A 111,645-nucleotide genomic window follows, 5' to 3' on the forward strand; every position below is an offset into this window, starting at 1 on the left:
CTTTTACATCATGGTTGGTCACGGCTTCGATTGCCTTGATGCGTTCCGCATCCGCTTCGGAAAACTCGTTTGCCAGCTTGTCCAGGAGCGCGTTGGCAGAAGCAGAAAACGGTTTGATTTCCGCAAAGCCGGCATTCGACAATGCTTGCAGCCAGGCGATTTCAACCTTGACGCGGTGGTGCATGAAGCCAGCTTCGGACAGGATCGGGCGCAACTTGTCGGTCTTGGCGGCGTAGCGGCCGTCCAGCGGCGAGAGGGCAGAGAGAGGGGAAAGCGACATGATATTGAAAACGGAGAGGTAAATAATAATTAACGGCGGAACGGCGCTGCAATCCGCCATTTTACCATTCGTGCCGCGACGTAAATTCCGTCCCTGACGAAGAGGCAGCGCGGGGCGGGGCGATAACGTGAGGTACCTCAATGTTATAATCGCCATCAATTCATACCATACGCATCTATGAAACTCATCGGTTCTCTCTCTAGTCCCTACGTCCGCAAAGTCCGTATCGTGATGGCGGAAAAAAAGCTCGATTACGAGCTGATTCTGGAGAACGTCTGGGCGCCGGATACCAAGATTCAGCAATCCAATCCGCTCGGTAAAGTGCCGTGCCTCATCATGGAAGATGGCGGCGCGATGTTCGATTCACGCGTGATCGTCGAATACCTCGACACGCTCACTCCGGTGGGCAAGCTGATTCCTCCCAACGGCCGCGAACGCGCCGAAATCAAATGTTGGGAAGCGCTGGCCGATGGCGTGCTCGATGCCGGCGTATCGGTCCGTCTTGAAAAGACCCTGCGTCCCGAATCGCAGCAAAGCCCGGAATGGATCAAGCGGCAGATGGACAAAGTGCATTCCGGGCTGAAGGCGATGTCGGCTGGCCTGAAGGACACGGCGTTCTGCTCCGGTAACCATTACACCCTGGCCGATGTGGCAGTCGGATGTGCGCTCGGCTGGCTGTCGTTCCGCTTTCCGGAGATCGACTGGCGCGACGCCTATCCGAATCTCGCCAAGCTGTTTGACAAGTTGTCCGAGCGTCAGTCGTTCAAGGACACTATCCCGCAATAGCTCGAATAAGCGCACAACAAAAAGGGCAGCCGCATTCACGGTTGCCCTTTGTTTTTCGATGCTTGTCTGCGCCGCTTATTCGCCCATCTGCGACTGCAGATAATTCTGCAGCCCCACCTTGCCGATCAACTCCAGTTGCGTCTCGATCCACTCGATATGCTCTTCCGTATCGTCGAGAATCTCCTGGAAGATTTGGCGCGATACGTAATCGCCAGCCTTTTCGCACGCGGCAACCCCATCCTTGAGCGTTTGTTGCGCGCCTTGTTCCACCTTCAGATCGCACTCGAGCATTTCTTGGGTCGACTCGCCGATCAGCAGCTTGTTCAGTGCTTGCAGATTCGGCAAGCCATCCAGCATCAGGATGCGGTTGATCAGCTTGTCCGCATGCTTCATCTCGTCGATCGATTCTTCATATTCCTTCTTGGCGATTTTCTCCAAGCCCCAATGCTTGTACATGCGGGCGTGAAGAAAATACTGGTTGATGGCGGTGAGTTCGTTGGTGAGCTGCGCATTGAGCAGCTTGATGATGTTGGGATCACCTTTCATGTATGCCTCGCAAGTAATGGATCGAAATTGACTTGATGGACTGACGGGCTAAACGAGCTGGCGTCTAATCATGATAGTGCACCGGATTGGCATTTCCATCATGCCCCTGCATTTCGTTAGCAGGAATTATTCGCATATTGAGACGGCATATCATTCGTCCAGATTGCGAACGCGGTACATGATCGTTGCATGGCGCTTTCCGGCACATCATTATCGGTAAAGCGCAGGGGAAGGCTATAGACAGATCGCAATGAACTAGCGCGGCCGGATACTATACGGATGTTCGTCCGCCAATAAGGATGTCGTTACCGCAAGGGGGAAAGGAGTAAATCTACCTTCAGGCCGCAAGTGCTGGGGAAAAGGCGGATGGTTGCGCTTCCAACTCGCGTTCTTCAAGGCATTCGCGCAAAACAGTCTTGGCGCAAGAATGGCATTTGCCGCAGCAGGTGCCAACGCCGAGATGATTGCGCAATGCCGGCATCGTGGTCATCCCGGTATCGACGGCTTCACGAATTTTCCGCTCTGAGACGTTGTGGCAAACACAGACAATCATTGCTGCACCTTTCAAATAGATCTTATGGCTGGTCACGCCGACGCCGATTTACTCCAGCCCAGCGATCACGCGGTCAGGATCAGCTTGTTAAGCTGTGTCAGCCGTAAGCGGTAAATCCGGCCTTGATGATCGATTTCCACTTCGCGCGCCTGCCGGAACAAGTCTTCACTCTTTATCCGGGCCACCGGTGCGGCATTCAAATCAGCGTCTGATGGGGGGGGCGCTGATTGCATTGCCTGCCGGGGAGGATGAGCCATTGCTTGTTCCTTTGCAAATACGAATAAGTCTTATTTAGATTATTCGGTATTTTGCTGGGGATTGCAAGGGATTTTGCAGGAGGCAGCGGAATGGCCTTGCGTCGTGATAGCGCTGCAACGGGCGAACATAATTGATGTCACGTTCATATTGCCGTTGCAAGCGTGGGTATCTATGTTTGGAAGATGTGGGAATAAAAAAAGGGACACGATGTGCCCCCTGCTGCTGTATATCTTCTTACGTTAGAAGTGTTTAGCCAAATCACTCCATGCAACCGTCTGAGGAGAATTAATTTTCCCATCATTCCGATCGACTTTGAGCTCTACATTGCTGGTGTCGATCACCTTGAAAGTGAGCGACGAATTATCACTCGCGGTAACCGTCATGTTGCCTTGCGACGGATAGTCGCCTGCTTGCAGGAAGTCGGTAGTGGTCTTGACTGCATAGGTGAAATTGCCAAGATTGCTCGATTTACCCGATACAACGATGTTGTCGGTACCAAAAGTATCAGGAGGGCTCACACCAATTGAGCCGTGAAGATTTGTGGCAGTAATGGTGCGACCGGTAACCGGACTGTACAGAGAAGACGGCAGTTGCAGCGAATTGCTGCTGGCTGTGAAGTTCTTGACGACGCCGCCGCTGGATTGCTTCTGTTCATAGTCAATTGCCAAGTTCCCATTCATGGAGCCCACGTTAATACTTGTGTTGCTTCCATTAATCAGTGTGAGGGTAACTGTAACATTGGAAAATGCGACATCCAGATGGCCGTTCCAAGCCGTTGTTGCGGATCGCGTACCGTTGACGTTGCTCAGATTGATGGTGGTAGTGCCGTCGAAGGACAAATCGATGCTGTCAAGGAGTCGTCCTTTCACACAACCGACGTCCACTAGTTTGATGGTGTCATTCGTCACGGTCGGGGTTTCTGTTCCACCGTATGGGCAGGCAGCGTGCGGATCCGGCAAACTGCTTCCGGAAATCGTGTTGGCGACAGTGATGATATTGAAAATCTGACGATTCACATCTTGTATGGCCAAATAAGCTTGCGCGCCAACATCACTCGCATTTGCTAATTTAATCACGGCCGTGGTGCCGGGCGGGTCGGTCTGTACGGTTGATTCGTTGCCGCCGCCACCGCCACAACCAGTAAGCAAAAAGGCAGATGCGGTCGCGAAGCCGATTACAGCACGAGAAGCCGAGGATGTCATGTCAGCGTTCCTGAAATGAGATGAATTGAAGCTGCGCCAAGAGGCAGCATTTCGGTTTGCTAAAAATACAACGAATGCCAATGGTAAATTAATAGCAGGCAATCAGCGTAATTTAATAGCCGAAAGTATTGACATCTCAGGCCATCTATTCCGACTGGCTGCCGATGATACCGCCTCCCAGGCAGACATCTCCCTGGTAAAGCACCGCCGACTGCCCCGGGGTGACCGCCCACTGAGGATGATGAAAGCGTAGCGAGAAGCGATCGCTTTCCCCGGATGAAAAGGCGCAATCCACATCGGATTGCCGGTAACGCGTCTTTGCTGACAATGCGCCCTGCTGCGGCGGTACGCCGGCAATCCAGCTCGCCTGGTCCGCTTGCAGCGATGACGACAGCAACCAGGGGTGATCGTGGCCTTGCACCACATAGAGGATGTTACGTTCCACATCTTTGCGGGCGACGTACCATGCATCATTGGTGCCATCGGCATTGCGGAACGATTTCATGCCGCCCAGTCCGATGCCCTTGCGCTGGCCTAGCGTATAAAAGCTCAGGCCGACATGTTCACCCACAGTGACGCCTTCGGGCGTCATCATCGGCCCCGGCTGATAGGACAGATAGCGGTTCAAGAATTCCCGGAAAGGCCGCTCCCCGATAAAGCAGATGCCGGTCGAATCCTTTTTCTTGGCATTCGGCAGGCCAATCTTTTCGGCGATCTTGCGTACTTCCGTTTTGGGTATTTCGCCGAGCGGGAACAATGTTTTCGATAACTGTGCCTGGTTTAGGCGGTGCAAAAAGTAGCTTTGGTCCTTGCTTGCATCGAGTGCCTTGAGCAGTTCGAATTGCCCGGCATTCGGTCCCGCCAGGACTTCGCGCACGCGGGCGTAATGGCCAGTGGCGATCAGGTCGGCGCCAAGCAGCATCGCATGATCGAGAAACGCCTTGAACTTGATTTCGGCGTTGCATAGTACATCCGGGTTCGGCGTGCGGCCGGCCTGGTATTCGCGCAGGAATTCGGCAAATACACGGTCCTTGTACTCGGCAGCGAAATTGACTGCTTCGATATCGACCCCAACCACGTCGGCGACGCTGGCGGCATCGATCCAATCCTGGCGCGACGAGCAATACTCGGAATTGTCGTCATCCTCCCAGTTCTTCATGAACAGGCCGATAACCTCGTACCCCTGTTCCTTCAGCAGCCAGGCCGATACCGACGAATCGACGCCGCCGGACATGCCGATTACTACCCGCTTCTTAGCCATTGAGCTCCCCAGTGACGCTCGGATGGGTATAGATGAAGGACAGTGGCGCGCGCTTTCCGGCAAGGTAATCATCCACGCAGCGCAAGACCAATGGGCTGCGATGTTTCTCCTGGCAGGCGAGCATTTCCTCGCGCGTCATCCAGACGGTGCGCAAAATGCCGTGGTCGAGCGGGCGGTCGTGCGCACGGCCGAGTTCGCCGGTAAAAGCAAAGCGCAGGTAGGTGACTTCGCGTCCGGTGCGCGAGGACAGATAGCGCGACATGTACATGCCGAGCAAGGCGGTTGGCGTAAAGTCGTGCGCGGCTTCTTCGAGCGTTTCGCGCGCCACGGCGTCAATGAGCGATTCGTTGGGGTCCAGATGGCCTGCCGGTTGATTGAAGCGAATGCCATCACTCGTTTCTTCCTCAACTAGCAGAAATTGGCCGGCGCGTTCGATGACTGCGGCAACCGTGACAGAGGGTTTCCAAACGTCCATAGTGTTCCTTACAGTGGGCGCCATTTTACCTTGACGGGGGTAATGTGCGTTCCTTGGAAATGCGAGTGAACGATTCGCGGGAGGATGATCGGCTGAGCACTGGAAAAGGTATTGATGTTCCGCAATTCAATAGCGGGATAAATTGGCAAATGCCTTAATAACCCGGCAGAATGAATAATTAAATAATTATTAACTTTTTGCCATTCCACTCAATTCAATCGAGGCGGGGGAGACGCCGAATTTGAATGCCCAGCCGGGCACCAAATAAAAAAGAACGGTTGTGCTAATTTTTCATTTCCGTGTAAGATCAACGTAAGATTTCGCATCATTGGTGAAAACCGATGAGAATCGGCATTTCTGCCGGAATATTGCGGGTAAGATCGATATGCCCATAAGGTTTGTATCGATTGAGAAATAACTCGCTTTAAGTACATCAGCTTACCGTGCACCACGGCGCCCGTTTTATTCGGGGTGGCGTGGATTTGCACAATTAGGAGAAAAAAATGCAGCGCATCATGCTTCGGTCAAAAATCCATCGAGTCACCGTCACCCAGGCCGACTTGCATTACGAGGGGTCGTGCGGAATCGACGAAAACCTGCTGGAAGCCGCCGACATCAGGGAATTCGAAAAAATCGAACTCTACAATGTCAACAATGGCGAGCGCTTTTCGACCTATGCAATCAAGGGAAAGCGCGGCAGCGGCGAAATTTCCCTCAATGGTGCGGCCGCGCGTCGCGCCCACTTGGGCGATCTGCTGATTATCTGCACCTACGCGCCGATGAATGACGCCGAAGTGGAAACCTACGTCCCGAAGGTCGTGTTTGTGGACGAAAAAAACCAGATCACGGGATTAAAAAAGCAGTCGTAACGAGGATAGACGAAAGCACCATCCTTATCTAATACATAGCAGGGAACACGCCGCATTGGTCGTTCCCTCAGCCCGACAAACTCGCATATAACAACAGGGAGAAAGAGGTATGCCTCTCACGATTGGAGTACCAAGAGAAGTCTTTCCAGGAGAAAAGCGCGTTGCGACCGTTCCCGACGTCGTTGAAAAGCTCATCAAGCTGGGCTTTTCGGTGGCCGTCGAATCCGGTGCTGGCGACGCCGCCAACTTCAGCGACGATACCTACCGTGCTGCAGGCGCTCAGATCGTCAATGACGCGGCTACGCTGTGGGCGACCTCCGACATCGTGTTCAAGGTGCGTGGACCGAGCGCCGAGGAAGTAGGCTTGATGCGCGAAGGCGGGACACTGGTTTCCTTCATCTGGCCGGCGCAGAACCCTGAACTGTTGAAACAGTTGGCGGCGAAGAGGGCGACCGTGCTGGCCATCGATTCGCTGCCGCGCACGTTAAGCCGCGCCCAGAAGATGGATGCGTTGACCTCCCAGGCCGGCGTTGCCGGCTATCGGGCCGTCATCGAGGCTGCCAATGCCTTCGGCCGCTTCTTCAGCGGTCAAGTAACCGCAGCCGGCAAGATTCCGCCTGCCAAGGTCTTCATCGCAGGCGCAGGTGTAGCCGGTCTGGCGGCAATCGGTACCGCTGCAGGCCTGGGTGCTATCGTGCGCGCCAATGACACCCGTGCTGAAGTGGCCGACCAAGTCGTGTCGTTAGGGGGGGAATTCGTCAAGGTCGATTACGAGGAAGAGGGTTCCGGAGGTGGTGGTTACGCCAAGGTGATGAGTGAGGGCTTCCAGCAGGCCCAGCGCGAGATGTATGCCAAGCAGGCCAAGGAGGTGGACATCATCATCACTACCGCCTTGATCCCCGGTAAGCCAGCACCCAAGCTGATCACTGCCGACATGGTGAAGAGCATGAAACCGGGCAGCGTCATCGTCGACATGGCGGCCGAGCAGGGCGGCAACTGCGAACTGACCGAGCCTGGTCAGGCGGTGGTAAAGCACGGCGTGACCATCGTCGGCTACACGGATCTTGTCAGCCGCCTGTCGAAGCAATCCTCGACGCTGTACGCGAACAATCTGCTGCGCCTGACCGAGGAGCTGTGCAAGACCAAAGACGGCACCATTAACGTCAACATGGAAGACGGCGCCATCCGCGGCCTGACTGTGATCAAGGACGGCGAGGTCACATGGCCGCCGCCGGCACCCAAGCTGCCGGCAGCGCCCGCGGCCAAGCCGGCCGTGGCTGCCGCGCCCAAGGCTCATGGCCATGGCGCGCCGAGTGAGCCGGCCTCGGGCTCCCGTATCGCGATCCTGTTCGGCGTGGCTGCCGTGCTTTTCTGGCTCATTGGCGCCTATGCGCCGGCAGCGTTCCTCGGGCACTTCACGGTGTTTGTGCTGGCCTGCTTCGTCGGTTACATGGTTGTGTGGAACGTCACGCCTTCCCTGCATACGCCGCTCATGAGCGTGACCAATGCGATTTCCAGCATTATCGCCATCGGCGCGCTGGTGCAGATCGCGCCACCGTTGGGTGCAGGCGTCGAGCGTCCGGGCGACTGGATCCGTTGGCTGGCTGTGATCGGCATCGTGCTCACGGCGATCAACATGTTCGGCGGATTCGCCGTTACCCGCCGCATGCTGGCGATGTTCCGCAAATAATAAAGGGAGGCGATAACAATGTCTGAAAGTCTCACAACTGTCGCTTACCTCGGTGCGACCATCCTCTTCATCCTGAGCCTGGGTGGCCTGTCGCACCCGGAAACTGCGCGGCGCGGCAATCTCTACGGCATGGTCGGCATGGCCATCGCCGTGCTGGCGACCGTGTTCGGCGCGCATGTGACGACTGCCGGCATTCCATGGATTGTCGGTTCCATGGTCGTCGGCGGCGCGATTGGCCTGTACGCCGCGCGCACCGTGCAAATGACGCAGATGCCGGAACTGGTCGCATTGATGCATAGCCTGGTCGGCCTTGCAGCGACACTGGTCGGCTATGCCAGCTATATCGATCCGGCCGCGTCGGCCAGCTTTAGCGGCGCGGAAAAGGCGATTCATGAAGTGGAAATCTACGTCGGCATCCTGATCGGTGCGGTGACCTTTTCCGGTTCGATCATCGCCTTCGGCAAGCTGTCTGGCCGCATCGGCGGTAAACCCCTGCTGCTGCCGGGCCGCCATTTGCTCAATCTCGCCGGCTTGCTGATCGTTGTTTATTTCGGCGTTCAGTTTCTGCGCGCTGAGTCGATCAACGCTGGCATGACGCCGTTGATCGTGATGACCGTGATTGCCCTGTTGTTTGGTATTCACATGGTGATGGCCATCGGTGGTGCGGACATGCCGGTGGTGGTGTCGATGCTGAACAGCTACTCCGGCTGGGCAGCCGCCGCTACGGGCTTCATGCTGAACAACGACTTGCTGATCGTGACCGGCGCGCTGGTCGGGTCGAGCGGCGCCATTCTGTCGTACATCATGTGCCGCGCGATGAACCGCAACTTCATCAGCGTGATTGCCGGCGGCTTCGGCTCCGGCGGTGGGAAAAAGCCTGCTACTGCCGGCGGCGCTGCGGAACCGGCGGGCGAGGTGGTGCCGGTGACCGCGGCAGAAACCAGCGAACTGCTGCGTGAAGCCAAGAACGTGATCATCGTGCCCGGCTACGGCATGGCCGTTGCGCAGGCTCAGCACACCGTTTACGAGATCACCAAATTCCTGCGCGAGAAAGGCGTGAACGTGCGTTTCGGCATTCATCCGGTCGCCGGCCGCATGCCCGGGCACATGAACGTGCTGCTGGCAGAAGCTAAGGTGCCTTATGACATCGTGCAGGAAATGGACGAGCTGAACGAAGACTTTGGCGACACCGATGTGGCGATGGTGATCGGCGCCAATGACATCGTCAACCCGGCCGCGCAGGAGGATCCGAACAGTCCGATTGCCGGCATGCCGGTGCTGGAGGTCTGGAAGGCCAAGACCTCTATCGTGATGAAGCGCAGCATGGCTTCTGGCTACGCGGGCGTCGATAATCCGCTGTTCTACAAGGAAAATAATCGCATGCTGTTCGGCGACGCCAAGAAGATGCTGGACGAAGTGCTGGTGGCACTGAAAGCTGCCTGATCCTCTGATGAAGAAGAAAAAAGCCGCGCAAATGCGCGGCTTTTTTATGTCCTCCTGCCAAATATCATTTGTTCGGCCAGCATGTGTTTTGCAGGGGGGATCGCGTCGACCATCGCGAGCGAGAAACCCAGAGCCGCCTGCGACAGCGCGCTATCGGACCCGCTTGCGAAAATGCGCGCGAGGGTATCGGTCAATGTGATGGTGATGCTGCGATCGGATTGTCGCGCCGCGGCAAAGCGCTGCAGCATGTCCGGATTGGGCGAGCGTGCCAGCAGGCGTGCCAGCACGGCGGCATCGCGCAAGCCGAGGTTTAGTCCTTGTCCGGCGACCGGGTGCAGCGTCTGCGCCGCATTGCCGATAGCTACCGTTCTGGCAGACACTGCAGGACGGGCGTTCAGTCCGAGCGGGTAGGTGGCGCGTGGCGTAATCCCGGTAAAACGTCCGAGCCGCGAGCCGAACGCGCGCTCCAGTTCCCCCAGAAATTCCTCATCCGTCAGTGAAAACAGGCGTGACGCCGTCTGCGGACGCACGCACCACACCATCGCATACCCATCATCCTGCGGCAGCAAGGCAAGCGGTCCTTCCACGGTGAAGCGCTCGAAGGCGCGATGCCTGAGTGCCGCGCTGACACTGACTTGCGCAATGATCGCGGTCTGGTCATAGTCGCGGTGCAAGGACCTGGCGCTTTGCTCGGAAAAGACGCCGCCCTCGGCTTGTACCATGATGCATGTGGTGAAGATCCTGCCGTCGGCCAAGCGCAGTTCCACGCAATCTTCCCGTTCCGAGGAAGAAGTGACATGGGCGGGGCGAAGCGTGACGATCTGCGTCTGCCTGAGGGCGGCGCTCAATGCCGCAACCAGCACGCCATAGCGCGCGACATAGCCGAGCGCCGGCAGGTTGTAATCGATACGGTCAATCAGGGTGCGACCGAAATGGCCGCGCCGCGATACGTGAATCTGGTGAATCGCATCGGCCGCCACCGGCCACGTCCCCACGTCTTCCAGAATCTGACGACTGCCGTACGACAGCGCGATCGAGCGCGGATCCCCGGCGGCCTGCTCCGGCGCCTTTGCGTCGATCAGGGCGATACGCTGCGCAGGTGCTCCGCGCTTGGCCAGCATGAGCGCCAATGCGAGGCCGACCGGCCCGGCGCCGCAGATGGTGATATCGAAATCGGTAGTCATCGGCAATCAGTCAATGTTTCATCACCGCTTCGATGTCGGCCACCGTTTTCGGCGCATCGCTGGTAATGATGTCGCAGCCGGTTTCCGTCACGAGCGCATCGTCCTCGATACGGATGCCAATATTCCAGAACTGTTCCGGCACGCCCGGTTCCGGACGTACATAAATGCCTGGCTCGACGGTGAGCACCATCCCGGGTTGCAACATTCGCCACGGCTTTTCTTCGCTGCCGGACAGCGCGTCGCGATACTCGCCGACGTCGTGCACGTCCATGCCCAGCCAGTGGCCGGTGCGATGCATGTAGAACTGGCGGTAGGCGCCTTTTTCGATCACGTCCTCAAGCGAGCCGACCTTGTCGCGGTCGAGCAAGCCAGTGTCAAGCATGCCTTGCGCCAGCACGCGCACTGCCGCGTCGTGGCCATCGATGAAGCGTTTGCCCGGCCGGGTTTCGGCAATCGCCGCCTCCTGTGAGGCCAGCACGATTTCATACAGGGCTTTCTGCGGGCCGCTGAATTTGCCATTGGCCGGGAAGGTGCGGGTGATGTCGGAGGCGTAGCTGTCGAGCTCGCATCCGGCGTCGATCAGCACCAGATCGCCATCCTTGATTTCTGCATCACCGGCGCGGTAGTGCAGCACGCACGCGTTCGCGCCGGCGGCGACGATCGAGCCATATGCGGGAAACTGCGAGCCGTGGCGACGGAATTCATGCAGCAGTTCCGCTTCCAGGTGATATTCACGCAAGCCGGGCCGGGACGCTTGCATTGCGCGCCGGTGTGCCGCGGCCGAAATGGCGGCAGCGCGTTTCATGATGGCGGCCTCTTCGGCATCCTTGAACAGGCGCATTTCGTCGAGCAGCACATTCACGTCGTGCACCACCGACGGCGCCGTCACGCCGGTGCGCGCCTGCATGCGTACTGCCTGCAGCCAGCCTTGCACCTGTGCGTCGAGCTTCGGGTTGCCGCCGATGGCGTAGAACAAGCCGGGCGCGTTGGCCAGCAGCTTCGGCATTTCGGCATCGAGCGCGGAAATCGGGAAGGCGGCGTCGAAACCGAAAGCCTCGCGCGCTGCCTGCGGACCGTAGCGGTAGCCGTCCCAGATTTCGCGTTCGAGGTTCTTTTCGCGGCAGAACAGGATGGCCTGATCCGTCTTGCCGGCGACCAGTACAACCACCGCTTCCGGTTCCGTGAAGCCGGAAAGGTAGTAGAAATAGCTGTCGTGCCGATACGGGTAATCGGCATCGCGATTGCGCATGACTTCCGGGGCCGTCGGGATGATCGCGACGCCACCGCCCTTGGCTTTCATCTGCGCGATCAATGCCGCGCGCCTGGCTGCATAGGACTTCATGACAGACTCCTGTTCAACATTCATTCGCCGTTCAGTTTCGCCAGCCGCTCCGGCGTGCCGACGTCGGTCCAGTCGCCGCGATACACCTCGCCGCCAACCTGGCCGCGCGCAGCATGTTCGCGCAGTATCGGCGCCAGCTGCGCGGATTGGCCCGGCTGGATTGCGTCGAAGATCTCGGGGCGGTAGACGCCGATGCCGGAAAAGGTATAGCGCGGTTCGCCTTCGTTGGCGACGGAAAAGCTGTTCAGCGCAAAATCTCCGTTCGGATGGTGGGGCGGATTTTTGACCAGGTAGAGCCACGCCACATCACGCTTGTCGTGCGGATGCGGATTACCCCACATGTCATTGTCCTGCAGCGCATCCTTGACCTGTTCGTAATCGAAGTGCGGGCAATAGATGTCGGCGGCGATGGCAACAAACGGCTCTGCGCCCAGCAGATGCAGCGCCTTGGCAATGCCGCCAGCGGTTTCCAGCGCCGTGCCTTCTGCCGAGTAGGTAATGCGAGCGCCGTATTTCGCACCGTCGCCGAGCTCTTCTTCGATCATGTGCCCGAGGTGCGCATGGTTGATCACGATGTCGGTGATGCCGGCGCGCACCAGGTTCAGGATGTGCCAGACAATCAGCGGCCGGCCGCGCACCTTGAGCAGCGGCTTCGGACAGTGATCGGTCAACGGACGCATCCGCTCGCCGCGGCCCGCGGCGAAAATCATGGCTTTCATTTTGTTGCTTTCTGCAAAAAGGCAATCACCATAGCGAACACGGCGCGTACGGCGCGAAACGAGTTCTTTGCCGGACGCGCCGCGTTTGCCGTGGTGCCTATTTTATCTGGTGTCGTTAAAACGTATAGCCGACCTGCGGCGCCTTTTCTTCCAGTTCATCGAGCAGCCGGATCAGCGGCGCGAGCGCGTTATAGCGGCCGGCCGCCTTGCGCGTGTATTCCATCACCAGCGGCAGGTCTTTCAGGTAGCCGTCCTTGCCGTCGCGGTGGTACAGGCGCGCGAAAATGCCCAGCACTTTCAGGTGGCGTTGCAGGCCCATGAATTCGAAGTCGCGGTAGAACGCGTCGACGTCCGGGTTGACCGGCAAGCCGGCGCGCTTGGCGCGTTCCCAGTAGCGGATCGCCCAGTCGAGAACCATCTCTTCGTCCCACTGGATGTACGCGTCGCGCAGCAGCGACACCAGGTCGTAGGTGATCGGTCCGTACACCGCATCCTGAAAATCGAGGATGCCGGGATTGCCGGGCGCGATGACCATCAGGTTGCGCGAATGGTAGTCGCGGTGCACGTAGACCTGTTGCTGCGCCAAGTTGTTGGCGAGCAGGACCTCGAACACCTTGTTCAGGGTTTCGGTCTGCTTGTCCGACAGCGTCACGCCCAGGTGCTTGCCGATATACCAATCGGGGAACAGCATCAGCTCGCGCTGCAGCAGCGCGCGGTCGTACTCCGGTAGTACGCCCGGCTTGCTTTGCGCCTGGATCAGCACCAGGGCGTCGATCGCATCGAGATAAAGTTTGTGCGCCGTGTCGGCGTTCAGTCGATTCAGATAAGTCGTGGTGCCCAGGTCCGACAACAGCAAGAAACCGCGTTCGACGTCCTGTGCGAGTATCTTCGGCACCGACGCGCCGGTCTGGCCGAAGACCTCGGCAACATGGATGAACGGACGCACGTCTTCGTGCGGCGGCGGCGCATCCATGGCGATATAGGTGGAGCCGTCGGCGCCATCGACGCGGAAATAACGGCGGAAGCTCGCATCGGACGATGCCGGACGTATCGATTCGGGTAAAACCTTGATCGCTGGCGCTGTTGCCAGCCATTCATTCAATTGGGATAGGCGGAGATCAGAAGGATTATTTAAAGACATGAAACTACCTGGGTAATCCGGTTGGGATAGGGGTAGGGTAGGAAGGCTCCATTACTGGAACCCTCCCCCCGTAGAACCGTGCGTGCGACTTTCATCGCACACGGCTCGCGCATAACAAAAGCTCCTATGCAGGAGCCGGCTTAACAACTTGCAAACCAAGGCTATGCACCTTCCGATGACAATCCGGATGGATCAGGACGCGATTGCCGAGGGCATTGGAACCGCCATCGACTCGCCGGACAATATGGTGGTCATGCCATCCGGTATCGACATCCATCTCGTACTCGCAAAGAGCGCACAAGCCTCGTTGATCGGCGTACAGTTTACTCCACTCCTTTCGGTAACGCATGGTTTTGAGCATGCGTTCCTGTCGGAGCGTTTCGCCGTACATTTCCCAACTTTCATCATAGGGGTTGTAAGCCCCTTTGACTTTCTTGTGCCGCTCTATCGGCGTGCCAGACAACTGGTACAACTCAAGCATGCCTTTACTGCCATCTTTCAGGGGAATATCGGCCGTAAACACCCATTTTCGATCGCCGACTGGACGCCAATACCTCTTGCGAATCCAAGTTGCTTTCTTGTTTGGATGTCTCCGTTTTGCCCATCGCCAGAGCCTCCAGTGCAGTTGCCACTCCATGCATGAGAACGCCTTTTTAGCTACAACGGGGCTGTGATATTGCGCCCAGCCTCGCAGTATCGGATTCAACGCTCGAATTAAGTCCTCTTGCGTTGCCCCGAGATGGTCGTTGGTAACTTTCCTTGCCTTTTCGTAAAGCGCTTGCACGCTTTTCTTATTCGGCTTGATGAGAAGTTTTCCCGAATATTTTCGGAAATTCCACCCGAGGAAGTCAAAACCCTGATCGATGTGCACGGTTCGCGACTTGGCCACCGATAACCGCAATCCCCGCTCCGCAAGGAAAGCGTCTACCCATGACCTGATCTCGGTTTCCAGCAACTCTTGTGAAGTGCCAGTTACGACGAAATCATCGGCATACCGTATTACACCCACTTTCAGTTTCTTGGCCTTGGTGACACCCCATTTCGCCTCAAGATGCGCGAGCAGTTGCGTTTCCAAGCCGTTCAACGTCCAATTCGCCAATGCGGGAGAAATGACACCTCCTTGTGGCGTTCCCTCTGTCGTGGCGATCAACTGCCTGCGGTCTACCACCCCGCATTTCAACCATTTCCGGAGGATCGATTTATCCATGCATACATGGTCGATCATCCATTGATGGTTTATGTGGTCGAAGAAACCTTCAATGTCTGCATCCAAAATCCATTGTGCCGAAACTTTCCGGCATGTCTGGAGAAATATCTGCGACATCGCATCGGCGGTGCAGCGATTTTTCCTGAACCCGTACGAGTTCGGGTCGCTCACCGATTCCAACACCGGATCAAGGGCCAGCAGATACAGCGCTTGCATGGCCCTGTCACGCATGGTCGGGATGCCCAAAGGGCGCTCCTTTCCATTCGATTTCGGAATATAGACCCTTCGTAACGGCAAGGGCCGATACCAATGCTTCTTCAACCGGGCAATTGCCGCGTACTTCTTTTGCGGGGTATCCCACAACTCGCGGTCCACACCAGCGGTTTTCTTGCCTTGATTCTCAGTCACTCGTCTGACTGCCAGTGCTTTCGCACTAAACGAGCGGGTCAGCGTCCTTTGCAGGGCTTTCACCCTGCGCCAGTTGCCTTCCTGTGTTGCCTTCGCTATTCGGTTCTGCAAGACTCTCACGCTCTTCTGGACGCGCTGCCAATTGATGGCAGCCCAACCATTGGAGGCGTGCGAGGCTGCAGAACCGATCGAACTACGATCGTCGTTTTCCATGCTATACCTCGGATAGTTGATGCCCGCCGAGGACGCACCTTCCCCCCGAAGGGAGAAGCTGCGTCCCTTCGGGGCGGTGGAAAAGAAAACTTCGAACTACTGAGTCGAATACAGCCGACTACGACTGTTACACGTGATGGAAGTGGGCACCCTTTCAGGTCAGGGCAAATCTTGAACCCCTATCCGATCCGTTACAGACCGGCATTCGCTTTTTCCATCATCCTCTGCCCGCTCCTCCAACAGCTCCCCTTGCGGGTTGCCTGCCGCCTTCCGATGCTCTGAAAGGTTGGGCGGAGAATCGGGTTTACCACGTTCCCTGCAATACCAACACGTCCAATTGCGACGTGCTTAACCGTTTAGGGTCTGCCTCTCCCCCGGGGGTTATGTGACGACGTACTCCCAGAACTCACGAGAGTATCCAACCACCATACCTTTTGGTAAGGCCAACAGCAGCTTGGGCCAGACTATATTTACGAGGGTTCAGACGACAGTTCACATGTGTTACCCATGCGGTATTCACCTAGCCCCTTGATCGTTTGCTGCTAACGATCTCTGCCGATCCTTTCGCAAGAAATCGACACCATCAAAGTGGGGGTACATTGTCCTCAGGGCTTCCCACCCCGCCGTTACCAGCAACGCAGGCCTGAGTAGGTGACAAATGGTCGTACATTCGGTCGTGGCACCGATCATTCAACTTCGAATAATTAGGCACGACAAGGTATCGCAGAGCTTCGCGCTCTGTAGGTGATGATCCAAAGAATCAGAGCCGTCTGGTTGACCGGCTCGCGCTGACCTGCATCCCGGTAAGGTGAGGTCGACGAAGGTTTGATTCCCATCAAACAGCATGAGGAGCAACCCGTCGTCAGTACGCGACACTTTCCCCGCCTTGTGAGCAAATCCAAGACGGATAGCATCGAATCCACAGGTAAAACCTGTGGTCTCTCGGCACCCAACTTGGACCCATTGGGTGCCGTATCTGCTAGGGCTGGACAAGCCAACCATGAGAAGTTTCACTGAAATTCAAGTGGCTTCTCTCTCTAAGGGCCTGGAATTTATAGAGGGTCGGCGTCCTCTTGCTACTACTCGGTGACGCGATGTCACCTGACACAGCGCGATGCGTGTCGCACGAGTTCCCATATAATAAGGGATTCAACTCAAAAAATCGCCTGCCAGCTCCCCTTCTTTTCATGAACCGGTTCTCCGCCTTTCCCCCTTCACAACTTTTGCTTCGCATCCTGGCCGCAGCCCTTGCTGCCGCAGCGGTGCCGATGCTCGCGTCGGCGCAGGAGAAGCAAGCCGGGAAGGATGAAAAGGATGAAACGATGACCATCAGCGCCGAGCAGATGACGGGCCGGCCTGATCGGGAGGTGCATCTGGAGCGCGATGTCGAGGTGACACGCGGGCCGATGACGATCAATGCCGACAAGGCAACGTACAACATCCTGGACGATGAAGTCGATGCCGAGGGCAACATCCGCATGCGCCGCTTCGGCGACCGCTATACCGGCGACGAGCTGAAGCTCAAGATGGATACCGGCAAGGGGTATGTCACCAACCCGACCTACAGCCTCGAGCGCAACGGTGCGGCAGGCAGTGCGGATCGCATCAACTTCCTGACACAGGACCGGGCGACGGTGGTCGACGGCACGTACAGCACTTGCGAGGGGCCCGATCCGGACTGGTACCTGAAAGCCAGCACGTTGGACCTCGATTCCGGGCGTGATGTCGGCTTTGCGCGCACGGCTATCGTCTACTTCAAGGGTGTGCCGGTGCTTGGCACGCCGGCCATGTCGTTCCCGCTGTCGGGCGCGCGCAAGTCGGGTTTTCTGCCGCCGACCATCGGCACGACCAACAAGGGCGGCCTGGAAGTGACCGTGCCGTATTACGTGAATATCGCGCCGAACCGCGATCTCACTTTTTTCCCGAAGATATACGCCCAGCGCGGCATCCAGTGGGGGGGCGAAGGGCGCTACATGGGCGAGACCTACGTCGGGCAGACCAAGGTCGAAGCCTTGTTCAACGATCGGCAGACCAAGACCAACCGGTACGCGATCAGCTCGACCCAGACGCACAATTTTGCGCCTGGCTTCTCATATGTCTGGAATATCAACGCGGCATCGGACGATGAATATCCGACCGATTTCTCGCGCACCATTACCGCCAGCTCGCAGCGTTTGCTGCCACGCGACCTGGCATTGAATTATGCAGCCCCCAGTGGGTACTGGAGCGCTGTGGCGCGTGCGACGAATTACCAGGTTCTGCAGGATCCGCTAGCGCCGATTGTCAGGCCGTACGACCGCCTGCCGCAGCTGACGGTGCAAGCTACGCGCTTCGATGTGAACGGCTTCGATTGGAATCTGACTTCTGAACTAACGCGCTTCTGGCATCCGGAGCTGTTGCGCGGGGACCGGTTTGTGGTAAGCCCGAAAGTGGCTTATCCATTCATCCGGCCAGGCTATTTCTTGACGCCTCGCCTGTCGCTGAATGCTACGCGATACCATCTTGATAACGTACCTGCGGGCAGCGAGACGGAACTGTCCCGCGTCTTGCCGACCCTGTCGCTCGACGGTGGACTGGTGTTTGAGCGCGAAGCGCCGTTCTTCGGCCGCCCCATGACACAGACGCTGGAGCCACGCCTGTTTTATGTGTACACGCCATATCGCGATCAAAGCGCATTCCCGATTTTCGACACGGCCGAGGCTGACCTCAGCTTTGCGCAACTTTTCAGTGAAAACCGCTTTGTCGGCAATGACCGCATCAGCGACGCCAATCAGCTGACCGCCGCCCTGACTTCGCGCTACATCGAAGCGGATGGGGCGGAGCGCGTACGTATCGCGCTGGGACAGCGTTTTTACTTTACTGAGCAGCGCGTGACGCTGGGCGCGGCCCGCAACGATACCCGCTCCGACGTCCTGCTGTCGGCGTATGGGCGGCTGACTGCTGCGCTTAGTGCGGAAGGAAACCTGCAATACAGCCAGACCCAGCACAAGATGAGCCGATCCAATTTCGGCGCGCGCTGGAATCCTGCGCCCAAGAGCGTGTTGAACCTTGTGTACCGGCGCGACCTGCTGAACAATCTGGAACAGGCCGAGGTGTCGGGGCAATGGCCGCTGTCGCGCCGCTGGTACGGCGTGGGGCGTGTAAACTACTCGCTGCCGGACCGCACCGTCGCCGAGGGTTTGCTCGGCGTGGAATACAAGGCGGATTGCTGGGTGTTCCGCATTGTCGGCCAACGCATTCCGACATCGGCAGCTGCGGCGACCTCGGCGCTATTTTTCCAGCTTGAATTGAACGGATTAACGCGTCTGGGCTCGAACCCGCTGGATGTGTTGCGCACCAGCATTCCAGGCTATCAAGTGGTGAACCAGCCCAGTAATCCTTAACAAAGTTTCTTGAAATATGAACACTCTTCAGATTATGCGACTTGCTCGAAAATCGGCTCTTGGCACCAGGCTCGCCGTGGCACTGTTGTGCGCCAGCGTCGTGCCGCACGCCCCGGCCCAGACCAAGACGGCGAGTGCGCCGGCTGCGTCTGCGGTAAAGGCGCCCCGCATCTACCTGGCCGACGCGATCATCGCCGTGGTCAACAATGAGGTGATCACGCGCCAGGAACTGGTCGAGCGCATGCAGCAAGTCGAGCAGAGAATGAAGAACCAGGGCATCGCCCTGCCGCCGCAGCAGGAATTCCAGCGGCAACTGCTGGAGCGCATGATCCTCGATCGGGCGCAACTGCAGCTGGCAAAGGAATACGGCATTCGCGTCGACGACACCATGCTCGATCGCGCGATCGCCCGTATCGCCGAGCAGAACAAGATGACCGTGCCGGCCTTCCGCAGCCAGCTTGAGCGTGAAGGCACGCCGTTTGCACGCTTCCGCGAGGAGATTCGCGAAGAAATCATCATGCAGCGTCTGCGCGAGCGCGAAGTCGACAACAAGATCCAGATTTCCGAGTCCGAAGTCGACAATTACCTGGCGGCGGAGGCTGGCTCCACCCAGTCGCAGCAGGAATACAACGTCGCGCACATCCTGGTGCGTATCCCGGAAAACGCAACCGCCGAGCAGATCGCCGAGCGCCGCAAGCGCGCCGAAGGGGTGCTGCAGCAGTTGCAGGCTGGTGGCGATTTCGCCAAGCTGGCAGCCACCTATTCCGACGCCACCGACGCGCTCTCCGGTGGCGACCTCGGCTGGCGCGGCCCTGACCGCCTGCCGCAGCTGTTCCTCGACTCATTGGGCCCCATGAAGCAGGGCGACGTCTCTCCGATCATCAAAAGCTCGAACGGCTTCCATATCATTAAGCTCTCCGGCAAGCGCGGCGCGAGCGTGATGAAGACCGGAGCAGCCGTCGGATCGGTGCAGCAGACCCATGCCCGCCATATCCTGATCAAGACCAACCAGCTGGTCTCGCCGGCCGATGCGAAACGCAAGTTGGCCGAGCTGAAGCAGCGCCTGGACAACCATGCCGCGACCTTCGAGGAGCTGGCGCGGCTGTATTCCAACGATTTGTCCGCATCCAAGGGCGGCGATCTCGGCTGGATCTATCCGAGCGACACCGTGCCCGAATTCGAGCGTGCGATGGACGCATTGCAGCCAGGCCAGGTCAGCGAACCGATCGAAAGCCCGTTTGGCTTTCACCTGATCCAGGTGCTGGAGCGCAAGCGCGACGACGTGTCGCAGGAACGCCAGCGCCTAATCGCGCGTCAGGCGATCCGCGAGCGCAAGCTGGAAGAGGCGAGCCAGGACTGGCTGCGCCAGCTGCGCGACCGCGCCTACGTCGAATACCGCACCGACGTCAGCGATGCACGCTAAGTGCCGTTCATCGTGAGACAGCGCCCTACCATCGCGATCACCTGCGGCGAGCCTGCGGGCATCGGTCCGGAGATTTCCCTGCGCGCGGCCTGGGAGTTGCGCGCCGAAGTCAACAGCGTGCTGATCGGCGATGCCGCGCTGCTGTCGCTGATCGCGCGCGAGATCGATCCGGCCATCCGCCTGCTCGCCTTGTCGACACAAGCGCTGCGCAACAGCGGCTTGCCGACGCTGCCGCGCGACCAGATCGCCGTGATCGATTGCCCGCTGGCCGAGCCGGCCGTGCCCGGCAAGCTCGACAAGCGCAACGGCAAGGCAGTACTGCAGACGCTCGACGTGGCGATCAAGGCGACGTTGCACAATCAGTTCGACGCCATCGTCACTGCGCCGCTGCAAAAAAGCACGATCAATGACGCGGGCGTGGCCTTTACCGGCCACACCGAGTACTTCGCCGAGAAAACCGGCACATCGCAGGTGGTGATGATGCTGGCCGGTGGCATGCCGCTGCTGCGCTTGGCGCTGGCGACGACGCATCTGCCGCTGAAAGACGTGCCGGCGGCGATCACTTTCGACAGCCTGGCGCGCACGCTCGATATCGTGCATCAGGATTTGATGAGCAAGTTCGGCATCGCCAAGCCCCGCATTCTGGTCACCGGCCTCAATCCGCACGCCGGTGAAGGCGGCTATCTCGGGCGCGAAGAAATTGATGTGATTGCGCCGGTACTGCAGGCGGCGCAGGCGAAGGGGATTGCCGCCAGCGGCCCGTATCCGGCCGATACGCTGTTCCAGCCAAAGTATCTGGAGCAGGCCGATTGCGTGCTGGCGATGTACCACGACCAGGGCTTGCCGGTCCTGAAGCACGCAAGCTTTGGCCGCGGCGTCAACATCACGCTCGGGCTGCCCCTCATCCGCACCTCGGTCGACCACGGCACGGCGCTCGACCTGGCCGCCGCCGGCCTGGGCCATGCGGATCACGGCAGCATGATTGAAGCGATCAAGGTTGCGGCCCAGATGGCCGCAGCGTCTTCCCAGGGGCGCTGAGTCCGGCGCGAACAATATTCAATGAAACATATTCCACGCAAGCGCTTCGGCCAGAACTTCCTGACCGACCAAGGGGTTTTGTACGACATCATCCGTGCCATCGATCCACAACCCGACGACACGATGGTCGAGATTGGGCCGGGTCTGGCAGCGATGACGCGACTTTTGCTGGAGTCGCTGTCACGGCTGCACGTCGTTGAGCTCGACCGCGACTTGGTCGCGCGCCTGCAACGGAATTTCGACCCGGACAAGCTTGTCATTCATGCCGGCGATGCGCTCCAATTCGATTTCGCATCGATTCCCCGGGCGGAAGGCAAAAAGCTGCGCGTGGTCGGCAACCTGCCGTATAACATCTCCAGCCCGCTCTTGTTCCATCTTGCGCAGATCGCGCCCCAAGTGCAGGACCAGCATTTCATGCTGCAAAAGGAGGTGGTCGAGCGCATGGTCGCCGAGCCGGGCAGCAAGGCGTACGGCCGCTTGTCGGTCATGCTGCAGTGGCGCTATCACATGGAACTGTTGTTTGTGGTGCCGCCCACCGCGTTCGACCCGCCGCCGCAGGTCGATTCCGCCATCGTGCGCATGATTCCGCTGGCGCAGCCGCTGGCATGCGATGTGGGCAAGCTGGAACAGGTGGTGACGAAGGCGTTTTCGCAGCGGCGCAAGGTGCTGCGCAATTGCGTGGCCGGCATGTTCAGCGAAAACGAACTGATCGATGCCGGCATCAATCCCCAGGCACGGCCAGAGGAAGTGCCGATGGAGCAATTCGTCGGGCTCGCGAATCGGTTACCATAAGCGCTGGCTGCATGGCGAAAGTGTCAATGCAGCGCCACATCCCTTGATTTTTATTACTGTTCGGACACTCTGATGCTAGAATCCGCGCTCCGACACACATGGAGAAAGCATGAACAAAACTGAACTGATCGACGCTATTGCAGCCGATTGCGACGTATCCAAGGCCGTCGCCCAACGCGCTCTCGAATCGTTCGTCAACAACGTGGTGAAAGCGGTTGCCGACGGCGACACCGTGCAACTGGTTGGCTTCGGTACGTTTGCAGCAGGCAAGCGCGCAGAGCGCACCGGCCGCAATCCGCGTACCGGCGAAGAGATCAAGATTGCAGCCGCCAACACGGTGAAATTCTCTGCAGGCAAGGCATTCAAGGACGCAGTGAACAAGTAAGTTATTGCATTACCCGCATTCCGGCGACGGCGCTCCATCGAGCCCGTCGCTCCCGCCTAGCGCTGCCTGCCCTTGCAGAGGGCGTTTCCGCCAGCCTGCCCCGTTATTCTTTTCGTTCGATTAACTCGATTTTGTAGCCATCCGGATCCTGCACGAAGGCGATCACGGTGCTGCCGCCTTTTACCGGACCAGCCTCGCGCGTCACCGAGCCGCCTTGCGCCTTGACGTTTTCGCAGGTCGTATATGCATCGTCCACTGCAATGGCGATATGGCCGTAGGCAGTGCCGAGTTCATACTGGTCGACGCCGTAGTTATAGGTCAGTTCCAGTTCAGCATGCTCGGGATTGGTGCCGTAGCCGACGAAGGCCAGCGTGTATTTTTGTTCCGGGCGGTCGGTGGTGCGCAGCAGTTTCATGCCGAGCACCTTGGTGTAAAAGTCGATCGATCGCTGCAGGTCGCCGACCCGCAGCATGGTGTGCAGTATGCGCATGCTGGTTTCCTTTCATGAACGCCGGTCGCTCAAAATTCCGGCAGGGTGTCCGGGCCGCTGGCGCGCAATACGCGCCTGGCTGCCTCGAACTCGGGAAATATGGATTGTACGGTAGCCCAGAAGCGCGGGCTGTGATTCATCTCGCGCAGATGTGACAGTTCGTGCGCGATCACGTAGTCGATCATTGGCAGCGCGAAATGGATCAGCCGCCAGTTGAGCCGGATCCTTCCATCCGCGGTGCAGGAACCCCATTGCGTGGTTGCTGATGACAGGGCGAACGCGCGGTAGGTGACGCCGAGCCTGGCCGCATAGACGGGCAAGCGTTCGGCGAAGACGCGCCGTGCCTCCTGCTGCAGCCAGCCCTGCACACGGTCCTTGAGCTGCTGCTCGCTTGCGTCCGGCGGCAGGCTGACAATCAGCTCGCGCAAGGCGTCACTGTAGGCGACGCCAGCGGCTTGCGCAGCAAGGATGCGCAAGGTGATCTGCTCGCCGAAATAGGGCAGGGTCGCGCCGTCGCGCCATTGCATGTGCGGCTGCAGTCGGCGCGCAGAGCGCTCGCGCCGTTCGCTGAGCTTGGCAAATATCCAGCGCCGCTTTTCGTGAATGGCGCTTTCGATTTCCGCCAGCGGCACCCAGCGCGGCGCAGTGATGCGCAAGCCGTCCTCGTCGATGAGAAAGCCGATCGAGCGGCGCTTGGAGCGCAGCAGGCGGTATTCGAGCACATGCTCGCCCACGCGGATATGCCGTTTCGCGCGCGACGGCGCCTGGGAGGAGGGCGTGCCGGGCGCTAGCTGCAGTTCCGGCGGGGCCGGCTGGAAAATCGGCTGTGGTGACGGCGACGCAGCCGGCTGGTCGCCGGCTGCTTTCGGCTGCGCGTCGGGCGAAAAGAAATCGAGCTGCAGCGTGAGCTGCTGCGGATCAGGCGGAGTCTGGCGACGCAGCTTCAAGTGTGTTGGGAATCGAGCTTTTGGAGTAAATGCCGGGCGAGGAAATAACGCGCATTTCCGATTCTATCCACTTTTCCACTTCCTGGATCAACGCCTGCTGCGTCTTTCCTTCCGGTGAAATCGGCTTGCCGATCGAGACCGTGATCAGGCCCGGCTTCTTGATGAAGGAGTTCTTCGGCCAGCACTCGCCGGCGTTCATCGCAATCGGCACCACCACGGTGTTGGTCTCGATCGCCAGGCGCGCGCCGCCGGCCTTGTATTTTCCCTTTTTGCCGACGTACGAGCGGGTACCTTCCGGGAACATGATGATCCATTGACCGCCCGCCAGCCGCTTTCTGCCGTGCGCGACCACCTGCGCAAAAGCGTCGCGGGTCTTGCTGCGGTCGATCGGAATCATGCGCATCAGCGCGATGGCCCAACCGAAAAATGGAATGTACAGCAGTTCTTTCTTGAAGACGTAGACCAGCGGGCGCGGCATCGCATACAGGAAGAAGATCGTTTCCCAGGCCGACTGATGTTTCGACAGCAGGATGGCCGGCGCGTCAGGCAGGTTTTCATAACCCTTGAACTGATAGCGCATGCCGCACACGACTTTTCCGGCCCAGATCACGAACCTGTTCCAGAAGCTGGTCAGGAAATAGCGCTGGTTATAGGGCAGCGGCGCGAACAGAAAGCATATCGGCGCCCAGATGATGGTGGCGACCACCATCAGCAGCACGAATACGAGCGAACGCAGGAACAAGACAAAACGTGACATTGGGTCTCCAGAGGTTGGGCGAGTGTGGGTGCGGCTTATGCCGCAGCAGCCACTTCGGCATTCGTTTTTAGCAGATGGTCGACGACCGCGGCGAGGTCGGCATGCACGGTAGTCCCGGGCGGCAGGCCGCCCTTGGCGAGCGTCTTTTCGCCCTTGCCGGTCCGTACCAGGTAAGGCGTGCAGCCGACGATGAAGCCTGCCTGCAGGTCGCGCAGTGAATCGCCCACGGTCGGCACGCCTTTCAGGCTGACGTCGAAGCGCTTGGCGATTTCCAGAAGCAGCCCCGGCTTGGGCTTGCGGCAGTCGCAGTTGTCGTCGGCGGCATGCGGACAAAAGAAGATCGCGCCGATATCGGCACCGACCTGTCTTGCCGCCTGATGCAGCTTCTGGTGAATGGCGTTCAGGGTGACGATGTTGAACAGCCCGCGCGCAACGCCGGACTGGTTGGTCGCCACCACCACGCGATAGCCCGCCTGGTTCAGGCGCGCGATCGCTTCCAGCGATCCCGGGATCGGAACCCACTCGTCCGGCGACTTGATGAAGTTGTCGGAATCGTGGTTGATGACGCCGTCGCGATCGAGAATGATCAGCTTCATGCTCAGCCCTGTTTCGTGCTCAGTTTCGTATTTACGTAGCCAGTTTCGAGATATCGGCTACCTGGTTCATCATGCCGTGCAGATCGGACAGCAGCGCGACGCGGTTGTTGCGCAGTTCCAGGTCCTCGGCCATCACCATCACGTCGTTGAAGAAGGCGTCGACGTCGTTGCGCAGATGCGCGAGCGACTTGAGCGTGCCGGTGTAGTCGCCCTTGGCAAAGGCGGCGTCGACCTGCGGCCTTAACTGCACCATCGCGGCGTACAGGCGTTCTTCCGCGACTTCCTTCAGCAATGCCGGCTGCACCGCGGCACGCGCGCCTTCGCTCTTCTTGAGGATGTTAGTGATGCGCTTGTTGGCAGCTGCCAGCGATTCGGCTTCCGGCAATGCGGCGAATGCGTGCACGGCATCGAGGCGTTCGATGATGTTGTCGAGGCGTTCAGGGTTCTGAGCGACGACCGCTTCGATTTCGTTCGGCGTGTAGCCGCGCTCGCGCAGCAGGCCGCGCAAGCGGTCGAGCATGAAGGCAGTGACTTCTGCGGTCGCTTCCTTGAAATTGGCGTTGCCGGCGAATAGCTGCGCCGCATCCTGCAGCAAGCCGTTCAGGGGCAGCGGCAGGCGTTTTTCCACCAGCATGCGCAGTACGCCCAGCGCGTGGCGACGCAGCGCGAACGGGTCCTTGTCGCCGGTCGGCTGCAAGCCGATGCCCCAGATACCGACCAGTGTTTCCAGCTTGTCGGCCAGTGCCACCACGGTGCCGGTGGCGGTCGACGGCAGCGCATCGCCGGCGAAGCGCGGCTGATAGTGTTCTGATGCGGCCAGTGCGACTTCTTCCTGCTCGCCGTCGTGACGGGCGTAATAGGTGCCCATGATGCCCTGCAGCTCGGGAAACTCGCCGACCATGTCGGTCAGCAGGTCGGCTTTCGCCAGCAGCGCGCCGCGTTCGGCCTGCGCGACGTCGGTATTCAAGGCCGCGGCGACTTTGCACGCCAGGGTTTTCACGCGCTCGGTGCGCTGTGCCTGTGTACCCAGCTTGTTGTGGTACACCACGTTGGCCAGGCCGGGCAGGCGGTCCGCCAGTTTCTTTTTCTTGTCCTGCTCAAAGAAGAATTTCGCATCGGACAGACGCGGGCGCACCACGCGCTCGTTGCCGCCGATGATGTGCTGCGGGTCGGCCGTTTCCAGGTTCGACACGATCAGGAAGCGCGAACGCAGGCGGTTGCCGGCATCGGTCAGCGCGAAGTATTTCTGGTTGGTCTGCATCGTGAGGATCAGGCATTCCTGCGGCACCGCCAGGAAGGATTCCTCGAAATTGCATTCATAGACGACGGGCCATTCGACCAGCGCGCTGACTTCGTCAAGCAGCGACTCCGGCATCAATACCTTGTCGCGGCCTGCCTTGTCGATCAAGGCGGCACGGATTCGTTCCTTGCGATCGGCGACCGACGCGATGACCTTGCCGTGCACTTCCAGCGTCTCTGCGTAGGCATCGGCATGCGAGACGGATAGTTCGCCTTGCGACAGGAAGCGGTGGCCCAATGTGGCGCGTCCTGCGGACAGGCCGAGGATGGCGACCGGCACGACTTCGCCGCCGTGCAGTGCGATCAGCTTGTGCGCCGGGCGCACGAATTGTACGGTAGTGCCGTCCGGGCGCTGGTAGCTCATCAGTTTCGGAATCGGCAGCTTGGGCAGCGTTTCTTCCAGTGCTGCCTGCAGGCCGTTGTGCAGCGTCGAACCAGGCGCGGTGTAGGTATAGAAAAAGCTTTCTGCCTTGCCGTCGGAGGCGCGCTCCAGGTCGCTGAGCTTCAGGTCGGGAAAGCCGAGCGCGGCCAGCTTCTTTGCCAGCGGCGCAGCCGGATTTCCTTCCTTGTCGAGCGCCACCGCGACCGGCAGCACTTTTTCACGAATCGATTTATCCGGAGAGGTTGCACTTACCTTGCTGATCGACACCGCCAGCCGGCGCGGCGTTGCATAGGCAGTGACGACGGAGTCGGCTTCGACGAAGTCGCGCGACTTCAAGCCATTGAAAATACCGGCGGCAAACGAGTCGCCCAGCTTGGCGAGCGCTTTCGGCGGGAGTTCTTCGGTAAGCAGTTCGACTAACAGTGTTTGGTTCATGTTTTTCGCAGTGATTCCGGCATAAGCCGTAATCCAGTGGCTTTATGGTTTTTTAAGGACGCCCCACCTTGATTCGGGACGACGGCTCAGGCGGCTTTGCGCGCGTCGCCGCACATCGGGAAGCCCAGCTTTTCACGCGACTCGTAATAGGCATGCGCCACGGCGCGCGACAGGTTGCGGATGCGGCCAATGTAGGCAGCGCGTTCAGTCACCGAAATCGCGCCGCGCGCATCGAGCATGTTGAAGGTGTGCGCCGCCTTCAGGATCATTTCATAGGCGGGCAGCGCCAGCGGCACTTCCATCAGGCGCTTGGCTTCCGCTTCGTAACTGGAGAACAGCGAGAACAGGAATTCGGTATTCGAATGCTCGAAGTTGAAGGTCGACTGTTCGACTTCATTCTGGTGGAACACGTCGCCGTAGGTCAGGCGCTTGGTGACGCCATGCTCTTCCCACTCGGTCCACACCAGGTCGTAGACGTTTTCCACGCCTTGCAGGTACATCGCCAGACGCTCGATGCCGTAAGTGATTTCGCCCAGCACCGGCTTGCAGTCGAGGCCGCCAACTTGCTGGAAATAAGTGAATTGCGTGACTTCCATGCCGTTGAGCCACACTTCCCAGCCGAGGCCCCAGGCGCCCAGGGTCGGGTTTTCCCAGTCGTCCTCGACGAAGCGCACATCGTTCTGCTTCAAATTCAAGCCCAAAGCTTCCAGCGAGCCGAGATACAGGTCGAGAATGTTTTCTGGTGCCGGCTTCAATACCACCTGGTATTGGTAGTAGTGCTGCATGCGATTCGGATTCTCTCCGTAACGCCCATCTTTCGGGCGACGCGACGGCTGCACATAGGCGGCGCGCCACGGCTCCGGTCCGATGGCGCGCAGAAAGGTCGCGGTATGCGAAGTGCCCGCGCCGACTTCCATGTCGTACGGCTGCAGCAGGGCGCATCCTTGCGCATCCCAATACTCTTGCAGCTTGAGAATGACTTGTTGAAATGTGAGCATCGTTTGGTTGCCTTTCCGTCCGGCGAAATATTATTTTTTTGCCTGGGCGAAAGTTAATGGGGGAAATTCGCCAAAACCCTAGATTTTAGCGGTTTTTGTGGGGGCTATGCGGATTGTTACGACGAGTCCGGTGCATGACCCAGGCGGTCAACAGGAGGGCAATACACAACGCCACGGTCACGGTGTTGCCGTAAAGGCAGTATGGCGTCAAGCCTTCATACCCCTGGACGTCGGTGCTCAAGACGCCCCGTTCGAATGGCTGCAGTTGTGCGACGATGTGTCCCCGGGCATCGATGACGGCGGTTGCCCCGGTATTGGTGGCGCGCAGCATCGGACGACCAGTCTCGATCGCACGCATTTGTGAGATCTGCAAATGCTGAGGTAATGCAATGGAATCGCCAAACCAGGCGATATTGGAGAGATTCAGCAGGATCGTTGCCTGAGGGATTTTTTTTGCTTGACCTGCCCGCAGTTGGGCCGCGATTTCTTCTCCAAACAAGTCTTCATAGCAAATATTTGGCAGTACATGTTGGTCGCGCACCGAAAACGGTGCCTGCAGCAAGGCGCCGCGCGTGAAATCGCCCAAGGGAATATGCATCATGTCGACGAACCAGCGCGCCCCCAGTGGGATGAATTCGCCGAACGGCACCAGATGGTGCTTGTCGTATCGGTAGGGAGCGGCCATGGCGGATGGCGACAAGCCGATCATGCTGTTAGCGTACTGCATGGGGCCGTCCATCACGGGAATGCCGAGCGCGACATGGCTCGCCGATTTGCGTGCAAATTCTTTCAGCTTTTCCAGATAATCCGGCGGCAGTTGGCTCGACAGCAGCGGAATCGCGGTTTCCGGAGTGGCGATCAAGTCTGCCCGCTGCGCGCTGATCATGTCGTAATACAAGGACAGCGTCGCTTCGATGTGCTCGGGAGCGAACTTCATTTCTTGCGGAACGTTACCTTGAAGCAGGCGCACTGAAATTGGCTGGCCATGCGGCGTTGTCCAGGAAATGGTTTTCAAGCCGACTCCGACCGCGCAAAGCCCCGCTGCCAGCAGCACGGGCAGTCTTTTTGCCGGCAGTAATGCCAGGCAGCCAGCCATGATGCCCGCCACCAGTGCCAGTCCGTACACGCCGATGACAGGGGCAAAGCCTGACAGCGGCCCGACGCTGTGGGCGTAACCCGAACTTATCCACGGAAAACCGGTAAATATCCAGCCGCGCGTCCATTCGGCCAAGGCCCACAGCGGTGGAAAGACCAGCAGCAGCGACGCGCCCGCGCCGAGCGACCAGCGCTGCCGCAGCCATGTCGCGCCGCCCATGGCCATGGCCGCCAGCGCACCCAGCAAGAACGCCAGCACAGCGACGGCAAGCGCCGCCATCCATCCGGGCATACCGCCATAGCGATGCATGCTGATGAATAACCAATGCGTGCCAGCCGCCAGCCAGCCGAAACCGTAAGCCCAGCCGATGAATGCGCCGTGCCGGACGGATGCCTGCGACAGCGCCAGCCGGAACACCAGCGCCAGGCTCAGGATCTGCAGCGGCCACAGGCCAAAGGGCGCAAAGGCGAAAACATTGAGCGCCCCCGCGCTCAAGGCGGCGAGCATGGACAGGGAGAATGTCGGGAAGGGGAGGGCAGACTTTTTCACGCGGATATTTTTTTGAGTCACGGCAGAGTGCCGACCTTGTCACTCCTGCTCCTACAGGGCGGCGCCTGCAGAAAATTCTGCCAGTGCAGGGAACGGATCAACGCAGCATCGGTTCCCGCCTGCGCGGGAATGACAAGGACAAGGCGGCTGTCGTGCCTTATTCAGACGCCGACAGCTGCCGCCTCCATCGCGGTACGCTTGTTATTAAGAAAATTCTTCCTGTGCCGGCTGTGGCAGTTTTTCCACCAGCAACACGTGCACCTGACGCGCGTCGGCGCGCAATACCTCGAAGCGCACGCCGGCGATATCGAACACATCGCCTTTGCGCGGCACGCGGCCGAGATGGTTGGCGACGAGCCCGCCGATGGTATCGACATCCTCATCCGAGAAATTGGTGCCCAGCGTTTCGTTGAGCTGTTCGATCTCGGTCAGGGCCTTGACCCGCCAGCGCAGCCGGCGCATGCCGTCCTTCACGGGCAGGATATTGTCCTCTTCCTCGTCGAAATCGTATTCATCCTCGATGTCGCCGACGATTTGCTCCAGCACGTCCTCGATCGTGATCAGGCCCGCCACGCCGCCATATTCGTCGACCACGATGGCCATGTGGTTGCGGTTGGAGCGGAAATCGCGCAGCAGCACGTTGAGCTGCTTCGATTCGGGGATGAACACGGCCGGTCGCAGCATGTCGCGCACGTCGAACGATTCTTCCGCGTAGTAACGCAGCAAATCCTTGGCCAGCAAGGTGCCGATCACCTTGTCGCGGTCGCCGTCGATGGCCGGAAAGCGAGAGTGCGCCGTCTCCAGCACCAGCGGCATCCATTCCTCGATCGGCTTGGTGATATCGATGACGTCCATCTGCGGGCGCGGCACCATGATGTCGCGCGCGGACAGGTCGGACACCTGGAATACGCCTTCGATCATCGACAGCGCATCGGCGTCGATCAGGTTGCGCTCATGCGCGTCGTGCAGGATTTCGAGCAGCTCGGCGCGATTCTCGGGTTCGGGGGAAATCAGGGCGGTCAGGCGTTCAAACAGTGACCGGTGCGGTTTGGTGTCGAGGTATTTAACACCACCAGGGTGATCTTGCATATGGCAAAAGCCGTCGTTGGGAAGGCTTATAGCATACAACAAATGCGGGCCGAAACCCACCAATGTGCCTGATAAGCCTTGTCAGGACGTTAATTTCCTGAATAGGGATTGGCTTGGCCCAGCTTGGCGAGGATCTCCACTTCGAGCTGTTCCATTTCCGCCGCTTCCTCGTCCGTTTCGTGGTCGTAACCCTGGGCGTGCAGCACGCCGTGCACCACCAGGTGCGCGGCATGCGACTCGACCGACTTGTTTTGCTCGGCCGCTTCGCGCTGCAGCACGTCGGTGCACAGGATGATGTCGGCTTGCGTGACCTCGCTATCTTCGTCTTCGGTATAGGCGAAGGTCAGCACATTGGTAGCGTAATCCTTGCCGCGGTAGTCGCGGTTCAGCGTCCTGCCTTCGTCGGCGTCGACGAAGCGGACCGCCAGTTCGGCCGGCGCGAACAGCGCAGCCTGTATCCAGCGCCGCAACTTGCTGCGCGTAATCGATTCTTTCAGGCGGGGATCGGGATACTGGATGGAGAGGGAGAGCTTATTTTCTTTCGGCATTTCTGATCGATGCGCTTTTTGGCGTGGCTGCGTCGTATGCGTCGACGATGCGCGCCACCAGCGGGTGGCGCACTACGTCGGCGCTGGTGAAATGAGTGAACGCGATGCCGCGCACTTTCTTGAGGATGTGAATCGCGTCGACCAGGCCACTTTTCTGCGTGCGCTGCAAGTCGATCTGCGTGATGTCGCCGGTGATGACAGCCTTGCTGCCAAAGCCGATACGCGTCAGGAACATTTTCATCTGTTCCGGCGTGGTGTTTTGCGCTTCGTCGAGAATGATGAAGGCATGGTTCAAGGTGCGTCCACGCATGTAGGCCAGCGGCGCAATCTCGATCACCTGCTTTTCGAACATCTTTTGTGTCTTGTCGAAACCGAGCAAGTCATACAGAGCGTCATACAAAGGCCGCAGATAGGGATCGACTTTTTGTGCAAGATCGCCCGGCAGAAAGCCGAGTCGCTCCCCGGCCTCGACCGCCGGGCGCGTCAGCACGATGCGCTTGACTGCATCGCGCTCGAGCGCATCGACTGCGCAGGCGACTGCCAGGTAGGTCTTGCCGGTGCCGGCCGGGCCGACGCCGAAGCTGACGTCATGCTCCAGGATCGACTTGATGTACTGGTTCTGGTGCGGCGTGCGGCCGCGCAAATCGTGACGGCGGGTTTTCAGCTCGGGACTGACGTCTTCTTCAATCTCGTTTGCTTCCTTGGCCGCTCCGTTGCCCTGCTTGGTTGCATTATGCTCGACCAGGGCCAGTTGCACGTCTTCCACGGAGATGGCTTGGTCGGCGACTTGATAAAAATTGTCGAGCAATTCAACGGCGCGATCGGCATTGCCGCCATTGACGATGAATTTTTCGCCGCGGCGGAAAATCGTGACGTCAAGTGCGGCGGAAATCTGCCGGAGGTTTTCATCCATCGGGCCGCATAGATGCGCGAGCCGCTTGTTGTCGAGTGGCTCCGGGATGAAGTGCTTGGGTTGGGCTGGAATTTTGGATTTCAAAATCGGAATGAAGGATCTCTTGAGAGTCAATCTTTAATGACAAGTTCGCCGCGCAGCGAATTCGGATAGGCGTGCACGATATTAACGTCGATAAATTGCCCGATCAGGCGCTGCGCGTGGGGGCCGCCGTCAAAATTGACCACGCGGTTGTTCTCCGTGCGACCCTGCAATTCGGTCGGATCTTTTTTCGACGGCCCTTCCACCAGGATGCGTTGCTTGCCGCCGACCATGCTTTCGCTGATCTTGCGTGCATTCGCCTCGATCGTTGCCTGGAGGTGCTGCAGGCGTTTCAATTTCACTTCGTGCGGCGTGTCATCCGTCAGGTTGGCCGCCGGCGTACCGGGGCGCGGGCTGAAGATGAAACTGAAGCTGTGGTCGTAACCGATATCGTTAATCAGCTTCATCAGGGCATCGAAGTCGGCATCGGTTTCGCCCGGAAAGCCAACGATGAAATCGCTCGCCACCGAAATGTCGGGGCGGATTTCGCGCAGGCGCCGGATCACCGATTTGTATTCCAGCACGGTATAGCCGCGCTTCATTGCCGCTAGGATGCGGTCGGAACCATGCTGTGCCGGCAGGTACAAGTGATTGACCAGCTTCGGCACTTTCGCGTAAGTGTCGATTAAGCGTTGCGTGAATTCCTTCGGGTGGCTGGTGACGAAACGGATACGCTCGATGCCGGGGATCTCCGCGACATATTCGATCAAGAGCGCAAAGTCGGCGATTTCGCCATCCGCCATCGCACCACGATAGGCGTTGACGTTCTGTCCCAGCAGCGTGATTTCCTTCACGCCTTGCTCGGCCAGGCCGGCAACTTCGGTAAGCACATCCTCGAAGCGGCGCGACACTTCTTCGCCGCGCGTGTACGGCACCACACAATAGCTGCAATACTTGCTGCAGCCTTCCATGATGGACACGAAGGCGGTCGCGCCTTCCACCTTGGCCGGTGGCAAATGGTCGAATTTCTCGATTTCCGGGAAGCTGATATCGACTTGCGCACGACCAGAGCTGCGACGCTGGCTAATCAATTCCGGCAAACGGTGCAGCGTCTGCGGGCCGAACACAACGTCGACGTAAGGCGCGCGCTTGACGATCGCTTCGCCCTCTTGCGACGCGACGCAGCCGCCGACACCGATCACCAGGTCTGGCTTGGTCAGCTTCAGCTCACGCAGGCGACCGAGGTCGGAAAATACCTTTTCCTGTGCCTTCTCGCGCACCGAGCACGTGTTCAGCAGGATCACGTCGGCCTCTTCCGGCGTATCGGCCTTCACGACGCCTTCGGCGGCATTCAATACATCTGCCATTTTGTCCGAGTCGTACTCGTTCATCTGGCAGCCGAAGGTCTTGATAAATACTTTTTTCGGCATGGAATTATCGGGACTGACTGTTAACTTGATTTGCCAGCGGCTGGCTTGCTTCGTCCGCGTTCAGGATCCAGACGCGGTCGATTTCGCCTTCTGCATTTTCGGTGTAATTCACCGGTAAATCATTGCCGCGCAGCGAAGCCGGCATCTCGATCAGATTGTCCTGATTCCAGATGCGCGCGCCGGCCGCCAAATGACGCAACCGGCCATTCAATACGATTTCCGGATGGGGCGCCGGCGACATGGTGCCGCGCTGCACATTTTGCGGAAAGGGGCGTTCGAATGCATGCGCCGGAAGCACGCCCAATATCGATAGAAAAACGATGAGGAAGGGGCGACGCCACATTCTCATACCCCCGTGTAGTCGAAAGCGCGAAACGCGCACAGAGAAAAATGGTGAGACTCGGCGCAGTTGCCAGTGAACTGCATCTGCGGAATCCCGCATCGCTTTACCCGGTAACTGCATGATTTTATTACGGGAAAGGCATGCGAATTATAGCACTGCCGCTTTCTGTCAATCGCAAGAGACACACCGATGTGGCTAGATGGTGAGAAATATTTCTTCGTAGCTCTATACGAGAAGAGTGCCATCCACGCTTTGTATTTTTTGTATTTTTTCATAGGCAGTCGTTTGTAAAAAATACGGAAACCAGCATGCGTAAATGCGCACGAATAACGCATTGGCAACAAGCTTTCTGCTTAGACACTGCAACACGTAATGTATGGAAAATTGCATGAGATTGAGAGTAGTCAATTTGCTATTTTCCTCGCGCCATGACAATCCAAATCACAACAATGCTTAACAAAAATTTCATAGTGCCAATCGCTGATTGAATGCTTTGCAGAAGGAATAGAAATGCGTCAACAGCTAGTCGCAATTTTGTCGGCGATCTTCGTATCGGCAGCGCAGGCGGCAACGGAAGATGTTGCCGCGCAGCCGCAAGAGTTGTACGCCGGCGTGGTGCTGGACCAGACAGTCACGGTTGTCGGCCACGAGTTCTACCAATACTTCGCGGCGTTGTGGCGTGACAGGGAAACGAGTGAACGATATGCCATTGCGATCCATGAACGGCCATCCGCTCGCTTCGGCAGCCAATTGTGGGTGGAGTATGCGCAGCGCCGTGTGTTCCAGATCGTATTGCAGGCAACGCGGGCGAATGTGAAGGAAATCAGTCGCGAAGCTGCAGATATCGCATTTCAGAACGTGATGGATATCGAGGTCCAACGATTGATGTCGCACGATCGTGATCTTGCTCCTGACGAGCTGTAGCGCGCATTCAAAAACAAGTTGTACAAGGGGGGAAAATGAATCTTGCAAAAACTCGGTTTCGGAATGTATTGATCGCTGCCGCCACGGCAGCCTCAACAATGGAACTGTCGCCGGCTGGGGCTACGGAACTCGTCTACGTGCCGGTCAATCCCGCATTCGGCGGTAGTCCGCTCAACGGTTCCGTGCTGCTCAATTCGGCGCAGGCGCAAAACAGGCACAAGGACCCGGACGACCCGTCTTCATTGTTCGGAAATAAGACGCCGCTTGAGCAGTTCAATGAGAGTCTGCAGAGGCGCGTATTGGATGACCTGTCAACTGCTGCCTCAAAAAACCTAATATCGGCGGATGGAAAGTTTATACCGGGTACATTCCAATCTGGTGATTTCCGTATTGCGATTACCAATTTGGGCAATGGCATGGTGCAGATTACTACGACCGATCTTAAGACTGGCGCGACCACCAGTTTCCAAGTATCCCAGTCACAGTAAAGCTCATCGACCAACTAGGGGCCGCAATGAACTCCAATCTAATTCCGATGATTGCGATGTCGTACACAAAAAGAAGGAAAAATACTTTGCCGCACCTGCTCGGTTTGCTGTTGCTGGCCGGGATGCTGCTCGCCGGTTGCGCGACTCAACCGGCCTCGGAAGCTGTCGCCAACGCGCAATTGACGCCCGCAACAAGAATCACGCGCGATCTGGTCAGCTTGCCCGAGCCGAAGGGCAAGGTCGTGGCGGCCGTCTATGCATTCCGCGACCAGACTGGGCAGTACAAGCCCGCGCCGGATAGTTCCTTCTCGACCTCCGTCACGCAGGGCGCCGCTTCCATGCTGGTCAAGGCGCTCAAAGACTCCGGCTGGTTCACGCCGGTCGAGCGCGAAAACTTGCAGAATCTGCTCACGGAGCGCAAGATCGTGCGCGCGCTGGAGGCGCCGCAGGATAGCAAGAATGCGCCGCCGACCAACCTGCCGGCGTTGTTGCCCGCGTCCGTGCTGATCGAGGGCGGTATCGTCGCCTACGAGTCGAACGTGCGCACAGGGGGCGCCGGAGCACGGTATCTCGGCATCGGCGCCAATGCGCAGTATCGCGTCGACCAGGTCACCATCAACCTGCGCAGCGTCGATATTCGCAGTGGCCAGATCCTCAACAGCGTCTCGACCACCAAGACCGTCTATTCCTACGAACTGCATACCGGCGTGTTCCGCTTTGTGAACTTCAAGGACTTGCTGGAGCTGGAAGGTGGCTATACCCGCAACGAGCCGGCTCAACTCTGCGTCAAGGAGGCGATCGAGGCGGCGGTGGTGCATCTCGTCGTGCAGGGCTTGAACGACAAGGTGTGGGCACTCAAGGATGACAAGGACTGGCATGCGCCGATCATCCAATCCTATCTGAAGGAAAGCAACGATGCCGCCGCGTCGCTGGCCCGTCCGCCCGCAGCGGCAGCCCCGGCAGCCGCTCAAGCGGCCCCTCCGGTCTCCAGCAAGGAGCCGGCACCGGCGGGCGCGCCGCTGTCTTTCGCCATTGATCAAGCGCAGCCGATTGCGGCTGCAGCCGATCCCGCTGTTACAGACATCGTGCCCGAAACGTAACGGCGCTGCCGCGACTTCATTTATCAATCATCTGCAGTCTGCTGTCTGCAGGGGGAGTCTTTTGCCTTTAGAAAAGTTGAATTCAGGCATGGCTACTGCAATTACGCAAGATTTATCCAGTCGTTAGGGGCGCTGGATATGTTTGCTGTAAAGACGCCCCTGTTGTTTCCGCTACTAACCCAGAGGAGAAGATAAGAATGAAATTGAAATTCTCGGCAATTGCGTTGGGCATCAGCCTGGCATACGCAACAAACTTCGCCATGGCGGCCGGTGGCGCCAGCGTCACGCAAACCGGCACCGCGAACGATACCTACGTCCAGCAGTACGATAACGTCGGCTCGGTCGTCTCGATTAACCAGAACGGCACCGGCAACCAGGTAGGGCAGTCCGGCGATCCGACTTCGAAAGGCATCGTGCAGCAGGACAGCACTGCTTCGCAAGTGATCGTCGTGCAGAACGGCGATTACAACTCCGCGTCGGCAAAGCAGAAGAATGTTGTTGCCAGCACTGCCCTGATCCTGCAGGACGGCGCCGCCAACGCTGCGACCATCAATCAGAAAAACACCTACAACACGCTCGCCTCCATCCATCAATCCGGCGTCGAAAATAATGGCAAGGTGAAGCAGAACCATGTGGTCGACAGTATTGCCGACATCCGCCAGACCGGCGATACCAACCAGGCGCAGGCAACGCAGCGCAAGGCACAGGATGCGTTTGCCGGCATTGCACAGTTTGGCGTGAATAACACCGGCACAGTGAATCAGAAGGACGTCGTTTCGGTGCGTGCCTCGGTTCTGCAAAATGGTCACGATAACATCGGCCTGGTGGCGCAGGAGCATACGTCGTACTCCGTCGCCTCGATCGTCCAGGAGGGGCGTGGCAACTTTGCGGGCATCGAGCAGAACACGTCCAGAGGCGTGCTGGCGAACGTAATGCAGTCCGGCCTGGGTAACAGCGCCGGCATCCTGCAGCACAGCGCCAACGAATCACTGGCGCTGGTATCCCAGAACGGCGTCGGCAATACCGCGACCGCCGACCAGATCGGCGTCTATCAGTATGCCGACATCTACCAGCAGGGACGCAGCAACGTGGCCTCCACGGAGCAACGCGGCGGCTGGAACGAAGCGCACATCTATGAAGTCGGCCGCAACAACAAGGCCGAAATCAAGCAGGATGGCGCGGGCTGCGGCTATGCCTCGCGCAACGTCGCCTACATCGCCCAGATCGGTGCCAATCTGGAGGCATCCATTACCCAAACGGGTAGCGGAAACCGCGCTGCAATCGTTCAGCGCTAAGTTGCGCGGGATGCTGTTGGAATGACGGGCGAGCGGATCTTCGTTCGCCCGTATCGATAGTCGGGAAGTCGCGTAGCCGCTGCTGGCGTTTTGCGCCGCTTCCCCTCACAGCCGAACTTTTCCCTGAAATGGTCCGTGACACGGCGCTCCGGTTTTTTGGCGGCGCAAACGAAAAAGCCGACCAGATGGTCGGCTTGTTTTCGTCACCCTTGTGCAGGGAAATTCTGGTGGGATAGGTTCACTTTAACATCGCTTTGAAACGCTCATCATTACGCGGCAGCAGAAATTATTGCTAAGAAGTTGCCCCCATAGTTGCCCCCAATGGTCGCGCTACACGGTGATCTAGCCGATGATGCTTTGTGGCTTGCGCTTCCCCGGTCGAGCCAACCAAGCTTCAATTACGCAAATGCTGCGCAAGCGTCGGGAAGGCTATATTTTGGCGCCCGATGTATCCAAGGTACCAATGCGTGGCACTTAACTCGTGGAACCAGCCAAGTGAAGGAAGGTGCCGTGCAAATTTTCAACGCGCGGGAAAATGGCGATAGCCTTCGCCATGCTTGGGAAGCGCGTTTGCTCACATAGTGTTTCAATGGTAAGGCTTACCACCTGCCCTGCACGACATTTGCCGCACGAGCGAAACCGTGCTCGCGCCAATGGGGCGCCTTGCAAAATGAGGGCGCAGAGACGCTTGTCATCCGTCTTGCTCTCTGGGGGGCTTGTCGGCCCCGGTGTGTTACTTTCCTATCAACAACTCCAATCGTTTAAAATCAACGGATGAGTTTCTTTTTGGAAAGGTGTGAACTTTGACAGGATCGCCAGAAGTTATCGAGCGGTTTTCGAGGTCGGCAAAGGCTATGGAATGCCTTAACGATTGGAAAGCCGACGCTAGGAAGAGAATAGTCGTTCCTCGGGTCATGAACCACACGACCAATACGGTCGATAGCATCCGTCCGCAAGATGTACTCGAGCTTTGCAAATGGATCGCAGCAGACCGTTCAAACCATGCTCTCAAGGAAATCGAGAGCAGTGTGGTTAATGAAGTTCCAGCCATTCGTGACTGGCATCCGGACTTCGCATTCACTCACTTGCTGCATTTCGTAACCGAAGAAGCAGGCCGACTTCCGTCATTCGATGATTTCGCTCGACATCCGATTTTCAAGGACGCCATGTACGAGGATATTGAGGCGCAAGTGTTGAAGGTTGCTCGGCTTGATAAGGCCAAGGAGCCCTTGGCAAGGAACGCCGTGCGGTGGAGGATTGGGATCGCCTACTACTCGTTCTTAAAGGAGCAGTACGTCATCTCCCTCATACGAAGCGAGGGAATCAACGTCAAGCAGCATCCCTTGGCCGACGCTTTGTTTAGAGTTGATTGCTGGGTCGGCGACACAAATATCGATCTGTACGTGACAAACTCATTTTTTCGTTCGGAGAAGGGTGATAAAGGCCGAAAGATCAAGTCCCAAGACTTGCTTGCCGACGCAATTCCGCCATTCAATAATGTCATTCTTGCCTGTAAGACGAGGCACACGTTCGGAGACGTTCACTTGCCTGATGAAAATGATGTCCGAGATGCTTGCCGAAAGTTGTTGTCGGGTACGAGTTAATCTCGCTGACATGTATCCTCTGTCCGCATGAAGAAACGGTGGCGTAAATTTGCCTTCGCTGATTCGGTTATCAGGGAGGTGGCTGAAGTGGCGACAGGAAGTTTTTTAACTTGCGCTCTAGAGCGTTTAGGTCTTTGACTTCACACTCCCACACAGTCAATACCTTCCAACCTAGCCTTTCAAGTGAAGAGCGACTCTGCAGGTCCCGCTCTTGATTCCGTTCGAGCTTGGGCTTCCAATAGTCGATATTCGATTTCGGGACGCGGACGGACGGGCAACCGTGCATGTGCCAGAAGCACCCGTGAACGAAGATTACTGCTTTTCGGCTGGGAAAGACGAGATCAGGCTTCCCGGGTAGGTCCTTGCGGTGAAGTCGGAATCGATAGCCGTAGCTGTGGACTAGCCTACGGACTATGAGCTCGGGCTTGGTATTCGAGCTTCGAATCGAGCGCATGTTTTCACTTCGACGCTCTGAAGATATTTTGTCCACAGTGCCCTCTCGACGTACTCCTGTCTTTGAGTGACTTGCTCGTGTGATGTTTATGCAGCTGCGATAAGCCTGCGTCCCGTAACCGTTACAAGAATTTGCCTCGCAACAGCGCATGCAACCGGCGGGGGAAATGCATTACCGATTTGCCGATATGCGGCAGTTTTTTTTCCAGAAAAAACCCATGAATCCGGAAAACCTTGAATACGTGCGGCCATACGAGGAGTCAAGCGCGGCATACCGACAAAATCCGGTTCAGGCGGGAGATCCCACAGACCATGGCCATCAACGCCAAGAGCAGCCCAAGCCTTTTTCGCCCGTGTCGGCCCAAGGTCCGGACCACCGTGCTTTTTTGAACCGCCAACTAGCGTTGGAGCAATTGTATTTGCAATTTCACGCCATCGGTCAGCCCCTCGCCATCCTCGCGAAGCCATAAGGTCGTGCAGCAGTTCGCCGACCGTGGGCGGCTTGTGCAGATTCGGTTCCGGCCATGCAAATGGCTCAGAAATACCCTTTTGAATCCCGACCATAATAACCCGGGGCCGGAGCTGAGAAACACCATAGTCAGACGCATTTAGCAACCGCCATCCGCAGACATAGCCTAACTTCTTCAGTTGTCGTTCGACCTTTGCCCGGTAATCATCGAAGACGGGGTCCAGAAGTCCGCGGACATTTTCCAACATAACAGCCCGGGGACGGCATTCGTCAACCAAACGAATTGCTTCCGGAAACAAATCCCGCTCGTCGTTGGCACCGAGTTGCTTACCTGCTTTGGAAAAAGGCGGGCAAGGCACTCCGCCTGCAAGCAGGTCCACACCTTTAAAACCGCGCCCATCAAATTGTCGCAAATCGCCTTCAAACACTTTCCACTCAGGGCGATTCGTACGTAGAGTTGCGCAAGCAGGAGGCTCGATTTCAACCAGGCCAACATGGTCAAAACCAGCCATTTCAATGCCCAGCGCTTGGCCTCCGGCGCCACTGCAGACTTCCAGCGACGTTGGTCCTGTAACAAAAATGCTCATAAACAAACTCTATTCTTGAGTCGCATTAAAAATGCGACTATTGCAATTTACTTAGGTTTCAGTCTTGAATGGAAATTATGCAACTTCTTGACCAACAACAGCTTTGTTGCATTGACGAAAAATAGCAGCGCAGAATATTTCTGCGATTGGAGGCGAATCTATCACAAAGAATTGGCGCTTGTGAGGGTATTTCCGATAAGCCATACTTCATGTTTCCTTGTAATTTGGAAACTTGGTATATGTCACTCTTTCCGGAATGCACGCCACCTGTCCCTAACGGCACCGATCCCGTTCTTAATGATGTTTATTCTTTCTTCACAGCCATTCCGGACTTGGCATCGATTATCGGCAAAGCCTTACGCCAGTCGTTCGACGAGGTGATTGATGGGCCTCGTACGGGGCGTTACTGCATCGAGCAACTCGAAAAGACTGAAAAGACTTACATCGGTACGAAAGTTGAAATCGTTGTTAGGGATCAACTTAGCTTACAACGTGGCGATCTTCTCGATAACAAAATTAGAGGCCACGAAGTCGACACCAAGTTTTCGCTTTCAGGCAACTGGATGATCCCTCGGGAGGCTGTTGGCCATATCTGCTTATTAATAAGCGGAGATGATAACTCCGGGGTTTTTAATATCGGCCTTCTACGGATGACTCCTGACGTTCTTACAGGCAGACCTAACCAGGATGGCAAAAAGAGTGTTTCTGCGGCGGGAAAGCAGCGTATTCGCTGGGTTCTGAAAGCTCAACCACTGGAACGGAACTTCCTATTGGATTTGAGTGATAAGACGCGGGATGCGATCCTTTCCCCTGCATCCGCAACAGGACGAATCCACGCGCTCTTTAGAAACGTCACTGGAAAAATCATTCCGCGATCAGCGATATTACAAGTCGCTCAATCAAAAGATCCGTTAAAACGAGCACGTGAATCCAAGGCGATTCTCGCGCGAGATAATTTTCTTGTTCTATGCTCTGCCTACCTCGCCGACCGCGTCGAATTCGACCGCTATGGTTTTCATGACTACAAGGATGATGATTGGTTAAGTATTCGGCTTTAGTGCGCTACCGATTGTGTCCGGTACTGCCCTGCGATCATTTGAAGAATCCGATAAATTCCCTCATTTAATGCTTCGGGCTCACTATTTTCCTTGCGCATTGCCCCAGCACCCGCATTACCATGATCGTTTGACTTTGTGATTGCACCAAGCGGTCAGCCACATTTCCATTCTTGCGATTGCCGGTAGCATCGGATCGGTTCGGTCAACAGCGATACCAAGCCGTTCTTCTAGATGGAGTATCGCAGTTTCGTGACGTTCAGCGGGGGATTGGGGACGAGGCCATTCAGCGTTGTTGCGCCGCAGAATTTCGAGGCAATGCATATTTAGCTCCGTTTTAGCGTATTTACCAAGTGGTGGAGGTCGCAAGCAGGATCAAATCCCTCCGAACATAGGACAGTGTCTTGCAGGTCCGGTTCGCCTGTTCGATCTGGCGCAATCATTCGTCCTGCATTCAAAACATCACCTATAGGGTCAAATATTAGACTCCTTACCAGCCACGCTGCTGCGTTCCATCTAATTTTTAATATTTTTTCTAAGCAGTGCCACTAATGGGTTATCGTTCATTGGCCCTGGCTTAACGTCAACCGACATGCGCCCAAGCGGCGTCAAACCAAAACTCCCGAGCAGCTTCGTCGCTTGGCTTCGCTGCTCACTGATAGCCCGCAGCAGTGGGTTTCCTTTGCGCCCACCAGCGCCAGTATCAAGGATACAGCCCTCGTTGCGAACGGCTGCGGTTAACTCTTCAATTGCCGCCAAAGTTTCGCAAAGCAATTCCATTGCGCGATGGTCAACAGCAGTGAATGTTCCGATCGAAATTGCCGCTGGTACCAGCCGATTCCATTCTTCGCGTGCGCGTGGAGATAAATAATCTGGTGCAGGCGGCGTTTCTACCAGCGGCGCAACTTTTGGACCATTTGGTTTGCGTCCCGGCTTTGCGCGGCTAGTTGAAGAGTGTGCAGTCATTTGGGTACTCCCAAAAAAATGGTGGTGAACTGGAATTGAAAAAATTTGCGGATACTGCCGGTTACGGAACGTCACTCGCAAACTTTTTACAGGGGGGGAGGCTAAACGCATCAATCGCGCTGCCCATAAAACACTGGCCCGTATCGGCAGCCTAGTTTTGCTCCGCGTTGTTTGGGGTTGAATCGACTCCAAGCTCTCGCCTGAACCATTCGAGGGTGCCTGGAATGCTTGCGAGACTTTGCCTGTAGCGCATTTCTAGAATCCGCTGGTGTTGTTCGTCGGATAATCTGAATCTGTTGCAGAATTCGTCGATCAGCGCATCCAACTCCTTAATCATCGCGAGCCATTCGGAAGCTGGTCTGCCATCAGCGCCGTTTAGTTCAGTAGCGTCGTTGCACGCATGTTCCCGGAAGTACTGGAGCAATTCGGCCTTGTGCGGCCGGAGTTTGGTGGCGACTTCTGCAACAACATGGGGCTCGCCACGCAATTTAAGTGCGCAGCCGTCGAGAAGGAGTGCCACACCTGATTTGCGGCATTCGTCGATCAATATTTGTGGAGTCATAGTTCGACCTCGATTTGAGAATCAACCATTTGTCCGGTGTTTGCCGTAACGCCGTCACAACGCGCATGAATATTGGCTTTGCACGTTACGGCTTCGCTGTTCGTTACCGTCATATCCGTAACAGGTGAAACGGGGGTAACGGCTGGAGCCGCATGAATACTTGCTTGTGACGCCGTTACGGATGAAATAGGTTTGAGCGGTTCGGCAAAAAGGTAGCGTGCGAAGGCGTCTTCAAACCAAATTCGCATATACCCTTTTTTTGTACTTCCCGGGATTCGGATGGTATTAACTGCAATCCCATATTCGCCCAAGAGTTTTGCGACGTTCGTGGGCTTGATCGGAAAACCGCGGTTGTATCCGGCCCACGGCTTTTCATCATCTTCCACAAGCGCTGCCACCAATTCGGCGCTGGTCAGCCTATCGACCTTTTTTGCCTCGAAAATATCGTGGATGTCCGAAAGCAGTTCGATGCCAGTAGTCATCGATTGCTCGCCATCACCTGATAGTTTGAGAGCCGCTACGCGAGCAATACGCGGCCAATCTCCACCTACGGTATCGGCAATTTGCAAAAGCGGCTCCCAATTGTCCTGGGCGCGGTCGTTCAGCGTGGCGGGAAGGTCGGGTCTTGCCGATCGAACCTGACTCGAATAGTCGTTCGCGAATCTGCAAAGTTTCCGCGCGAAGTTTTGCCACAAATCCGATTCGGCATGGCGCAGTCGTTCCACGAATTCTGTTGGCATTTTTCGTCGTAACTTCAATACGATTGCACGGTCCATCAGCGTATCTGCCAAGCGCCCAATACCCGAAACCGCCTTTGCGCCCCAAACATTAAATTTTTTCGGTGTGAACTCTTTTCCAACGGTCCGCACTACATACGCGGAATCGCGAGTGTGCCCGCAATTGATGACACCGCGCAGTTCTTCGTTCTCACGCATGAATGCATCCGCTTCATCGATAAACAGAGTAGGCGCCCACTCATCGATGCAACGAAAAAGGGCCGCCGGTGTAATGTTGCTCGCCGTGAGCGGTCGACGTGACATGCGGGACAGAAGCGTCAACAGTTGACTCTTTCCGCATCGTTTTTCAGGTGCCGTGATCACTGCCAATGGCGCGACCTGCACCACGTCGATAAACCATGTCATCGCAATCCACAGTGCGGCTGCATCTGCCGTTTCAGGGGCGCATACGATGAAGCGCCGTACTGTTGCGGATATTTGCGTCAACAATTCGGCGTGATCGACCGGCTCCGGCCACGGAGCTATCTCCGCAAACGGGGCGCAATTTTTTGTGCGGTCATTCTTCGGCAGATTCGCATCGGCTTCGCCCACCATGCTCCGCGCTTCAGCAGCAGACAGGGATTCGGGTTCGACCTCAAACCCTTGCTCGATATGTGCATTCATTGGAAACCTCCCAGCTTAAGGAACGCGACGCGCTTGTAGTCCAGATCGACAAGCTGAAAGCGTCGCGGTCTTGCGGCCATCAGGCCGCTGCATAGCCGTCGTAATGGGTAATAATTTGTTGCGTAGCCGTTTACAACGAGTATCACGTCAAGGCCTGCCACGGACTTGCAGTCGTCGTCAGTGGGCAAGCGTGCGGGGTCAATGGCAAGCGCGTTTTTTTTAGACGGTAGGAATCCAAGCCCGATCCAGATCAGCCCAGCCTTAGGCATCAGGTTCTTCTTGCGCAGCCGGACGAGCGGTTCAAGTCCCGAACTACGTATTTGCATTTCAGTCATTGCCGGCCTGCGTGCACTGATTTACGCGAAGCCTTAACACGCCCTTCAATGAACTCCGAAACGTCGCTTTCCAACCAGCCGACAGCACGCGCCCCTAGCAAGATAGGGGCGGGGAACAGGCCTGCCTTGATCAGTGCATAGATTGTCGAGCGAGATAGTCCGGTATGCTCTTTGACCTGCTGGAGCCGCAAAATGCGTACGATATTTGCGGCATTGAGATGTTCAACCATCGCCTAACCTTTCCGAAGTTATCCAAGTAACTTCAGGGTAGGCGGATGCACCGATAAAGTCAGCACGTGTGCGTGCAAAGTGTACGCTCTGCCCGCAGGGCGTAAATTTAGCGAACCTTCAGTGTTTTCTTGTGTGCAGCTATATAGTCGCGGACTGTCCGATGAGACAACGGGAATGCGCCAGCCATCCCCAATGCTGCCTTCTCCGCGCTCAACTTCGGATTGATGTGTTGCTCCCAATAGTCGATCACTTCTTGGCGCATTGAGTCCGTTTCCTCATGGCGCTTTCGGGCAGCCTTGGCTGCCTGCAAGGAGATTTTTTCCTTTGCCTTTTCATTAGAGGCGGATTCAATATCGCCCTTCAATACCGACAATTTGTTACGCTCACTGCTCAATTCATCCAACAAACCTGCAACCTGCTGAAGGCGTTCGGCATAACAAAGTGCATCCATCGCCTCAATCGCGCACCATCCAGCGCGGTTCAGATCCGGCGGCTGTTGTGCGTGATGAACAAACCAGCCTACGAGTTCCAATGCGAGCACTGCAAAGTATTCGTGTTCGCTAGCCTGCGGAAATTCAGGGTCGCCGCTGAGATCGTACTGCCCAATAATTTCTGTGAGCGCGACGACATCAGACGTATTTTCAGGCCCGGGAATGAACGGAGGCGGATCATCTGCCTCGGCTGGCCAGTTCTCGATCAATTCGCGGACGCCTGCTTCGTTCCAATACTCTTCTGGCAGATACCCGAGTTCCCAACCGCCAATTTCAAGGATACGTTGTATATGCTTGCTTTTACACTGCTCGTAATACTCATTGACCATCCAGTCAATGTCGTCGGCCGCATGAATAATTTCATCGGAGGTCCGCTGTTTCAATAGGTGTCGTGCACGGCGTGCGATATCCGGAACGACCTTAAACGGTGTGTCTGGCACAATCCCTGAAACCGGATCAAATCCGGTAAATGGTCCATTTTTCATAACTCCCTACTTCGCGGTTTGTGTTTGTACTGGCCTGTCGCTGTCAGCCTGCCACTATCTCCGAATAGTTTGCATATTGCTGTGTCATCGCTTTGCTCTCTCCTGGAAATGCGAGCCGATCGTAGGCGTTTCCGTAACTATCGCCCGGCATTTGTACAAGCTGACGGTTCACCAGGTCATACCGATGACCGAAGCTTTTTCCTTGAGGATGTCTATTGCCAGTGCTCCGAATCCAAGCGCTGCATGCTGGCCTGCATAGTCGTGCGGCTCAATGGCCTTGCTTGTTTCGTCTGGCAGTAAGTTTGTTCAAACTACGCAGCACTACGCGCTGATGGGCAGCGCAATCACGTCGGCGCCATCTTTCAACTGATCGAGGTAGTCCGCCCATCGCTGCATCATGCGTTTGCGCTCGGCTAGGTGCGATGTGCGGTTGTAGGCTCGACCGTTGGGATCTTTAACGGCGTGCGCCAATTGGTGTTCGATCAGGTCAACGCGCTCCGCCAACACTTCGTCAAGAAGAGTGCGTGCCATTGCGCGGAACCCGTGGCCTGACATCATCTCCTTGTCAATGCCCATACGACGCATAGCGGATAGAATCGCGTTATCGCTCATTGGGCGTTCCTTGGTTCGTGGACTGGGGAAGACATAGCGGCCATTGCCGGTAAGCGGTTGAATCTCCCTGAGTATTGCCACGGCTTGCGTGGAAAGGGATACGATATGCGGCGTCTTCGTTTTGGAAACGGTATAACGCCACTCTGCGGCTTCAAGGTCAATGTGCGCCCATTCTGCACTTCGCAGTTCGCTAGGGCGTACAAAGACCAGTGGAGCGAGCCGTAATGCAGCACAGACGGTCGGACTGCCCTGATAGCCGTCCAATGCACGCAATAGCTCGGCAACCTGTTTAGGGTCGGTGACAGCAGCGAAATGCTTACGTCTGCTCTTGGCTGAAGGCAGGGCTCCCCGTAAATCGGCCGAATGATCGCGCTCGGCACGTCCAGTTGCAACTGCATAGCGGAAAACTTGACCGCAATTCGCAAGCGCTCTGTGGGCGGTTTCCAATGCGCCGCGCCCCTCGATCCGGCGGATTACGGTCAGCAGTTCGGGAGGCGTAATCGCCGCAATCGGCTCTTTCCCCAGATAGGGAAATACGTCATTTTCGAGGCGGGACAGGATCTTGTCATAGTGGCTTGGAGCCCATCCCGGTCGATTTTTGGAGAGCCACTCACGGGCAACGGTCTCAAAGCTGTTTGCTGCACGCTCGGCTCCCGCCGCCTTAATGGCTTTGCGGTTGTCGCTCGGGTCAATGCCATTTGCCAGAAGCTTGCGGTGGGCATCGCGCCGGTCGCGGGCCTCCTTTAAGCCGACTTCGGGATAGGTGCCCAAGGAAAGGCGCTTTTCCTTGCCGTCGAAGCGGTATTTGAGGCGCCACCATTTCCCGCCGCTTGGCGCAATCTCCAGGTACAGACCACCGCCGTCAAACATCCGTACTGCCTTTTCAACGGGCTTGGCATTGCGAATTGCGGTGTCGGTCAGTGGCATTGGGGGCAACTCTTCGCAAGGGTGGGTAGCTGCCCCTAATGTTGCCCCCATTTTTGTTCGGATGTCAATGGACGCTAAAAACGCTCCGGAAACAAAAAACCCGCATTCTCAGAGGGAGAGGTGCGGGTTTCAGGACGTTCTTGGATTCCCAAAAACGTGTATTTGGTGGTGATAGGTGGACTTGAACCACCGACCCCAGCATTATGAGTGCTGTGCTCTAACCAGCTGAGCTATATCACCAAATAGCCCTAAATTATGCAGCGTTTAGTAACGGCTGTCAAGACGTTCCATGCAGGCGTGCGTTGACATGACGCAAAACCTGGGCCGTTGCGTCCGTAGCGAGGCAATCGATGACGACGCGGTCCGGCATCGAGCGCAGCCAGGTGAGCTGTCTTTTTGCCAGCTGGCGGGTTGCGGCAATGCCCTTTTCCCGCAAGGCGGTGCGGTCGCAGGCGCCGTCCAGGTATTCCCACGCCTGGCGATAGCCGACGCAGCGCATGGCGGGCAATCCCAGGTGCAGATCGCCGCGCGCGCGCAAGCTCTGCACTTCCGCAATCAGTCCGCCGTGCCCGGCATCGAGCATGGCGTCGAAGCGTGCGGCGATGCGCTCATGCAGCGCGCCGCGCTCGGATGGCTCCAGCGACAACGGCAGCAGCGCGAACGGCAACTCGCTTTTCGGTGCTTTTGCCAGCAGCTGCGACATCGGTTGTCCGGTCAGTGCATAAATTTCAAGCGCCCGCTGGATCCGTTGCGCATCGTTTGGCTTCAGGCGCGCGGCCGTTTCCGGGTCGATTGCGGCCAGCCTGGCGTGCATCGCCGGCATTCCGACGCATGCTGCTTCTTCATCGAGCTGCGCTCGCACGGCGGGATCGGCTTGTGGAAGGGCGTCGAGCCCGTCGCGCAGCGCCTTAAAATAGAGCATGGTGCCGCCGACGAGCAGCGGCAGCCTGCCGCGCTGCATGATGTCCGCCGTCAGCCGCAGGGCATCCTGCCTGAACTGCATGGCTGAATAGGCGTCAGTCGGGTCGATGATATCGATCAGGTGATGCGGCACGGCGGCGCGCTCTTCCATGGTCGGCTTGGCGGTGCCGATATCCATGCCGCGATAGACCAGCGCGGAATCGACCGAGATGATTTCGGCGGGGATGTGACGGGCGATTTCGAGCGCCGCTGCGGTCTTGCCGGACGCGGTCGGGCCCATCACTGCAACTGCCAGCGGACGTGAGGTCATGCTTATTGCCCGCGCAGGAACAGCTTGTCGAGATCGGCCAATGCCAGCTGTACCCAGGTCGGGCGGCCATGGTTGCACTGGTCGGCACGCTCGGTCGCTTCCATTTGGCGGAGCAGGGCATTCATTTCTGGAATGGTCAGCGCGCGGTTGGCGCGTACGGCCGTGTGGCAGGCCAGGGTACCGAGCAGTTCGTTGCGCCGCTCGAGCAGCACGCGCGAGGCGCCGAATTCGCGGACATCGCGCAGCACGTCACGCGCCAGCGTCTGCGCATCGGCATTTTTCAAGAGGGCTGGAATCGCGCGCACGGCCAGCGTGGTAGGCGACAGCGCGCTGATGTCGAAGCCGAGCGAGTGCAGGATCGCCTGGCTTTCTTCGGCAGTGCCGACTTCCACCGGATCGGCGTAGAAAGTGACCGGGATCAGCAGGGGCTGCACCTGCATCGCGTTTTCGTCGAGCGCGTTTTTGAGCTGCTCGTACAGAATGCGCTCATGCGCAGCGTGCATGTCGACCAGCACCAACCCCTTCCTGTTCTGGGCCAGAACGTAAATGCCGTGCAGCTGTGCCAGTGCGAACCCGAGCGGAAATTCTTCTGCCTGCGCGCTTTCCTGCAGCGGCGTGTCGGCCGGGCGCACGCCCTGCAAGGGAAGCGATGGCGCTTCGCGCACCTCGCCTGCAGCGGCAGGCGAAAACAGGGCGCCGTAGTCGGACAGGGTTTGCCTCACGCCGCCTGTGGGCGAAAATTGTGCGGCAAACGATGTTTGTTGCTGATCCCGCATCCATGGCAACACACCCGGCGCTGCGGTCACGGGAGCGGGCGCGGCACCTGCTGCGGTCGCCGACGTCTGCGCGAGCGCTCGGCTTACCGCATGAAACACGAATTGATGCACTGCGCGGCTGTCGCGAAAGCGCACTTCGATTTTCGACGGATGCACGTTGACGTCGACCAGGGCCGGATCGAGGTCTAGTCCCAGCACATAGGACGGGTAGCGGTCGCCGTGCAGCACGTCCTGGTAGGCAGCGCGCACCGCGTGCGTCAAGAGCTTGTCGCGCACGAAGCGGCCGTTGACATAGAAATACTGGCCGTCGGCGCGCGCCTTGGCGGCGGTGGGCAATCCGATGAAGCCGTGCAGGCGCAGCGGCCCGGCCGTTTCATCCAGCGGCAGCCGTGCGCCGGCGAACTCGCCGCCGAGAATGTGCGAGCTGCGCTTGTCGATCTCGCTGGCATTCCAGTGCTCAATGGTCTTGCCATTGTGCGTGAGCGAGAACGCGACATCGGGCCTCGACAGTGCAATGCGCCGCACCACCTCCGCGCAATGGCCGAATTCGGTTTGCTCCGACTTCAGGAACTTGCGGCGCGCCGGTGTATTGAAATACAGGTCGCGCACATCGATGGTGGTGCCGAGCGCACCGGAGGAGGGGGTTACTTGCCCTTCCTTGCCGCCCGAAATTTCCCAGGCATGCGGTGCGTCCGCAGTGCGCGACGTCAGCGTCAGCAGCGCCACTGAAGCGATCGATGCCAGCGCCTCGCCGCGGAAACCGAGCGTGCCGACATTTTCCAGGTCGGACAGCGAGGCGATCTTGGACGTCGCATGGCGGGCCAGCGCCAGCGGCATCTGGTCGGGAGGAATGCCGCGCCCGTTGTCGGTAATGGCGATGCGCTTGACGCCGCCTTCTTCCAGCCGCACGGTGATGTGCGTCGAGCCGGCGTCCAGCGCATTTTCCAGCAATTCCTTGACCACGGCCGACGGGCGGTCGACCACCTCGCCGGCGGCGATTTGGGAAATCAGTTGGTCGGAGAGTGCCTGGATCGGGCGGACGGGCATGTGCGGAGCGTTCATGCGCGAATTATATCGCCTGGCCCGGCTGCCCGTGGCCGCCGAGGGCAGGCAACGGACGTGCCGCAGCATATCGGGGACGGCCAATGGACGGTTTGGCAACGATTCGTCGAAGGCTTTTCTTGGCGCAAAAACTCTTTGCTTTTTTCAGAGATGGGGCTGGGGGTGCTGGTGTATGATTCCGCGGTCATTAAATGGAGCAAGAATGGATTTCATGCAATTCCTCGACATGATCTTGCATGTCGATAAATATCTTGGCACGGTCATCGAGCAGTACGGCACCATGGTGTACATGGTGCTGTTCGCGATCGTGTTTTGCGAAACCGGGCTGGTGGTACTGCCTTTCCTGCCGGGCGATACGCTGTTATTCATCGGCGGCGCGTTTTGCGCTACCGGCGCGATGAATCCGTGGCTGCTGTGCGCACTGCTGATCGTGGCGGCGGTCACCGGCAATACCGTCAATTACTGGATCGGCAGCGCCATCGGGTACAAGGTGTTCACCCACGACTACAAGTGGCTGGACAAAGCGGCGCTGCACAAGACCCATGCCTTTTACGAGAACCATGGCGGCAAGACTATCGTGCTGGCGCGCTTCGTGCCGATCGTGCGGACCTTCGCGCCGTTCGTCGCCGGCGTGTCGGACATGACCTTTGCCAAGTTCCAGGTATTTAATATCGCGGGCGCAGCGCTCTGGGTGGTCGGGTTGGTGGCGGCTGGTTTCTTTTTTGGCAATATCCCCGTGATTCGCGACCATTTGAATACCATCGTGCTGATCGGCGTGGGCGCGGCCGTGATCCCGCTGGCGCTCGGTGGCTTGTGGAAGATGGGGCGGAAGATCCTGAAATAGCGGGCGCCGTGCAAGCGGATGCTGTCCGGATGTAAAAAAGGCAAGCACTTGGTGCTTGCCTTTTTTATTGCGCGCTTTTTGATCAGGCGCTGATGCTGTCGATCAGTCCCATCTCGGCGCTCGACATGAGCTTGTCGATGTCGACCAGGATCAGCATGCGCTGATCGATGGTGCCCAGGCCGATCAGGTGATCGGTATTGAGCGCCGTGCCCATTTCCGGCGCCGGCTTGATCTGCTCCGGCGAGAGGGTGATCACGTCCGAGACGCTGTCGACCACGATGCCAACCACGCGCCCGCCGATGTTGAGGATGATGACGACCGTGAACTGGTCGTAGGTTGGAGTGCCGAGGTTGAACTTGATGCGCATGTCGACGATCGGCACGATGATGCCGCGCAGGTTCACCACGCCCTTGATGAATTCGGGCGCGTTGGCAATGCGCGTGACGGTTTCGTAGCCGCGGATTTCCTGCACCTTCAGAATGTGCACGCCGTACTCTTCCTTGCCCAGGGTGAAGGCGAGAAATTCTTGTGCGGCGATATCGGCCTGGTCGCCTGCGGCGGAGGCGTTGCTGGTTGGAGTTTGGATCATGGTGTCTGCCCCTTGCTGTTCTTTCTGGAGTTACGTCATCTTGTTCTTGGCCAGCGGCGGATTCTTCGCGAAATACTTGCGGATGCCCTTGAGCACCGCATGCGCCATCTGGTCCTGGTAGGCGTCGTCGGTCAGTTTCGCTTCCTCTTCCGGATTGGAAATGAACGCGGTCTCGACCAGGATGCTGGGAATGTCGGGCGCCTTCAGCACGGCAAAGCCGGCTTGCTCCACCGCGCCCTTGTGCAGGCGGTTGATGCCGCCCAGTTCGGCCAGCACCGCCTTGCCGAGCTTGAGGCTGTCGTTGATCTGGGCCGTGGTGGACAGGTCGAGCAGCACGCTGGCGAGCTGGCGGTCGTGCGTCTTGATATTGACGCCGCCGATCAGGTCGGCCGCGTTTTCCTTGTTCGCCAGCCAGCGCGCGGCGGTGGACGATGCCCCTTTTTCCGACAGCACGAACACCGACGAGCCGCGCGCGGTGGTTTCGACGAAGGCGTCGGCGTGGATCGACACGAACAGGTCAGCCTGCACCTTGCGCGCCTTGTTGACCCGCACGTGCAGCGGCACGAAGTAATCGGCGTCGCGCGTGAGCATGACGCGCATGTTGGGGTGTTCCTCGATCTTTCTCTTGAGCCGCCTGGCGATGGCGAGCACCACATCCTTTTCGCGGCTGCCGGAGCGGCCGATCGCGCCGGGGTCTTCACCGCCATGGCCGGGGTCGAGCGCGATGGTGATCATGCGCGTGATCGCCAGCGGCTTTTCATCCTTCGATTCGGCCTTGGCGAGCTGCAGTTCCGGCGTGGCCGGTTTTGCCGGCGCAATCGGTTCCGGCGCCGGCTGGACTTCGGGCATGGCTGCCGCAATAGGGGCGGGCTGTTCCGGGTTGTCCTGCCATTCGCCCTTGCGAATGAGCGCGGCGATCGGGTCCGGCGCGTTGACAGGATACAGGTCGAAGATCAGGCGGTGCTTGTATTCGCCGACCGGCGCCAGTGTGAACACCTGCGGATCGACCTGTTCCTTCAGGTCGAAGACCAGCCGCACTACGTTCGGCCGGTTCTGGCCGACGCGCACCTGCTTGATGTACGGGTCGTTGGACTGGATCTTGGCGACCAGCTCCTTCAAGGTCGGATTGAGCTCCAGGCCTTCGATGTCGACCACCAGCCGGTCCGGGTCCTTCACGAGGAAGTGATTGGTCTTGAGGTTGGTGTCGTTTTCGAGCGTGACACGGGTATAGTCGTCAGCCGGCCACACGCGCACCGCAAGGATTTGCGCGGCGTGGGACGGTAGCGGAGCGAGAACGGAGAGAAGCAGCGTGCCTCCCGCCTTCAGTACGGTACGCCGGGTGACGGCTGTTACAGGTTTGGCGCGAATTTGAGTCGATCGAGGCATTGACAACCCTGGTCTGACAATCCTTGTAATTCTATCTCACGTCCTTCGCCAAAGATGCTTAAAAGCACTTTTATGTCGGGCGGGGGCAACACGGGGTGCGCCTTTTCCGGCCATTCGACGATGCAGACGGTCTGTGCATTGAAATGCTCGCGAAAACCGGCGTCGAGGAATTCTTCCGGGCTCGCCAGCCGGTACAGGTCGAAGTGAATCACTTCGACCGGGCGGCCACCGATGACAACCGAATAGGGTTCGGCCAGCGTATAGGTCGGGCTTTTGACATGGCCGGTGTGGCCGGCCGCATGCAGCAACGCGCGCGTGAGCGTGGTTTTGCCTGCCCCCAGGTCGCCATGCAGGTAGATGGTCAGGCCGGGCATTAACGTGTGCGCGAGCCGGGCGCCCAGCTCGGCGGTGCCGGCCTCTTCATGAAGGTAGGTCTTGAAGTGCTGCATCTCTTAAAATAGCGGTTTGCTGTGTGCGGTGCTAACGGCGCCGATGGTAACGGATCGCGATGACTATTTCCGATGACAATCTTGCCACGCTTGTGCTCGCCATCAAAGCATGGGGGCGCGAGCTCGGCTTTGCGCAAATCGGTGTTGCCGACGTCGATCTCACGCGGGCCGAGCCCGGCTTGCAGGCGTGGCTGGACGCCGGTTATCACGGCGACATGCATTATATGGCAACGCACGGCATGAAGCGTGCGCGGCCGGCCGATCTGGTGCCGGGGACGGTGCGCGTGATCACCGCGCGCATGAATTATCTGCCGCGCGACATGGGCGACGGCTGGTGCGAGCGCGAGGTGCGCAAGGCGGAGGATGCGCAGGCTGCGGTGGTTTCCGTCTACGCGCGCGGACGCGACTACCACAAGGTGCTGCGCGCGCGCCTGCAGCAGCTGGCGCAGCGCATCGAGCACGAAGCCGGCGTCTTCGGCTATCGCGTCTTCACCGATTCGGCGCCCGTGATGGAAGTCGAGCTGGCCGAGAAATCCGGCATCGGCTGGCGCGGCAAGCATACCTTGCTGCTGAATCGCGATGCCGGTTCGATGTACTTCCTGGGCGAGATCCTGACCGACCTGCCGCTGCCGGTCGACGCGCCGGCCACGCGCCATTGCGGGCAGTGCCGCGCCTGCATCGACATCTGCCCGACGCAGGCCATCCTCGGCCCGTGCAAGCTCGATGCGCGGCGCTGCATCTCTTATCTCACCATCGAGCTGAGAGGCTCGATCCCCGTCGAGCTGCGCCCGCTGATCGGCAACCGCATCTACGGCTGCGACGAATGCCAGCTGGTATGCCCCTGGAACAAGTTCGCGCAGCGCGCGAGCCTGCCCGACTTCGATGTGCGCAACGGCCTGGACGGCGCGACGCTGGTCGAGCTGTTTGCGTGGGAGGAAGACGATTTCAATAGCCGCCTGGAAGGCAGCCCGATCAGGCGCATCGGACATGAATGCTGGCTGCGCAATCTGGCGGTCGGATTGGGCAACACATTGCGGCAGGCGCCCGATGCGGCGCACATCGTTGCGGCGCTCCAGGCGCGCGCCGGCCATCCGTCGGAGCTGGTGCGCGAGCACGTCGCGTGGGCGCTGGCGCAGGGCTCAAGCAGCCAGGCCCAGCCAGAACGGCAGCGTCAGGACTGAAAGCAGGGTGCCGGCCGAAATCAGGAAGGCGACGAACGGCCCATTGCCCCCCATGCGCGCGGCCAGCACATAGGCGCTGGAGGCGGTCGGCAGCGCGCAAAACGCAACCACGATCTGCAGCTGCAAGGCCGGCAGTCCGGCCCATCGTCCGAGGGCCAGGCCGGCCGCGGGCATGGCCAGCAGCTTGACCGCCAGGAAGTGGCTCGCCATTCCCTTGGCTTCGTGCAGCCCCGACAGGCGCAGGCCGGCGCCGACGGTGATCAGGCCCACCGCGATGGCGGCATTCGACATGCGCGCCAAGGTGGCGCCAATCACGTCCGGCAGGTGCAGGCCGAGCAGGTTGAACGCCAGGCCGCTGGCGGTGGCGATCAGCAGCGGGTTTTTCGCCAGTTCCGCCAGCAGGCCGCCGCTCTTGTGCACCAGCGCATGCACCGCCGCCATGTTGGCCAGCGGGACCGCAAAGCCGATGATCAGCGCCATGAGCGACGTGCCCTGTTCGCCGCCCAGGCGCGATGCGATCGCCAGCCCAATATAAGAGTTGAAGCGAAACGCCGTTTGCACGCCGGATTCGAACACCATCGGGCCGGCGCGGTAGAGCGGCCTGGCCAGCCAGCCGAGCGCAATGCCCGCCACCGATGCGCCGAGCGCCACCTGCAGCATCGTGCCGGTGCTGGCGAAGTCGAGCCGGGTGCGCGCGGTCGAATAGAACAGCAACGCCGGAAACAGCACGTAATAGATCATCTTTTCCAGCCCGCTCCAGAACGGCGCGCCCCAGTTGGTGCCGCGCATCAGTGCGAAGCCGAGCAGGATCAGCGCGAAATCGGGAAACAGGGTGGTGGCGATCGACATGAAGCGCGGCAGGCGGCGAAGAAGTGGATGCAGTGGCGGCGGCGATTGCGCCGGCTTACTTCAGGAGGCGCGCCAGTTCGACCGCCGTTTTCACGTTCATCTTGTCGAAGATATGCGCGCGGTGCACTTCGACCGTGCGCATGGAAATGCCGAGTTCGTCGGCGATCACCTTGTTCATCTTGCCAGCCAGGATCAGGTCGAGCACTTCACGTTCGCGGATCGACAGCGACGCCAGGCGCGAGTGCACCGCGGCGGCGGCGCTGGCTTCGCGGGAAGCCGCCAGCGCTTCCTGCACGCGGTCCATCAACTTGTTGTCGTTGAACGGCTTTTCGAAAAAATCGAAGGCGCCGCGCTTCAAGGTGTCGACCGCCATCGGCACGTCGCCGTGGCCGGTCAGGAAGATGACCGGCAGGCGCTGCGTCATGCCGCGCGCGGTGAGCGTGTCGAACAGCGCCGCGCCGCTGATGTCGGGCATGCGCACGTCGAGCAGCACGCAGTCGCCTGCGGGATCGAATGCGCTTGGCGCGTCCAGCGCAGACAGAAATGCCGCACCGCTGTCGTAGGCTCGGGCGTCGATCGAGCGCGATTGCGCCAGCCAGGTGAGCGAATCGCGAATGACTTCTTCGTCGTCGACAATGTGCAGCATTACGTCTCCAGGTGTTGCCGGATTTCATTCCGGATTTTTAGTGATTATATTCACACCCGCGCTGGTCGGGGCGACAAAGGCCAGCGTGCTAGCCGCTTTCGCTCTGGCTTTCGCCGGTTGTTGCCGAATCCGCCACATTTTCAGCCAGGATCGGCAATGTGAAGCGGAAGATCGTGCCGCCGCCCGGATTGTCCATGTGCACCATGGTCCCGCCATGGAATTCGACCGCCGTGCGGCAGATGTTCAGGCCCATGCCCATGCCTTCCGCCTTGGTCGAGAAAAACGGCGAGAACAGGCGCTGCGCCACGTCTTCCGGGATGCCGTGGCCGCGGTCGATCACCGAGATCGCCACGTTTTGCTGCGTGCTGGCCTCGCTGTCGAGTTCGGCCACGATGCGCAGAATGCGGCGTTCCGGCGCGACGTGTTGCATCGCCTCGATCGCATTGCGCGTCAGGTTCAGCAGCACCTGTTCGAGCATCACGCGATCGGCCAGCACTTCCGGCAGCCCGGGTTCGAGCTGGATGTGGGTCGCGACGAAAAATTGACGGGCCTGCAACTCCACCAGCGGAATCACGCTGTCGATCCAGTCCTGCACCGTGACCGGCTCGCGCCGCGGTTCGCGCCGCTTGACGAAGGTGTGCACGCTGCGGATGATCTGGCCGGCGCGCTGCGCCTGGGCCCCGGCCTTTTCCAGCGCCGGCTTGAGCATGTCGAGATCGATGCCGCCGCCGCGGTTGACGATCATGTTCAGCGCGCCCGTGGTGTAGCTGGAAATCGCCGCCAGCGGCTGGTTTAGTTCGTGCGCCAGGGTCGAGGCCAGCTCGCCCATGGTGGCCAGACGCGCGCTGGCTTGCAGCTGCTCCTGCTGGCGGCGGCTCAGGTCTTCCGCCTTCTTGCGGTCCGAAATGTCGAGGATCGAACCCATCCAGCCGGTTTGCCTGCCGCTGTCGTCCACCAGCGGCGACTCGAAGATCAGCACTGGAAAGCGCTCGCCGTTGGCGCGCTGGAACACCGTTTCGTACTGCGGCGTGACGGTGCCGGCCAGCACCTGAGTGAAGCGCTGCTGGTATTCATTCATCGCTTCCGGCGCCCAGTAGGCCATCGGCGGCCGCTTGCCGATCAGGTCCTCGGCCGGGATGCCGACCATTTCGCAAAATGCCGGATTGACATACGTGATGCGGCCCTCCAGGTCGCGCGCGCGCAAGCCGGTCATCAGCGAGTTTTCCATCGCGGTGCGGAAGGCGACCTGCCTGCGCAGTGCGCCTTCGGCCGCCAAGCGGCGGTTGATGTCGCGCCACAGCGCCCACAGGCTCCACAGCAAGCCGAGCGACAGCGCGATGACGGACGCCACCAAGAGGCTGGGCAGCAGCTTGGGGGCGCCCTTGACGCTGTTGGTGCGCAGCGTCAGCGTTGCTCCCGGCAAGTCCAGCATGCGCTGATGCGTGTAGACGCCGCGTCCCGGGCCGCCGGCGGTGCGCTTTTCGATGACTGCGTCGTCATGGTCGGTGATCGCGATTTCGTTGTCCTGTGCGAACCACCACGGCACCATCTCGTTCAGGATGCTCGACACGGAAAAGGTCGCCACCAGGCTGCCGGCATAGCTGTCCCCCATCAGCAGCGGAACATGATAATCAAGCAACATCGGCCCGCGCTGGCCGGACGGCGGCGCGGGCATGCTGTATTGCGGGCTTTTCGACTGGCGCGCATGTTCGGCGGCGTTGCGCGACGGCGGCGACAGGCGCTCGAGCGTGACCGGCTCGTCGTCGGTGGAGAGGACCGCCTTGCCGCTGGCGTCGAGCTGGGCTACGCGCACGAATTCGCGGTTGTTTTTGATGAGCGCCGTCAGGCGCTCGCGCAACCGGTTCGCCGACAGCGTGCCGGCGGTGATCTCGTTGGCGATCAGGCGCAGGTTTTCCTCGTCGCGGCCAAGCTGGAAGCGGATGGCCTGCTCCACCCACAGCGTATCGGCGATCAGCTGTTCCTGGCGCTCGGACGATTCCATGCGCTGGGTTTGCCACGGCAGCCACAGTAGCGTGGACAGGATCAGCAGCACCAGCAGGATCGGCAGCATCCAGCGCCAGCCTTGCCTGCGGCTGGGAAAAGCGAGGTTGAATCTCTGCCGGAGTGTGCGGGAGGCCATGGTCGGGACGTAGGGGACGATCGGTGGAACGCGGTTCATCCATCGGGACGGAGGGTTCCTAGTGTAGACGATCCGCAGCCGCAAGCCGATAGCGCCCGATTGTGGTTAACCACACTTGTTGGGCTTTCGCCAGATGCCGACAATGCCAAGGTAGACACGAAAGGTTTTGTAATCCATCCCGAAGGAGACATGCATGAAACTGAAAACCCTGGTATTCGCCTTGGCCGCCGCCGCCATCGTCAGCGGAAACGCGTTTGCGCAAGCGCCGATCGTCATCAAGTTCAGCCACGTGGTGGCCAACGACACGCCCAAGGGCAAGGCCGCCGATCGCTTCAAGGAGCTTGCCGAAAAGGCAACCAAGGGCCGTGTAAAGGTCGAAGTCTATCCGAACAGCACGCTGTACAAGGATAAGGAAGAGCTCGAAGCGCTGCAGCTGGGCGCGGTCCAGATGCTGGCCCCATCGCTGGCCAAGTTCGGCCCGCTCGGCGTGAAGGAATTCGAAGTGTTCGACCTGCCGTACATTTTCCCGGGCAAGGACGTGCTGTACCGCGTCACAGAAGGCCAGATTGGCAAGGACCTGTTCAAGAAGCTGGAGCCGAAGGGCATCACCGGCCTGGCCTACTGGGACAACGGCTTCAAGGTCATGTCCGCCAACAAGCCGCTGCGCACTCCGGCCGATTTTCGCGGTCTGAAGATGCGTATCCAGTCGTCCAAGGTGCTTGACGCGCAGTTCCGCGCCCTCGGCGCTAACCCGCAGGTGATGGCATTCTCCGAGGTGTACCAGGCGCTGCAGACCGGCGTGGTGGATGGCACCGAGAATCCGCCGTCCAACCTGTACACGCAGAAGATGCACGAAGTGCAAAAGCACGTGACGGTATCCAACCATGGTTATCTGGGCTATGCGGTGATCGTCAACAAGAAGTTCTGGGACGGCTTGCCGGCTGACATCCGCACCGCGCTGGAAGGCGCGATGAAGGATGCGACCAAGTACGCCAACGCGATCGCGCAGCAGGAAAACGACAAGTCGCTGGACGCCGTGCGCAAGTCCGGCAAGACCGAAGTCTACGTGCTGAACGACAAGGAAAAGGCTGAATGGCGCAAGGCGCTGCTGCCGGTGCAGACCTCGATGGCCGGCCGCATCGGACCTGACCTGATCCAGGCGGTCAACAAGGAAGCGGCGGCGCTGGGCTACAAATAAGCTGCGTGAAGTAATCAAGCAGCAAGGATATGCGGCTAGACGGTCAAGGACCGCCGGCCGCATATTTGCAAAATGGCACCGTCGGGTAATCGTTGCCGGCGGGGCTGAAAAGGAGAGTATATGAAGTTCCTCGATCATCTGGAGGAGTGGCTGATCGCCTTCCTGATGGGCGCGGCGACAATCATCACGTTTGTCGCGGTGCTGCATCGTTATGTATCCGGGTTTGCGATTCCGGGCCTGCAGGACTGGCTCATTTCGCTCAATACCAGCTGGGCCCAAGAGCTGACCATCTACATGTTCGTGTGGATGGCCAAGTTCGGCGCGGCCTACGGTGTGCGTACCGGCATCCACGTCGGCGTCGACGTGCTGATCAACAAGCTCAACACGCCGTGGCGCAACAAGTTCATCGTGTTCGGTCTGCTGGCGGGCGCATTGTTTACCGGCGTTATTGGCACGCTCGGCTTGAATTTTGTGCGCGAGCTCAGCAGCACCTCCAGCACTTCCGAAGTGCTGGAACTGCCGATGTGGATGGTGTATTCCGCCATTCCGCTCGGTTCTTACCTGATGTGCTTCCGCTTCCTGCAAGTGACGTGGAGCTTCATCAAGACCGGTGAACTGCCGAAGCACGACCCGTCGCATGTCGAAGGGCTTGAAAATGAAGACCTGACGGGGAGCCGGGTATGAACGCAGCCATTATTTTCGTCCTCTTGCTGGTGCTGATGCTGACCGGCATGCCGATCTCGATTTCGCTCGGCCTGACGGTGTTGACCTTCCTGTTCACGATGACGCAGGTGCCGATTGAATCGGTCGCACTGAAGTTGTTTACCGGCATCGAGAAGTTCGAGATCATGGCGATCCCGTTCTTCATTTTGGCCGGCAACTTCTTGACGCACGGCGGCGTCGCGCGGCGCATGATCAATTTCGCCACGTCCATGGTCGGCCACTGGCACGGCGGTCTGGCGCTGGCGGGCGTGGTGGCTTGCGCCTTGTTCGCGGCGGTGTCCGGTTCCTCGCCGGCGACCGTGGTGGCGATTGGCTCGATCATCATGCCGGCGATGGTGCGCCAGGGCTATCCGAAAGGCTTCGGCGCAGGCGTCATCACGACCTCCGGCGCGCTCGGCATCCTGATCCCGCCATCGATCGTGATGGTGATGTATTCGGTGTCGACCAATACCTCGGTGGGCAAGTTGTTCATGGCGGGCGTGATTCCTGGCTTGCTGCTGGCAACGTTCCTTGGCCTGACCACCTGGTTCCTGGCGAAGAAGAAAAACTATCCGCGCATGCAGAAGGCAACCTGGGGCCAGCGCTTCATTGCTTTTCGCAAGAGTGCCTGGGGCTTGCTGCTGATCGTGATCGTGATGGGCGGTATCTATACCGGTATCTTTACGCCGACCGAAGCGGCCGCCATGTCCGCCGTGTATGCCTTCATCGTCGCCGTGTTCGTCTACAAGGACATGGGACTGAAGCAGGTGCCGAAGGTCTTGCTGGATTCCGCCTCGATGTCGGCGATGCTGCTGTATATCATCACGAACGCTGTGCTGTTCTCGTTCCTGATGACCAGCGAAAATATCCCGCAGGCGATGGCCGGCTGGATCATGGACAAGGGCTTCGGGCAGATTTCCTTCCTGCTGGTGGTGAACGTGCTGCTGCTGTTGGCCGGTAACGTGATGGAGCCGTCGTCGATCGTGCTGATCATGGCGCCGATTCTGTTCCCGGTAGCGACCGCGCTCGGCATCGATCCGGTGCACTTCGGCATCATCATGGTGGTGAACATGGAAGTCGGTATGTGCCATCCGCCGGTGGGCTTGAACCTGTATGTGGCGTCCGGCATCACGAAGATGGGCATTACCGAGCTCACGGTCGCGGTCATGCCGTGGCTGCTGACGATGGTCGGCTTCCTGTTGCTGATCACCTATGTTCCGCAAATCTCGTTGTGGTTGCCGAGCCTGATGTATTGATCAGACTAAGCTGTTCGGCAACAAAAGGCGCGCCCACAAGGCGCGCCTTTTTTCATCTATCCTATGGCAATGGATAAATCTTCCGTTACCGCATTGATCGACCGTACGGCGCTGTCCGACGCGGCATCCGCTCAGCCCTTGTCAGCCATGTTTTCCGCCATCGTCGTCGCGCCGTTCGGTGGATTCGGCATTCGCACCGACGTCGGTGCCGTGCGCGAACTGGTGTACCTGCCGAAAAGTTTCGGCGAAAAGGCGCCGGTCGACGCCCTGTCCGAACAGGCAGCGCGCCAGATCGCGCATTATCTTGCCGATCCGGATTTCCGCTTCGATCTGCCGCTGTCCGAAGCCGGCACGGCATTTCAACGCCGGGTGTGGGATGCCATTTGCGCCATTCCGCGCGGGCAGGTGCTGACCTACGGCCAAGTCGCCAAACAGATCCGTTCCGCGCCACGGGCGGTCGGACAAGCGTGCGGTGCGAATTGGTTTCCGATCATCATTCCCTGCCACCGCGTCACCGCCGCTGGTGGACTGGGCGGCTTTTCGAACCACGACGAGGCGGACGGTTTTCACTTGGGCGTCAAGCGCTGGCTGCTGGCGCATGAAGGCGTGGCGGGCTATTGATGACCGATGGTGTTGCTGCTCCGCCCGCAGCCGATCAGGGCGCGATCGACGAATTTTGCGATACGCTGTGGCTGGAAGACGGTCTTGCCAAAAACACGCTGGACGCCTACCGGCGCGACCTGAGCCTGTTCGCGGACTGGCTTGCCCAGGAGCGCGGCAAGACGCTGTACGCGGCGACAACGGAGGACTTGAACGCTTATTTCGCGGCGCGCCATGCCAGCACCAAGGCGACTTCCGCCAACCGCCGTCTTGCCTCTTTAAAGCGCTTCTATCAGTTCGCGCTGCGCCAGCACAAGATCGATGTTGATCCCTGCCTGAAGCTGAAATCGGCCAAGCAGCCGCCGCGTTTTCCCAGGACCCTGACCGAGATGCAGGTGGAGGCGCTCTTGGCCGCGCCCGACGTGAACACGCCGCTCGGCTTGCGCGACCGCACCATGCTGGAGTTGATGTACGCCAGCGGCTTGCGCGTGTCGGAACTGGTGTTGCTCAAAACGATCGAGCTGGGCATGAACGAAGGCGTGCTGCGCATTACCGGCAAGGGCGGCAAGACGCGGTTGGTGCCGTTCGGCGAGGAAGCGCGGGACTGGATCGAGCGTTACCTGAAGCAGGCGCGTTTTGCCATCCTCAACGGGCAGGTCGACGACGCCTTGTTCGTCACCGGGCGCGGCGGCGCCATGACGCGCCAAATGTTCTGGATGCTGATCAAGAAGTACGCGCTGCGCGCGCAGATCAATGCGCCGCTATCGCCCCACACCTTGCGACACGCATTCGCGACGCATCTGCTCAATCACGGCGCCGACCTGCGTGTCGTGCAATTGCTGCTCGGGCACGCCGATATATCGACAACGCAAATCTATACGCATGTGGCGCGCGAACGCTTGAAGAAACTCCATGCGCAACATCATCCGCGCGGCTGAGGCCGGGCGGGGAAGAACTGCGCCGCCGGGCTGCCTACCGGGTCAATGAGTGTTACAAATCGTAAAGCTTGCATCGCGCCGGGCACGCTGCACAGATACTTGTAGTGCCCACAGGGGAGGGCTCGTTCTGTGGGCAATCGGGGAAGGAATGCGCTATGCCGACGATTCGCAAGGAAGGATTTCTTTTTGATAATCAGGGCGGAATGGCCTTGCAATTCCTCAATTTGAGCTGGCCTGTGTTTTGTTAAATTTTATGCCTGTCACTTTGCTGGAGCGTTTTCGATGGAAGTCTTGCGGACTATTTCTTATATTGCGCTGATCGTCGCCACCCTCACCGCCACTTACATGGTGTCGCAGATCTGATTTTGTGCGGCATCGGACGGCGCTTGTTGTGGGCGCCGGCAGAATGCAAAACGGGCCGCGTGATGCGGCCCGTTCTCATTTCGTTAAATCAACGAATTATTTGCGTGCGCGATTGGCGGTTTTATCGGCCGCTTGCGAGAACTGGTTGACTGCCGAGTTCATGTTCGCTTCCATGACTTCGACCGCTTGCTTGGTGGTTTTGCTGAATTGCTCGTAGCCGGCATTCGCATTGGTAATGGCCGATTTGACGATCGCAACCACGTTTTCCGTGCCGGCAGGCGCATTCTTCGACACGTCTTCGACCAGTTCGGTTACCTTGCGGCCGGTTTCGGCGAACTGCTCTTCGGCTGCGCGGGTGAATTCCGCCTGGGCATTGGTGGCAATTCCCGCCAGATGACGGCCATAGGCAATCGCCTTGGCGGCAGCCGGTTGCGCCTGGGCCGCGGTCAGGGAAAAGAATTCCTGCGGATCCTTTGCGCTCAACAACTGCTTGGCGGCGATCGAGGAATCTTCCAGCGACGCCTTCGCCACGTTGAGATTCAGGTCGACTACTTTTTCAACGCTTTCAAAGGCTTTGCTGGTCAGGTTGGTCAGCAGCGACAGCTGGGCTTCCAAATTCGCCTTGGCGACGTTGGAAAATTGTTCGGGGATCGGGAACATGGATTTCTCCTTGGAATAAATAAGCATCGGATGAATAGGCACGCAATATTGTGCGGTGCAACAATATGTATTGTAAGGGCGAACCCGGGGAAGTCAAGTGATTTTTGTGCGTTGCACAAAAACGGTCAAACCATGCATGAAAATGGCATTTGTGAATAAGAGAAGGATGGTTGTACCTTGCATTCCGGCCATATTCCGGAACAAGGAATGACAAGGCGCGATGGGCCTTGCTGATGTCGTTTTATCACAGACGACTTTTATCAGGATCAGTGCACAAGCCCGATCGGTACGGTCATTGAGCTTGCTCAAGTGCCGCATGCCAACTTGCTTGTTTGGCATTCTTTGCGCGCGAGCGGCAGATGGGGCATCGCAACCCGGCTTTCTTGCTGCATAATGTCGCCCAGTTTTTTGGATTGGCGCTATGGCAAAGAAAGAGCATGTGTCGGAAACGCCGGCCACGCAGTTCCTGCGCAAGCATGGCATTGCGTTTTCCGAGCATCCCTACGACTACGAAGAGCACGGCGGCACCGCCGTGTCCGCGCGCGAACTGGGCGTCGACGAGCATCATGTCGTCAAAACCCTGATCATGCAGGACGAGGCGGCCAAGCCGCTGATCGTGCTGATGCACGGCGACCGCAAGGTATCGACCAAGAACCTGGCGCGCCAGATCGGCTGCAAGTCGGTCGAGCCGTGCAAGCCGGAAGTCGCCAACCGGCATTCCGGCTTCCTGGTTGGCGGCACCTCGCCGTTCGGTACCAGGAAGGCGATGCCGGTGTATGTGGAAGAGAGCGTGCTGGCGCTCGACAAGATTTATATCAATGGCGGACGGCGCGGTTACCTGGTGGGTATCGATCCGCGCGCCATTTTGCAAGTGCTGCCGGCCAAGCCGGTCACGTGCGCGCTGGAAGAGTGAGCACGGCACTTTTGTTGAAAGGGAGAGAATGAATACATTGCTGTTGACGATCGCGGCCTACCTGATCGGATCGATTTCGTTTGCGGTCGTGGTGAGCAAGGCGTTTCGCCTGGCCGATCCGCGCACCTACGGCTCGAAGAATCCGGGCGCGACCAACGTGCTGCGCAGCGGGAACAAGGCGGCCGCGGCATTGACGCTGCTGGGCGACTGCGTGAAGGGCTGGCTGGCGGTGTGGCTGGTGCAGCAGTATGGACCGCAATTCGGCGTCGGCGACGATGGCGTCGCGCTGGTGGCGCTGGCCGTGTTCCTCGGGCACCTGTGGCCGGTGTTCTTCCGGTTTGTCGGCGGCAAGGGCGTCGCGACCGCCCTGGGCGTGCTGCTCGGCCTGAATGGCTGGCTGGGGCTGGCGACGCTGGTCACCTGGCTGGTGGTCGCGTATGCCTTCCGCTATTCGTCGCTGGCGGCATTGATCGCCAGCGTGTTTGCGCCGTTCTATTACGGCCTGTTGTTCGGTTTCGACGCGAAACTGCTGGCCGTGCTGGTCATGAGCGCGCTGCTGATCTACCGCCATCGCCAGAATATTGCGAACCTGATGGCGGGCAAGGAAAGCAAGATCGGCAGCAAGAAGAAGTAAGAAGCAGGCCTTACACGTTTTTCAACTCGTCCAGCGGCCAGCGCGGCCTGACATTGAAGGCATAGTCGCGCCGCGCCGCATGCGGATTGATCTGCAGGCGCATCGCGCCGGCAAACGCGATCATCGCGCCATTGTCGGTGCAGAATTCCAGTTCCGGGTAGTACACGCGGAAGCGCCGCTTGTGCGCCGCCGCGTCGAGCGCCTCGCGCAGCTGGCGGTTGGCGCCGACGCCGCCGGCGATCACCAGCTTCTTCAAGCCCGTCTCCTTCAGCGCCGTCACGCATTTCGCCACCAGCACATCGACGATCGCGTCGACGAAGGCGCGCGCCACATTCGCCTTGTCCTGTTCGCAGATATTGGTGATCTGGTTCTTCACCACCGTCAGCACGGCCGTCTTCAGGCCGGAAAAGCTGAAATTCAAATCCTTCGAATGCAGCATCGGACGCGGCAGCTTGTAGACGCCGGGGTCGCCGAATTCGGCCAGGCGCGAAATCGCCGGCCCGCCGGGGTAGCCGAGGCCGAGCAGCTTGGCCGACTTGTCGAACGCTTCGCCGGCCGCGTCGTCCAGCGTCTCGCCCAGCAGCGTGTACTGGCCGACGCCGTCGACGCGCATCAGCTGGGTATGGCCGCCCGAGACGAGCAGGGCGACAAACGGAAAGGAGGGCGGGTCGCGCGACAGCAGCGGCGACAGCAGGTGGCCTTCCAGGTGATGCACGCCCAGCACCGGCCTGTCCAGTGCCAGCCCCAAGCCGCAGGCGACCGACGCGCCCACCAGCAGCGCGCCGGCCAGTCCCGGCCCCTGGGTGTAGGCGATGGCGTCGATGGCCGAACGCGGCACATCCGCATTCTTCAAGACCTGCTCCAGCAGCGGGATGGCGCGCCGGATATGGTCGCGCGAGGCCAGTTCCGGCACCACGCCGCCGTATTCCTCGTGCATGGCGACCTGCGAGTGCAGGGCATGCGCCAGGAGGCCGCGTTGTGTGTCGTACAACGCGATGCCGGTTTCATCACAGGAGGATTCGACGCCGAGGACAATCATGGGATGGCAGGCTTCTTGCAAAGCCTCATTGTAAAGGAAAGCGTTATTCCAGGCCCTTACTATCCTCTCCCGTCATGACAGATTCCAGACACCTCAAAATCGTCGTCGTCAATTCCCTCGTCGCGCCACAAGGCGCAAGCCCCGCAGCGCAAGTGCAGGCCGAGCGTGCCCGCGCGCTGCGCATCGGCTTGCTCGAAGGCGGCTACAACATCCTGGCCGCATTGCCGCCGGACGCCGACCTGGAAGAGCAGATCGCGCAGCTGCAGCCGGACGTGATCATCGTCGACGAACAGTCGGACGCCGCCCTCAAAAAAGTGGTGGCCGCCACAGCCAACGAGCGCCGGCCCATCGTCTGCTTCACCGAGGATAACGACAAGGTCAAGATGCAGGCCGCCATCGAAGCCGGGGTGTCTGCCTACGTCGTGGCAGGCCTGTCGGCCGAGCGCGTCAAGGCGGTGCTGGACGTGGCGCTGGCGCGCTTCGAAGTCGACCAGAAGCTGCGCCTCGAACTGTCCGAAACCAGGCTCAGGCTGGCCGAGCGCAAGGTGATCGAGCGCGCCAAGGGGCTGCTGATGGAGCGACATCGCTGCACCGAGGACGAGGCCTACCGCAAGCTGCGCCGGCTGGCGATGGACAAGAACCTGAAGCTGTCCGACGTGGCGCAGCGCATGATCGACGTCGCCGACCTGCTCATTTGAGTGCGGCATCGGCATGCGGAGCACGATAACGGTGCGCCGGCCAGCGCCGCCAAGGACGCCTCCTGGACGGCATGAGCGACAAGCGAGGACATGGAACTCGACATGCCACGTGCCCCGCTATAACCCCCTTACGACCGCCAGGTAGAGCAGCAGCAGGTTGGCCACGATCGACACTGCCGCGACTGCCCGCCACAGTGCCGCCGGGTCGCGCTTTGCCAGTGGCATCGCGGGGCGTGCCGCAATCGGGCCGGACGCTCCGCGCTCGAGCGCCAGCAGGAATTCTTCCGCCGTCTCGAAGCGGTCTGCCGGATCGCGCGCAACCGCCTTGAGCAACACGTTCTCCAGCCACAGCGGAATATCCGGACGGTAGCGGCTGGGCGGCGCCGGGATGCCGAAGCGCGGATGCTGGAAAGGCTCGATCTCGCCGTACGGGTAGCGCCGTGTCAGCATGAAATACAGGGTGACCCCGGCGGCGTAGACGTCGGTCTGGCGCGACGGCGGCGCGTTGTCGAATTGTTCCGGGGCGAGGAAGGACGGGGTGCCCGCCTGCGGGTGCGCCTGCGCCCTGACGTCGCCGTCTTCCAGGCCGGACTGCGCCACGCCGAGGTCGAGCAGCCGCAATTCGCCGTCGGCGCCGAGGTGCACGTTGGCCGGCTTGATGTCGCGGTGGATGATGCTGCGCCGGTGCAGCGCACCGACGGCGCGCACCAGCCTGGTTCCGTGCGCAATCGCTTCCGGTGCGGTGAAATGGGCGCCTGCGTCGATCATTTGCTGCAGCGTCTGGCCCTCGTGCCAGGTCGTCAGGTAATACAGGTAATTCCTTTGCTGCGGCGTGATCACCTGTGGAAAGAAGCGCGCGACCACGCGTTTCGCCAGCCATTCCTCGTGCGCGAAGGCCGAGCGCTCCTGCGCGTCGTCGGCCCGCTCCGGATGCAGCGTCTTCAGCACCAGCCGGCGCTGCGACGCCGGATCGACCACGCGATAGAGCAGCGTCGCCCGCGACGCGTGAATCACGGCTTCCACCCGATAGCCGTCCAGGGTCTGGCCGACCTTGAGCCGGGGCGGCAGAGGCAATTGCCGCGATGCCGACAGCGCGTCGCGCAGGTTTTCTTCGGGCAGCGCCTTGATCTGCAATACCAGCGCGCTGCTGTTGTCGCTGGAGCCGGCGTCGAGCGCAGCCTGCACCAGTGCATCGGCGGCGAGGGCGGGATCGGCGCGGCCGGCGGCGAGTTCGGCCAGATGGCGTCCGATGTCGTGTTCGGCAAGGCTGGCCCATACGCCGTCGCAGGCGAGCAGGAACACGTCGCCTTGCCGCGACTCGCCCATCCCGTGATCGATCGCCAGGCGTGAATCGAGGCCCACGGCGCGCGTCAGCACGTGCTGCATCTCGGGCCGGTCCCACACGTGATCGGTCGTCAGCCGCGACAGCTTGCCCTCACGCAGCAGATACAGCCGGGTGTCGCCCACGTGCGCGAAGTAGTAGAAGCCGCCGCGCAGCACGACGGCCGTCAGCGTGGTTGCCATGCCCGCCAGCTCCGGGCGCGCCGAGCCCTGTCTTTGCACCCAGCTGTTGATTGCCTTGATCACGCGGTCGAGCGCCTGCGTCACCGGCCAGGTATCGGGCGTGGCGTAGTAGTCGGCGAGCAGGCCGCGCACCGTATACTCCGATGCATCGCGCCCGCCGGCGTTGCCGGATACGCCGTCGGCGATGGCTGCGATCAGGCCCTTGGCCGACAGTTCCGGCTCGTTGGGCGTGACCATGCCGACGAAGTCTTCGTTGCGGTTGCGAAGGCCGGCGACAGTGGCATGGCCGGCGGCGACGGACAGGGGCATGAGCTGTGGCGGAACTGGGGGCGGTGCAGTGATTCTAGATCTTTGCGGCCGTCATTGCCGCGCTGCCCCACGTGGTGCGCCAGCGCGTCTTGACCATGGTCAGTCCGAGCAGCGCCAGGACCGCAAGCGAGGAAAACAGCGTCAGGCCGAACTGGTAGCTGCCGGTGAGCTGCTTCGAGTAGCCGAGGCTGGAGGCCAGATAAAAGCCGCCGACGCCACCGGCCATGCCGACCAGACCGGTCATCACGCCGATCTCCTTGCGAAAGCGCTGCGGCACCAGCTGGAATACCGCGCCGTTGCCGGTACCCAGCGCCAGCATCGCCGCCACGAACACGGCGAGCGCGGCGATATACGACGGCATGCCGAAGCTGGCGATGAACAGGAAGCTGGCGGCCAGCACGTACATGATCGACAGCGTCTTGATGCCGCCGATGCGGTCGGCGATCACGCCGCCCAGCGGGCGAACTATCGAACCGGCGAACACGCAGGCCGCCGTCAAATAGCCGGCGGTTACCGGCGACAGGCCGTACTGGCTGTTGAAGTAGATCGTCAGCGACGACGCCAGGCCGGAGAAGCCGCCGAAGGTCACGCTGTAGAAGAACATGAACCACCATGCGTCCTTGTCCTTCAATACGTGCAGGTATTCGACCAGGGCTTTTGCCGGCGGCGCCGCCGGCGCATCCTTGGCGAACGCCATGTATACCAGGAAGGCGATGGAAAGCGGGATCAGGCACAGGCCGAACACGTTTTGCCAGCCGAACGCGAGCGCCAGCGACGGCGCAAACAAGGCGGCAAACGCGGTGCCGGAGTTGCCGGCGCCGGCGATGCCAAGCGCCGTGCCCTGATGCTCCGGAGGATACCAGCGCGACGCCAGCGGCAGCGCGACCGCGAACGCGGCGCCGGCCACGCCCAGCAGGATGCCGAGCGTGAGCATGGCGTCGTAGCTGTTCAACTGCCCGAGCCATGCCCACGTCAGCGCAGCGATCACGACGACCTGGCCGATGGCCCCCGCCTTCTTCGGCTTCAGATGATCGACCAGCACGCCCATGACGATACGCAGCAGCGCGCCTGCCAGCAGCGGGGTGGCGACCATTAAGCCCTTTTGCGCCGGGCTGAGCCCGAGATCACGCGAGATCTGCACCGCCAACGGCCCGAGCAGCACCCACACCATGAAGCTCAGATCGAAATAGAAAAAGGCAGCGAGCAGGGTCGGTGTATGGCCCGCCTTCCAGAATGACGTTTTCATGAGGCTCCTTTGTATCCAATGTTGAAATCGTGTGTTCCTATGCAATCGCCATGCCATTCAGTGTTGTGCAGTGATGGCGCGCATACGCGTATCGACGTTGTGCATGGCGCATAGCGGCGCGCGGCGCCGCACCGCGTCAGTGCGGATTTCTCTTCAATTCAGTGCATTTCCCCGGCGAAGCGACTGGCACCGCTTTTGCTAATCCGATGTGGGAACGTTTTCTGACATAGCTTTAATGGCGAAGCTGCAATGAAGGGAGCTTTAATGAAGAAGCTGAAATTGGTCATGGTCGGCAACGGCATGGCTGGCACGCGTACGCTCGAGGAACTGCTGAAGATCGCGCCGGGCATCTACGACATCACGGTGTTCGGCGCCGAACCGTACGCGAACTACAACCGCATCCTGCTGTCGCCCGTGCTGGCGGGCGAACAGACCATCGAGGACATCATGCTGAACGATGTCGACTGGTATCGTGAAAATGGCATCACGCTCCATCTCGGGAAAAAAATCACCAGGATCGACCGCGTCAGGCGCCAAGTCATCGCGCAAGACGGCACGGTCGCAGAATACGACCGCCTGCTGCTGGCCACCGGCTCCAATCCGTTCATCCTGCCGGTGCCGGGCAAGGACCTCAAAGGCGTGATTTCCTACCGCGATATCCAGGATACCAATGCGATGATCGAGGCGGCCAAGGTGCACAAGCACGCGGTCGTGATCGGCGGCGGCCTCTTGGGTCTGGAAGCGGCCAACGGCCTGAAGCAGCGCGGCATGGACGTGACCGTGGTGCACTTGCCGGCCTGGCTGATGGAGCGCCAGCTCGACCCTATCGCGGGCAAGATGCTGCAAAAGTCGCTGGAAGACCGCGGCCTGAAATTCCTGCTCGATAAGAATACGAAGGAGCTCGTCGGCGATGAAGAGGGCGGAACGTGCGGCCAGGTGCAGGCGATCCGCTTTACCGACGGCCTCGAAATCCCGGCGCAGCTGGTGGTGATGGCCGTCGGCATCCGCCCCAACACGGCGCTGGCCGAATCGGCCGGCCTGTACTGCAACCGTGGCATCGTCGTCAACGACACCATGCAGACCTTCGATCCGCGTATTTACGCCGTGGGCGAATGTGTCAACCATCGCGGCACCGCCTATGGCCTGGTCGCACCGCTGTTTGAGATGGCAAAGGTGTGCGCCAACCACCTGGCCAACTTCGGCATCGGCCGCTACCAGGGCTCGGTCACGTCGACCAAGCTGAAGGTCACCGGCATCGACCTGTTCTCGGCAGGCGAATTCATGGGTGGCGAAGGCGTCGAGGAAATCGTGCTGTCCGACCCGATCGGCGGCGTCTACAAGAAGCTGGTGATCAAGGACGACAAGCTGGTCGGCGCCTGCCTGTACGGCGACACGGTGGACGGCGGCTGGTATTTCAAGCTGCTGCGCGAGGGCAAGAGCATTGGCGAGATGCGCGACACGCTCATGTTCGGCGAATCCAATACCGGCCGCCCCGGCGACGCCGGCCACGAGGGCCATACGCGGGCGGCGGCGATGCCGGACGAGGCCGAGGTATGCGGCTGCAACGGCGTGTGCAAGGGCACCATCGTCAAGGCGATCAAGGAGAAGGGGCTGTTCACGCTGGAAGACGTGCGCAAGCACACCAAGGCGTCGGCTTCCTGCGGCTCCTGCACCGGGCTGGTCGAACAGATCATCATGGCGACCGTCGGCGACTATTCGATGTCGAACAAGGCCAAGCCGCTGTGCGGCTGCACCGACTACACGCACCAGGAAGTGCGCGACGCGATAAAGGTCAACAAGCTGCTGACGATTGCCGGTGCCATGCAATTCCTGGAATGGCGCACGCCGAACGGCTGCGCGACCTGCCGGCCCGCTTTGAACTATTACCTGATCTCGACCTGGCCGCACGAGGCGAAGGACGACCCGCAGTCGCGCTTCATCAACGAGCGCGCGCACGCCAATATCCAGAAGGACGGCACCTATTCCGTGATCCCGCGCATGTGGGGCGGCGAGACCAATGCCTCCGAGTTGCGCCGCATCGCCGACGTGGTCGACAAGTACAACATCCCGACGGTGAAGGTCACCGGCGGCCAGCGCATCGACCTCTTGGGTGTGAAGAAGGAAGACTTGCCGGCGGTGTGGCAGGACCTCGGCATGCCGTCGGGTCACGCGTATGCGAAGGCGCTGCGCACCGTGAAAACCTGCGTCGGCTCCGAATGGTGCCGCTTCGGCACGCAGGATTCGACCCTCATGGGCCAGCAGCTCGAGCGCGCATTGTGGCGTATGTATGCGCCGCACAAGGTCAAGATCGCGGTCTCCGGATGTCCGCGCAACTGCGCGGAGTCGGGCATCAAGGACGTCGGCGTGATCGGCGTGGACTCGGGCTGGGAAATCTATGTTGCCGGCAATGGCGGCATCAAGACCGAGGTCGCGCACTTCTTCGCGAAGGTGAAAACCCATGAAGAGGTGCTGGAATATTCCGGCGCCTTCCTGCAGCTGTATCGCGAGGAGGGCTGGTATCTGGAGCGCACCGTGCATTACGTGTCGCGGGTGGGATTGGATCATGTGAAGAAAAAGATTCTGGACGACGCCGAAAACCGCAAGGCGCTCTACGAGCGATTGCTGTTCTCGCTCGACGGCGAACCCGATCCGTGGCACGAGAAGGAAAAGGCGCAGGTCGACGAACGCCAGTTCGCGCCGCTGTCCGTGTAAGGCGGGAAAAATGGGCGCGGCTCGGGCCGCATCGGATCGATGAAAGGAGCGGCGATGAAACTGTATCTGGCTGCGGTCGTGCTGACCATGTCTGCAACGGCGATCATCGTCAACACCTGCATTGCCTACAGCATGCCGGGCCGGGCTGCGCCCGCCAACATATACCAACTGAACTGAAGGGATCGAAATGTCTCAACAATGGAAAGCCGTCTGCCATGTCGCAGATATCCCGGTGCTCGGCGCACGGGTCGTCAAGCGGGCAGGGGGACACGATGTGGCGATTTTCCGCAATGGCGAAGACAAGGTATTCGCGCTGCTTGATCGTTGCCCGCACAAGGGCGGTCCGCTATCGCAGGGCATCGTGTTCGGTGAGCACGTCGCCTGCCCGCTGCACAACTGGAGTATCGGCCTCGATTCCGGCTGCGCGAATGCGCCTGACGAAGGCTGCACGCCGAAGTTCAGCGTCAAGGTCGAGGATGGCAAGGTGTTCCTCGATGTCGCAGAACTGAATTCCGTGGCAATTGAGGTCAAGGCTGCATGACGACATTGCGCGAAACGAAGACCGCCTGCTGCTACTGCGGCGTCGGCTGCGGCGTGATCGTCGAATCCGACGGTGAACGGATCACCGGCGTGCGCGGCGACCCGCAGCATCCGGCCAATTTCGGGCGCCTGTGCTCCAAGGGCAGCACGCTGCACCTGACGGCGAATCCGGTGCTGCAGCAGCAGGTGCGCGCGCTGCATCCTGAGTTGCGCACTGCGCGCGGCGCGCCGCGCGCGCCGGCGGCATGGGGCGAGACGCTCGACTTCATCGCGCGCAGGTTTGTGAGCACGATCCGGGAACACGGCCCCGACAGCGTCGGCTTCTATATCTCCGGCCAGCTGCTGACCGAGGATTACTATGTGTTCAACAAGCTGGCCAAGGGGCTGATCGGCACCAACAACATCGACACCAATTCGCGCCTGTGCATGTCGAGCGCGGTGGCCGGCTACAAGCAAACGCTGGGCGCGGATGCGCCGCCAGTGTGCTACGAGGACATCGACCATGCGGACCTGATTTTCATCGCCGGCTCCAACATGGCGTATGCGCATCCGGTGCTGTATCGCCGCGTCGAGGAGGCGCGCCGGCGCAACCCGTCGCTGCGCATGATCGTCGCCGACCCGCGCCGCACCGATACGGCGCGCGATGCCGACCTGTTCCTGCCGATTTTGCCCGGCACCGACGTGGCGCTGTTCAACGGTATGCTGCATGTCTGCCTGTGGGAAGGCCTGGTCGACACCGCCTATATCGACGCGCACACCGAAGGCTTTGCCGAGCTCAAGCGCACGGTGCGCGATTACACCCCGGCCTACGTCGCCGAGTTGTGTGGCATTGGCGAGGATGACCTGATCCGGGCCGCGCGCTGGTTCGGCCAGGCGAAGGCGGCGTTGTCGTTCTATTGCCAGGGGCTGAACCAGTCATCGTCCGGCACGGCCAAGAATGCGGCGCTGATCAACCTGCATCTGGCTACGCGCCAGATCGGCAAGCCGGGAGCAGGCCCCTTTTCGCTGACCGGACAGCCCAATGCGATGGGCGGGCGCGAGGTCGGCGGGCTGTCCAACCTGCTGTCCGCGCATCGCGACATGGCCGATTCGCAGCATCGGGCGGAAGTGGCGCGGCTGTGGGGCGTGGAGTCGGTACCGGCCACGCCGGGCAAAACCGCGATCGAGATGTTCGAGGCGGTGCGGCGCGGCGAGATCCGGATACTGTGGATCGTCTGCACCAACCCGGCACAGTCGCTGCCCGCGCAGCGCATGGTGCGAGAGGCGCTGGAAAAGGCCGAGCTGGTGATCGTGCAGGAAGCCTACCGGACCACCGCCACCGTCGCCTATGCAGATGTGGTGCTGCCGGCCACGACCTGGGGCGAGAAGGAGGGCACGGTGACCAATTCCGAGCGCCGCATCACGCGCGTCAATGCCGTGCTGCCCGGCCCGGGACAGGCGCGCCATGACTGGGAAATCGCGGTCGATTTCGCGCGGCGGCTGGAAACGATGCTGGAAAGGACCGGCACGCTCTTTCCATACACGACGACCGAACAGATCTGGAACGAGCACCGCGAATCGACGCGCGGGCGCGACCTCGACATCACTGGCCTGTCTTACCGCATCCTGGAGCAGCAGGGGCCGCAGCAATGGCCGTTTCCCGAGGGCGCGGCGCAGGGGCGCAAGCGCCTGTACGAGGATGGCGTCTATCCGACCGCGAGCGGGCGCGCGCGCTTCGTCGACACGGCGTACCAGCCGGTGGCCGAGCCGGTCGATGCCCGCTATCCGCTCCGCCTGACCACTGGACGGCTGCGCGACCAGTGGCATGGCATGAGCCGCACCGGCACCGTGGCGCAGTTGTTTTCGCACGCGCCGGAGCCGTCGGTGGCGATGGCGCGGGTCGACATGGAGCGCCGGCTGATTGCTGACGGCGACCTGGTGCATGTGACCAGCCGGCGCGGCTCGCAAATCCTGCCGGCCTTCGCCGGCGACGACATGCGCGCCGGGCAGGCTTTCATCGCGATGCACTGGGGCGAGGAATACCTGTCCGGCCGCAACGGCGGTTTCGGCGTCAATGCGCTCACGCTGCCGGCGCTGTGCCCAGCGTCGAAGCAGCCGGAACTCAAGCACGCGGCGGTCAAGATCCTGAAGGCGGAGCTGCCGTGGCGCTTCGTCGTGTTCGGATGGTCGCCGCCGGAACAGGCGCTCGCCTTGCAGGCCGGGCTGAGGCCGCTGATGCGCCGTTTCTCGTATGCGTCCTGCACACTGTTCGGCCGGGAAAAAAATGGCGTGCTGTTCCGGGCGGCCGACGATTATCCGGCGGACGCTGCGCTGCTCGACGAGATCAAGGCGCGCTTCGGCATCATGGGGGCGCAGGTGCTGCGCTACGACGACAGAAAGCGCGGCCATGCGCGCCATATCCTGGTCGCCGACGGCAGGTTGGCCGCCGTCGCGCTGTCGGGCGACATCTCGGCGGAGCGCTGGCTGAAGGAATATCTGGAAGCGGGGCAGCCGGTGGCCGCGCTCGGACGCCTCTTGCTGATGCCGTCGGCTGCAGCACCGCAGGGCATCAAGCCGCGCGGCCGCATCGTGTGCAACTGCTTCAATGTCGCCGAAAGCGAGATCGGCAATGCGGCGGCGGAGCTGTCGCGGCAGGGCATCGGCACCGCTGCGGCGCTGCTGGCGGCGTTGCAGCAGCGGCTGAAATGCGGCACCAGCTGCGGGTCGTGCGTGCCGGAACTGCGCAAGGTGTTGGCGTCGGAACCGTTGCCCGGCCTTGGATGAGCGCCTGTTCGGTGTCTATTTGGCAGGTCTGTTCAAGCGGGATGCAGTGCAAGGCGTGGCACGCCGCTCAGGGGGCGCCGAGGCCTCCTGCCGTAGCACCGCTACGACGCATCGTCGCGCTTATCTATGTTCAGTCAATATTGTCGTATGCAAAGTTTACATACCGGGGGGCAATTCACTAGAGGCATGCGCGACGCTGCCAAGCTTTGCCAAAATCAGGCAGGCGAGGAAGTTGAGAAACAATGCTTAGCGGGAACCTGCGCGATTCCTACTCCGCGCGAGTTCGCGGTCCAGCGCATTGGCAAAGCTCTGGCGGTCGGCGTGGCTAAACGTGGCCGGGCCGCCTGTGTCGACACCACTGCTACGTAGCTCTTCCATGAAAGCCCGCATCGTCAGTTGCTGGGCAATAGTGTCCTTGGTGTACCACTCGCCGCGCGGATTGAGCGGCAACCCGCCCTTGTCCAGTACTAGGGAGGCCAAGGGAATGTCGCCGGTTACGACGATGTCGCCGGGCCTGAGGCGCTCAACGATTTCGGCGTCGGCCGCATCCGCGCCAGCCGGAACTTGGAGCGCGCGGATGAAGCGCGAGCCAGGCACACGGATCAAGCGGTTGGCAACCAGCGTGACGTTGAGCTGCAGGCGCTCGGCCACCCGAAAAAGGATGTCTTTAATGACAGCCGGACAGGCGTCGGCGTCGACCCAGATGTGCATGACAAATCGGATGAGATCAGCAGGATGCCCCATTGTAACGGCAAGCTGCCTGGTAGATGGGTAGCACGAACTGCGAGTCCGAACCGTTTGGCGCCACCATGTCGTTCAAGCTCTGTGGCCGCCCCGTCGCTGTCATTTGGCGAAATCGGCCATCTGGCGGATGACGTCGCGTGCTGCTCATTGCTGCACGCGACGTCATTGCCGATTACCGGGATGGCAGCCCTGCTTTCAACGAAGTGTGGCTGATGAGGCGGCCGGTGCGTTGTCAGCTTACCCTCTTCTTATATCTCCATCACGATCCGGCCCTCTATCTGGCCTTTTCGCATGGTGTCGAAGATGTGGTTAATGTTTTCGAGACGGTCGGTGGAAATGTGGGATGTGACCTTTCCTTCTCCCGCAAACATCAGCGCCTCTTCCAGGTCCTTGCGCGTGCCCACAATGGATCCCCGTATCGTCTTGGCGTTCAGCACCACATCGAAGATCGGCAACTCGAAACTGCCGGGAGGCAGGCCGACCAGCGCCATGGTCCCGCGCTTGTGCAACATACCGACCGCTTGGGCAAAGGCGGGGCGCGACACGGCAGTAACGAGCACGCCGTGCGCGCCTTGAATCGCGGACTGCACCTTGGCAACAGGGTCCTCCTTGGAGCAGTTGACCGTCATGTCCGCGCCGAGGTCGGACGCAAGCTTCAGCTTTTCATCCGCGATGTCGACGGCGATAACGTGGAATCCCATAGCTTTCGCGTACTGCACGGCCATATGGCCCAATCCACCGATTCCCGAGATGGCTACCCAGTCGCCGGGCTTGCGGTCGAGAACCTTCAGTCCCTTGTAGACGGTGACTCCGGCACACAGAATCGGCGCCGCGGGTGCAAACTCAAGCGTGTCCGGCAGGCGCCCAGTATAGGCAGGATCGGCGAGTACATACTCCGCGTAGCCGCCATTGATGCTGTATCCGGTCATTTGCTGTTCGCCGCAGAGCGTTTCCCAGCCGGTGATGCAATGCTCGCAGTGCCCGCATGCAGTGTGCAGCCAGGGAACACCGACCCGGTCTCCCTCCTTCAGGGTACGCACGCCCGCCCCTACCTTTGCCACGTAGCCGACACCTTCATGACCAGGAATCAAGGGCAAGCTCGGCTTGACCGGCCAGTCCCCGTCGGCGGCATGCAGGTCGGTGTGGCATACGCCGGACGCGGTCACTTTGACGAGCACCTGACCCGGCGGTACTTCCGGAACATCGACGTCTTCGATAACCAGCGGCTTTCCGAATTCATGTATGACGGCAGCCTTCATTTTTTCAGCCATGGCAATCTCCATTCCATCGTCACGAGAGCGTGCGAATCTGTTGAGAGTGCGTCGACACCATGGCGCGTCCCGTAGATCACTTGCAGCAAGAGCGAGACCCGGCACGGTCGGTACGCGTGTCGCTATGTGACACGCACAACGGCGTATAGGTTCTACAGGAGAAGTAGCCGAGAAGAGGATCGATGGTGCTCCCTCCGACCCGTCATGACGACTCGAAATGTTTCAAGGTGACCCAAGCACTATTTGCAAGTGGACGGCTGTTGCCAAGCGCAGCTCTACTGATTGAATCGTCCTTTGCCGCCAAAAGATTTTGCACATTGGTACCGACAGCGCCAAGCTGCTTGAATGTGCATAAAGAGTCCGGTGCGAAGTAAGCAGTGGGGCCGCATGTATGGACCAGCAGACATAGGAATTACCTTTCTATCTCAGCTTTTGAACATCACTGCCCATACTGAACGTCTGGTTCTGGCTATACGGAGTCCGTTGGGTAATTCCAGGCGCCGGCGACTATGTTCTGACTTCCGGGCGATCCCTAGCAAGGCTTGATGCGCCAAAGACGACCCAATGTAGCTCATTCAAGATGAGCATGCCCGGAATTCGCTGGGCGTTGTACCGGTCCATTTTTTGAATGCCTGCCGGAAGTTCGGTGCGTCGCTGAACCCGAGAGATGCGGCGATGTCTTCGTTGCTCATGCGCGTCTTGCGCAAATAGTCCATCGCAAGTTGTTTGCGAACGTTGTTCAGAATGGTCTGATACGACGTCTCCTGCGACTGCAGCTTGCGGCGCAAGGTGCGGGAAGTCATGTGCAGCTGATGCGCCACTGTCTCGATATCGGGGAAGCGACCGGGTTGCGCCATCAGAATGCCGAACACCTTGCCGGCCATGCCTGAGGCTGCCTTCAATTCCGTCAGCAGCTGGTCGCAGGTCTGGCGCACTACGGCGATGGTGGCTGGATTGGCGAAGGCAAGCGGCTGCTCCAGCAGATCACGGCTGAAACGCAGCTGGTTGCGATCCTGGCCGAAGCGTACCGGGCAGCCCAGCAGCTCTTTATAGGCGGATGCGTGGCGCGGTGCCGCATAAGCCACGCAGATCTCTGTCGGCGTGACTGGTCGGCCGAGGATGTCACCGTGCACCGACAGCTGCGTTCCCAGCTGGAATTCGAGCACGAATCGGAACAGGTCGCTGTGCGCTCCGAGTGACAGGACATCCGAAAATTCCCAGAAGGCGTCGTGTTCCGTTTCCTCGAAGCGCAGGCCGAGCAGCGTCGCGGCCAGGGAACGGTACTTGATGGCGAAGTCGATTGCGTCGCGTGGTGTAGGACTGCTGAGCAGTGCGTAGCCGTACATGCCGAAGTGGGTGATGCGAATGCGCTTTCCTGCCTTGAGGGCGATGCCCGGGTCGCGGGAGAGGCGTAGGGCATTGCCGTACACCGTCAACAGTTGACGCGATGCCACGCGCGTGGCCGGCGCATAAAGTTGGTCCGGGTCGAGGCCACTGCCCTTGAGCAGCTGCGACGCAGCGACGCCTTCTTCCTGCAGGAGTTCGGCTAAGGTCGCGATCTTGTGTGGGGGCTCGATGCGGTCATCGATGTCCGGAAATCGTCGCTCCATTTCGGTCCTGTTCTCCACTATGCATCCAGGCGCGTGTGACGAGGCGCCCCGCCTGTGCCGGGAAGTCTAGCATGGAGTGTCCGATCTTAACCTCCCTTCTTTTTGCACCGTCGCCCTGCGGTCGGCGGCGTTTTTGCAGCGAGGCCCGCCGCTTCGCCGGGGATGTTACAGGCGAAAAATGTCCGGAATTAACCTGTTTGCGCCGCTCGCGTTAAAGCACAATCAGTGCATAAAACAATTCTTAGATGGAGACACAACATGACGGTGCGCGACCAGAGGTGCTGGCGATGATGCATATCGACCAGGTACAACTCAATTTCAATCCGCAGGCGTTGCTGGGCCTGAACCTTATCCTGGCGCTTGTCATGTTCGGCGTGGCGCTGGATTTGAAACTGTCGGATTTCAAGCAGGCGCTGCGCACTCCCAAGGCCCTGGCGATCGGGCTGTTCGGACATCACATCCTGTTCCCTGCCGGGACCTTCCTTCTGATCCGGCTCATCGATCCGCTACCGTCGATCGCGCTTGGCATGCTGCTGGTATCGTCATGCCCCGCCGGCCATATCTCCAACTTCTTCACGCACCGGGCGGGCGGCAATGCTGCTCTGTCGGTATCGATCAGCACGCTGTCGACGGCGGCCGCAGTATTTATGATGCCGCTCAACGTCGCATTCTGGGCAAATCAGGACGCCGGCATGCGTGCCATCATGCACGACTTCTCGCTCGACCCGGTCGCCATGCTGATCGATGTGGGCATCTTGCTAGGCGCTCCCTTGGGCGCTGGCCTGTTCATTTCCCACCGCATGTCCCGATTGGCAGCAAAGATGCTCAAGCCGATGCGCATTTTCTCGCTCGGCGTGTTCGCCGTCTTCGTGACGGGTGCGCTGCTCGCCAACTGGAAGTTCTTCCTCGCCTACGGCGCGATGGTGGTCGGCATCGTCTTCGTGCACAACGCCTGCGCGCTCGGCAGCGGTTATGGCCTGGCCAAGCTGTTCGGGCTTGCGGAGCGCGATAGCCGTTCCGTGGCTTTCGAGACCGGCATCCAGAATTCCGGCCTTGGGCTGGTCCTGATTTTCAACTTCTTTGGTGGCTTGGGCGGTATGGCAATCGTCACTGCCTGGTGGGGCATCTGGCATATCTTTGCCGGCATGGCACTGTCGACCTACTGGATGAAAAAGCCGCTGCTGGCGGCAAAGGCGGGCGCATGAACGGCAAATCAATACTCGTGACCGGTGCCGACGGTTACCTGGGCCGGCAGCTCGTCGGCCACCTGTCGGATGCGTGCGCGGTCGGCACCATGGGCGCCGTGGTGGCAACCGACGTGCGCATGACACCGCCTGCGCAGCAACGACCCGGCGTGACCTATCTGCAAGCGGATATCCGGGATGGCGGACTGGCCGATATATTGCGCACGCATGGTATCGATACGGTGGTCCATCTCGCCTCCATCGTCACCCCCGGCAAGAAGAGCAATCGCGCCTTTGAATACAGCGTGGATGTGGACGGCACCCGGAATGTGCTGGACGCTTGCGTCAAGGCTGGTGTGCGTCAGATTATCGTCTCCTCCAGCGGCGCCGCCTACGGCTACCACGCCGACAATCCGGCCTGGCTGACGGAGCAGGATCCGGTGCGCGGCAACGAAGAGTTTGCCTACTCGTGGCACAAGCGGCTGGTGGAAGAGATGCTCGCCGATTACCGCCGCACCCATCCGCAACTGACGCAAACCATCTTCCGCATCGGCACCATTCTGGGCGCCACCGTGCGCAACCAGATCACCGACCTGTTCGACAAGCCACGGCTGATTGCGATCCGCGGCTCGGACAGCCCCTTTGTGTTCATCTGGGACCAGGACGTGGTCGGCGCCTTCCTGCGGGCGATCGAGAGCGGCAAGGGCGGCATCTACAACCTCGCCGGGGATGGCGCGCTATCCATCCACCTGCTTGCCAAGCGACTCTCCAAGCCGGTCGTTTCCCTGCCGGCCGGTCTGATCGCATTCGCGTTGCGCATCCTCAAAACCCTGGGCCTCACACAATACGGTCCGGAGCAAGTGAATTTCCTGCGCTATCGCCCAGTCCTCGACAACGGGCGACTGAAGAAGGAATTCGGTTACACGCCAGCCAAGACGTCATCTGAGGTTTTCGATTACTGGCTGCGGACACGCTCTGCCCACAAGAACTGAAAGACGCCATGAATTACGCTGGAAAAGTGGTGGTCATTACCGGCGCCGCAGGCGGATTGGGGCGGGCGCTTTCCAAACAGTTCCTCGCCGCTGGTGCCCATGTCGCTCTGCTCGACATGAACGGCCCGGCGTTGCGCACGACGGCCGACAGCCTGCTGTTCACCGCACCTGGCCGCGTCCTCGCCATCACCTGCGACGTGAGCGATGCAGAAGACTGTCAGCATGCGATCGCTACGGTGATTGCCCACTGGGGCGGGATCGACGTGCTGGTCAACAACGCCGGCATTGCGCACCGCAGCCTGCTGTGCGAGACCGATCTCGCCGTGCTGCGACAGGTCATGAACGTCAATTTTTTCGGCGCAGTCCACTGCACCCAGCTGGCATTGCGGTCGCTGCGGGCACGCCGAGGACAAATTGTCGTCATCTCCAGCATTGCGGGTTTTTCGCCGTTATTCGGCCGCACCGCATACAGCGCCAGCAAGCACGCGTTGCACGGATTTTTCGACAGCTTGCGCAGTGAAGTCGAAGACGACGGCGTGGACGTGACCATTGTCTGCCCCGCATTCATCGCCACCGGCATCGAGCGTGCCGCCCTCGGCGGAGACGGCGGGGCGGCGACGCTGCCACGCAATGCCATCGGCGGCGAGGTGTCTGCGGACGACATGGCGACGCGCATTCTGACAGCGGTATGCCGACGCCAACGCCTGTACCTGCCTACCTCGCTGGCCAAGCTCGCATGGTGGACCAGCCGTCTTGTCCCGGCCTATTTCGCGCAGCAGATGAAGCGCCGCTCCGCCCCATCCCCTCGATAAATGATCAGCCTTAAAACCTCATGAAACACACGATCCGCCATTTCCTTGCACTGGCAGCGTGCAGCGCCATCACCCTGCCGGCTGCGGCTGCCGTCATCAGCGTCACCGACCAGACCGGCAAGCCCGTGGCCGTGGCAATGGTGACGCAGGCTGCAGCGCACCCCGCGCCGCGGGACACCTCTGACAATGGCTTCCAGCAACCCGGCAAGCCGCAGGTGGTGGCTATCGACGTCACTGCATTCACGGGCACTTCGGGGAAAGCCGAGATTCCCGACCGCATGGTCGATACCCGGTACCGCGTGCGCAAGCCTGGCTTCCGGGATGCAGTGATCGAAGCACCGGCGGGGCAGACGGCCGTGCGGATCGTCCTGCAGGCTGAGACGGACTCCTTCAAGCTGGCCGAAGCGAAGCCGGCCAACGCATGGCTGGGTGCGCTCAATATTGGCGACGCCACGGCGAAGAAGCATTTTCAGATGCAGTGCGCCTTCTGCCACCAGCAGGGAAATGCATTCACCCGGGTGGAAAGGTCGCCGGAGGATTGGCGCAAGACCATCAGCCGCATGGTTCGCTACGGCTCGCGCTTGCCGACGGATCTGCAGAAATCGCTGCCGGACATTCTATCGGCCGACTACCGCCGGCTGCGCGCGCATCCGGAACTGATCACGGGCGGCGTGTCGTGGGAAGAAGCTCTCGACAAGACCTTGATCACCGAATGGCCGCTTGGCAATGCGATGTCGCAGGCGCACGATATGCTGATTGCGGCTAACCGGCTGGTGTATGTCGCCGACAATATTCAGGACCGCCTGTACGAGGTCAACCCCGTCACCAACGCCGTGACGATCTACAAGATTCCGCACAAGCCGGGCGACGATCCGGGCGGTCTCATCGCAGGTCGATTGAAGACCTTTCCGAGCCATGACAGTACGTCGAATGCGCATTCGCTGGCCGAGTCCCCGCGCGACGGGCATATCTTCATCACGCCTTCGGCGCAGCGTCGGCTGATCGAGTTCGACCCGGCCACCAAGACCTTTACCCAGCATGAAATCGGCGCGGGCTTTTATCCGCACACGGTGCGCGTCGACGCCAGGGACAACGTCTGGTTCACCCTGGCCTTGTCGAACCAGGTAGCGAAGTTCGACCGTGCCGCGCGCAAGTTCACCCTCTACGATCTGCCGACGCGCAGCCTCAAGGAGCGGCTCACGGTGGCGTCGATCGGTGTCATGTTCAAGCTGATGAACTGGGGCTTGCCCTTGTCGAACTGGATGCCGGTTGACTGGGCTGCCACCGGTACGCCGCTGCCCTATGGGATCGATGTCACACCGGACGGTACCGTTTGGTTCGCGCGGCTGCATACCCAGGAAATCGGCAAGATCGATCCGGCCAGCGGCAAGGTGACGATGATTCCGACGCCATTCATCGGTCCGCGCCGCCTGCGCACGGATGCGCAGGGCAACCTGTGGATTGTGGCCTTCGCCGAGTCGAAGATCGCCCGCTATTCGCCCGCTACCGGCAAGTTCTCTCTGTTCGATCTGCCGGTCGAACCGAAAGGCAGCGAGACGCCGTATTCGCTCAATGTCGACAAGCAGCGCGGCATCGTCTGGGTGAATGGCAATCAGTCCGATGCCCTGTACGGCTTCGACATCAAGACCGAGACCTGGCGCACGATTCCGCTGCCGCGGCGCACGACGTTCACCCGCGACATTGAAGTCGACACCGACGGCACGCTCTACACCTCGAACTCAAACTTCCCCAGCTGGCACATCGAAGGCGGCCAACCGACATTGATCAGGATCCAGCAGCGATGAAAATGGACCGTGAGAACACGCCACCTATGCAGGAGGCCGCATGATCGGTCGTCATTGGGCATTCTTTGTGTCGTGCCTGCTGGCCTTCACCGGCGGCCACATCGTCAACTACTCGGTGATCATCTACGCGCAAGAAGTGCTGCGCTCGGATGTGCTGGCGGGGGTAGGTTTCGGCCTGTGCTTCGGCCCGCCGCTGCTTCTTGGCTGGTACGCGGGCGTGCTGTGCGACCGGCTGGCGCCGACCCGGATCATCCACGGTGCACAAGCCCTGTTCATCCTCGCTGCCGTGCTCATGGCGTGCGGCGACCGCTTTATTGCCGAACCGGCGCAGCGGGCACCGGTCTTTCTTATCGCCGCCCTGTGTGCCGGCATCGGCTGGTCATTTGTTGCTCCGGCGCGCATGACTGCCCTCGGTCAGATCGTGGAAGCGACGGCGTTGCGGCGGGCCTCGCTGGTCTTTAACCTGCTGGTCATGCTCGGGTTCGGCCTCGGGCCGTTGGCGATTTCGGTATGCCGTTTGCAGGTCGGCTGGCAAGGGGTGTTCGCACTCGCCATTGCGCTGTTCGTCATCGGATCGGTGCTGCTGTTTCGTGTGTCGACAAGCGTCACCGGCAAGCCGCCCCGGCCAGTCCTGCGCGATATTCTCGATGGCCTGAGGGCTGTGCGCAGCGATCCCTTGCTTGCGCAATTGCTCGTCACAGCCATGTTCGGCTACATGCTCATGGGGCCGATGCAGGTCATCCTTCCCAAGCTCACGCGCACGGCGCTGGGGCTGGGCGAACTGGCACGCGGCGCGTTTCTCGGCACGCTCGCACCTGCGCTCATCGCCGGCGGCCTGATTTGCATGCTGATAGCACGGCGCCTGCCGCACGGGAAGACGGTATTTGCCGCATGCGCGCTCTCCGGCTTGCTGTTCGCGGGAATGGGCGGCACCACGAGCCCGGTCGTCGCCTTCATGCTGCTGGCGTTAGTTGGCCTGCTGGGCGGCATGGCCATCAGCTTGATTGTCACGGCGATCCAGGAAAACGTCGAGGAGAAGGTGCGCGGCCGCATACTCAGCATGTACACGATCATTTCGCAGGTCATGCCGGCGCTGTCGGGCCTTGCCGCCGGCGCGCTTACGCATGCGTTGGACGCGCAACGGGCGATCCTGATCAGCGGAGCGGCTCTGGCGCTGGCTGCGCTGGCCAACGCGGCGTTCATGCCTGCACTGCGCAGCTATCGCGGCCACTGAAGCAGCGATTTCTCCAACAGTTCGTGTCTTATAAAAGCGTGTGAGATGCCGATTTCTGCCGGTAAAGATGACGGCGCGAGCATATCGGTTACTCGCGCCGGCGGCGTTAGCGGCTGGTCCCGCCACCCGAGCCTGAACCCGACGCGGGCGGCGCTTCGCCGGGCCTTAAACCAATGGAGCCGCGCTCGCGACGCTTCTCCTCGGTATCCGTGCTCCAGCCGCTATCTGAGGCGCTGCTTCCGGACATGCTTGTTCCGCTGGAACTATTCGCTCCGTTCGTTGACGTTCCCGTTCCGGTGGTGGCGCCAGAACTGGCCGATCCTGGGCTGGTAGTCCCCGCCGGACCTCCGCTCGACGACGTGCCGCTGCCGCCATACCCTGAAGAGTCAGCTCCTCCGCTCGCGCCGGACCCTGTCGTACCCGAACTGTCGCTCGAGCCTGTTGCGCTCGAAGACGGTCCGGCCGGCATGCTGCTTCCGGACGACGTTCCAGTGGAAGAGCCGGCGGCCGCCGGACTGTCGGAACTCGTCGAACCGCTCGCCCCGCGCTCGGACGTTGCCGGTGCGCTGTAACTGCCTTGCGCAAATGCTGCAGCGCTTGTACCAAGTAATGAAATGAATAGTGCCAACGATAGCTTCTTCATGCTGCCTCCGAATAACGTCAATGTGGAATTGCCCCGTAAATTGCAGAAGGTAGACGTTAGACTGCATGCATTCCGCCAGTTCGATTTTTCCGCAGGAAACCTAAAGCGGTCATCTTTTTTCATGCACCATGCATCAATGAATGAAGGACAGGTTTGCTGTGCATAAGGCGGCCCCAGGGAGCTGCCACTCAACCGGTCGACACATGGCCGACACCATAGATTTGCATCTGGCCATCCGATTGCCGGTCCGGCATCTTGCTCCAGAGCTGAAACCGGACCAGGCACCAGTGCGTCGGATCGAAGCCGGCAAGAGTCGCAAGAACATCGTGGCTGAAATGCATTTCCCTCGAACGGTCGCTTTCGGCGCGACGCAGCGCGGCAAGATCCGCATGCGGCGGGATCGGCACCGTTTCGCGCACTGCATACCGCGCCTCTGCGATTTCTTGCTTCATCTGCGCGTGCCACACTGCCCATGTGCGCACCGATGGCCAGCCGAATGATTGTGTAAGCCCGACGAAGCCGGGACCGCACAGGAATTCGTTCATCCCTTCGGTCGTATGCCAGAGATAGAAAGGCGCGTACAGATTGTCGGAAGCGGCCGGCATGCCTTGTTTTCTCGCGTGCAGATAAGCCTTGAAGGCCAGGCCGGGAAAGCCGTCCGTGACATGGCCGCGCTCGGCAATGCGCCGGTCAATGATGCCCATGTCGTAATCGGCAGGCAGCACGAGACTGTATTGCATCGCGATCATTGCGCAAGCTCCTGCGGAAACAGCGATGCAACGCCGCCGCTAAACGACCAGCCGTCGAAACTCGTCATGCTGACGATGACCATGACATCTTTCGGGTGGATGCCGGGCGATTCGGCAAGCACCTCGGTCAGGCGGCGATAGAAGGCTTCCTTCATCGAGGTGCTGCGCGGCTTGCCGGCCGTAACGCAGATCAGCACATAGTTGTCCGAGCGTGGTCCGCCCATGTAATTCCGGTCAAACACGAGCTCTTCGGGCTCATGCTGATGGATGACCTGGAAACGGTCGTCGGGTGGTACGTCGAATGCCTCGACCAACGCACGATGCACGCCGTCCGACAATGCCTTCACGTAGGACTGCGGTTTTCCCTTGAGCAGCGAGATACGGGTCATTGGCATGTTGATCTCCTTGAAAAAGTTTAGGTTTTGTCGAGCAGGCTCAGGGCACTGGCCGCCGCCGGCCATCCGGCATAGAACGCGAGATGCGTGATGGCCTCGGCCAGCTCCTCGTGCGTCAATCCGTTTTCGCGTGCCTTCGCCAAGTGGAACGGCAACTGTTCGAGCCGGTACAGCGAGACCAGCGCGGCCACGGTGATCAGGCTGCGGTCGCGCTTGGACAAACCGGGCCGCTCCCAGATGTCGCCGAACAACACCTTGTCGGTCACCTCGGCAAATTTCGGCGCACCTTGTCCGAATGCCTGTTGCCCCAGTCCCAGCATTGAAGTCATCGTGCTTTCTCCCATGTGTATGAATCGATTGACAGTTGCAGTGTATGGCGCGATGATCGTTTCGAAAATCGGGAAATTAAAAACCAACTATGCAGTTTTTCGGGATGATCTAATGCGAAGAGTCAACTTTGACCTGGATGCCATGCGCAGCTTTGCGGTCGGCATCGAGCTTGGCAGCTTCGCCAAGGCAGCGGACCGATTGGCGCGATCGACATCTGCCGTCAGTGCGCAATTGAAGAAACTCGAAGAGCAGGCCGGCGTCGCGCTTCTGCGCAAGTCTGGCCGGGGCATGGCATTGACAGATGCCGGCGAGGTCATGCTCGGCTACGCGCGGCGGATGCTTGAACTAAACGATGAAGCGGCAATGGCTGTTGGCGCCACCGGACTGGATGGATTCGTGCGCCTCGGCTTGCAGGAAGATTTCGGTGAGCATTTGCTACCAGAGGTGCTCGGCCGCTTCGCGCGCAGCCACTCGGGTGTCCGCATCGAGGCGAAAGTGGCGCGCAATGCGGAGTTGGTGTCCGACATGATCGGTGGCCGGCTCGACCTTGCGCTGACATGGCAAGGAATGCAGGACACGCCGTACATGGAAGAAGTAGGGCGCTACCAGCTGGAGTGGATCGGGCCGGCGGGCGCCAGCCCCGAATCGCTGCGCAACCGAGGCCTGCCGCTGCCCCTGGTGGCATTCGACGCGCCTTGCCTCATGCGCACGATTGCCACCGAGGCGCTGGACCGCGCAGGCATCCCGTGGCGGCTGACATTCACCAGCCACAGCCTCGGGGCGGTGTGGGCAGCCGTTGCCGCCGGTCTCGGCGTGACGGTGCGCACGAGATTCGGGCTGCGGAACAACTTGCGCACGCTGCCGGCTGCAGAGTACGGCTTGCCGGCGTTGCCGAAGGTCGGCCTGGTGCTGCATCGTCTGGAAGCGGAATCTGATCCGACATGTGCATTGCTGGCCGCCGACCTGCGTGACAGCGTTTCGGCGTGACCGCCATTTCGTTTGCGTTCAATGTGGCGCCGCGTCCTATCATTTCCCGCGGCTCAGAAGACCTTCTATCTCTTGTCGGGTAACGGGTCCTTCCTTAACCCACACTTGTTGGCCGGACGCGTTGAACAGCACGCTGGTGGGAAAGCCCTTCGCCCCGAATTGCTGCGCCATTGCGGCATCACCGGCGATGACCGGATAGGTCACTCCGAGTTTTTCGGCGAACTGTGCCACCCGGCGGGCAGGCTGCCCATCCACGGCAAGCCCGAGCACGACCAGATCAGGCCGCGATTTGCTTAACGCTTCCAGCTCCGGCAATTCAGACAGGCAGGGCGGACACCATGTCGCCCACAAGTTCACGAGTACCCATTGGCCGGCATGGCTGGCGAGAGAATGTGTTTGGCCTTTGGTGTCGGTGAGTGAAAAACCTGATGCGCCGGCAAGGGCGGGCAGACATAAAAACGCCATCGTGATGGCAAACCGCTTCATCATGCTCGACCTCCGTTATTTGAGCGTGGAATAACCATGCGGGATTGCGGCACGTCGTGCGGCAATCCCGGCTTCACGCCTTCGTCTTAAAAACGGCCACTCACGCCGACCACCAATGCCCTGTTCGCTGTCAGCTGAACGCCGTTGACGTTCTGGTACAGCGGTTTCTGGAAGAAGCCGTAAATCTGGACATTGTCCGACACGGCATAGCTCAAGCCCGGGCTGAGCGACAGATAACGGCCGCCGCTGTCTTCCGGCTCGGCTTGCGCGCCGCTGTCGCGGCGTTTCACCAGGAAGTTGAGCTGCACGAGTGCGCCCAATTGATCCGTCACCCCGTAGCGATACCCGAGGTCTGCACCGAACTGGTCACCCGGCTTGAAACCGTCGTGACTGTTGAGCGCATGCTGGTACTGCGCCTGAGCAAACCAGGACGCATTGGATTGCGGGAGCTTCTGGTGATAGTAGGCGCCGATGATGGCATCCGTCGTGCCGGTTCCCGGTTGCAGCGTTCGCTCGGCCAGATCGCCGTCCTCATTGGCCATCGTCGTTCTGCCTGTGGGCAGTTTCAATCCGAATGTCATGCCGGTCGCGCTCGGCTTTAGCGGATTGCCGACGTCCGGCAGCTGATACCTGCCGACCACGCGCACATCGCCCAGCTCGGTGAAATTCCACTGTTCGGGGACTTGCTCTCCATTGTGATGATGGATATGAAGATGGTCGCGGTCGACGATCGGCGCGGTGACGGAGAGCCCCCATTCGGAATTGAATGTGTGGGAATACGTCATCAGAAGATTGCGGTTCACGGTGCTGACTTCGTCATGATGCCGGTGAATCTCTCCGACACCGACGTTGTCGGTGCCGCTGCGTGGCTGGGTCTGATGCACGTACTCATAACGCAAGTCGAGCACGGACCCGGCTTCGGTTGCAGCGCTTTCCGAAGTCCAGTTGCTATTGACGGTACAAAACGCGGCCCCGCAGCTGGCAAAAGCGAATGAGGGAAGAAGGCCGGCAATGGCGCCGCCGCATACGGTAGCCGCAAATAATTTCGATACTTTCATTTTGAATTCCGATGTAATTCCTGGGCGATCCCGCATCGGGTTGCAATGGACGCCTGGGAATGGCCGCTGCTTGCCCGGTCGGCAGAACAGCATATTCATGAGAACGCGCCACTCTCCCGCGCAGGTGCAGGGAAAGCGGCATCGCTAGAATTCAGGACAACGTAGGCGGAGCGCGTGTTTGCGGAGTGACCCACACGAAGAGCGGGCGAGGCGACTGATAAAACAGTGGCGGGAATACCGAAGTCTCGGCCGTCAATGGAAGAGCAAAGGTCGTTGTCGGCGGCAAGCCGAATGAGCCTGCGTGCGTCAGGCAGAAAGGGCAATGCTCAAAATGGAAGTCCTTTTTTGCCGGAGCCGAGGAATGATGGGCTGAGTGACCTGTCGCCGAGACCAACTTCGGACCGGTGGTTGAACACACATTGGGCCAGAAAGCATCCTGCTCACATGCCGCGGCAAGCAGGCGGGAGACAGACGGCGCCACAGCCGCGAGCAGGATCGAAAAGCAGGCGATCCACGCAGCGACATGTCTAATCCGTATGTTCATTCCCATAACAGAATCGTTTCGTAATAGCGAAGTCTGCTCGTGGCGGCGATATGCGGATGGGACCCGCAGATTCCTGTCACTTGTCAGCTCCGTTCCAGAGGAAGTGAAATAATATATTCTGAGGGCATCTTCAAAAATTGACTTGCATCAACTTATCAAGGATGCGTGCTTACCGGTTTGTGTGACCGACACGGGGCGCTTTAGTTTGGTGCGGCATCGCGCGATTTTGGACGACAGCGATATCGACTCATTATTTCCGGTGGATCCAAGTGCTGATGAATCTTGTCTTGCCACCTCGCTGAGCTCAGCGGAGCGCATCGAGAGTCATTGCTTGACGAGCCGCGGCCGGCTCAGTGCGACCCTGAACCGTCTTTCATGGCTTCCCGAAAGCGGACACTCCCGAAGGCCGCCAGCGAAAACCTTCTCACGACATACTGCGCCGGCGGGAACCGGGCAGCGCCATGGCCTTCTGTGCCACCCTCATTTTTTGAGGCGCTGCGCAAAGAACGCAAGGATTTCGTCGCGCGCCGCAATCGTCGGTTGTCCTGCTTCGTCTATCAAATGCGCAGTCACCACGCTGTGAGGGCTTGCCACGACTTTTTCAAAGAACGGTGGTGTATTCGCGTTGGCTGCATTGTCAGGCAATACACGCGCCACAAAGCGGTCGCCGAGCGCTTCGCGGTAGGCCGCAAACCGTTGGGCCCGGCAATGCTTGTCTCCCTCGAATCGGTAAGCCATCACAGTCAGATCGTCCCGCTCGAGGCGCGTCCGAACATGCGCCAGCTCATCCGGCGCCATGTTGATCCCGGCCGGATCGTCGAGGGGGAGTGACGGCTGGCAGACTACCGGCGCGAGCATCGCCGGTTCAAGCATCATCGTGAGCGCAAAGTTGCCAGTGAAGCACATGCCGATCGCGCCAACACCCGGCCCGCCGCACTCCTCATGCGCAAACCGCGCGAGCGCACGCAGCCACTGTGTCACCGGGCTGGATTCGTTGGTGGCGAAGGCGCGAAACTCCGCACTGACGCAGGCGCGCTTGAAGCTCGCAATGCCGTCCTCAACGGTGGGCACGGCGCCGTCGCGGCCAAACAGGGAAGGCATGTACACGGTGAATCCCGCTGCACGCACCCATCGGCTAAAGCGTGCGACGTGCGGACTGATACCCGGCATCTCGGTCATCACAATGACTGCCGGACCCTCGCCCGCCACATATACCTTCTTCGTCATTCCGTTGAGGGTGACATGGCGATGTTCGAAGTCGTCGAGCGAGTCGTCCTCATTCATGTTCCTGTTTGGTGGCGTGATATTCGGCATCTGCGTCTCCTCTGATGAACAGATTGCAGTCTAGTCCCGGGTCATCATTTGACAAATTGTCGAATATGACAATTTTCATGCCAAAATGGACAGATGCAAACGATCTTGATATTGGCAATGGAAGGTGTGATGGACTCCGGTCTTGCCATCTCGCTCGACACATTGAAGGCTGGCAGCGCCTTCCTCTCCGGTTCAGGCAGGAAGCACAAGATCCGCATCGTCACCGCCGCACACAGGAAATGCATTCGAACCGGCGCGGGACTGCGACTGACGGCGGATTTGACCTTCAAGGAAGTCAGCGAATCTGGCATCAAACCAAACTGGGTGATTGTCCCGGGCGCGGGGTTGACGTCCGATAAGGAAATCGCAGCCCGACTCGCAAGAATCGATTCAATCCAGGCCATGCGGTTGCTGCAGGCTTTCGGCAAGGTGAACGCCAATATCGGTGCAGCCTGCTCTTCTGTATTCTTCCTGGCGGAAGCAGGCTTGTTATCAGGCCGCGCGGCGACGACGACGTGGTGGCTGTCCCATCTCTTCCGCACCCGGTATCCCGACGTCAGGCTGGACGAATCAAAGATGCTGGTGCGCGACGGCCAGTTTTTGACGGCCGGTTCCGCCTTTGCTCAGCTGGATCTTGCACTGGCGATTGTTGCCGATACGATGGGCGCTTCCGTTGCGCATTTATGTTCGCGCTATTTGTTGATCGACCGGCGACCATCACAGGCAAGGTACATGATACAAACGCATATCCGGCATATGGACCCGACCGTGCTTGCCGCCGAACGCTGGGTAGACGCTCACATCCTGTCCCCGATCAGCGTGGCCACCTTGTCGTCCGAGCTGGCAATGTCACCCAGGACACTGGCACGAAGAATTCAGTCTGCCACGGGCCTTTCACCTGTCAAATTTATCCAGCGCCGCAAATTGATGCATGCCATCCATCTCATTGAAACGACATCGCTGTCGATCGAGGCCGTTGCCGAGAAGATCGGATACCAGGATGGCACGGCATTACGTAAATTGGTGAAACGCGAATTCGGCACCACGCCGAGCGGATTACGCTGAACCTCGCCGGCACAATGCCAGCTTGCTGTTTTTCTCCTCCCGGGGGCAATAATCGTCCATCGGCATTCCGAGAAAAGCACATGCAGCCATGCGACTGCCTGTCGTAAAGGTCCTCGTCAACTAGGACGACTTGCCGCAACTTTGGCGCGTAAGCCATGCCTCAGCCGTGTCTATCGTCTGAAAGAGCTCGATATTCCATTCACAGAAATCCGTAACGAGCCGCACTGCATGGGCCGACAATTTGCTGTGTCGCTCGTGCGCTAGAACGTGCGCAGCCATACGCATACCAGCCCGCCGCGCCAGCGGCAGAAAGCGGTACACGATCCATGGAACCGAGGTCGCCCAGCTTCCCACGACATACCGGCCGTCGTTGAGTACCTTGTCGGCTTCATACTCCAGCAAAAGTTTGTGCAAATGCTTGCATCCTTCTTGAATAGTCGAGAGCGTCTGGCGCCCTTTCCACTGAATGCGGACGTAGTTGCCATGCTCGACGAAACTCAAGTCGAAACTGGGGTGATTCACCAACTGTATTTCATCGGTTAGCTTGCCGGACGTATCACTGCAATGATTCAACATAAAACGGAGTGGCTTGTAGGGCGGTGGCGAAGAAATACGCCAACAATGTAGAAATGCTCTGAAACCTGAAGCGTTGCCCGGCGCATGGCCAGGGAAAGCGTGATTCGGAGTGCAGCGCAGCATAGTAATGCCACTTTTGCGCAGTGGAACAGGCTTTGCTTGACCCTGCAAGCCAGTTCGCTGATCGGCCAGCATGTGCGGGAGTTTGTCCAGTAGCGCCGGCGTGTCACTAGCCGGAATAATGCAGAACGACTGCGTTTAAGCGTCGCAGAATTATGTCGATTTCACCTATGCTGAAGGATCCCCGGGCTGGCTTGTTTGCGCCGGCGCCCAGCCGCTTCAGACTTGACCGCCTATCTCGGAACGCGCTCCTTACCTGTCTTTTGGCAAGCCGGAAAGCGGCCATTCAAGGCGTAGTTCAGGGATGCTCGCTTGACGTCCCCGCCAACCTTGATCGAGCGGCGCTCATTAACGCCTTCGTGTAGAGGTGGTGAAAGCCATGAAAAGCGTGGAAGGCAAAGCCGAAAGACGCTACTCCCTCGGAAGAATGAGACAACGGCACGACCGCTGAGCCGAAATAGAGCCGGGTTGCTCGTGCGTCAAGTGGTTCCGCCATGAGCCAGGACCGAGTGCGCCCAAGAAAATCGCGCAACAACAGTTGGTCGGGCTTGCGATCCTCCACGCTCCACACTGCAAAGTTAGATGACATGCCACCGGCCAGCTCTAACGCGCCCGCATCGGAAGATGGCCTGCACGCCAATAGCGCAAGGATGTGCCGCTCAATCTTGAATAATGAGGTGGTGTAAAACGTCGCAACGTACTCTTTGAAGGAGACGAGGCGAGGCACATCCATGTAATAGCAGTCGGTGTACGAGCCATGCTGCCTATAGCGGTGGAGCAATGCCTCTGGCCGTAGTTCTATTAGACGAATGGGTGACATGGCAGTTTCAATGGGTGGCCTAATGCCCTAGTTAGCTGGCGCCGAAACACGAAGTGCGGAGGATACCGGCATAGGCCATGAGAACGCTGAAGGCATGGCCTATGCCGGCGTCCGCGTTGAACCCACAGTGAGGCTGGGGAGCGGAGGCATGGACTTGCATGAGCACTTTATACCCACCCATTTTCGATAAATTCAGTAATGGAATACACACGGGATTCGAGCTTTCTCTGGTTAACTGCACCAATGATTTGTTGGACACCGCTCGCATATGGAGAGTCACCGTATACCCTCGTTTCCATGGAAATCGTGCATGGCCCGTCTTGAATGGTTATCCGATGGAACGCATGTCGAGACAAATGCTCGTTCGGTATGGCGAGCTCGCCTGCTTGTTGCGCTGGGTTTCGCACCGACGTGATGTCGGACGCCACGACGCCGAGCGAATTTGCCATCTGTACGGCCGTTCCAGGAACAGATGTTTTGGAGGCTTGGTGTGATTCGGTTATCTGGATTTCGCAGCCTGTAAACATGGCCCCTGAACGTTCCAGCATACACATGAACTTGAGCATGAGGATGTTGGTGTTAGGGCACAAGACCACGGGAAAACTCGAATGGGTTCCTTCCAGCGAAGACCCGGTCGAAAGCTCGACAAGCACAGATGATGTGCGTGAACAAAATTCTGTAATTGAACCGATTTCTCGTCCCGATCCGGCGTGAACCACAATGCTCTTGGCATTTGAGGCGGATTCGCCAGGCCAACGAGCGATAGATAGCCCCTTTAGAGGAATGAGCTTTTCGAGTAACTCGGTTGAGAGTTTCCCTGTGCCCGCAATGTAAACCTGCATTTGTTGTTCTTTCGCGTGGAGTTCGAGAGCGCCTAGCGAATGATTTCGCGGGCGCCGCAAGGGCCTCTGTACAACGACTTGTTACGTCTTCTCATGCACCATCCATTAAATTCCGTATAAAGAAATTTGTGATGTTCTGATTCAATTCCGGAATGAGCCGAGCGCGATCAAACGCGGGCGGGTCTCCTAGAAGAAAATTGCCAATGCTATTCGGTTCTAGTGGCGGCAGCGGCGACAGCATCGCACCATGACCGCCATCAGGAAGATTCATGACAACCTCGCACCTTGGAGCACACGCCTTGAGAATGGCTTCCACATGAAAGCGCGGGATCTGATTAATATCCTTTGCTGCAATGATGAGGCCTAATTTCGCTCGCGGTTGCTTAAGTGACTCGGGAATAAAGTCGGCCGCGAATGGGACCATTGCGACGGCGGCCTTGATACGTGGGTCATGATACTGCCGGACCGTCTCATCTGAAAAACGCAAAGCAATCACACGCTTAGCAATCCAAATCTTTAACCCATCTAGCCAATTTCCTTTAAGCAGCGTCGTAAAACCAACACATGAGGAAAAATCTTGTTCAATGTGCTTTTCGCAGTGCGCCTTAAAGCGCTGATCCGACCACAGTCCTCCTGCAAGCGACAGCACGGTGTGGCCGCCAGCCGACCCGCCAAACACGCCAACTGAACCGAATGATAAATGCTTTGCTAGGGGTTCATAGTTAGCGACAGCATCAATTGCGGTTGAAACTTCCTGCGGTCGTTTTCGCCAGCTAGGAGGGCCGGGTTCTGATGGATCAAGATAGTTGTCTCCCTGATGTAAAGGTATCGCCACAGTAAAACCACGATGCACCAAGGCGCGGGCCAAATCAGTATGAACCCACGGTGACCCGCCAGAACCATGGGAGATAACAATTAAATGTTCATTCCCCATCATCGGTTGCCCATTAGGCACCCAAGACAAGTTAAATGGCCCTTGGCGAACCGGTAGCTCGGTGCCTGATGAGGGATAGAAAACCGTCATCATTGCGCCATCGGATTGCGTTAATTGTGTGAAGCCCATGCTGGGCATGGCAGCCGAAGCTTGCGATGTGGGCACTGAACAAAATACTAGTGCCGCGCCCGATAGAAAGCGCTGCACCATTACGACCCAATTAAGTTGCCGGATTATCCCCTTGAGCATTGTTTATGAGATCTAACGTTTTATAAATTGCAAAATACCAATTTAACATTGCACCCTGTCGTATAACATCCCATATCCGTGAGCTGGGAGCCCGCATGCAGACTGGACTTCTAGGCATCCACTGTATGTATTTGCAGTATTAACGTAAGCGATCCATGACGGACGTCCCTTGTCGGATAGTCTCGCGTGTTGTTAGCGCGATTACAACCGAGTCGTCGGGAGGGAGATTTTCCAGGGCAGCAGCGCCTCGTAATCATCGGCCGTAGTTGCCAGAGGCAGCGCGCGGAGCAGTTTGATCAGGTAGGCGTACGGATTGACGTTATTGGCCTTGCAGGTCTCGATGATGGAATACAGATTGGCGCTGGCAGTAGCGCCGCCGACGGTGTCCGCAAACAGCCAGCCCTTTCGCCCGATCACGAAGGGACGGATCGCGTTTTCGCACTGGTTGTTGTCAATCGGCCAGAGGCCGTTCTCGATGTAGCGCGTCAGTTTGGACCACTGCCCACTCAGATAGGCAAGAGCACGGCCGAGCTTGCTGTTGGGCGTGACGATCGGCTGATACGTCAGCAGCAGGCGCTCGATGTGCTTGAGCACATGGGCGCTGTAGCGGGCGCGCAGCCGTTGTCGGTGGGCCGCGTCGGCGTGCCTGGCTCGGGCCTCGGCGGCATAGAGCTTGCCGATGGCTGCAATGAATTGCGTGGCAGGCTGCTGCGGTGTGCGCGACTCTTTCGGCAGCACGTCCTCGGCCTCGATGAAGTAGCGTCGACAATGGACCCAGCATCCGAGGTGCACCAGACCATGGGTCGCCGCGATGGCGTTGTAGACCTCATAGCCATCCGTCATCAGCACTGCGCCTTTGGCCATGCCGGCATAGAGTTTGAGCGCATGGCTGGTTCCCCGACCGGGAGAGTAGCCGAACAAGCGCACCGGCGGTCCCGTGCCATTCATCTGCGCCCACAGATAGCTTTGGGTCTGCGGCGAGCGGCCCGGTTCCTTGAGCACCTGCAGTTCCGTCTCGTCGCCGTACACCAGCTCGGATTCCAGCAGCACGTCGCGCAGCAGGTTGATGATCGGCTGCACTGCCTGACCAACGCGCACCACGCTGGCGGCCAGCGTGGTGCGCGACAGGTCGCCGCCAAAGCGGCGCAGCAAGGCCGCTTGCCGATACAGCGGCAAGCCATCCTGATACTTCGCCGTCACGATCCACGCCAGCGCCGCTTCGGTCAGCAGGCCCTTGGGGATGACGCGCGCTGCGGCAGGCGTGACCTTGATGCCGCCATCGCAGCACGGGCAGGCGTACTTGATGCGCTGATGCTGGATCACGCGTACCTGCTGGGGAATGATGTCGAGCTGTTCGCTGATCTCGGCACCGATTTCGATCAGGACGCTGCCGTCATGCGGGCAAATACGCTCGGATTCGGGCAGCTCGTGACGCACGACGTCGCGCGGTAGCGCGGGATCGAGCGGCTTGCGGCCACCACGCTTTTTGCGCAGATGGCTCGCCACTTCAACGCCTGGCTCGTCCTCTTTGGCAGGCTCAGCGGAGGCAGTCGGCGCCAGGGTCTCGGCCTCGTTAAAGAACAGATCCTTTTGCCCGGCACTGCGTGCTTCGCTGCGTGCCGCATACAGCTTGTGCAGATACGCCTGCACGCGTTCCTTGAGCAGGCCCCGCTCGAGCGTCACGACCCGCAGCTCACCGCGCAACGCGTCACGCTCCTGCGCTGCCTGGCGCAACGCTTCCAGTTCCTCGGCCGTGATCATGACGTTTTGCATGGACTTTTTGACAACGCTCTGCCGCCCCGGTTCACGCCGTGCGACGGTAATGGCGCACAGGATGGCCGCGCATGGCTTCCAGGTCGATCCCATCGAGCAGCCATTGCAGCTGCTCGACGCTGAGCTCGACCACCGCTGACGCTTTCGGCCAGACGAAGCGGTCCGCTTCCAGCCGCTTGAACAGAAGCCAGAATCCGGTGCGATCCCACAGCAGCAGTTTGATGCGGTCGCGCCGCTTATTGCTGAAGACGTAGACCGCCCGAGCAAAGGGATCGAGCCCGAGGCCTTGTTCGACCAGCGCAGCCAGGCCATTGATGTTCTTGCGGCCGTCCACCGGCTCGCGGTGCAGGAATACCTTCAGAGCCGGGTCGAGACGGAACATGGCAGTGTGCACAGCAGGCGCAACAAGCACGACAGCTCATCTTCGCCATGCCCACTCAGACAAATCTCGATGCCGTTGGGCAGCCGCACTCGTAACCCGGACTCTGTGGGCTTGCTGCAGGAGCCCGCCGGCACGACCGGTATGAATGGAGGCGGTGAAGGCGCGACAGACTGTGATGTCGCAACAGGAGATTGCTCCTGTTTCTGCAGGTGCAGGCTGATCCACTTGCGCAGCAGGTTCGCGTTGATGCCATGCTTGAGCGCCACGCGCGCCACTGACACGCCTGGCTTGAGGCATGTCTGGACCAGCTCGGCCTTCGCCTGTTTGTCATATCGCCGGCGTCCATCCCGCTTGCTGCCGACAACCAGCCGCTGCAACAGCTCTGAGTCATGCTCTGCCATAGGTGTCCACCTCCATGTAGGTGGACATATCCTGACTGCTCAAACTCCGCGATTCAAGACGCCGATGATGGATCGCTTACGATGGACACATCTGAGTTGGTTGGACGCATGAAGATGCTTTCTAAGGGACTCAAATGCAATCCTGAAGCATTGGCGAATAATTTCGTTTTGTGCGCGCGTCAAATTCAGACGACCATCACGGGCAATTTCATTGAAATTGAAACGGAGGAAAGCCAGCTTGGAATTCTTGGGTACGCTCAGGCAAACAAAATTGATTTGATCGTCGTTGACAATCTCACTACCCTGTCCGGCCAACTGGATGAGAACGCATCCAAGGACATGAAGCCGTTCAACACATTCCTGCTGAGGGCAAAGCAGCTTGGGATTGCTGTACTGGTGGTCCACCATCAAGGCAAGAGCAAGGATGGTGGCGCAAGGGGATCTACGGCCATGATGGCTACGTTCAACTTGGTTTTGAAGCTGGAGGCATCTACACAGGAACGGGCGGTTGGGGACAAGGATGCACGGTTTACCGTGGTCTTTGAGAAAAACCGTGGGAACGTGGAAAGCAGGCCATTGCCCGTTCGTGTAATGCAGAACGTAGGTGATGAGTTCAGGACAGGAGATGAGACTGTGATGCTGACAGTTGATCCTGACGCTGATAGCAATGGCATCAGGGCAGTAAAACTGTTAAAGACTTGCAAGTACAAGACCCAGTCAGAATTGGCACAAGCCTTTGGGGTAAAGCAACCAGCAATGAGCAAGATTCTGAAGTCAGCTATTGCGCAAGGTCTTCTCAAAGACAATGATCCTAGGGAATATTATAGGAGGGCAATGGAAGCTACTGCACCGGATGCAGATGCGATCGCCGGAGAGAGTAGGGAAGACTTCTAGCGGTGACGGGTGAGCTAACGGGCACCTAGGGTATGCGGTATGTCTGAACACGTAGCATCACGAATGTCTTTAGGGCACCCAGCTTCCCTGAGCCGGTCCTTCATTGCATGACGGAATGAGTGGCTGGTAATTCCCCAAACCTTCAGTTGCTTGTCGACGGCTTGGGATGCGCTGTCATTGCCCCTTAGCCTCGCATATTGGTCAAACAGCCCTAAGCCCTTCCGAGGAAGACTGACGGCGTGTTTCAAGGCTTCCAAAGCAGCGCCTACGACTGGGACCCTCCGTTCACCCTCGTCATTCTTGAGGGACCTCCACAGACGATCCCGGAAGTACACATGCGGAATTTCGTGGTCAAGGAAAACATCGTCGATACCAAGACCCGATACCTCCCCGATGCGCGTACCCAACTCTGTTTGCAGCAGGATCATCAAGGAGGTTACGTTGGGAATCTTGTTATGGAACGTCTGAACAATTTCCCGCACCTCAGTAGGTGAGGGAACCTTCGTTTCCTTGGCATCCTCGCCTTCGCCCGGAATGCGGTGTGACTCGAATGGGTTTTTCTTCTGGATTTCCAGTTCCCTGATGGCTGCGCTTGCGATTGCGCCAAGCGTATTCAGTTTCCTCCGCACTGTAGTGGTCTTGTCTCCTTTTTCAAGACGGTAGCCAATCAGATGCCGTGCGTGGACCCATGAAAATTCCGCAAATTCCATGTCTCCGACCAAATCCACAAGCTGCTTCCAATCCCTTGAAACCTTGCGGATAAAGGCTTCATCGGAACCCCTTTGGTGTGTCTTCAGGTAAAGATGCAAGGCATCGGAGAGGCGGAACGAGTTGGGGTTAGACAGGATCTTCCATGCTTCAAGCTGATGTGGTGCAAGGTACTGCGAGGGAGTTGCTGAGTCGTACAGGTCTTGATCGTTCTTGGCGTATTGCCCCCGTAACGGTTCGATTACATAGTCAATGAAATGCTCAAGGTCATACTGCTCGGCTAAAGCACGGGCTGCGACGATGACTTCTGCAGGTGTGGCTTTCTTTCCGTCAGTGAGTAACTTGAACTCAGCCATGTGCTGCCGTGTAAGTTCCTCGGCTTTCCTTGTGGCTTCTTTGAGGTCAGATGTGCGAAGACTCTGACGGATGAACCGTTTACCGTAGGGAATGATGAGATGCTGTGGAACCCGCAGATAGAACTGATAAGTCTTTCCGCGAAGCTGAAGATGCTGAACCATAAGTGTGATTCCTGCGCCTAAACGAATGTGCATAGTCGGAACACGATATGTGCCCGTGTATCACACTCTGTATCACAGCTTTACAGTTCACTTGGTTCTAACTGCTTGATTTAGCAGGGAAAGTATCGGGATTTTGGTCCCGCCGACAGGAATCGAACCTGTATCTAGCGCTTAGGAGGCACTCGTTCTATCCATTGAACTACGGCGAGACGCTAAGAGAATGACGCAGCATTTTGCGTCACGCCCGGAATTATAGCCGAGACCATCGCGGGAAATCAGTTTCGCGGTGAGCTTATCGGTACAATGCGTGCTTTATTCGATTATTCGGGTTGGCGCTTCAGCCGCCAGCCCGTCAGGCAAAGCTCATCATGGCGGTTATCTCCCTCACCAACGCGCAACTTGCATTCGGCCACGTCGCTTTGCTCGACCACGCGGAATTTTCCCTGGAGCCGGGCGAGCGCGTCGGTCTCATTGGCCGAAACGGCACTGGCAAATCCTCGCTGCTGAAAATTATCGCCGGCCAGTCCAGGCTGGACGATGGCTTGCTGGTGATGCAGCAGGGACTCAAGATTGCGTATGTGGAGCAGGAGCCGCTGTTCGCCAGTGACATGAGCGTGTTCGACGCCGTGGCGTCCGGCATGGGCGAGCTGCAGCAACTGCTCGATGAATACAACCGGCTTGCCGCGCAATTGGGCGGCAGCGACGACGCCGCGCTCATGGACCGTATGCATGCGATTCAGTCGAAGCTCGATGCGGCCGATGCATGGAGCCTGGGCAATCGGGTGGAAACGACGCTGGGACGCCTGAGCCTCGACAAGAACGCGCTGATGGGAACGCTATCGGGCGGCACGCAAAAGCGCGTCGCGCTTGCGCGCGCCCTGGTCGGTGCGCCGGACGTATTGTTGCTCGACGAGCCGACCAACCACCTCGATTTCACCTCCATCATGTGGCTGGAGGCGTTGCTGCGCGATTTCAAGGGCAGCATCCTGTTCATCACCCACGACCGCTCGTTCCTGGACAACGTCGCTACCCGGATTGTGGAGCTCGACCGCGGGAAGCTGCTTTCATTCCCCGGCAATTTCAGCGCCTACCAAAAGCGCAAGGCAGAGCAGCTTGAAGTCGAGGCGGTCGAAAACGCGAAGTTCGACAAATTCCTCGCACAGGAAGAAGTCTGGATCCGCAAGGGCGTGGAAGCGCGCCGCACGCGCAATGAGGGCCGGGTGCGGCGCCTGGAGGAGCTGCGCCGCCAGCGCGGCGCGCGGCGCGAACAGCAGGGGCAGGTCCGGCTCGATGTGTCAGCGGGCGAGCGCTCCGGCAAGATCGTGGCAGAGCTGGAACATGTCGATAAGCGTTACGGCGACAAGGTTATCGTGCGCGATTTCAGCACGATCATCATGCGCGGCGACAAGGTCGGCCTGATCGGCCCCAACGGCGCAGGCAAGACCACGCTGCTGAAGCTGATTCTCGGCGAGGAAGCGCCGGACACCGGGACGATCAAGCAGGGCGCGCGCCTGCAGATTGCGTATTTCGACCAGATGCGCGCGCAGTTGAATGAAGAGGCAAGCCTGGCCGACACCATTTCGCCGGGCAGCGACTGGGTCGAGATCAATGGCCAGCGCAAGCATGTGATGACGTATCTGTCCGATTTCCTGTTCGCGCCGGAACGCGCCCGCTCGCCAGTGAAGTCCTTGTCGGGCGGCGAGCGCAACCGCTTGCTGCTTGCGCGCCTGTTTGCCAAGCCGGCGAATGTGCTGGTGCTCGACGAACCGACCAACGACCTCGACATCGATACGCTGGAGCTGCTGGAGGAACTGCTGGAGGATTACAGCGGTACGGTGTTTTTGGTCAGCCACGACCGCGCCTTCCTGGATAACGTGGTCACGCAGGTGATCGTCGCGGAGGGCGAAGGGCTGTGGCGCGAGTATGTCGGCGGATATTCCGACTGGGAGCGCGTGCGCGCGTCGAGCGCCGTACCGGCAAAAGCACCGGCCAAGGCGGAGAGCAAGCCGGCGCCGAAAGAGGCGCCTTCCGCCGCTAAACCGAAGAAGCTCAGCTACAAGGAGCAGCGCGAGCTGGAGTCCTTGCCGCAATTGATTGCCGATCTCGAAACGGAGCAAAAGACAATCTCCGCGCAGCTCGCCGATCCGGAACTGTATCGGCAACGGCCGGAAGAAGTGCAGCGGCTCAATCAGCGCTTTGCGGAAATCGACGAGCTGCTGATGGAAAGCCTTGAGAAGTGGGAAGCGATCGAGGCAAAGACGAAGGGCTGACACGCGTCGGCGCGTCCTAGTTCATCCGCTTGCACGCCTCGCGCAGTTCCGGCAGTTTGCTGCGCAAGGCTTCCGCATCCGGCGCATACGGACGCTCTGCCAGGTAGGCTTCCAGGTCCAGCAGCGCCGCTTGTGGACATTCCAGGTTGGCGTAGGCTAGCCCCCGGTCGCGCCGCTCGGTAATCTCATCCGGCAGCAGGATCACCAGCCGCTGCTGCACGCCCAAAACGCGCTGCCAGCGCAGATGCTCGACAAACAGCGTTTTCAGATTGCGCAGCATGCGCACCAGGATTTCGCGCGGATGGGCCGCATGCAGGTAATACGATAACGGGATCGCGCCCGGATAACTCTGCTGCTCGAAGTAGGGCTCCAGCCGCTCTTCCAGTTCTTCGCGCGACAGGCTGGCGCCATTAAACGGATCGAGCACAATTTCGCCGGATTGCACTGTCAGCTTCATCAGGAAGTGGCCGGGGAAGGAAATACCCTTGACGTTCAGGCCGATCTGCTGCGCCAGTTCCATGTACAACACTGCCAGCGAAATCGGAATGCCGCGCCGCGTGCTGATCACGCGGTGCAGGTAGCTGTTATCGGGGTCGTAATAGTCGTTCACGTTCCCGGCAAAGCCGAGTTCGCGATAGAAGAAATGATTGAGCAACCGCAGTTTCTGAATGCTCGACGCATCCGACGGAAAACGCCGTTGCAGCTTTGCGGCAAGCATATCGACTTCGGCTTGCGTTGCCGCCAGATCCAGATTCGGATCGACGTCCTGTGCAATGGCCAGCGCAGCTTCGAACAGGGGGATCGAATCGTCCTCCTGAACGAGCGACGCGAAGTAATCGAGGGATTTGATCTCCATACATGACCATCATAAACCATCGCGCTACCAAATAAAGGGCAGAGTGGAAAAGGACGGTCGCGATTTCAGACGGATACCCGCTTGAAATCACGGAAGCGGAATCCCATGGCCAGCAGTGCCCCAAAATAAGTTGCCCCGCAAGCGACCATCACGATGCCAAGGGCACCCACACGCTGTAGCGGATGGGCGCGTAAGGCCATCCAGTCGAAATGACTGGCTGACCACAGCGCCATGCCCGCCAATAAAAACAGCGCACCGGTCAGCCTGAGCAGGAAGATACGCCAGCCGGGTCGTGCCACATAAATACCGCGCCGGCGCAGCCCCCAGTACAGAAACGCCGCATTAACACATGCGCCAAGCCCGATCGACAGAGCGAGTCCGGCATGGGCAATCCATGGCACGAACATCAGGTTCATCAACTGCGTGGCCACCAGCACGCCAATCGCGATTTTCACCGGTGTGCGGATATCCTGCCTTGCATAAAATCCGGGCGCCAGGATCTTCACCAGAATCAGGCCGATCAGCCCGACGCCATAAGCAACCAATGCGCGCCCGGTCATGGCGACGGATTGCGCATCAAATTTTCCATAATGAAATAGCGTGGTCGTCAGCGGTTCCGACAAGGTCGCCAGTCCAACGGCCGCCGGCATCGCAAGCAGGAAGGTCAGGCGCAGGCCCCAGTCCAGTAGCGCCGAGTATTCCTCGGTATTGTTATCGGCATGTGCCTTGGAAAGGCTGGGCAACAGGATCGTGCCCAAGGCAACACCCAGCAGCGCTGTCGGGAGTTCCATCAGGCGGTCCGCATAGGACAGCCAGGACACGCTGCCGTTGGCCAGGCGGGAGGCGATGTTGGTATTGATGATCAAGCTGATCTGCGCCACCGATACGGCGAACGTCGCCGGGACCATTTGGCGCAGGACGCGCCGCACGCCGGCGTCGCTTGTGGCAACTAGTGGATTCAGCGCAATTTTCGGCAGCATGCCGATTTTCCGCATTGGCGGTATCTGTACGGCCACCTGCAGGATGCCGCCGATGATGACAGCAATCGCCAGTGCGTAGATCGGTTGCTGCAGATGCGGCGCGAGAAACAGCGACGCGGCGATGAAGGATAGATTGAGCAGAACTGGGGTGAATGCCGGCACCCTGAATTCGCGCCAGGTATTCAATACGCCGCCGGCCAGCGCCACGAAGGACATGAATCCGATGTACGGAAACATGAGGCGGGTCATGACGACCGATACATTGAAGGCTTCCGGATCGGATTTGAGGCCGGTTGCCATGAAGTAGACGATGACTGGTGATGCAACAATTCCAAGTAGGCAAGTCAGTACCAGCGCCCAAGTCAGCAGGGTTGCGACGTGATCGACCAGTTCCTTGGTGGCTTCGCTCCCTTTTTTATTCTTGTATTCGGCCAGGATCGGCACGAAGGCTTGCGAAAAGGCGCCTTCTGCAAACAACCGGCGCAGCAGGTTGGGAATACGGAAGGCAACGAAAAAGGCGTCGGTGTAAGCGGAGGCGCCGAAGGCGCGCGCAACCAGCAGTTCGCGGACAAGGCCCGTCACGCGGGACACCATGGTCATGCCGAAGATCGTGGCAAGCGTTTTGTGCAGATTCATGGGGCGCAATTATAGCTGTGGATATGACGGCGCCCGGCGCGCAATTGCTTCCAGTTGTTTCGTATCCGATTCAATGCGAAGCGTTGCCCAATTCCCAAAAAAACGTTATAATCCGCAGCTTTACTGATTTCTGTGTCGCTGATTCTGAAATTCGGCGTATACAGTTCGATTTCGTTTTAGGAAACTTACATGGCAAATACCGCACAAGCACGCAAACGTGCTCGTCAAGCAGTCAAGCAAAACGCGCACAACTCCAGCCAGCGTTCCACGCTGCGCACCGCGATCAAGGCCGTTCGCAAGGCGATCGAGGCTGGCGACAAAGCTGCTGCTTCGCAAGTTTTCCAAGCTTCCGTGTCGACGCTCGACCGTATCGCTGACAAGAAGATCATCCACAAGAACAAGGCTGCTCGCCACAAGAGCCGTCTGGCTGCTGCCCTGAAGGCGCTGGCCTAAGCAAGCTTGTATCCCCTGATGTGAGTCAGGGTAGTGTACGGAATGAAGCAAACCCGCATGATGCATGTCATGCGGGTTTTGTCGTTTGCATATTCGGTTGTTGTTCGTTCCAGCCCGGTCAAGCGGGTGGAACGGATTTTCACATCATTACGCCTGTTTCTTAGCGAGGCAAGCCGTCGATCGTGCTGCCTGCTTTGATATTCCGTTGCTTGAACCAGCCGCGATTCATTTCCAGCGCGTAGGTTGCCGGTTTTTTGGCGCAATGCGATTCCAGGGTTTGCGGCTCCATATCTTCAATGTTGATGATCTTTCCCGCCTCGTCGATAAAAGCGACGGACAGCGGGATCAGCGTATTTTTCATCCACATGCAGACGCCGGCCGGCGCGCCAAACAGAAAAACCATGCCTTCGTTCTGCCCCATCTTTTCGCGATGCATCAACCCTTGCTCGCGTTGAGCTTCTGTTGCCGCCACTTCGGCTTTGATGACATGGATGCCGGCATTCAGGGGAATCACCGGAAATTTGACTGGTTGTTGGGCGAGGGCGGAGCTGGCGGCAAATGTCGCGAGCGCCATCGTCAACATGATGCGGTAAGAGGAAACCTTATTCATGGCCTTATCTTAAGGGTGGTCGGAAGCGCGTAGCAACAAAAAAGGCAGGACAAGCCTGCCTTTTTGTTACGGCTGATGCGCCAGAAATTACTTGGATGCTTCAGCGGAAGCAGCGGCCGGAGCGGCGGCGGCTTTCTTGGCTTTTTTAGCTTTCTTGACCTTCTTCGCTTTCGGTGCCGGAGCGGAAGCGGCGGCGTCAGCGGAAGCAGCCGGAGCGGCGGCTTGGTCAGCAGCGAAGGCAGCGGTAGCGAACAGACCAGCAATCAGGGCGGCGATCAGTTTTTTCATTTGTTGTCCTTCAGATAAGCACGTTAATCAAATGTCGATTCGGATGAATCAATGTAATTAACGAAACACAACATTTATGGTTGGCAGCATTTTATGAAAATCCGGCTGTGCGGAGAATGTATATAAAACCAAATTGCATTCAGCGCAGTTGGGAGGGAGGTACTTCGCACCATTCACCTGGAAGGAGTGGCTGTGATTCCAGCGAAAAGGGGCCCACTGCAATGCGGACCAATCGCAGGGTCGGCAATCCAACGGCTGCTGTCATGCGCCGCACCTGCCGGTTTTTCCCTTCCGATAACGTAATGGCCAGCCAACTGGTTGGAGCATTGATGCGCGCGCGGATCGGCGGAGTGCGTTCCCATAGCCACTCTGGCGGCAGAATCTGTTTTACATCGCAAGGCTGCGTCACAAAATCGCCGAGATCGAGCGGACCTTTGAGTTGTTGAAGGATCTGGTTGTTTGGCACACCTTCTACTTGTGCAATGTAGGTCTTGGGCTGCTTGCGTTTCGGGTGGCTGATGTCATGCTGAAGTTTTCCATCGTCGGTCAGCAGCAGTAAGCCTTCGCTGTCAGCGTCCAGTCGTCCGGCCGGATAGATATTGGGAATGGTCAGGTAATCGGCCAAGGTCGCCCGGCTGGGGTGCGCCGAGAACTGGCACATTACTTGGAACGGCTTGTTAAACAGGATCAGCGGCATGCGGGTTTGGGAGGAATGGATGTAGTGCGGGCGTTGGTAAGGTTCTCGTCAGCGCGATTCGTGACAATCGGGATATTGCAACGCTGTATGCCGCGCTATTTTACGCGTTGCAGCCCCGGGATTTTGAACTAACCTTGTACTGATCCAAGTCTCATTGCCGGAAAGTCGAGGGCCATGCGCGCTGCAAAACGCGCGTTATCCCATTGCCATTAATGTTGCTCACCGTAAAACTTATGGCATCTAGTAAAATAGTAGTGCATAATACGAAATGTTGGTCTTATGTCTTATATAAGACCAGAGTGAAGCTTTAAAACAAAAATTTAAAGTTAATACGCCATCCTTTTCCTCCTCAACCCCCGGAGCATACGATGTATCAACATATCAAAGTGCCTGCCGACGGACAAAAGATCACCGTCAACGCCGATTTCTCCCTGACCGTTCCCGATAATCCGATCATTCCTTACATCGAAGGCGATGGCACTGGGGTGGACATCAGCCCGGTCATGATCAAGGTGGTGGACGCAGCGGTTGCCAAGGCTTATGGCGGCAAGCGCAAGATCAGCTGGATGGAAATCTATGCTGGCGAGAAATCGACCAAGGTGTATGGCCCGGACGTGTGGCTGCCGGAAGAAACGCTAAAGGTATTGAAGGATTACGTGGTATCGATCAAGGGCCCGTTGACGACTCCGGTCGGCGGCGGCATCCGTTCGCTCAACGTTGCGCTGCGCCAGGAGCTCGACCTGTACGTCTGCCTGCGCCCTGTGCGCTACTTCAAGGGCGTGCCGTCGCCGGTGCGCGAGCCGGAAAAGACCGACATGGTGATCTTCCGTGAAAACTCCGAAGACATCTATGCCGGCATCGAATGGGCAGAAGGCTCCGACGGCGCTAAGAAGGTGATTGATTTCCTGATCAAGGAAATGGGCGTCAAGAAGATTCGCTTCCCGGGTTCTTCCGGTATCGGCATCAAGCCGGTGTCGCGCGAAGGTACCGAGCGTCTGATGCGCAAGGCGATCCAGTACGCAATCGACAATGACAAGCCGTCCGTGACGATCGTTCACAAGGGCAACATCATGAAGTACACCGAAGGCGGCTTCCGTGACTGGGCGTATGCGCTGGCACAGAAGGAATTCGGCGCGCAACTGATCGATGGCGGTCCGTGGTGCAAGTTCAAGAATCCGAAGACTGGCCGCGAAATCACGGTCAAGGATTCGATTGCCGACGCGTTCCTGCAGCAAATCCTGTTGCGTCCGGCTGAGTACAGCGTGATTGCGACGCTGAACCTGAATGGCGATTACATTTCGGATGCACTCGCCGCGCAAGTCGGTGGCATTGGTATCGCTCCGGGTGCTAACCTGTCCGATTCCGTCGCCATGTTCGAAGCAACGCATGGCACTGCACCGAAGTATGCCGGCAAGGATTACGTGAATCCGGGTTCACTGATTCTGTCTGCGGAAATGATGCTGCGCCACATGGGGTGGGTGGAAGCCGCTGACCTGATCATCACGTCGACGGAAAAAGCAATTACGTCGAAGAAGGTTACCTATGACTTCGCGCGCTTGATGGAAGGCGCAACCCAGGTATCGTGCTCGGGCTTTGGTCAGGTAATGATCGACAACATGTAATTTGCGGCAGCAAGCACAATAAAAGAAAGGCCGGAACATTTCCGGCCTTTTTTGTTTTCTGTGCTGCTAT

Annotated in this window: 110 protein-coding genes and 2 tRNA genes (2 of these 112 running past the window's edge); 41 read left to right on the plus strand and 71 right to left on the minus strand. The window is 59.2% G+C overall.

The window, feature by feature from the left end; translation table 11 throughout:
* Window positions 1-280, minus strand: partial view of an adenylosuccinate lyase gene (purB, locus tag TSA66_RS11075; RefSeq protein ID WP_040042450.1) — the 5' end (the start) only. It extends 1,088 nt beyond the left edge of the window; the window shows 280 of its 1,368 coding nt (coding positions 1-280); the start codon lies at window positions 278-280; its stop codon lies beyond the left edge, outside the window.
* A gap of 177 nt (window positions 281-457) precedes the next feature.
* Here purB and TSA66_RS11080 point away from each other — a divergent pair, with 177 nt between their 5' ends.
* Window positions 458-1,066: a glutathione S-transferase family protein gene (locus TSA66_RS11080; RefSeq protein WP_040040068.1), complete on the plus strand. Its 609-nt coding sequence runs from the start codon at window positions 458-460 to the stop codon at window positions 1,064-1,066.
* A gap of 75 nt (window positions 1,067-1,141) precedes the next feature.
* On the opposite strand, the gene bfr is transcribed toward TSA66_RS11080, so the two are convergent.
* The 6 genes from bfr to TSA66_RS11105 all read right to left on the minus strand — a co-directional run bounded on the left by bfr (window position 1,142) and on the right by TSA66_RS11105 (window position 5,361).
* Complete coding sequence (gene bfr / locus TSA66_RS11085; protein WP_040040069.1) at window positions 1,142-1,612, minus strand: bacterioferritin; 471 nt, start codon at window positions 1,610-1,612, stop codon at window positions 1,142-1,144.
* 337 nt (window positions 1,613-1,949) lie between these two features.
* Window positions 1,950-2,165 (minus strand): (2Fe-2S)-binding protein, encoded by a 216-nt coding sequence (locus TSA66_RS26160; protein ID WP_084199484.1) that lies wholly within the window; start codon window positions 2,163-2,165, stop codon window positions 1,950-1,952.
* A 65-nt stretch (window positions 2,166-2,230) separates the two neighbouring features.
* On the minus strand, window positions 2,231-2,398 hold the full coding sequence (gene hemP / locus TSA66_RS11090) for a hemin uptake protein HemP (protein ID WP_232429561.1): 168 nt from the start codon (window positions 2,396-2,398) through the stop codon (window positions 2,231-2,233).
* 264 nt (window positions 2,399-2,662) lie between these two features.
* Complete coding sequence (locus TSA66_RS11095) at window positions 2,663-3,625, minus strand: hypothetical protein (protein ID WP_040040071.1); 963 nt, start codon at window positions 3,623-3,625, stop codon at window positions 2,663-2,665.
* A 145-nt stretch (window positions 3,626-3,770) separates the two neighbouring features.
* Window positions 3,771-4,886 carry a tRNA 2-thiouridine(34) synthase MnmA gene (gene mnmA / locus TSA66_RS11100; protein WP_040040072.1) on the minus strand — a complete coding sequence of 372 codons (1,116 nt, stop codon included), beginning with the start codon at window positions 4,884-4,886 and terminating at the stop codon, window positions 3,771-3,773.
* Window positions 4,879-5,361, minus strand: coding sequence for an NUDIX hydrolase (locus TSA66_RS11105; RefSeq protein WP_040040073.1), 483 nt, complete (start codon window positions 5,359-5,361; stop codon window positions 4,879-4,881). Before TSA66_RS11105 ends, mnmA begins: the two co-directional genes overlap by 8 nt.
* Window positions 5,362-5,864: 503 nt before the next feature.
* Here TSA66_RS11105 and panD point away from each other — a divergent pair.
* The 3 genes from panD (at window position 5,865) to pntB (ending at window position 9,363) form a co-directional block, all read left to right on the plus strand.
* The gene (panD, locus tag TSA66_RS11110; RefSeq protein WP_040040074.1) at window positions 5,865-6,230 is read left to right on the plus strand and encodes an aspartate 1-decarboxylase; all 366 of its coding nucleotides are present in this window, start codon (window positions 5,865-5,867) and stop codon (window positions 6,228-6,230) included.
* A gap of 109 nt (window positions 6,231-6,339) precedes the next feature.
* Window positions 6,340-7,920: a Re/Si-specific NAD(P)(+) transhydrogenase subunit alpha gene (locus TSA66_RS11115; protein WP_040040075.1), complete on the plus strand. Its 1,581-nt coding sequence runs from the start codon at window positions 6,340-6,342 to the stop codon at window positions 7,918-7,920.
* Window positions 7,921-7,938: 18 nt separating this feature from the next.
* Window positions 7,939-9,363 carry a Re/Si-specific NAD(P)(+) transhydrogenase subunit beta gene (pntB, locus tag TSA66_RS11120; protein ID WP_040040076.1) on the plus strand — a complete coding sequence of 475 codons (1,425 nt, stop codon included), beginning with the start codon at window positions 7,939-7,941 and terminating at the stop codon, window positions 9,361-9,363.
* A gap of 44 nt (window positions 9,364-9,407) precedes the next feature.
* Here the strand turns inward: pntB and TSA66_RS11125 are convergent, their stop codons facing one another.
* From TSA66_RS11125 to ltrA, 5 genes are all read right to left on the minus strand, one after another.
* Complete coding sequence (locus TSA66_RS11125; protein ID WP_040040077.1) at window positions 9,408-10,547, minus strand: UbiH/UbiF/VisC/COQ6 family ubiquinone biosynthesis hydroxylase; 1,140 nt, start codon at window positions 10,545-10,547, stop codon at window positions 9,408-9,410.
* A gap of 10 nt (window positions 10,548-10,557) precedes the next feature.
* Window positions 10,558-11,889 (minus strand): Xaa-Pro aminopeptidase, encoded by a 1,332-nt coding sequence (gene pepP / locus TSA66_RS11130; RefSeq protein WP_040042451.1) that lies wholly within the window; start codon window positions 11,887-11,889, stop codon window positions 10,558-10,560.
* A gap of 20 nt (window positions 11,890-11,909) precedes the next feature.
* Window positions 11,910-12,608, minus strand: coding sequence for an N-acetylmuramate alpha-1-phosphate uridylyltransferase MurU (gene murU / locus TSA66_RS11135; protein WP_040040078.1), 699 nt, complete (start codon window positions 12,606-12,608; stop codon window positions 11,910-11,912).
* 115 nt (window positions 12,609-12,723) lie between these two features.
* Window positions 12,724-13,749 carry an aminoglycoside phosphotransferase family protein gene (locus TSA66_RS11140; protein ID WP_040040079.1) on the minus strand — a complete coding sequence of 342 codons (1,026 nt, stop codon included), beginning with the start codon at window positions 13,747-13,749 and terminating at the stop codon, window positions 12,724-12,726.
* A gap of 124 nt (window positions 13,750-13,873) precedes the next feature.
* A complete protein-coding gene (ltrA, locus tag TSA66_RS11145) occupies window positions 13,874-15,577 on the minus strand; it encodes a group II intron reverse transcriptase/maturase (RefSeq protein ID WP_040040080.1) in 1,704 nt (567 codons plus the stop codon).
* A gap of 1,187 nt (window positions 15,578-16,764) precedes the next feature.
* Here ltrA and TSA66_RS11150 point away from each other — a divergent pair.
* The 5 genes from TSA66_RS11150 (at window position 16,765) to TSA66_RS11170 (ending at window position 22,598) form a co-directional block, all read left to right on the plus strand.
* Window positions 16,765-18,960, plus strand: a complete 2,196-nt coding sequence (locus tag TSA66_RS11150) for an LPS-assembly protein LptD (protein ID WP_052452244.1) — start codon at window positions 16,765-16,767, stop codon at window positions 18,958-18,960.
* A gap of 34 nt (window positions 18,961-18,994) precedes the next feature.
* The gene (locus tag TSA66_RS11155; protein WP_232429563.1) at window positions 18,995-20,383 is read left to right on the plus strand and encodes a peptidylprolyl isomerase; all 1,389 of its coding nucleotides are present in this window, start codon (window positions 18,995-18,997) and stop codon (window positions 20,381-20,383) included.
* A 12-nt stretch (window positions 20,384-20,395) separates the two neighbouring features.
* Complete coding sequence (pdxA, locus tag TSA66_RS11160; RefSeq protein ID WP_040042452.1) at window positions 20,396-21,421, plus strand: 4-hydroxythreonine-4-phosphate dehydrogenase PdxA; 1,026 nt, start codon at window positions 20,396-20,398, stop codon at window positions 21,419-21,421.
* A gap of 21 nt (window positions 21,422-21,442) precedes the next feature.
* A complete protein-coding gene (gene rsmA / locus TSA66_RS11165; protein ID WP_040040083.1) occupies window positions 21,443-22,213 on the plus strand; it encodes a 16S rRNA (adenine(1518)-N(6)/adenine(1519)-N(6))-dimethyltransferase RsmA in 771 nt (256 codons plus the stop codon).
* Window positions 22,214-22,322: 109 nt separating this feature from the next.
* Window positions 22,323-22,598 carry an HU family DNA-binding protein gene (locus TSA66_RS11170; protein WP_040040084.1) on the plus strand — a complete coding sequence of 92 codons (276 nt, stop codon included), beginning with the start codon at window positions 22,323-22,325 and terminating at the stop codon, window positions 22,596-22,598.
* A gap of 103 nt (window positions 22,599-22,701) precedes the next feature.
* Here TSA66_RS11170 and gloA read toward each other — a convergent pair whose 3' ends face one another.
* The 12 genes from gloA to TSA66_RS11230 form a co-directional block, all read right to left on the minus strand.
* Window positions 22,702-23,088 carry a lactoylglutathione lyase gene (gene gloA / locus TSA66_RS11175; protein ID WP_040040085.1) on the minus strand — a complete coding sequence of 129 codons (387 nt, stop codon included), beginning with the start codon at window positions 23,086-23,088 and terminating at the stop codon, window positions 22,702-22,704.
* Window positions 23,089-23,117: 29 nt separating this feature from the next.
* The gene (locus tag TSA66_RS11180; protein WP_040040086.1) at window positions 23,118-24,035 is read right to left on the minus strand and encodes a M48 family metallopeptidase; all 918 of its coding nucleotides are present in this window, start codon (window positions 24,033-24,035) and stop codon (window positions 23,118-23,120) included.
* Complete coding sequence (locus tag TSA66_RS11185; RefSeq protein ID WP_040040087.1) at window positions 24,007-24,792, minus strand: lysophospholipid acyltransferase family protein; 786 nt, start codon at window positions 24,790-24,792, stop codon at window positions 24,007-24,009. The genes TSA66_RS11180 and TSA66_RS11185 overlap by 29 nt, the downstream gene beginning before the upstream one ends.
* Window positions 24,793-24,827: 35 nt before the next feature.
* The gene (gmhB, locus tag TSA66_RS11190; protein WP_040040088.1) at window positions 24,828-25,388 is read right to left on the minus strand and encodes a D-glycero-beta-D-manno-heptose 1,7-bisphosphate 7-phosphatase; all 561 of its coding nucleotides are present in this window, start codon (window positions 25,386-25,388) and stop codon (window positions 24,828-24,830) included.
* 31 nt (window positions 25,389-25,419) lie between these two features.
* The gene (gene glyS / locus TSA66_RS11195) at window positions 25,420-27,504 is read right to left on the minus strand and encodes a glycine--tRNA ligase subunit beta (RefSeq protein WP_040040089.1); all 2,085 of its coding nucleotides are present in this window, start codon (window positions 27,502-27,504) and stop codon (window positions 25,420-25,422) included.
* A gap of 86 nt (window positions 27,505-27,590) precedes the next feature.
* The gene (glyQ, locus tag TSA66_RS11200; protein WP_040040090.1) at window positions 27,591-28,502 is read right to left on the minus strand and encodes a glycine--tRNA ligase subunit alpha; all 912 of its coding nucleotides are present in this window, start codon (window positions 28,500-28,502) and stop codon (window positions 27,591-27,593) included.
* Window positions 28,503-28,587: 85 nt separating this feature from the next.
* The gene (gene lnt / locus TSA66_RS11205; protein ID WP_084199486.1) at window positions 28,588-30,105 is read right to left on the minus strand and encodes an apolipoprotein N-acyltransferase; all 1,518 of its coding nucleotides are present in this window, start codon (window positions 30,103-30,105) and stop codon (window positions 28,588-28,590) included.
* A 246-nt stretch (window positions 30,106-30,351) separates the two neighbouring features.
* A complete protein-coding gene (locus tag TSA66_RS11210; protein WP_040042454.1) occupies window positions 30,352-31,236 on the minus strand; it encodes an HlyC/CorC family transporter in 885 nt (294 codons plus the stop codon).
* 89 nt (window positions 31,237-31,325) lie between these two features.
* Window positions 31,326-31,784 (minus strand): rRNA maturation RNase YbeY, encoded by a 459-nt coding sequence (gene ybeY / locus TSA66_RS11215; protein ID WP_040040091.1) that lies wholly within the window; start codon window positions 31,782-31,784, stop codon window positions 31,326-31,328.
* The gene (locus TSA66_RS11220) at window positions 31,768-32,781 is read right to left on the minus strand and encodes a PhoH family protein (protein WP_040042455.1); all 1,014 of its coding nucleotides are present in this window, start codon (window positions 32,779-32,781) and stop codon (window positions 31,768-31,770) included. The genes ybeY and TSA66_RS11220 overlap by 17 nt, the downstream gene beginning before the upstream one ends.
* A gap of 26 nt (window positions 32,782-32,807) precedes the next feature.
* On the minus strand, window positions 32,808-34,148 hold the full coding sequence (gene miaB / locus TSA66_RS11225) for a tRNA (N6-isopentenyl adenosine(37)-C2)-methylthiotransferase MiaB (protein ID WP_040040092.1): 1,341 nt from the start codon (window positions 34,146-34,148) through the stop codon (window positions 32,808-32,810).
* Between the two features lie 4 nt (window positions 34,149-34,152).
* Entirely contained in the window at window positions 34,153-34,611 is a 459-nt protein-coding gene (locus TSA66_RS11230; RefSeq protein WP_232429452.1) for a hypothetical protein, read from the minus strand.
* A 390-nt stretch (window positions 34,612-35,001) separates the two neighbouring features.
* On the opposite strand from TSA66_RS11230, the gene TSA66_RS11235 reads away from it, so the two are divergent.
* The 5 genes from TSA66_RS11235 to TSA66_RS11255 all read left to right on the plus strand — a co-directional run bounded on the left by TSA66_RS11235 (window position 35,002) and on the right by TSA66_RS11255 (window position 39,902).
* Window positions 35,002-35,415 (plus strand): CsgE family curli-type amyloid fiber assembly protein, encoded by a 414-nt coding sequence (locus TSA66_RS11235; protein WP_040040094.1) that lies wholly within the window; start codon window positions 35,002-35,004, stop codon window positions 35,413-35,415.
* Window positions 35,416-35,450: 35 nt separating this feature from the next.
* Complete coding sequence (locus tag TSA66_RS11240) at window positions 35,451-35,903, plus strand: curli assembly protein CsgF (RefSeq protein WP_232429453.1); 453 nt, start codon at window positions 35,451-35,453, stop codon at window positions 35,901-35,903.
* A gap of 26 nt (window positions 35,904-35,929) precedes the next feature.
* Window positions 35,930-37,003 (plus strand): CsgG/HfaB family protein, encoded by a 1,074-nt coding sequence (locus TSA66_RS11245; protein ID WP_332309941.1) that lies wholly within the window; start codon window positions 35,930-35,932, stop codon window positions 37,001-37,003.
* 197 nt (window positions 37,004-37,200) lie between these two features.
* Window positions 37,201-38,298, plus strand: a complete 1,098-nt coding sequence (locus TSA66_RS11250; RefSeq protein WP_040040096.1) for a hypothetical protein — start codon at window positions 37,201-37,203, stop codon at window positions 38,296-38,298.
* Between the two features lie 914 nt (window positions 38,299-39,212).
* A complete protein-coding gene (locus tag TSA66_RS11255; RefSeq protein WP_157691657.1) occupies window positions 39,213-39,902 on the plus strand; it encodes a hypothetical protein in 690 nt (229 codons plus the stop codon).
* Window positions 39,903-39,972: 70 nt separating this feature from the next.
* Here TSA66_RS11255 and TSA66_RS26165 read toward each other — a convergent pair whose 3' ends face one another.
* Complete coding sequence (locus TSA66_RS26165; protein ID WP_084199490.1) at window positions 39,973-40,506, minus strand: very short patch repair endonuclease; 534 nt, start codon at window positions 40,504-40,506, stop codon at window positions 39,973-39,975.
* On the minus strand, window positions 40,443-41,411 hold the full coding sequence (locus TSA66_RS26170; protein ID WP_084199492.1) for a DNA cytosine methyltransferase: 969 nt from the start codon (window positions 41,409-41,411) through the stop codon (window positions 40,443-40,445). Before TSA66_RS26170 ends, TSA66_RS26165 begins: the two co-directional genes overlap by 64 nt.
* A gap of 239 nt (window positions 41,412-41,650) precedes the next feature.
* Between TSA66_RS26170 and TSA66_RS11270 the strand changes: the two genes are divergently transcribed.
* Complete coding sequence (locus TSA66_RS11270) at window positions 41,651-42,469, plus strand: NaeI family type II restriction endonuclease (protein WP_052452246.1); 819 nt, start codon at window positions 41,651-41,653, stop codon at window positions 42,467-42,469.
* A gap of 513 nt (window positions 42,470-42,982) precedes the next feature.
* Here the strand turns inward: TSA66_RS11270 and TSA66_RS26175 are convergent.
* From TSA66_RS26175 to mutL, 10 genes are all read right to left on the minus strand, one after another.
* Window positions 42,983-43,432 carry a phage terminase small subunit P27 family gene (locus TSA66_RS26175; protein WP_157691658.1) on the minus strand — a complete coding sequence of 150 codons (450 nt, stop codon included), beginning with the start codon at window positions 43,430-43,432 and terminating at the stop codon, window positions 42,983-42,985.
* Between the two features lie 151 nt (window positions 43,433-43,583).
* Window positions 43,584-43,994: a hypothetical protein gene (locus TSA66_RS11280; protein ID WP_040040100.1), complete on the minus strand. Its 411-nt coding sequence runs from the start codon at window positions 43,992-43,994 to the stop codon at window positions 43,584-43,586.
* A complete protein-coding gene (locus TSA66_RS11285; RefSeq protein ID WP_052452248.1) occupies window positions 43,991-45,394 on the minus strand; it encodes a DUF3631 domain-containing protein in 1,404 nt (467 codons plus the stop codon). The genes TSA66_RS11280 and TSA66_RS11285 overlap by 4 nt, the downstream gene beginning before the upstream one ends.
* Window positions 45,391-45,729, minus strand: a complete 339-nt coding sequence (locus tag TSA66_RS11290) for a hypothetical protein (protein ID WP_040040101.1) — start codon at window positions 45,727-45,729, stop codon at window positions 45,391-45,393. Before TSA66_RS11290 ends, TSA66_RS11285 begins: the two co-directional genes overlap by 4 nt.
* A complete protein-coding gene (locus tag TSA66_RS26180; RefSeq protein ID WP_040040102.1) occupies window positions 45,726-45,959 on the minus strand; it encodes a helix-turn-helix transcriptional regulator in 234 nt (77 codons plus the stop codon). The genes TSA66_RS11290 and TSA66_RS26180 overlap by 4 nt, the downstream gene beginning before the upstream one ends.
* Window positions 45,960-46,066: 107 nt before the next feature.
* Entirely contained in the window at window positions 46,067-46,936 is an 870-nt protein-coding gene (locus TSA66_RS11300) for a BAR domain-containing protein (protein ID WP_157691659.1), read from the minus strand.
* A gap of 321 nt (window positions 46,937-47,257) precedes the next feature.
* Window positions 47,258-48,475, minus strand: coding sequence for a tyrosine-type recombinase/integrase (locus tag TSA66_RS11305; RefSeq protein ID WP_040040104.1), 1,218 nt, complete (start codon window positions 48,473-48,475; stop codon window positions 47,258-47,260).
* Between the two features lie 163 nt (window positions 48,476-48,638).
* Window positions 48,639-48,715 (minus strand) — tRNA-Met (locus TSA66_RS11310).
* A gap of 37 nt (window positions 48,716-48,752) precedes the next feature.
* Window positions 48,753-49,706, minus strand: a complete 954-nt coding sequence (miaA, locus tag TSA66_RS11315; protein WP_040040105.1) for a tRNA (adenosine(37)-N6)-dimethylallyltransferase MiaA — start codon at window positions 49,704-49,706, stop codon at window positions 48,753-48,755.
* A gap of 2 nt (window positions 49,707-49,708) precedes the next feature.
* Window positions 49,709-51,544 (minus strand): DNA mismatch repair endonuclease MutL, encoded by a 1,836-nt coding sequence (mutL, locus tag TSA66_RS11320; protein WP_052452249.1) that lies wholly within the window; start codon window positions 51,542-51,544, stop codon window positions 49,709-49,711.
* A 202-nt stretch (window positions 51,545-51,746) separates the two neighbouring features.
* Between mutL and TSA66_RS11325 the strand changes: the two genes are divergently transcribed.
* Window positions 51,747-52,388 carry a VTT domain-containing protein gene (locus TSA66_RS11325; protein WP_040040106.1) on the plus strand — a complete coding sequence of 214 codons (642 nt, stop codon included), beginning with the start codon at window positions 51,747-51,749 and terminating at the stop codon, window positions 52,386-52,388.
* Between the two features lie 82 nt (window positions 52,389-52,470).
* Here TSA66_RS11325 and TSA66_RS11330 read toward each other — a convergent pair whose 3' ends face one another.
* From TSA66_RS11330 to tsaE, 3 genes are read right to left on the minus strand one after another with little or no spacing between them, the layout of a single operon-like run.
* Window positions 52,471-52,977 (minus strand): chemotaxis protein CheW, encoded by a 507-nt coding sequence (locus tag TSA66_RS11330; protein WP_040040107.1) that lies wholly within the window; start codon window positions 52,975-52,977, stop codon window positions 52,471-52,473.
* Between the two features lie 30 nt (window positions 52,978-53,007).
* Window positions 53,008-54,363: an N-acetylmuramoyl-L-alanine amidase gene (locus TSA66_RS11335; protein ID WP_040040108.1), complete on the minus strand. Its 1,356-nt coding sequence runs from the start codon at window positions 54,361-54,363 to the stop codon at window positions 53,008-53,010.
* Window positions 54,327-54,812, minus strand: coding sequence for a tRNA (adenosine(37)-N6)-threonylcarbamoyltransferase complex ATPase subunit type 1 TsaE (tsaE, locus tag TSA66_RS11340; protein WP_040040109.1), 486 nt, complete (start codon window positions 54,810-54,812; stop codon window positions 54,327-54,329). The genes TSA66_RS11335 and tsaE overlap by 37 nt, the downstream gene beginning before the upstream one ends.
* Window positions 54,813-54,871: 59 nt before the next feature.
* Here tsaE and queG point away from each other — a divergent pair, with 59 nt between their 5' ends.
* The gene (queG, locus tag TSA66_RS11345) at window positions 54,872-55,993 is read left to right on the plus strand and encodes a tRNA epoxyqueuosine(34) reductase QueG (RefSeq protein WP_040040110.1); all 1,122 of its coding nucleotides are present in this window, start codon (window positions 54,872-54,874) and stop codon (window positions 55,991-55,993) included.
* Here the strand turns inward: queG and TSA66_RS11350 are convergent.
* The 3 genes from TSA66_RS11350 to TSA66_RS11360 all read right to left on the minus strand — a co-directional run bounded on the left by TSA66_RS11350 (window position 55,952) and on the right by TSA66_RS11360 (window position 59,667).
* Window positions 55,952-56,842, minus strand: a complete 891-nt coding sequence (locus TSA66_RS11350) for an AEC family transporter (protein WP_040040111.1) — start codon at window positions 56,840-56,842, stop codon at window positions 55,952-55,954. The two genes, queG and TSA66_RS11350, sit on opposite strands and share 42 nt — an antisense overlap.
* A 55-nt stretch (window positions 56,843-56,897) precedes the next feature.
* Window positions 56,898-57,488, minus strand: coding sequence for a response regulator transcription factor (locus TSA66_RS11355; RefSeq protein ID WP_040040112.1), 591 nt, complete (start codon window positions 57,486-57,488; stop codon window positions 56,898-56,900).
* 88 nt (window positions 57,489-57,576) lie between these two features.
* Complete coding sequence (locus TSA66_RS11360) at window positions 57,577-59,667, minus strand: PAS domain-containing sensor histidine kinase (RefSeq protein ID WP_052452250.1); 2,091 nt, start codon at window positions 59,665-59,667, stop codon at window positions 57,577-57,579.
* Window positions 59,668-59,821: 154 nt separating this feature from the next.
* Here TSA66_RS11360 and TSA66_RS11365 point away from each other — a divergent pair, with 154 nt between their 5' ends.
* From TSA66_RS11365 to xerD, 5 genes are all read left to right on the plus strand, one after another.
* Window positions 59,822-60,826, plus strand: coding sequence for a TRAP transporter substrate-binding protein (locus TSA66_RS11365; protein WP_040040113.1), 1,005 nt, complete (start codon window positions 59,822-59,824; stop codon window positions 60,824-60,826).
* Between the two features lie 120 nt (window positions 60,827-60,946).
* The gene (locus tag TSA66_RS11370) at window positions 60,947-61,510 is read left to right on the plus strand and encodes a TRAP transporter small permease (protein ID WP_040040114.1); all 564 of its coding nucleotides are present in this window, start codon (window positions 60,947-60,949) and stop codon (window positions 61,508-61,510) included.
* Window positions 61,507-62,784: a TRAP transporter large permease gene (locus TSA66_RS11375; RefSeq protein WP_040040115.1), complete on the plus strand. Its 1,278-nt coding sequence runs from the start codon at window positions 61,507-61,509 to the stop codon at window positions 62,782-62,784. The genes TSA66_RS11370 and TSA66_RS11375 overlap by 4 nt, the downstream gene beginning before the upstream one ends.
* A 147-nt stretch (window positions 62,785-62,931) precedes the next feature.
* The gene (locus tag TSA66_RS11380) at window positions 62,932-63,405 is read left to right on the plus strand and encodes a methylated-DNA--[protein]-cysteine S-methyltransferase (protein ID WP_232429565.1); all 474 of its coding nucleotides are present in this window, start codon (window positions 62,932-62,934) and stop codon (window positions 63,403-63,405) included.
* The gene (gene xerD, locus TSA66_RS11385; protein ID WP_040040116.1) at window positions 63,405-64,322 is read left to right on the plus strand and encodes a site-specific tyrosine recombinase XerD; all 918 of its coding nucleotides are present in this window, start codon (window positions 63,405-63,407) and stop codon (window positions 64,320-64,322) included. Before TSA66_RS11380 ends, xerD begins: the two co-directional genes overlap by 1 nt.
* 459 nt (window positions 64,323-64,781) lie before the next feature.
* Here xerD and phaP read toward each other — a convergent pair whose 3' ends face one another.
* Window positions 64,782-65,345: a phasin family protein gene (gene phaP / locus TSA66_RS11390; RefSeq protein WP_040040117.1), complete on the minus strand. Its 564-nt coding sequence runs from the start codon at window positions 65,343-65,345 to the stop codon at window positions 64,782-64,784.
* A gap of 421 nt (window positions 65,346-65,766) precedes the next feature.
* Between phaP and ybaK the strand changes: the two genes are divergently transcribed.
* Together ybaK and plsY are read left to right on the plus strand one after the other, a co-directional pair.
* Window positions 65,767-66,258: a Cys-tRNA(Pro) deacylase gene (gene ybaK, locus TSA66_RS11395; protein ID WP_040040118.1), complete on the plus strand. Its 492-nt coding sequence runs from the start codon at window positions 65,767-65,769 to the stop codon at window positions 66,256-66,258.
* Between the two features lie 28 nt (window positions 66,259-66,286).
* Window positions 66,287-66,892, plus strand: a complete 606-nt coding sequence (plsY, locus tag TSA66_RS11400; RefSeq protein ID WP_040040119.1) for a glycerol-3-phosphate 1-O-acyltransferase PlsY — start codon at window positions 66,287-66,289, stop codon at window positions 66,890-66,892.
* Window positions 66,893-66,902: 10 nt separating this feature from the next.
* Here plsY and tsaD read toward each other — a convergent pair whose 3' ends face one another.
* On the minus strand, window positions 66,903-67,931 hold the full coding sequence (gene tsaD / locus TSA66_RS11405; protein ID WP_040040120.1) for a tRNA (adenosine(37)-N6)-threonylcarbamoyltransferase complex transferase subunit TsaD: 1,029 nt from the start codon (window positions 67,929-67,931) through the stop codon (window positions 66,903-66,905).
* 74 nt (window positions 67,932-68,005) lie between these two features.
* On the opposite strand from tsaD, the gene TSA66_RS11410 reads away from it, so the two are divergent.
* A complete protein-coding gene (locus tag TSA66_RS11410; RefSeq protein WP_040040121.1) occupies window positions 68,006-68,629 on the plus strand; it encodes an ANTAR domain-containing response regulator in 624 nt (207 codons plus the stop codon).
* Window positions 68,630-68,746: 117 nt separating this feature from the next.
* Here the strand turns inward: TSA66_RS11410 and TSA66_RS11415 are convergent, their stop codons facing one another.
* Window positions 68,747-70,462, minus strand: coding sequence for a bifunctional protein-serine/threonine kinase/phosphatase (locus tag TSA66_RS11415; RefSeq protein ID WP_040040122.1), 1,716 nt, complete (start codon window positions 70,460-70,462; stop codon window positions 68,747-68,749).
* A gap of 34 nt (window positions 70,463-70,496) precedes the next feature.
* Window positions 70,497-71,708, minus strand: coding sequence for a nitrate/nitrite transporter (locus tag TSA66_RS11420; protein ID WP_040040123.1), 1,212 nt, complete (start codon window positions 71,706-71,708; stop codon window positions 70,497-70,499).
* Between the two features lie 264 nt (window positions 71,709-71,972).
* On the opposite strand from TSA66_RS11420, the gene nirB reads away from it, so the two are divergent.
* From nirB to TSA66_RS11435, 4 genes are read left to right on the plus strand one after another with little or no spacing between them, the layout of a single operon-like run.
* Entirely contained in the window at window positions 71,973-74,420 is a 2,448-nt protein-coding gene (gene nirB / locus TSA66_RS11425) for a nitrite reductase large subunit NirB (protein WP_040040124.1), read from the plus strand.
* A 54-nt stretch (window positions 74,421-74,474) separates the two neighbouring features.
* Window positions 74,475-74,597: a hypothetical protein gene (locus tag TSA66_RS28000; RefSeq protein ID WP_269748378.1), complete on the plus strand. Its 123-nt coding sequence runs from the start codon at window positions 74,475-74,477 to the stop codon at window positions 74,595-74,597.
* A gap of 10 nt (window positions 74,598-74,607) precedes the next feature.
* Window positions 74,608-74,961 carry a nitrite reductase small subunit NirD gene (gene nirD / locus TSA66_RS11430; protein ID WP_040040125.1) on the plus strand — a complete coding sequence of 118 codons (354 nt, stop codon included), beginning with the start codon at window positions 74,608-74,610 and terminating at the stop codon, window positions 74,959-74,961.
* A complete protein-coding gene (locus tag TSA66_RS11435; RefSeq protein WP_084199498.1) occupies window positions 74,958-77,723 on the plus strand; it encodes a nitrate reductase in 2,766 nt (921 codons plus the stop codon). The genes nirD and TSA66_RS11435 overlap by 4 nt, the downstream gene beginning before the upstream one ends.
* A 246-nt stretch (window positions 77,724-77,969) precedes the next feature.
* Here the strand turns inward: TSA66_RS11435 and TSA66_RS11440 are convergent, their stop codons facing one another.
* The 3 genes from TSA66_RS11440 to TSA66_RS11450 form a co-directional block, all read right to left on the minus strand.
* Window positions 77,970-78,434 carry a YaiI/YqxD family protein gene (locus tag TSA66_RS11440; RefSeq protein ID WP_040040126.1) on the minus strand — a complete coding sequence of 155 codons (465 nt, stop codon included), beginning with the start codon at window positions 78,432-78,434 and terminating at the stop codon, window positions 77,970-77,972.
* Window positions 78,435-78,715: 281 nt separating this feature from the next.
* Window positions 78,716-79,738: an alcohol dehydrogenase AdhP gene (adhP, locus tag TSA66_RS11445; protein ID WP_040042464.1), complete on the minus strand. Its 1,023-nt coding sequence runs from the start codon at window positions 79,736-79,738 to the stop codon at window positions 78,716-78,718.
* Window positions 79,739-80,313: 575 nt separating this feature from the next.
* Window positions 80,314-81,348, minus strand: coding sequence for an AraC family transcriptional regulator (locus TSA66_RS11450; protein ID WP_040040127.1), 1,035 nt, complete (start codon window positions 81,346-81,348; stop codon window positions 80,314-80,316).
* Between the two features lie 245 nt (window positions 81,349-81,593).
* Here TSA66_RS11450 and TSA66_RS11455 point away from each other — a divergent pair, with 245 nt between their 5' ends.
* The 6 genes from TSA66_RS11455 (at window position 81,594) to TSA66_RS11480 (ending at window position 87,947) form a co-directional block, all read left to right on the plus strand.
* Window positions 81,594-82,553 (plus strand): bile acid:sodium symporter family protein, encoded by a 960-nt coding sequence (locus TSA66_RS11455; protein ID WP_232429455.1) that lies wholly within the window; start codon window positions 81,594-81,596, stop codon window positions 82,551-82,553.
* A complete protein-coding gene (locus tag TSA66_RS11460) occupies window positions 82,550-83,524 on the plus strand; it encodes an SDR family oxidoreductase (protein WP_040040129.1) in 975 nt (324 codons plus the stop codon). Before TSA66_RS11455 ends, TSA66_RS11460 begins: the two co-directional genes overlap by 4 nt.
* An 8-nt stretch (window positions 83,525-83,532) precedes the next feature.
* On the plus strand, window positions 83,533-84,336 hold the full coding sequence (locus TSA66_RS11465; RefSeq protein WP_040040130.1) for an SDR family oxidoreductase: 804 nt from the start codon (window positions 83,533-83,535) through the stop codon (window positions 84,334-84,336).
* Window positions 84,337-84,356: 20 nt separating this feature from the next.
* Entirely contained in the window at window positions 84,357-86,141 is a 1,785-nt protein-coding gene (locus tag TSA66_RS11470) for a Vgb family protein (RefSeq protein ID WP_040040131.1), read from the plus strand.
* A gap of 40 nt (window positions 86,142-86,181) precedes the next feature.
* Complete coding sequence (locus TSA66_RS11475; RefSeq protein WP_040040132.1) at window positions 86,182-87,375, plus strand: MFS transporter; 1,194 nt, start codon at window positions 86,182-86,184, stop codon at window positions 87,373-87,375.
* Window positions 87,376-87,548: 173 nt separating this feature from the next.
* Window positions 87,549-87,947 (plus strand): hypothetical protein, encoded by a 399-nt coding sequence (locus TSA66_RS11480; RefSeq protein ID WP_040040133.1) that lies wholly within the window; start codon window positions 87,549-87,551, stop codon window positions 87,945-87,947.
* Between the two features lie 259 nt (window positions 87,948-88,206).
* Here TSA66_RS11480 and TSA66_RS11485 read toward each other — a convergent pair whose 3' ends face one another.
* The 3 genes from TSA66_RS11485 to TSA66_RS11495 are packed head-to-tail and all read right to left on the minus strand — an operon-like array spanning window position 88,207 to window position 89,491.
* Window positions 88,207-88,767, minus strand: a complete 561-nt coding sequence (locus TSA66_RS11485; RefSeq protein WP_040040134.1) for a DUF4865 family protein — start codon at window positions 88,765-88,767, stop codon at window positions 88,207-88,209.
* The gene (locus TSA66_RS11490) at window positions 88,764-89,162 is read right to left on the minus strand and encodes a tautomerase family protein (RefSeq protein ID WP_040040135.1); all 399 of its coding nucleotides are present in this window, start codon (window positions 89,160-89,162) and stop codon (window positions 88,764-88,766) included. The genes TSA66_RS11485 and TSA66_RS11490 overlap by 4 nt, the downstream gene beginning before the upstream one ends.
* A 20-nt stretch (window positions 89,163-89,182) precedes the next feature.
* Window positions 89,183-89,491, minus strand: coding sequence for a carboxymuconolactone decarboxylase family protein (locus TSA66_RS11495; protein WP_052452251.1), 309 nt, complete (start codon window positions 89,489-89,491; stop codon window positions 89,183-89,185).
* Between the two features lie 112 nt (window positions 89,492-89,603).
* Between TSA66_RS11495 and TSA66_RS11500 the strand changes: the two genes are divergently transcribed.
* The gene (locus TSA66_RS11500) at window positions 89,604-90,479 is read left to right on the plus strand and encodes a LysR substrate-binding domain-containing protein (protein WP_040042466.1); all 876 of its coding nucleotides are present in this window, start codon (window positions 89,604-89,606) and stop codon (window positions 90,477-90,479) included.
* A gap of 39 nt (window positions 90,480-90,518) precedes the next feature.
* Here the strand turns inward: TSA66_RS11500 and TSA66_RS11505 are convergent, their stop codons facing one another.
* The 4 genes from TSA66_RS11505 to TSA66_RS11515 form a co-directional block, all read right to left on the minus strand.
* On the minus strand, window positions 90,519-90,968 hold the full coding sequence (locus tag TSA66_RS11505) for a TlpA family protein disulfide reductase (RefSeq protein ID WP_052452252.1): 450 nt from the start codon (window positions 90,966-90,968) through the stop codon (window positions 90,519-90,521).
* Between the two features lie 83 nt (window positions 90,969-91,051).
* Window positions 91,052-92,023, minus strand: a complete 972-nt coding sequence (locus TSA66_RS11510; protein WP_040040136.1) for a transporter — start codon at window positions 92,021-92,023, stop codon at window positions 91,052-91,054.
* Between the two features lie 151 nt (window positions 92,024-92,174).
* Complete coding sequence (locus TSA66_RS26185) at window positions 92,175-92,573, minus strand: DUF2946 domain-containing protein (protein WP_084199500.1); 399 nt, start codon at window positions 92,571-92,573, stop codon at window positions 92,175-92,177.
* 474 nt (window positions 92,574-93,047) lie between these two features.
* Entirely contained in the window at window positions 93,048-93,881 is an 834-nt protein-coding gene (locus tag TSA66_RS11515) for a dienelactone hydrolase family protein (RefSeq protein ID WP_040040137.1), read from the minus strand.
* Between the two features lie 93 nt (window positions 93,882-93,974).
* Here TSA66_RS11515 and TSA66_RS11520 point away from each other — a divergent pair, with 93 nt between their 5' ends.
* Entirely contained in the window at window positions 93,975-94,946 is a 972-nt protein-coding gene (locus tag TSA66_RS11520) for a GlxA family transcriptional regulator (RefSeq protein WP_040040138.1), read from the plus strand.
* A gap of 120 nt (window positions 94,947-95,066) precedes the next feature.
* Here TSA66_RS11520 and TSA66_RS11525 read toward each other — a convergent pair whose 3' ends face one another.
* The 7 genes from TSA66_RS11525 to tnpA all read right to left on the minus strand — a co-directional run bounded on the left by TSA66_RS11525 (window position 95,067) and on the right by tnpA (window position 101,043).
* The gene (locus TSA66_RS11525) at window positions 95,067-95,717 is read right to left on the minus strand and encodes a hypothetical protein (protein ID WP_157691661.1); all 651 of its coding nucleotides are present in this window, start codon (window positions 95,715-95,717) and stop codon (window positions 95,067-95,069) included.
* Window positions 95,718-95,940: 223 nt separating this feature from the next.
* Window positions 95,941-96,462 carry a hypothetical protein gene (locus TSA66_RS11530; RefSeq protein ID WP_052452253.1) on the minus strand — a complete coding sequence of 174 codons (522 nt, stop codon included), beginning with the start codon at window positions 96,460-96,462 and terminating at the stop codon, window positions 95,941-95,943.
* A 167-nt stretch (window positions 96,463-96,629) separates the two neighbouring features.
* Window positions 96,630-97,304, minus strand: coding sequence for a dihydrodipicolinate reductase C-terminal domain-containing protein (locus TSA66_RS11535; RefSeq protein ID WP_040040140.1), 675 nt, complete (start codon window positions 97,302-97,304; stop codon window positions 96,630-96,632).
* 91 nt (window positions 97,305-97,395) lie between these two features.
* Window positions 97,396-98,448: an alpha/beta hydrolase family protein gene (locus TSA66_RS11540; RefSeq protein WP_232429456.1), complete on the minus strand. Its 1,053-nt coding sequence runs from the start codon at window positions 98,446-98,448 to the stop codon at window positions 97,396-97,398.
* Window positions 98,449-98,688: 240 nt separating this feature from the next.
* Window positions 98,689-100,260 (minus strand): IS66 family transposase, encoded by a 1,572-nt coding sequence (gene tnpC / locus TSA66_RS11545; protein ID WP_040039297.1) that lies wholly within the window; start codon window positions 100,258-100,260, stop codon window positions 98,689-98,691.
* Between the two features lie 31 nt (window positions 100,261-100,291).
* The gene (gene tnpB, locus TSA66_RS11550; RefSeq protein ID WP_040038456.1) at window positions 100,292-100,642 is read right to left on the minus strand and encodes an IS66 family insertion sequence element accessory protein TnpB; all 351 of its coding nucleotides are present in this window, start codon (window positions 100,640-100,642) and stop codon (window positions 100,292-100,294) included.
* Entirely contained in the window at window positions 100,618-101,043 is a 426-nt protein-coding gene (gene tnpA, locus TSA66_RS11555) for an IS66-like element accessory protein TnpA (RefSeq protein WP_040038455.1), read from the minus strand. Before tnpA ends, tnpB begins: the two co-directional genes overlap by 25 nt.
* Before the next feature lie 81 nt (window positions 101,044-101,124).
* Between tnpA and TSA66_RS11560 the strand changes: the two genes are divergently transcribed.
* Window positions 101,125-101,937 (plus strand): AAA family ATPase, encoded by an 813-nt coding sequence (locus TSA66_RS11560; RefSeq protein WP_040040141.1) that lies wholly within the window; start codon window positions 101,125-101,127, stop codon window positions 101,935-101,937.
* Window positions 101,938-101,951: 14 nt separating this feature from the next.
* Here the strand turns inward: TSA66_RS11560 and TSA66_RS11565 are convergent, their stop codons facing one another.
* A complete protein-coding gene (locus tag TSA66_RS11565; protein ID WP_040040142.1) occupies window positions 101,952-103,163 on the minus strand; it encodes a site-specific integrase in 1,212 nt (403 codons plus the stop codon).
* A gap of 134 nt (window positions 103,164-103,297) precedes the next feature.
* Window positions 103,298-103,372: transfer RNA gene (locus TSA66_RS11570), tRNA-Arg, on the minus strand.
* A 159-nt stretch (window positions 103,373-103,531) separates the two neighbouring features.
* On the opposite strand from TSA66_RS11570, the gene TSA66_RS11575 reads away from it, so the two are divergent.
* Window positions 103,532-105,433, plus strand: a complete 1,902-nt coding sequence (locus TSA66_RS11575) for an ATP-binding cassette domain-containing protein (RefSeq protein ID WP_040040143.1) — start codon at window positions 103,532-103,534, stop codon at window positions 105,431-105,433.
* A 16-nt stretch (window positions 105,434-105,449) separates the two neighbouring features.
* On the opposite strand, the gene TSA66_RS11580 is transcribed toward TSA66_RS11575, so the two are convergent.
* Window positions 105,450-106,289, minus strand: a complete 840-nt coding sequence (locus TSA66_RS11580) for a SirB1 family protein (protein WP_040040144.1) — start codon at window positions 106,287-106,289, stop codon at window positions 105,450-105,452.
* Between the two features lie 65 nt (window positions 106,290-106,354).
* Window positions 106,355-107,905 carry a murein biosynthesis integral membrane protein MurJ gene (gene murJ, locus TSA66_RS11585; RefSeq protein WP_040040145.1) on the minus strand — a complete coding sequence of 517 codons (1,551 nt, stop codon included), beginning with the start codon at window positions 107,903-107,905 and terminating at the stop codon, window positions 106,355-106,357.
* Window positions 107,906-108,094: 189 nt separating this feature from the next.
* On the opposite strand from murJ, the gene rpsT reads away from it, so the two are divergent.
* Window positions 108,095-108,358: a 30S ribosomal protein S20 gene (gene rpsT / locus TSA66_RS11590; protein WP_040040146.1), complete on the plus strand. Its 264-nt coding sequence runs from the start codon at window positions 108,095-108,097 to the stop codon at window positions 108,356-108,358.
* A 160-nt stretch (window positions 108,359-108,518) separates the two neighbouring features.
* Here the strand turns inward: rpsT and TSA66_RS11595 are convergent, their stop codons facing one another.
* The 3 genes from TSA66_RS11595 to TSA66_RS11605 all read right to left on the minus strand — a co-directional run bounded on the left by TSA66_RS11595 (window position 108,519) and on the right by TSA66_RS11605 (window position 109,953).
* Window positions 108,519-108,932, minus strand: a complete 414-nt coding sequence (locus TSA66_RS11595) for a DUF192 domain-containing protein (protein WP_408639478.1) — start codon at window positions 108,930-108,932, stop codon at window positions 108,519-108,521.
* Window positions 108,933-109,055: 123 nt separating this feature from the next.
* The gene (locus tag TSA66_RS11600; RefSeq protein WP_040040148.1) at window positions 109,056-109,256 is read right to left on the minus strand and encodes a hypothetical protein; all 201 of its coding nucleotides are present in this window, start codon (window positions 109,254-109,256) and stop codon (window positions 109,056-109,058) included.
* A gap of 139 nt (window positions 109,257-109,395) precedes the next feature.
* A complete protein-coding gene (locus tag TSA66_RS11605; RefSeq protein ID WP_040040149.1) occupies window positions 109,396-109,953 on the minus strand; it encodes a pseudouridine synthase in 558 nt (185 codons plus the stop codon).
* Between the two features lie 368 nt (window positions 109,954-110,321).
* Between TSA66_RS11605 and icd the strand changes: the two genes are divergently transcribed.
* On the plus strand, window positions 110,322-111,575 hold the full coding sequence (icd, locus tag TSA66_RS11610; protein ID WP_040040150.1) for an NADP-dependent isocitrate dehydrogenase: 1,254 nt from the start codon (window positions 110,322-110,324) through the stop codon (window positions 111,573-111,575).
* A 66-nt stretch (window positions 111,576-111,641) separates the two neighbouring features.
* Here icd and TSA66_RS11615 read toward each other — a convergent pair whose 3' ends face one another.
* A protein-coding gene (locus tag TSA66_RS11615; RefSeq protein WP_040040151.1) for a response regulator transcription factor crosses the window boundary here: on the minus strand, window positions 111,642-111,645 show its end. Its footprint extends 638 nt past the window's final position; the window shows 4 of its 642 coding nt (coding positions 639-642); its start codon lies beyond the right edge, outside the window; it ends in the stop codon at window positions 111,642-111,644.

The organism is Noviherbaspirillum autotrophicum (assembly GCF_000818395.1).
GTDB lineage: Bacteria > Pseudomonadota > Gammaproteobacteria > Burkholderiales > Burkholderiaceae_D > Noviherbaspirillum > Noviherbaspirillum autotrophicum.

What these genes read in the sequence shown, in the direction of transcription:
- TSA66_RS11080 (WP_040040068.1), top strand. Translation starts at nt 458, where the DNA reads ATGAAACTCATCGGTTCTCTCTCTAGTCCCTACGTCCGCAAAGTCCGT.
- bfr (WP_040040069.1), bottom strand. Translation starts at nt 1,612, where the DNA reads ATGAAAGGTGATCCCAACATCATCAAGCTGCTCAATGCGCAGCTCACC.
- TSA66_RS26160 (WP_084199484.1), bottom strand. Translation starts at nt 2,165, where the DNA reads ATGATTGTCTGTGTTTGCCACAACGTCTCAGAGCGGAAAATTCGTGAA.
- hemP (WP_232429561.1), bottom strand. Translation starts at nt 2,398, where the DNA reads ATGCAATCAGCGCCCCCCCCATCAGACGCTGATTTGAATGCCGCACCG.
- TSA66_RS11095 (WP_040040071.1), bottom strand. Translation starts at nt 3,625, where the DNA reads ATGACATCCTCGGCTTCTCGTGCTGTAATCGGCTTCGCGACCGCATCT.
- mnmA (WP_040040072.1), bottom strand. Translation starts at nt 4,886, where the DNA reads ATGGCTAAGAAGCGGGTAGTAATCGGCATGTCCGGCGGCGTCGATTCG.
- TSA66_RS11105 (WP_040040073.1), bottom strand. Translation starts at nt 5,361, where the DNA reads ATGGACGTTTGGAAACCCTCTGTCACGGTTGCCGCAGTCATCGAACGC.
- panD (WP_040040074.1), top strand. Translation starts at nt 5,865, where the DNA reads ATGCAGCGCATCATGCTTCGGTCAAAAATCCATCGAGTCACCGTCACC.
- TSA66_RS11115 (WP_040040075.1), top strand. Translation starts at nt 6,340, where the DNA reads ATGCCTCTCACGATTGGAGTACCAAGAGAAGTCTTTCCAGGAGAAAAG.
- pntB (WP_040040076.1), top strand. Translation starts at nt 7,939, where the DNA reads ATGTCTGAAAGTCTCACAACTGTCGCTTACCTCGGTGCGACCATCCTC.
- TSA66_RS11125 (WP_040040077.1), bottom strand. Translation starts at nt 10,547, where the DNA reads ATGACTACCGATTTCGATATCACCATCTGCGGCGCCGGGCCGGTCGGC.
- pepP (WP_040042451.1), bottom strand. Translation starts at nt 11,889, where the DNA reads ATGAAGTCCTATGCAGCCAGGCGCGCGGCATTGATCGCGCAGATGAAA.
- murU (WP_040040078.1), bottom strand. Translation starts at nt 12,608, where the DNA reads ATGAAAGCCATGATTTTCGCCGCGGGCCGCGGCGAGCGGATGCGTCCG.
- TSA66_RS11140 (WP_040040079.1), bottom strand. Translation starts at nt 13,749, where the DNA reads ATGTCTTTAAATAATCCTTCTGATCTCCGCCTATCCCAATTGAATGAA.
- ltrA (WP_040040080.1), bottom strand. Translation starts at nt 15,577, where the DNA reads ATGGAAAACGACGATCGTAGTTCGATCGGTTCTGCAGCCTCGCACGCC.
- TSA66_RS11150 (WP_052452244.1), top strand. Translation starts at nt 16,765, where the DNA reads ATGAACCGGTTCTCCGCCTTTCCCCCTTCACAACTTTTGCTTCGCATC.
- TSA66_RS11155 (WP_232429563.1), top strand. Translation starts at nt 18,995, where the DNA reads ATGCGACTTGCTCGAAAATCGGCTCTTGGCACCAGGCTCGCCGTGGCA.
- rsmA (WP_040040083.1), top strand. Translation starts at nt 21,443, where the DNA reads ATGAAACATATTCCACGCAAGCGCTTCGGCCAGAACTTCCTGACCGAC.
- TSA66_RS11170 (WP_040040084.1), top strand. Translation starts at nt 22,323, where the DNA reads ATGAACAAAACTGAACTGATCGACGCTATTGCAGCCGATTGCGACGTA.
- gloA (WP_040040085.1), bottom strand. Translation starts at nt 23,088, where the DNA reads ATGCGCATACTGCACACCATGCTGCGGGTCGGCGACCTGCAGCGATCG.
- TSA66_RS11185 (WP_040040087.1), bottom strand. Translation starts at nt 24,792, where the DNA reads ATGTCACGTTTTGTCTTGTTCCTGCGTTCGCTCGTATTCGTGCTGCTG.
- gmhB (WP_040040088.1), bottom strand. Translation starts at nt 25,388, where the DNA reads ATGAAGCTGATCATTCTCGATCGCGACGGCGTCATCAACCACGATTCC.
- glyS (WP_040040089.1), bottom strand. Translation starts at nt 27,504, where the DNA reads ATGAACCAAACACTGTTAGTCGAACTGCTTACCGAAGAACTCCCGCCG.
- glyQ (WP_040040090.1), bottom strand. Translation starts at nt 28,502, where the DNA reads ATGCTCACATTTCAACAAGTCATTCTCAAGCTGCAAGAGTATTGGGAT.
- lnt (WP_084199486.1), bottom strand. Translation starts at nt 30,105, where the DNA reads ATGCTCGCCGCCTTGAGCGCGGGGGCGCTCAATGTTTTCGCCTTTGCG.
- TSA66_RS11210 (WP_040042454.1), bottom strand. Translation starts at nt 31,236, where the DNA reads ATGCAAGATCACCCTGGTGGTGTTAAATACCTCGACACCAAACCGCAC.
- ybeY (WP_040040091.1), bottom strand. Translation starts at nt 31,784, where the DNA reads ATGCCGAAAGAAAATAAGCTCTCCCTCTCCATCCAGTATCCCGATCCC.
- miaB (WP_040040092.1), bottom strand. Translation starts at nt 34,148, where the DNA reads ATGCCGAAAAAAGTATTTATCAAGACCTTCGGCTGCCAGATGAACGAG.
- TSA66_RS11230 (WP_232429452.1), bottom strand. Translation starts at nt 34,611, where the DNA reads ATGCAGTTACCGGGTAAAGCGATGCGGGATTCCGCAGATGCAGTTCAC.
- TSA66_RS11235 (WP_040040094.1), top strand. Translation starts at nt 35,002, where the DNA reads ATGCGTCAACAGCTAGTCGCAATTTTGTCGGCGATCTTCGTATCGGCA.
- TSA66_RS11240 (WP_232429453.1), top strand. Translation starts at nt 35,451, where the DNA reads ATGAATCTTGCAAAAACTCGGTTTCGGAATGTATTGATCGCTGCCGCC.
- TSA66_RS11245 (WP_332309941.1), top strand. Translation starts at nt 35,930, where the DNA reads ATGAACTCCAATCTAATTCCGATGATTGCGATGTCGTACACAAAAAGA.
- TSA66_RS11250 (WP_040040096.1), top strand. Translation starts at nt 37,201, where the DNA reads ATGAAATTGAAATTCTCGGCAATTGCGTTGGGCATCAGCCTGGCATAC.
- TSA66_RS11255 (WP_157691657.1), top strand. Translation starts at nt 39,213, where the DNA reads ATGAACCACACGACCAATACGGTCGATAGCATCCGTCCGCAAGATGTA.
- TSA66_RS26165 (WP_084199490.1), bottom strand. Translation starts at nt 40,506, where the DNA reads ATGCGCTGTTGCGAGGCAAATTCTTGTAACGGTTACGGGACGCAGGCT.
- TSA66_RS26170 (WP_084199492.1), bottom strand. Translation starts at nt 41,411, where the DNA reads ATGAGCATTTTTGTTACAGGACCAACGTCGCTGGAAGTCTGCAGTGGC.
- TSA66_RS11270 (WP_052452246.1), top strand. Translation starts at nt 41,651, where the DNA reads ATGTCACTCTTTCCGGAATGCACGCCACCTGTCCCTAACGGCACCGAT.
- TSA66_RS26175 (WP_157691658.1), bottom strand. Translation starts at nt 43,432, where the DNA reads ATGACTGCACACTCTTCAACTAGCCGCGCAAAGCCGGGACGCAAACCA.
- TSA66_RS11280 (WP_040040100.1), bottom strand. Translation starts at nt 43,994, where the DNA reads ATGACTCCACAAATATTGATCGACGAATGCCGCAAATCAGGTGTGGCA.
- TSA66_RS11285 (WP_052452248.1), bottom strand. Translation starts at nt 45,394, where the DNA reads ATGAATGCACATATCGAGCAAGGGTTTGAGGTCGAACCCGAATCCCTG.
- TSA66_RS11290 (WP_040040101.1), bottom strand. Translation starts at nt 45,729, where the DNA reads ATGACTGAAATGCAAATACGTAGTTCGGGACTTGAACCGCTCGTCCGG.
- TSA66_RS26180 (WP_040040102.1), bottom strand. Translation starts at nt 45,959, where the DNA reads ATGGTTGAACATCTCAATGCCGCAAATATCGTACGCATTTTGCGGCTC.
- TSA66_RS11300 (WP_157691659.1), bottom strand. Translation starts at nt 46,936, where the DNA reads ATGAAAAATGGACCATTTACCGGATTTGATCCGGTTTCAGGGATTGTG.
- TSA66_RS11305 (WP_040040104.1), bottom strand. Translation starts at nt 48,475, where the DNA reads ATGCCACTGACCGACACCGCAATTCGCAATGCCAAGCCCGTTGAAAAG.
- miaA (WP_040040105.1), bottom strand. Translation starts at nt 49,706, where the DNA reads ATGACCTCACGTCCGCTGGCAGTTGCAGTGATGGGCCCGACCGCGTCC.
- mutL (WP_052452249.1), bottom strand. Translation starts at nt 51,544, where the DNA reads ATGAACGCTCCGCACATGCCCGTCCGCCCGATCCAGGCACTCTCCGAC.
- TSA66_RS11325 (WP_040040106.1), top strand. Translation starts at nt 51,747, where the DNA reads ATGGATTTCATGCAATTCCTCGACATGATCTTGCATGTCGATAAATAT.
- TSA66_RS11330 (WP_040040107.1), bottom strand. Translation starts at nt 52,977, where the DNA reads ATGATCCAAACTCCAACCAGCAACGCCTCCGCCGCAGGCGACCAGGCC.
- TSA66_RS11335 (WP_040040108.1), bottom strand. Translation starts at nt 54,363, where the DNA reads ATGCCTCGATCGACTCAAATTCGCGCCAAACCTGTAACAGCCGTCACC.
- tsaE (WP_040040109.1), bottom strand. Translation starts at nt 54,812, where the DNA reads ATGCAGCACTTCAAGACCTACCTTCATGAAGAGGCCGGCACCGCCGAG.
- queG (WP_040040110.1), top strand. Translation starts at nt 54,872, where the DNA reads ATGACTATTTCCGATGACAATCTTGCCACGCTTGTGCTCGCCATCAAA.
- TSA66_RS11350 (WP_040040111.1), bottom strand. Translation starts at nt 56,842, where the DNA reads ATGTCGATCGCCACCACCCTGTTTCCCGATTTCGCGCTGATCCTGCTC.
- TSA66_RS11355 (WP_040040112.1), bottom strand. Translation starts at nt 57,488, where the DNA reads ATGCTGCACATTGTCGACGACGAAGAAGTCATTCGCGATTCGCTCACC.
- TSA66_RS11360 (WP_052452250.1), bottom strand. Translation starts at nt 59,667, where the DNA reads ATGAACCGCGTTCCACCGATCGTCCCCTACGTCCCGACCATGGCCTCC.
- TSA66_RS11365 (WP_040040113.1), top strand. Translation starts at nt 59,822, where the DNA reads ATGAAACTGAAAACCCTGGTATTCGCCTTGGCCGCCGCCGCCATCGTC.
- TSA66_RS11370 (WP_040040114.1), top strand. Translation starts at nt 60,947, where the DNA reads ATGAAGTTCCTCGATCATCTGGAGGAGTGGCTGATCGCCTTCCTGATG.
- TSA66_RS11375 (WP_040040115.1), top strand. Translation starts at nt 61,507, where the DNA reads ATGAACGCAGCCATTATTTTCGTCCTCTTGCTGGTGCTGATGCTGACC.
- TSA66_RS11380 (WP_232429565.1), top strand. Translation starts at nt 62,932, where the DNA reads ATGTTTTCCGCCATCGTCGTCGCGCCGTTCGGTGGATTCGGCATTCGC.
- xerD (WP_040040116.1), top strand. Translation starts at nt 63,405, where the DNA reads ATGACCGATGGTGTTGCTGCTCCGCCCGCAGCCGATCAGGGCGCGATC.
- phaP (WP_040040117.1), bottom strand. Translation starts at nt 65,345, where the DNA reads ATGTTCCCGATCCCCGAACAATTTTCCAACGTCGCCAAGGCGAATTTG.
- ybaK (WP_040040118.1), top strand. Translation starts at nt 65,767, where the DNA reads ATGGCAAAGAAAGAGCATGTGTCGGAAACGCCGGCCACGCAGTTCCTG.
- plsY (WP_040040119.1), top strand. Translation starts at nt 66,287, where the DNA reads ATGAATACATTGCTGTTGACGATCGCGGCCTACCTGATCGGATCGATT.
- tsaD (WP_040040120.1), bottom strand. Translation starts at nt 67,931, where the DNA reads ATGATTGTCCTCGGCGTCGAATCCTCCTGTGATGAAACCGGCATCGCG.
- TSA66_RS11410 (WP_040040121.1), top strand. Translation starts at nt 68,006, where the DNA reads ATGACAGATTCCAGACACCTCAAAATCGTCGTCGTCAATTCCCTCGTC.
- TSA66_RS11415 (WP_040040122.1), bottom strand. Translation starts at nt 70,462, where the DNA reads ATGCCCCTGTCCGTCGCCGCCGGCCATGCCACTGTCGCCGGCCTTCGC.
- TSA66_RS11420 (WP_040040123.1), bottom strand. Translation starts at nt 71,708, where the DNA reads ATGAAAACGTCATTCTGGAAGGCGGGCCATACACCGACCCTGCTCGCT.
- nirB (WP_040040124.1), top strand. Translation starts at nt 71,973, where the DNA reads ATGAAGAAGCTGAAATTGGTCATGGTCGGCAACGGCATGGCTGGCACG.
- TSA66_RS28000 (WP_269748378.1), top strand. Translation starts at nt 74,475, where the DNA reads ATGAAACTGTATCTGGCTGCGGTCGTGCTGACCATGTCTGCAACGGCG.
- nirD (WP_040040125.1), top strand. Translation starts at nt 74,608, where the DNA reads ATGTCTCAACAATGGAAAGCCGTCTGCCATGTCGCAGATATCCCGGTG.
- TSA66_RS11435 (WP_084199498.1), top strand. Translation starts at nt 74,958, where the DNA reads ATGACGACATTGCGCGAAACGAAGACCGCCTGCTGCTACTGCGGCGTC.
- TSA66_RS11440 (WP_040040126.1), bottom strand. Translation starts at nt 78,434, where the DNA reads ATGCACATCTGGGTCGACGCCGACGCCTGTCCGGCTGTCATTAAAGAC.
- adhP (WP_040042464.1), bottom strand. Translation starts at nt 79,738, where the DNA reads ATGGCTGAAAAAATGAAGGCTGCCGTCATACATGAATTCGGAAAGCCG.
- TSA66_RS11450 (WP_040040127.1), bottom strand. Translation starts at nt 81,348, where the DNA reads ATGGAGCGACGATTTCCGGACATCGATGACCGCATCGAGCCCCCACAC.
- TSA66_RS11455 (WP_232429455.1), top strand. Translation starts at nt 81,594, where the DNA reads ATGGAGACACAACATGACGGTGCGCGACCAGAGGTGCTGGCGATGATG.
- TSA66_RS11460 (WP_040040129.1), top strand. Translation starts at nt 82,550, where the DNA reads ATGAACGGCAAATCAATACTCGTGACCGGTGCCGACGGTTACCTGGGC.
- TSA66_RS11465 (WP_040040130.1), top strand. Translation starts at nt 83,533, where the DNA reads ATGAATTACGCTGGAAAAGTGGTGGTCATTACCGGCGCCGCAGGCGGA.
- TSA66_RS11470 (WP_040040131.1), top strand. Translation starts at nt 84,357, where the DNA reads ATGAAACACACGATCCGCCATTTCCTTGCACTGGCAGCGTGCAGCGCC.
- TSA66_RS11475 (WP_040040132.1), top strand. Translation starts at nt 86,182, where the DNA reads ATGATCGGTCGTCATTGGGCATTCTTTGTGTCGTGCCTGCTGGCCTTC.
- TSA66_RS11480 (WP_040040133.1), top strand. Translation starts at nt 87,549, where the DNA reads ATGGAGCCGCGCTCGCGACGCTTCTCCTCGGTATCCGTGCTCCAGCCG.
- TSA66_RS11485 (WP_040040134.1), bottom strand. Translation starts at nt 88,767, where the DNA reads ATGATCGCGATGCAATACAGTCTCGTGCTGCCTGCCGATTACGACATG.
- TSA66_RS11490 (WP_040040135.1), bottom strand. Translation starts at nt 89,162, where the DNA reads ATGCCAATGACCCGTATCTCGCTGCTCAAGGGAAAACCGCAGTCCTAC.
- TSA66_RS11495 (WP_052452251.1), bottom strand. Translation starts at nt 89,491, where the DNA reads ATGACTTCAATGCTGGGACTGGGGCAACAGGCATTCGGACAAGGTGCG.
- TSA66_RS11500 (WP_040042466.1), top strand. Translation starts at nt 89,604, where the DNA reads ATGCGAAGAGTCAACTTTGACCTGGATGCCATGCGCAGCTTTGCGGTC.
- TSA66_RS11505 (WP_052452252.1), bottom strand. Translation starts at nt 90,968, where the DNA reads ATGATGAAGCGGTTTGCCATCACGATGGCGTTTTTATGTCTGCCCGCC.
- TSA66_RS11510 (WP_040040136.1), bottom strand. Translation starts at nt 92,023, where the DNA reads ATGAAAGTATCGAAATTATTTGCGGCTACCGTATGCGGCGGCGCCATT.
- TSA66_RS26185 (WP_084199500.1), bottom strand. Translation starts at nt 92,573, where the DNA reads ATGGGAATGAACATACGGATTAGACATGTCGCTGCGTGGATCGCCTGC.
- TSA66_RS11515 (WP_040040137.1), bottom strand. Translation starts at nt 93,881, where the DNA reads ATGCCGAATATCACGCCACCAAACAGGAACATGAATGAGGACGACTCG.
- TSA66_RS11520 (WP_040040138.1), top strand. Translation starts at nt 93,975, where the DNA reads ATGCAAACGATCTTGATATTGGCAATGGAAGGTGTGATGGACTCCGGT.
- TSA66_RS11525 (WP_157691661.1), bottom strand. Translation starts at nt 95,717, where the DNA reads ATGCTGGCCGATCAGCGAACTGGCTTGCAGGGTCAAGCAAAGCCTGTT.
- TSA66_RS11530 (WP_052452253.1), bottom strand. Translation starts at nt 96,462, where the DNA reads ATGTCACCCATTCGTCTAATAGAACTACGGCCAGAGGCATTGCTCCAC.
- TSA66_RS11535 (WP_040040140.1), bottom strand. Translation starts at nt 97,304, where the DNA reads ATGCAGGTTTACATTGCGGGCACAGGGAAACTCTCAACCGAGTTACTC.
- TSA66_RS11540 (WP_232429456.1), bottom strand. Translation starts at nt 98,448, where the DNA reads ATGGTGCAGCGCTTTCTATCGGGCGCGGCACTAGTATTTTGTTCAGTG.
- tnpC (WP_040039297.1), bottom strand. Translation starts at nt 100,260, where the DNA reads ATGCAAAACGTCATGATCACGGCCGAGGAACTGGAAGCGTTGCGCCAG.
- tnpB (WP_040038456.1), bottom strand. Translation starts at nt 100,642, where the DNA reads ATGTTCCGTCTCGACCCGGCTCTGAAGGTATTCCTGCACCGCGAGCCG.
- tnpA (WP_040038455.1), bottom strand. Translation starts at nt 101,043, where the DNA reads ATGGCAGAGCATGACTCAGAGCTGTTGCAGCGGCTGGTTGTCGGCAGC.
- TSA66_RS11560 (WP_040040141.1), top strand. Translation starts at nt 101,125, where the DNA reads ATGGACACATCTGAGTTGGTTGGACGCATGAAGATGCTTTCTAAGGGA.
- TSA66_RS11565 (WP_040040142.1), bottom strand. Translation starts at nt 103,163, where the DNA reads ATGGTTCAGCATCTTCAGCTTCGCGGAAAGACTTATCAGTTCTATCTG.
- TSA66_RS11575 (WP_040040143.1), top strand. Translation starts at nt 103,532, where the DNA reads ATGGCGGTTATCTCCCTCACCAACGCGCAACTTGCATTCGGCCACGTC.
- TSA66_RS11580 (WP_040040144.1), bottom strand. Translation starts at nt 106,289, where the DNA reads ATGGAGATCAAATCCCTCGATTACTTCGCGTCGCTCGTTCAGGAGGAC.
- murJ (WP_040040145.1), bottom strand. Translation starts at nt 107,905, where the DNA reads ATGAATCTGCACAAAACGCTTGCCACGATCTTCGGCATGACCATGGTG.
- rpsT (WP_040040146.1), top strand. Translation starts at nt 108,095, where the DNA reads ATGGCAAATACCGCACAAGCACGCAAACGTGCTCGTCAAGCAGTCAAG.
- TSA66_RS11595 (WP_408639478.1), bottom strand. Translation starts at nt 108,932, where the DNA reads ATGGCGCTCGCGACATTTGCCGCCAGCTCCGCCCTCGCCCAACAACCA.
- TSA66_RS11600 (WP_040040148.1), bottom strand. Translation starts at nt 109,256, where the DNA reads ATGAAAAAACTGATCGCCGCCCTGATTGCTGGTCTGTTCGCTACCGCT.
- TSA66_RS11605 (WP_040040149.1), bottom strand. Translation starts at nt 109,953, where the DNA reads ATGCCGCTGATCCTGTTTAACAAGCCGTTCCAAGTAATGTGCCAGTTC.
- icd (WP_040040150.1), top strand. Translation starts at nt 110,322, where the DNA reads ATGTATCAACATATCAAAGTGCCTGCCGACGGACAAAAGATCACCGTC.